Genomic DNA, 109999 nt, shown 5'->3' with positions numbered 1-109999 from the left:
GCAACCCAACCCTACCGAAGAACATCGATGACCACCGCTACGCCGCTCGCTCGCTACGGCGCTGTTGAGGGCGCGCTCGCGAGCGGCTTCGCTACCGCCGAGCTACACCACTCAGCGGGGCACGACCTTAGCTTTGAGAGCCCGTCATCGAGACAAATGCAAGGGAACGGTCCCGCCCCCTGGGGACATTCGACATGCCGTGGCAGCTTCCTATGGTGAGCCAGCGCATTCCGATACACGTTTTCCGCGCTCTACCGTTGCTCCAGCACCTGTGCTGAGGCTGAGCGCTTGATCAGGACCCGACCGCTGCTGTTGCGGGATGGTGACTGGGTTGAGGTCGCGAAAACCTTGACCGCGGGTACGTTGTTCATCCAGATGAGCGCTGAGCCGAGAAGCAGCCAAGAACGCTTCCCGTAATCGAATCCTACGGGAACCGCGAAACCAGCGTCCAAGGGACGCAATTCTCCGACGTCGTTCACTCAAGCTCATCTCGCAACTTGAACGCTTGTATGAAGCCGCTGCATGTGCGCCGGTGGACCGGATTGCTGCTATCCAAACCACGTGCTCAGTTTCGCCCCCGTAATAACTCTACCGTCCGAAACGGCTTTCGCGCGTCAGGTCCACCCCACATGAAAGTTCCGCGAGCAGCACGGACGGAGAGGCCGGTCACAACTCCTTCGCGTGCTCTTTTACTACCGAATCAAGTGCCAAATGGAGAGGCACTGCCTTAGAGAACAGGAAGCCCTGCGCGGTTCTGCAGCCAAGCTTGTACAGAGTTTGCCGATCTGCCTCTGTTTCAACGCCCTCGGCCATGACCTCGATCCCGAGCGTCCTACCAAGGTCAATCACCGCTTTGACAAGCAGCCGATTCTCCCGGGACTTGGCTAAGCCGCGAATGAAGCCCTGATCTATTTTCACTTTCCTGATCCGACTGTCCTTGAGCGATGCCAACGTCGAAAAACCGGTGCCGAAGTCCTCGAGCGCGATAGAAATGCCAGCATGTGAAAGCTGGCCGAGCTTTTCATCCACTCTGTCCGGATCCACTGGGGCTTCTTCGGTAATCTCGATGTCGAACATCGTTGCAGGGAGGTCTTTTGCCGCCAGACCATTAAGAATCATCTCGTCAATATCGCCAGCTTCCAACTCGCGCGGTGAAACATTCATCGCCACACGAACATCACGACGGTCAGCTTTGACCAAGCCCTCGATAAGAGCGCAACAGTCGGCGAATACCGTTTGAGTTAGCAGCTGAAGCATTCCAGTTTCGCGTGCCGCTGTCATGATCTCGGGCGGAGAAATGGGACCGTGAAGCGGGTGAGACCATCTTAGCAAGGCTTCAAAACCGACGACGCTTCAGTTTCGAGTCTTACGATTGGCTGAAACCAAGCGACCAAGCTTCTCATCGTTATCGCCGAATGAAGATCGCGTTCGATTGACTGGCGGCGTTGCAGTTCCCGGGCTAGCTCGGCACCGAACAGACAAAATTCATTCCTGCCGCGGCGCTTAGCTGTGTAAAGGGCGATGTCGGCCCGCAACAACATTTCCGTCAGTCCGGGGTTTTCAGCCAAGTAGATTCCTATAGACGCTCCAATGCGGACGGATGCGATCCCAGGATAGGGGCGAGCAAGCTTGGCTATGAGATTGGACGCGAGATTGGTGGGAGAAGGAGAATTCTTTCGCGAAGAAAAAACCAGCACGAATTCATCCCCACCGATGCGGGCGAGCGTTGAGCCCTCCGGTGCTTCTTCCTCTATTCGGCGGGCGATCCTGGCAAGCAGCTCGTCACCCGTTCTGTGACCGTAGGTACCGTTGACAGATTTGAACCCGTCCAGATCAATCAGCATGGCCACAAAGGGTCCATCGGTGTTCTCAAACTGATCGATTGCATGTTCGAGGCCCCGCCTGTTGAGGAGCGCGGTAAGATGGTCCTCCCTGGAATTGCGCTCCATTTCCGCGGCAAGCCGCTCGGCTTGATGTCTCAGGCGGCTCGCGTCACGGAAGCGCGCTTGTCCAACGAACGAGGATCGAACCAGGCCGCCCTCGAAAAGCAGGACGGCAAAAGCCAGAATGTAGTTTTCCGGGGCTCCCTTCGTCAGCAAACATGCGGCGGCAATGAGGAGTGGCGGTGTGATGAAGCATATCGCTGCCGCAGCATATGAGCTGCCGTACGTGACCGCGCCAGCTGAAATGCCCGCCAGAATTATTAGATGCAGCGATGCTTGAGACGTCGTGTATCCAGCCGTTAGGATGGCAAGGAATGACCAGGTGAATCCCGCCAGAAGAGCAAGCCTGCCAAACCAGCGAAGCCGCAGCCAAACCCGTGTCAGATCATCCTGGACTCCGGGTTCCTTCAGCTGATGACGGGCGAGTGCAAGGCGGGCGGCATTTATCGCATTAACGACCGAAAACCAGGCCGCGCCAGCAAGACCGTTCCCGGAAAGGGCCTGCACGGTCAAAATCAGCCCGGACAGCACAATGCTTATCGGCATTGAGACGAAAAGGCCTGCCCTCAGATCAGCGAGCTGGTCCTGAAGGATTCTCGCCTCCAGCGGATCTTCTTTTCCAAGGCTGGACGGGTCAGCTTGCTTACTCCTGCTTGTCCGCAGCCTATGCAGCCCCCCTGAAGGACGGGTTAATTCTTCAATCGGAGATCAGCGTCGGGGAGCAGGATTACTCCGGTGCATCATGCACTCTCTCCCATCGCTCGCCCAGCACGCGCAAAAATGCGACTGCTGGTGCAGTATCACCGCTGGAGCTCCGCCGATATCCCATGCCGGACAAGGGGAACATGTTGGGCAAAGCGAAGCCCCAGATGCCTTGCAAGCCGTGCCGCCAGGTGGTCTCTGGAGTAGAGTCCAATCAATATGTTCGTTGCATGGTAGAGCGGCGCCGCCGACAGGCGCAGCCGCCTTTCGTATATATGCAGCATGTCGGGGTCGCCAACATTGCGGCCGTCGCGGCACGCAGTCATGATTCCACGGGCGAGTTGCTTCTGGCTGCTGAGACCGATGTTGAATCCGTGAGCGGTCACCGGGTGCATGCCGATGGCAGCGTCGCCGATGAGTGCGGCGCTCGGCGCCCGGAATTTGTGCGCCCAGGTCGTGACCAGCGGATAGGTGTGGCGCTTGCTTGCCAAGGTCATTTTTCCAAGGCGCCCTCGACACCGTTTCGTCAACTCCGACAGGAACAAATCATCATCGAAGGCAAGCAGTCTATAGGCCTCGTTTGAGCGCAATGTGAGCAGCAGCGACGACATGCCCTCCGCGAGGGGCAACATCGCTATCGTCTGATGGTGATCGAACCATTCGATGGCGATCTGGTGGTGGGCGCGCTCGTGCCTCACTCGGCAAATCAGCATCGAGTGGCCAAGCCGGTTGATATCGGCGCCGATGCCTAGCAGATCACGCGTGGCGGACAAACGCGAATCCGCGGCAACAACCAGCCGAGCAGTTAAACGCGCGCCATTAGAGAGCGTTACGACTGCTCCTTCTTGGCTGTTTGTTGCATCGACGACCGAGTGGCCGCACAACAGCCGGGCGCGATCCTGCAAGCGGACGATTTTGAACAGCGCCTCGCGGATCCGGCAATTTGGAACCAAAACCCCCAGCGGTTCTCCAGAGTTGCTGGGAGGATCGAAACGAAGAGCGAATGCGCTCGAGCCGTTGAGCACGCGCGCGCCTTGAAGTGCTGATTTGTCCGAAGCCGGGATGACATCCCAGGCGCCGAGCTCGCGAAGGGTTCTGATCGAAGCGTTGGTCAGCGCGATTTCGCGACCATCGAAAGCCGGATTCGCCAGACTATCGAATGTGTTCTGTTCAACAACTGCCACCTTGAGTTCGCTTTGGGCAAGCGACGCAGCGAACGAAAGGCCGACCGGGCCGGCTCCAACGACAACGATGTCAAAATTATCGTCAGAGCCCATCAGCGTGCCGCCATCCGGTCGCCTATCCTCGTGTAACGGTGGAACTGAGCCGAGTGACATGAGCTCCGTGGCCGCCGCATTGCCTAAAGGCGCTGGGCCGGGAGATTCGCATCGATCGGCAACGAAGCACTCAAAGCGCTCAGAGGTGGATGCGGCTAACCGATCCCGCCCTTTGGCCGCGCAGCCGCGCAGATCGCCGCCAGCAAGCGAGACACTCGCGACGCTGGTCAGCCACGGCCGCGCCGCATCGATCGCCACATTCCACCTGGAACCCTTGCGCATACTACTCACGCTCCACGACGTCGAAGCGGGCTCTCTTGCGAGGGTATCGAACGTAGCGCTCTCTCTCGTCATCCCAGCCAAGGTAGCGGAAACTTTTATCCACGACCGCGCATATCTCATCAAGAACCTGCTGCATGGCTTCGATGTCGATGTCCTTGCAATTCAGTCGCCGATAGAGCAAAGCCCACGCGGCGACATAGTCGTCGAAATAGCGCGCGTCACTCGAACCAATGATCAACTTCGGACGGTTGATCGATCTCGAAAACGCACGTCCCAACCCCGATGATGCTCCGCAGCACGTTGACATCACGAGGATCTTCGGCGCTGGATGCGAGCCCTGGAACATTTCTACGAAGTCAGCCCAAAGAAGGCCACTTTCGACGCACACAACCCATCAAAGGCGAAAGCTGTTGATCGGCCCCCGTGTCCGCGCAGCCACGCGGATGGTCAGCCAGCAAGCGAGATACACACGACGCCGGTCAGCTAATGGCTGCGCCGTAAGCACAAGGCATGGCCGACCACACGACAGAAAACCCAGAACCGTGAAGGTGCTGATAATGACGACCAATCTTTCCGTAAGTCATGCATTTCTCCGTCGAAGACTGGTCAATAGAACACACCGATGAGTATGACCCTGATCTGGATCAGCCAGACATGACCAATCGGCACTGGCGGTTCACGGTCAGGTGATCGACCGTGACGTTCCACTTTGGAACCCGTGCGCACATGGCCAAGCTCTCGTCCGGCCACGCGAGGTACTCTCGTGGCATCAGCCGCCTCATACTGGGTGCAATGGGAGGCAGTCCTTCGCACGACAGAGGCTTTTCACAAATGTAGTGTGCAGCTTAGGTCAAGATGGTCATGGAGCATGGAGCATGGACAGCTTGTTCCCGACCGAGCCGGCTCGACTGACGAGCGCGATCCGCGCATCTTATGCACAGCGGATTGAAATCAGCGTTCCGGTTTGTCGTCCCGATCAATTAGTATCCGCTCGGCGGCTCCGTCGAGATCTTCGTATTGACCGCTTCGCAATGCCCAGACGAAGCCGGACACACCCAGTGCACCCAGAAAAAGGGCCACTGGTATGAGATAGAGCAACGTCGTCACGAGGATTATGCCGAATAGCTGACTGCGGAGCGTCCGACTTTTTGAATAACTTGCAGCGTCGCATTCGCCCCGAAGCCGTGCAAGCGCAATGCGTTTCCAATAACAAGCACCGATGAGGCAGACATGGCAATCGCCGCTAACAAAGGCGTGGCGTGCCCGAGGATGGCGATTGGTACTGCCACCGCATTGTAGACGATCGCAATCGCGATGTTCTGGCGGATCAGGTGTCCCGCCTTGCGCGAGACGTCCAGCGCGAGAGGCACTGCCAGAAGGCTTTCGCGCAGGAATACGAAGTCGGCGGCATTGCGGCCAATGTCGGCGGCGGTAGCTGGAGCGATCGAGACATGCGCCGCGCTGAGCGCCGGCGTGTCGTTGAGGCCGTCGCCAACCATCAGAACCTTGTGTCCGTCTTTCGCCAGGGTCTCGATGCGCTCGACCTTGCCGGATGGCAGCAGGCACGGAACGAAGTCCTTGACACCCAGCATTTCTGCGACTTCACCGCAGGCACCCGCAGTATCGCCCGACAGCATTTCCACTGACACCCCGGCATGGCTCAATTGCCCGATCGCCGCCTTGGCGTCTGCGCGCAGCGCGTCCTCAAAATCGAAGGTCGCGACAATGAACCCGTCTTTTGTCAGCACGGTTCCGCCATGTTTGCCTTCACCACCGGTCCGGGCTCTCCATCCAGCCCATCCGCGTCGGCCTAGCCGCCAGGTGCTTCCGGCTCCAGTGGCTTCGATTCCAAACCCTGGATGCTCGGTGACGGCATCAAATTTGTACTGCCCGCCGGGATGGGCAAAACCGGCTATGGCCTTTGAAAAAGGATGGCGGGAATGCGTAGCCATGTCTCCCGCGACTGCCAGCATGGCCGGATCGATCGACGATGCATTGACCAGCCGGGGCTGGCCGAGCGTGAGCGTTCCGGTCTTGTCGAACACCGCTGTATCAATCGTCGCCAGGCGCTCCATGGCAGAACCGTCCTTTACCATGATGCCGTTCTCAAACAGGCGCCGCGCGGCGACCACCTGAACGATCGGTACGGCGAGGCCGAGCGCGCACGGGCAGGTGATGATCAGAACGGCAATGGCGATGGTTATCGCCCGGTGCCAGTCGCCGGTCACCGCCATCCAGCCAAGGAACGTCGCGAAGGCTGTGAGATGAACCACCGGGGCATAGAGCGCTGAAACGCGATCGGCGATCCGGCGATAATGCGCGCGGCCGCCCTCTGCGGCTTCCATAAGACGAACCATTTCCGCCAGAAACGAATCCTTCGCGGCGGCTGTCGCCTCAATCGTCAGCGGGCCGGTAAGATTGAGCACGCCGGCCTGAACTGCTTCGCCCGGCGCCACGTTTTTCGGCGTGCTTTCGCCTGAGGCCAGCGAGCAGTCGAGATCCGACGTTCCCTGGATGATCTTGCCGTCGACGGGGATCCTCTCACCGGCTGCGATCAACAACCGCATGCCTGGTTCGATCTCGCCGACCGGCAAATAGTCGCGCGCGCCGTCGCTGCGCAGCACCATGGCGCCATGTGCGGCCAACTGGGACAGGCCTTTCACAGCGGTCCGGGCACGTTCGCGCATCACGTGATCCAACGTGCGGCCGATCAACAGGAAGAACAGCAGCGATACCGACGCGTCAAAATAGGCGTGATCGCCATGGTTGATCGTCTCGTAGAGGCTCATGGCGTAGGCGAGCGAAACACCGACCGCGATCGGCACGTCCATATTCATGCGGCCATGGCGCAAAGCATTCCAGGCCGAACGGAAGAAGATGCCGCCGGCGAAGGCGAGGGCAGGAATGGCGATCAGCGCCGAGACCCAGTGAAACAGGTCGCGGGTAGCACCTTCGGCGCCGGACCAGACCGAGACCGAAAGCAGCATGATGTTGCCCGCCGCAAAGCCGGCAACCGCGACCGCGCGGATCAAATCCGATAACGTCCTGTCCTTGTCGCCGACCTCGGAAGGGAAGAGATGCGCCTGGTAGCCTAGCCGCCCAAGCGCGACGACGAACGGTGGGACCTCGTCACCACGCCACCGGACAGAGACCCGTTTCGTCGACAGGTTGACGCGGGCGCTCTCGACGCGATCGAGCTTTCCCAGCGCCGTCTCGATCGTCTGGATGCAGCCTGCGCAATGAACCGTCGGTACTGAAAGATCGGTCTGGTGAAGATCATCGCCAAGCGATCGGCTCGCCAGCCTGATCTCCTGGCTGGACGGCAGGACCGATCCGGTGTTGACCAGATCAAGCGCCATTTCGGCGCCCGGTGCACAACAACTCATTGCAGCGCTCCATTGGAAATCATGATCCGGCGGACGTCGCGATACGGTTTGTCCAGACCGGCGTCGGCGTCGACTTCGACAATCCAGACGCCGTCCTTCGGCATGTGCTGGGCTGCGAATTCCTGGCCCGAGGCGGGTGCGAGGGTGACCGACTTGTCCTCCTTCTCGTACGCGGGATGGCGAAACAGCACCTTGACGCCGTGCAAGGGAACCGGCTTGCCGGCGACGTCGGCGAGGCCATAGCGAACTTCGCCCCATGCGATGGTCAGCTTGCCGGTCCAGCCAAGTGCTGCCTGCGCCCGTCCTTCCTCGGCCTTCTTGTTGAATTGCTGGCTCGCCACATAGGTGTTTTCGACGACGAGGCCAGTCCAGCTTGTGCTGGCGAGCGTTGCCATGGTCAGATTGACTGCGATGACCACGCCGAAAAAGGCCAGGATGATGACCAGCATGTGCCTGCCGGTGAATTCACGAGGCTTTTGTACATTGGCAGTCATCTGAGGGGCTCCGGCGCGTTGAAGGTGGCGGTGTACTCGTTCGACTCAAAGCTGGCTCTGTCCTCGACGCGGAACTTGAAGGTCTGTGCCGGAGCGCGGATCTGGTCCGCCGGCTGGCGAACGAAGACCCTCAGCATTTTCAGGCGGTCGGGTTCGACCGGAATGGCGAAGGAACGGCCTGCGGGGATGTCGTCGCCGACGACGACCATGTCAGCGCCTTCAAGGCCCTGCATGGTTACGACGATCGTCCTCGGCTCGGGGATCATGTTGAGCAGCTTGACGGTATAGCCATTGCGGATGGATCCGTCGGTCAGCGTGACGAACTGGGGATTGCGATCATGCAATACGTTCAGTTCGAGCCGATCGCGCGTCAGCAGCGAATAGAGCAGGCCGAGGCCGATCAGCGACCACAAGCCCATGTAGACGTAGGTGCGCGGCCGAAAGATCTTGCGGATGTGAAAATGCGCCACCTTGTCGGAGAACAGGCCATCAGCGGTCCTGATCAGCGATGGATTGACTGAGCTGGACCCGCCTGCAGTCGCCAGCATCATGTTGGCGTTGTAGTCGGAGAGCGTCGCATAGGCGATCAGCCCACGCTCCTTGCCGAGCTTGTCCATGACGCCGTCACAGGCGTCGATGCAGAGCGCGCAAGTGATGCATTCGAGCTGCTGGCCGTCGCGAATGTCTATCCCCATCGGGCAGACCGCGACACAGGCATTGCAGTCGACGCAGTCGCCCACGGGCTGGCCTGCGGCCAGCACCTTCTTGGCGTGGCGCGAACGCGGTTCGCCGCGCCAGTCATTGTAGGTGACAGTGAGGGAATTTTCATCGAGCATGGCCGCCTGGATGCGGGGCCACGGGCACATATAGGTGCAGACCTGTTCGCGCATCAGACCGCCGAACGTGTAGGTGGTAGCCGTCAGGACGGCGACAGTGATGTAGGCGACGGGCGCCGCAGTGCCGGTGAAGAGCTCGCCGAGCAGCGTCGGTGCATCGGCAAAGTAGAAGATCCAGGCGCCGCCAGTCGCCGCCCCTATGACCAGCCAGATGGTGTGCTTGGACACACGCAGCATGAGCTTGCGCGCGGTCCAGGGACCTGCGTCAAGTTTCATGCGGGCGTTGCGGTCCCCCTCGATCGCACGTTCGACGACGAGGAACAGATCGACCCACACCGTCTGAGGGCATGCATAGCCGCACCAGGCACGGCCGACAGTCGAGGTGATCAGGAAAAGACCGACGCCCGCCATGACCAGGAGGCCGGCCACATAGAAGAATTCCTGGGGCCATATCTCGATGAAGAAGAAGTAGAAGCGCCGGTTCGCGAGATCGAGCAGGACTGCCTGGTCCGGGGCAAATGGACCGCGAGCCCAAGGCAGCCACGCAGCCAGGTAGTAGATGCCAAGTGTGATCGTCATCACCAGCCATTTGAAGCGACGAAAGTTGCCCGAGGCGCGCTTCGGAAAGATCTTTTGACGCGCGGCATAAAGCGGCTTGCGGGTTTTGGCGGAATTGACAGTTTCTGTTTCGAGCCGTGTCAACTGCGTCTTATCACGCATGTGCAACTCCACTTTCCCAGCCAATGTCAGGGGCACCTGTCGTAAAGCCTCGCGGTAGGATAGCCTTGCCGGGTTGTGCAGATCGCATTAGGGATGGTGTCGAGGCCCGGCTCACGCCGGGCCTCGTCCGCTTGGCAGGGGGGACCGAAGAATAGGACTTCCATTCCTATTCTCCGCCGCCAAGCGAATGGACATAAACTGCAAGTTCCTTGACCTTGATCTCGCCGAGACGGCCAACCCAGGCCGGCATGACGCCCTGTTTTGGCGCACGGACCTGTGCGGCGATGGCTGTCTCACCGGATCCATAGAGCCAGATCGCATCGGTCAGGTCGGGGGCGCCGAATTCCCTGTTGCCTTTTGCATTGTCGCCGTGACAGGCGACGCAGTTCTCGGCAAAGACCTTGGCGCCGGGTTGGATCAGACTTGCATCGCGGACCTTGCCGGAAAGGCTGGCCACGTAGGCGCTGACTTGTGCGATCTGGTCGGCGGTAATGATGTCGCCGAAGGCCGGCATTTCCGACAGGCGCGTGTCCGGATCGGATGCGAAGCGGATGCCGTGCGTAATCGTCTGCTGGATCTGCTCGGCCTTGCCGCCCCATAGCCAGTCGTCGTCGTTGAGATTGGGAAAGCCCTTGGAACCTTGGGCGCCGGAGCCGTGACATTGTACGCAATTGACCTTGAAAGCGGCGCCACCGGCGGCGATTGCGAATTCGCGCAGGCCGTCGTCCGCGGAGATCTCCGAGACGCTCTTGGACTCCACCGCCGAGATATATTTGCCCTTGGCGGCCTCAGCCGCAGTCAGCTCGTTCCTGACCTCGTTGCGGCTGGAATAGCCGAGCACACCCTTCGTCGCCGAGTGCAACAGAGGCCATGCTGGATAGGCGATGGTGTAGCCTATCGCCCAGACAATGGTGACGTAAAAGGTGATAACCCACCATCTGGGAAGCGGGTTGTTCAGCTCCCGGATGCCATCCCATTCGTGGCCGGTGGTCGAGACGCCAGAGATTTCATCGATATGCTCGTCGCTCATGATCACTCGTCCTCGAGCGGAATGCGGGCCGCTTCGTCGGCCAGCCTTCGGCTGCCGGGGCGTAGGGCAAAGGCGATGCACCCCACGAAGAACAGCGCCATCGCAACCAGGCCCCAGCTGTCGGCAAACGCCCGCATCAAATTGTAGGTCATCAGCGTTCTCCTCAGCGGTAGCCGGCGGCTTCGTCGTAATTTTTGAAGTCGACCAGTGTGCCAAGCATCTGCAGGTAGGCGAGCAGGGCATCCATTTCGGTGACCTGTTGCGGGTTGCCGTCGAAGTCGCCGATCTTGGCTTTTGGGTAACGCGCCTCAAGGCCTGATGTGTCGGCATTGGGATCGGCCTGCGCCGCCAGATCCGCATTGGCGTGGACGATCATGTCATCGGTGTAAGGGACGGCTACAAGCCTGTTGGCGACCAGATGCGTTGAGAAATCCTTCACGTCGATCGGCGTGTCTTTCAGGAACCCATAGCTCGGCATGATCGATTCCGGCACCACCGAGCGCGGGTCGGTAAGATGCGCGACATGCCATGCATTCGAGTAGCGGTCGCCAACTCTGGCGAGATCCGGCCCGGTGCGCTTCGATCCCCACTGGAAGGGGTGATCGTACATGGACTCGGCAGCTAGGCTGTAGTGGCCATAGCGCTCAACTTCGTCGCGGAACGGCCTGATCATCTGGCTATGACAGAGGTAGCAGCCCTCGCGCATATAGATGTTGCGCCCGACAAGTTCGAGCGGCGAATAGGGGCGCATGCCTTCCACCTTCTCGATCGTATTGTCGAGATAGAAGAGAGGCGCGATCTCGACGATGCCGCCGACCGTCACCACGAGCAGCGAGCCAACGAGAAGAAGCGTGGCGTTCTTCTCGATGATTGCGTGTTTGTCCATCAAGCCCATTACCTGGCTCCTGATCGCGCAGGTCGGATGGCGACGGGGCTCGGCATCGGCTCCTCCTCGCGCTGGTGGCCGAGGATGGTCCTGGTGATGTTCCAGGCCATGATCAGCGCGCCGGAGAGGTACATGGCCCCACCGATGGCGCGCATGACATAGTAGGGGTGCATGGCGGCGACGGTCTCGGCGAAGGAGTAGACCAGGAAGCCCTGCTCGTCGTATTCGCGCCACATCAGGCCCTGCATGACGCCGGATACCCACATCACCGCGGCGTAGACAACGATACCAAGTGTCGCCAGCCAGAAATGCCAGGTGACCAGCCGCAACGAGTAGAGCCGTTGCCGGTTCCAGAGCTTCGGCACCATGTAGTAGATTGCGCCGAACGAGATCATGCCAACCCAGCCGAGCGCGCCCGAATGGACGTGGCCGATCGTCCAGTCGGTATAATGCGACAGCGAATTGACCGCCCGGATCGCCATGATGGGGCCTTCGAAGGTCGACATGCCATAGAAGGCGACGGCCATCACCATCATGCGTATGATCGGATCGGTGCGCAGCTTGTCCCAGGCGCCGGACAGCGTCATCAGGCCGTTGATCATGCCGCCCCAGGACGGCATCCACAGCATGATCGAGAACACCATGCCGAGCGTCTGCGCCCAATCGGGCAAGGCGGTGTAGTGCAGGTGATGCGGCCCGGCCCAGATGTAGAGAAAGATGATCGCCCAGAAATGGACGATCGACAGCCGGTACGAATAGACTGGCCGGTTCGCCTGCTTGGGCACGAAATAATACATCATGCCGAGGAAGCCGGCGGTGAGAAAGAAGCCGACCGCGTTGTGGCCGTACCACCATTGCGTCAAGGCGTCCTGGACCCCTGAAAAGGCGGAGTAGCTCTTGGAGCCCAGGAACGAGACTGGTATGGACAGGTTGTTGACCACATGCAGCATCGCGATGGTGACGATGAACGACAGGTAGAACCAGTTGGCCACGTAGATATGCGGTTCCTTGCGCTTCAGGATCGTGCCAAGGAACAGAATGAGGTAGGCGACCCAGACGATGGTCAGCCAGACATCCACATACCATTCGGGTTCGGCGTACTCGCGGCCCTCGGTGATGCCGAGCAGGTAGCCGGTCGCGGCCATGACGATGAACAGCTGGTAGCCCCAGAAGACGAACCAGGCCAGATCACGGCCGAAGAGGCGGGCGCGGCAGGTGCGCTGCACGACATACAGAGACGTGCAAAGCAGCGCGTTGCCGCCGAAGGCGAAGACGACACCGGATGTGTGCAACGGCCGCAAACGACCGAAATTGAACCAGGGCTGGATGTTGAGATCGGGGTAGGCGAGCTGCAGCGCGATCACCACGCCGACCAGCATGCCGACGACACCCCAGAACACGGTGGCGATCGCGCCGTAGCGGATCGGACCATCCATGTAAGCGGATGGGTCAATCGGAGCTGCTGGCTTGAACTCCGTGTTGCGCAACAGGATCGCAGTGAAACCAGCCACTGCGAAGAACAACACCCACATGTGTCGGCGGAAAGGTTCATCCACGCCGAAGCCGGCGGCCACCAGGGCCGCAAAAGCGAACACGCTTAGAAGGACGATCTCTGTGCCGAATTTCATTGCAGATCCCGATCTCGAATCTGGTGGATGCCAAATCCGCAGCGCACTAATCGCGCAGCCGCCGCCCCCTCGCCCTGATCTATGTCAGGCCGCAAGATTTTGTGTCGGCGGCGCAATCAGCAGGTGGCGAATGAACGAGGAACGCAGCGCGGGCTCACCCCCCTCATGGAAGGCGTTCCCTGGGTTGGGCGGGCGCAGACGCGATCGCTGAGGCGAAAGCTGAGGCCCTGCGCGCGTTGGATGCTATTGCCGATGCCCTGCCAAACGTTGTTCGGATCCCATTGGAAACGAACGCGATCGTTCCGCCGAGCCGTGGCAGATTAAGGACCATGCTTCGCCGGTATGTGCCGAAACACACCTGGCGATTGGTCACGTTCCTATCAAAGCCCGAAAGCTGTTTGTCTCGACCGTGACGCCGCTTCGTCGAAGGCGCGGCAACATCGCATTAAAAGGCAAACACGGCCCGCCCCGGAGTCATGCGACATGGCCTCGCCGCTTAGGGCCGCTCGCGTCCGCCGCCACAGCGCTTCTCCAGACGGCTTATGCTGTCCACCGTCACATGGCGTGCGTTCTCAATCCGAATCACCCCGTCAGCCCGCAATCGCGTCAGTTGGCGGCTCACGGTCTCGTTGGTGATTCCAAGGAAATCAGACATTTCGACACGCGTCAGCGGCAGATCGAAGGACGCCGACCCGGAAGCCGCATCGAGACTGGAATCGATATTCCGGGCCATCATGAGGAGAAAAGTCGCTACCTTTTCCGGAGCTGTCTTGCGCCCCAGCGTCACCATCCACTCGCGCGCCTCATCGAGTTCATTCAGCGTCTGTTTGAGCAGGCGATGCTCGAATTCCCGTGACGCCTTCATCATCCGTTCGACGGCCGCTCGCGGAAACGAACACAGCGTGACTGCTGTTGCCGCTTCCGCATTGATCGAGCTTTCCACCTTGAAAGGACGTCCCAGAAAATCCGGTGCAAACTGGAGACCGACGATCTGCTGGCGCCCATCCGACAGGCTCTTTGATAGCTTTACAACGCCTGAAAGCACGTTGGAGTAGCTGTCGACGTTCTGTGCCTCGCCGGTCAACTCCATTCCTGACTCGATCCGGCGACGCGAGCAAGTCTTGGCGAGCCCAACCAAATTGTCTGGATCGAGCGCACCGCAGACACCGCGACGCCGTGCCTCGCAAGGGAAGCAAAGAACAGGAATGCCGGAACTATGAATGTCTTGCCGAAAGGTCATGCGTTCGCCTTACCCGATCCTAACTGCCGGCAGGATACCCATCCAGGGTAGAGAAATCCTGCGGCGGTTTGTCCATGAGCGCGGCTGATCGAGATCAGGGTCTGCTTCAGCGATGCGTGCAGTGTTCCGGCGGGCAACACGGTGAACGCGAGATGCAATCGGAAATAGCTGTCAAACTCAGCGAGAACGTCCCACGCTACACCAGCTATCCGACGGCGCCGCATTTCCATTCGGGGATCGATGCTGCCATTTACCGTGGCTGGTTGGAGACGCTGGAAAGCGGCGACGAAATCTCGCTGTACCTGCACATTCCTTACTGCGACAAGCTCTGCTGGTTCTGCGCCTGCCACACCAAGCAGACGCACCAATATGAGCCGGTGGCCGCTTATCTGCGCTCGCTGAATGCCGAAATCGTCACGATTGCCGGTCTGCTGAGCGGCAAGGCACATGTCCGTGCAATCCACTTCGGTGGCGGTTCGCCAACTATTCTGAGGCCCGATGATATGGTTGCTCTTGGAGCGGCCTTGCGGGACAGCTTCGACTTTCTCCCGGATGCTACGGTCAGCATCGAAATCGAAACCAACGACATGGACAAGGCGCGCCTTGATGCACTTGCTCAAATCGGCGTAACCCGGGCGAGCCTCGGCGTGCAGGATTTCGATCCGCAAGTGCAAAAAGCAATTAATCGTGAGCAGAGTTTTTTGCAGACCAAGGCAGTCGTCGACGGGGTTCGTTCGCGGGGCGTCGAATCGGTCAATCTGGACCTGCTCTACGGGCTCCCGAATCAGACACGCGAGACGATCTGTTCCACGGTGGCGCAGGCACTGACCTTGGAGCCAGACCGGATGGCCCTGTTCGGCTACGCACATGTGCCCTGGTTCAAGAAGCATCAGACGATGATCGACGAGGCATGGCTGCCGAGTCCCACTGAGCGTTTCGCCCAATCTCAACTCGCGGCGCGGGCAATTGTCGCCAAGGGATATGAGGCAATAGGACTCGATCATTTCGCGAAGCCCGACGATGCGCTGGCCATAGCGGCCCGCGCAGGGGTTTTGCATCGCAATTTTCAGGGCTACACTGAGGATCGCTGCCCGACACTGATCGGACTTGGCCCTTCGTCCATCGGTCGTTTTCGCCAAGGCTACGTGCAAAACATGGCTTCGACTGCCGGGTACGGGCGCATGGTTGCGGATGGCGGGTTGGCTGCCGTCCGCGGCGTTGCCCTTTCCGACGACGATCGCGTCCGTGGCTGGATCATCGAGCGGCTGATGTGTGATTTTGCCTTCTCGGCAGTCGATCTGGTGGAGCGGTTCGGCAAAGCCGGCGAGCAGCTCCTTCATCGCTCGAGGTCCATCGCACTCCACGATCCTGCCCGAGCGCTTGAATTCGATGGTGACAGTTTCCTCGTACGGACTGAAAGTCGCCCCTTCATTCGAACCATCGCGGCCAAGTTCGATACATATTTCAAAGGGGGAACGGCGAGGCACTCGGTGGCGGTCTGAGCAAAGCACAGTGCGCTCGCCGTTTGGTCGATCGGCGAACCAGCTGCGTTCGTTTTGACCGCTCATAGGCGACTACCGCATCAAATCGAAAATGCAAACTTAGGCTGTTGCGCGGTATCTCCTTCCACATCCTCTCTTGCGCATACCTACATTCCAAGGGGTTTGATCCTATGCTTCGCGAGGAGCAGGTAGGTCGCGACAGCTAGGCAATGTTCCAGCTGCCCTAGCGGAGGAGTCACGATTTTCCGGCAAGCTCCGTCGGCAGACGTTCTTTTCTGGCCCTGGCAAAGGCTCGGTCGCCTTCCAGAAACGCCGCCAGCATGAAAGGGATGAGTTCTGCCACGGTTTCAGACTGACCATAGGTCTGACGGTAAAGTGCAGCATACTCCTTGAGTGTTTGGCTCAGCTCCGCGCTGACGGTAATGGTGATCTTCGAAGCTGTTCGGTCCGGAAGTTTTCCAAGTTTCAGGTCAGCCATGATAACTCCTGCTCAACTGGCGTATGGCCGCAGCACGATGTCCTTGTGCACGATGACGCGCAGTGGCCAACCTGGGCGGACGACGATGGTGGGCTGGATATTGAGGTTTTTTTCGGTGATGCGCTGGCCGGCTCGACTGGCGTTCTGCTGGGCTGATTCCCGGATCGCCTTGACCAGATCGCTCTCGTTTTCGCCGAGGCTGAATTCTGTGCCGACACCGAGCAATGTGGCAAGCGCCACTCCCTTGATCATCTGCCAAGTGTGGAAATCGACTTTGTCTTCCAGCCCTGCGTAGCCGGCGGTGTCGCTCGCGGGCAGATTGTCGATTTCGGCCGACGAGCCGTCGGGCAGCAGAATGCGCTGCCAGACCAGCAGCGCTCGCTTTTGCCCGAACGCGACGACGCTGTCGTAGACGCCGATAAGACGTGAGCCCTGCGGAATCAGCAATATGTTGCCCGTGACCGTGTCGTGCACATTTTCGGTGACTTGCGCGACGACAAGGCCCGGCAAATCGGAATTGATGCCGGTGATCAGGCTGGCGGCAATCACGCTGCCAGCCATCAGTTGATATGGCGAGATCGGCGTCTGAAGCGCATGCGGATTGTAGATCCCGCCAGTGCTCCGCTGGCTGAGAAAATCAAGCTTTCGCTGCTGATTGTTCTGGTCGCCTTCCGCCGCCGCCACCGAGGCTGACGCGCGTCCTGCTTCGGATTGGGGAAGCGCCTCAAATGGATGCTGAGCAGTTTGCACGCTCTCTCCGACATCTGTCTGTTGAGCTCGATTTTCGACGCGGAAAAGCACCCGCGATTCACGCGCTTCGATCGCCTGCTGCGCTAGACGCTGCTCCTCGGCCGAGATGTCTTGGCCCGGCACGATGCCGAGCTGGCGCTGCCGCTCGAGGATGGGGCGGCCGAGGTCGCCCGGCAAAGGTAGCCCAAGGACGGGAGGCTTTGGCTTCATGCCGGAATAGTCATGGGGAAGCGTATCGAGTCCCTCGGCGGTTGGTTTGCGCTCAGTGTTGTAGAGATCTTCCGCCTGATCCCTGATGCGAAGGGCCGGCCCCTGGAGGGCGATCATGGTAACGCCGAAGACAGCGCCGGATCCGAGCGCTGCGATAGCGATGATCACACCGCGCCTGAACCGCACCACGCGGCGGGGAGAGGCCCGAAGCTGCAGTTCCTCGGGATCCAGTTTCGGCGGGATGCCAGAGCGGGAATTTTCGATCATGAGCCCTCACCTCGCCGGCTGCCGCGAAAGAGCGAGATCCGCCGTTGCGGTTGCCTGCCGTCAATCCTGCTGATGCGGATCACCTGCTGCCGCTTGGTGCCGAGGCGAAGTTCGGCCGCGGCGAAGAGCCGATCGACGATGTAATAGTTGCCGCGCACGCGATAGTTGACGAGCTCGCTGCTCCCATCTGCGCCGACGATGAAGAGTGGTGGCGCCTCGCCCTGATCTATGCGACGAGGGAACTCAATATAGACCTTGCTGCCGTCGTCGAAGGCTCGCGTCGGTCTCCAGGGCGGTGTGTCGCCACTGATTGAGTAGCGAAAGCGAAGGTTTTCGAGCGCGATGTTCGACGCGACCGGTGTAACTGCCTCGGCTTGAGCATTGCGCTGGCGAAGCGCGATGATCTGGTCTTGGCTGTAGGTCCAGGAGATTGCCGCCATTGCGGTCTTCTCGGTGCTTTGAAGCTGCAAATGATAGGTCCGCCGGTCCGTCGTAATGACGACATTGGTGGCAAGACCCGGCGCGAAGGGTTTTACCAGAACATGGGTGCGCTGATTGTCACCGGTGCCGCTTGCGGTATCGCCAATGACCCAGCGCACGGTGTCGCCAGCCGACACGGCGGTTAGTTTCTCGCCCGGCTGCAGAGCGATGTCGGTCACGCGCTCCGGCGCGGCATAGAGTTGATAAAGCGCGCCATCGGTGAAGGGGTAGACTTGCACTGCATTAACATACCCGTACTTGGTGGGTTGCTGGGTCGCGGCTTTGTTGGCATCAGCGACGCGTTCTTCAGGAGGGCGCTTGTCCTCGGCCTTGCCGGGCTCGGGCTGCATTTGGCCAGGCAGCGGCAGTGGTTTTGGCACCTCGACAATTCTAATCGGCCTCTCCGGCGCTTTTTCGATCGCGGCCGGTTTGAAGTCGGCAGCGTCATAGGAAATCTCAGGCGGCGGCACCTTCTTCGATGCACAAGCGGAAACGACCGCTGCCGACACCGATAGGATCAGCACGGCACGAATCGGTGACATTTTACCTTTCATTGGTGGACTCCGTCGGAGAAAGGGGGGCTGGGACGGCGCTGTCGAGCTCGCGTGACCAGTCAATGGCATTGATGAAGACGCCGAGCGGATTCTTGCGCAGCTGATCCGTATTGCTTGGCGAGCGGATCACGATCGTGAGGATCGCAGTCCAGCGCATCGTGCTGGCAAGGCTTCCGCGCTCAAACACCTGCTCGGTCCATTTGACCTGGAATGAACTTTCGGAGGCTCTGACCACGCTGGTGACCTGTACCGAAACACTGCGCGTTCCGATCTGACCGAAGGGGTCGTTCGCCTTGGCGTATTCGTTGAGGAAGAGCGCTGCGCGATCGCTAGCAAAGTCGTACGCTGCCAACCAGTTCTGCCGAACCAAAACCGGATCGGTGGAAACGGAACGGACATTCTGGATGAAGCGGCCGAGATGCCAGGCGATCTGAGCATCCGAGGGCTCATAATTCCGGACCGCCGGCGCGACGGCGCGCGTCTCGCCGAAGCCATCGACCTCGACGACATAAGGCACGACACGGCTTTGCATCGACTGCCATACGAGTCCGCCGGAAAGCCCGGTCGCCAAGGCCAGGCAGCCAAGGGCCATGATCCGCCAGTTCCTGGCCTGCAGTCGAGATGAGCCGATGCGCTCGTCCCACAGTTGGGCGGCTTTTTGATACGGCGTGACCGGTTCGGGTGTTTTGCCGTAACGGTGCACGGGTCGCTTGAAGAGCATCTAGTCATCCTTGTCGTTGAGAGAGGGGTTGGCGCTGCCTCCCGGCCGGTCTCCGTCTCGGACAGCTTGCATGGCAGCGTGGCGATTTGCCCGGGCGGTCTGTTCAGAACGTAGGCGCCTTGCCCACGTCGGCGCCGAAACAGTGGCCGAACCGGCAGAGCGTTCGGTCATTGACGCTGTCGGCGCGCCGCCGGTCGCGGTCCACGCGGCATCGCGCCCGGCATCGGCGTTGCGCCCAACACTTGCAGTGGCGGATCGCGCTATGCGTATAGCGGCGCCGCCAGCTGCACTGGTTACACCATGCATTCCAGCAGCCACACCGGAGAGGCCAGCGTCGGGCGAGGTTGCGCGCCCGATCTGCCATGACGTGGAAGCAGCCGATCCCATTGTTGTGCCGGCTCGGATGGCGGCGAGACCGCCGCTGGTTGCCATACGCGCGCCAGCAAATGCTGTGCCTCCAGCAACGAGTGATACACCCGCTGCCGCCGCGGTCGTGCCGAGGGCGGCGCCCGCCCCAAGCTGCGGTGCGCCTGAGACAAGACCCGACGCGATCCCCGGCCCAAAAATGCCAAGGCCAAGCAGTGCCAGTGCGCCCAGTACCTGGGACATGGCACCGGCAAGATCCGGCTCCTTGCCTTGCAATGCGGAAGCGAACTCCCCGAAGAGCGTGGAGCCGATACCGACAATGACGGCGAGCACCATCACCTTGATGCCTGACGAGATAACATGGCCGAGCACGCGTTCGGCCAGGAACGCTGAACGGTTCCAAAGTGCGAATGGAACCAAAACAAAACCTGCCAGCGTGGTGAGCTTGAACTCTAGGATGGTGATGAAAAGCTGGATGGAAAGGATGAAGAAGGCGATGATAACCAGGAACCAGGCCATCAGCAGCACGAAGATGGTCAGTGCGTTGCCGAAGATTTCCGGGAAGCCCAGGAGCTGACTGGCTTGGTCAAGCATTGGCCAAGCACCTTCGAAACCGGTCGCGGCAATGCGGCCCGGGCGCAAGAGATTGTCTGCCGACAGATTGCCGGCCGACGCCTTAATCCCGAGACCGGCAAAAGAACGATAAACGATATCGGCGAGGTTCTTGAAATTGTTCAGAATGAAGGCGAAGACGCCAACATAGAGCACCTTGCGGACAAGCCGGCCGAGAACGCTGGTTTCGTCGCCGAGCGCCCACGCCAGGCCGGCAAGTGTGATGTCAATGCCGATCAGAATGGTAGTGAGGAAGGCGAGGTCGCCCGATAGCAGACCGAACCCGCTGTCGATGTAGCGGATGAAGGTCTCCATGAAGCGATCGATGACGCCAAGGTCGTTCATGCCGCTGCCTTTCTCGTCGTGATGAACTCGTGATTAATTGCCGGGATAAGCCGAGCCGGTACCCAAGAACCGCTTCGTCATCTCGCGGGCGGCTTCGTCTGACTGGGCCTTGCGGGCGGCATCCTCGGCCTCAGCTCGAAACTGCGTTGCGAGCAGCGTCTGGATCTGCATCTGCTGTTTTGTCGAAAGCGCCATCAGCTGGTTGGTGGCCTGGCTTGCCTGAAGCGCACCGGCCGCCCCTTGGCTGCGGTTGACGAGATCGGCGAGCAGATCGCCGTCGGCGCGGACGTTCTCGACGATTTGCGACTGGACACCCATGGTCTGGCGGAACGCCTGCATGGCGGTTTGCCAACGCTCCCGCGCAGCACTCGCCACATCGCTGACTTTGATCGTGGCGTCGTAGCTTTCCGGATATTGGCTGCGCCACTGGTCTTGAAGCTTGCCCAGATCAAAGCTGAGGCCACTCGCCTGGTCCATCAAGCCGTCGATGCGATGGAGCGAACCGGTGAGTTGGCCAACGGAAGAGAAATCCAGACGCTGAAGATTGCGCGCCATGTTCTGCAGCATGGTCGCCTGATTCTGCAGCGACTGGATTTGGTTGTTGATCTGCTCCAATGCGCGCGCGGCCGTCAGCACGTTCTGCGCATAATTGGACGGATCGAACACGATAAGGGCGTACGCGGGCTGCACATAGTCGGCCATAGGCTTGGCGATCAGGGAAACGGTGATCAGGCCGGAGAGAAGGCGTCGCCGCATCATGAGAATTGCTCCTTGTCTGGTTGAGGGAATTGCTTGAGAAGTTCGCCGGCCCAATCGAGGCCGCGCGCGATCAGGAACTGCGAGGCAAAGCTGCCTTGCCCGTCTTCGGACATGATCCTGTCGATCAGAGTCTGCGTGGCCGGATCGGAAGCACCGCAAAGCGCAAGAGCGATGGGGCCAAGCTCGAGCTCGAACAGACGGTTGCCGCGGCGCGATTGCAGATAATACTGACGCTTCGGCGTGGCGCGGGCGATCAATTCGATCTGCCGCTCGCTTAAACCGAAGCGCTCGTAGGCTGTGCGCGCCTGGGGTTCCACGGCACGATCATTGGGAAGGAAAATGCGCTGCGGGCAGCTTTCGATGATTGCCGGCGCTATGCCAGAGCCCGCGATATCAGCCAGCGACTGCGTAGCGAAGACAACCGACACGTTCTTCTTTCGCAGCACCTTCAGCCATTCGCGGATGCGGGCGGCGAACAGCGGATTGTCGAGATAGACCCACGCCTCGTCGAGCATGATCAGCGTGGGCCGTCCGTCGAACCGTTCCTCAAGTCGCTGGAACAGATAGGTAAGCACCGGCAGCAAAGCGCCTTGGCTGTGCATTAACTCCTCGGTCTCGAAACACTGCACATCCGACAAGGCCAGCCCATCATGATCGGCATCGAGCAGGCGGCCGAAGGGACCGTCGAGCGTGTAGGGCATCAATGCGGTCTTCAGCGCATTGGATTGAAGCAGGACCGAAAGACCGGTCAGTGTGCGTTCCTGCGCCGGCGCGGTGGCAAGGCTGGCCAGCGCTGACCAAATAGCCTCCTTCACCTCCGGCGTGACGGTGACGTTCTCGTGGGCAACAAGGCTGGCGATCCATTCGGCCGCCCAGCTTCGGCTAGCCTGGTCGTTGATGCTGCGCAGTGGCTGAAAGGCAAGGGAACCGTCCGCTCCTAGCGCGTGGTGTTCTCCACCCATGGCAAGTGTTGCAGCACGGGCCGAATTGCCTTTGTCGAAGACATAAACCTGGGCGCCGGCATAGCGCCTGAACTGCAGAGCAATCAGAGCAAGCAGAACCGACTTGCCGGCGCCGGTCGGACCAACAACCAGCATGTGGCCGACATCTTCGACGTGGGTGGAAAGCCGAAACGGTGTCGACCCACTGGTCTCGGCAACGAAAAGCGGTGGCGCTTCGGTTTGGGTGACTTTCGCGAGATGCTCGTTTGTCGCAGGACCGGCCCAAACCGACGACAGCGGCATGAGATGGGCAAGGTTCAATGTATGAACGAGCGGTTGGCGAACGTTAGCGTAGACATGGCCAGGCAATGAGCCGAGCCAAGCCTCGACCGCATTGACGCCTTCTCGGATCGTGGTGAAGCCGAGCCCATTGATGATGCGCTCGACCGCGCGAAGCTTCTCTGCAGCGGCTTGGCGATCCTCGCCCCACACCGTCACGGTGGTGGTGAGATAGCCGAAACTCACATGATCACCGCCCAATGCCTGAAGGGCTTCGTCGGCATCGAGCGCCTTGTTGTCGGCATCGTTATCGACAAGCGGGACCGGCTCGTTGGTAATGACCTCGCGTAGGATTGCCACGATCGATTTGCGCTTGGCAAACCACTGCCGGCGCAATCGCGTCAGCGTCTTCGTGGCTTCCGTTTTCTCGAGCGGAATGAAGCGCGTCATCCAGCGATAGGCGAAATCCTGATGATTGAGGGTATCGAGGATTCCGGGCCGGGTGAGGTTCGGAAAGCCGAGGATGGTCAGTGTGCGAAGATGCTGCTCACCCAGCATCGGCTCCAGGCCACCGGTAAGCGGCGCATCGACCAGGATTGCATCCAGATATATCGGCGTTTCCGGGGCCATGATAGGATGGCGACGAGGCGAAATCGTGCCGTGGAGGTAGGTCAACGTCTGAGCATCATCGAGGACGCGTACTTCGGACATGAAACCCGAGAAGAGATCGAGCACGCGGTTGGTCTCGTCACGGAACCTCGCCAGATCCTGGCGCCAGTCTCTTTCTCCTCGGGAATAATGAGAGTCGACGAGCGCGCTTTCTGCGCGCGCCTGGGCGTCCGGCGGTGGCATAAACACCAAGGTCAGATGATAGCGGCTCTCGTAGTGCGCTACCTTCCCCTCGAAAGCAGCGCGGCGTTCTTCGTCGACCAGCCACGACGCGGCGTCAGGAAAATGCGAGTTCGGATAGCCCAGCGCTTCTGTGCGCTCGGCCTCAAAGAACAATGCCCAGCCAGAGCCAAGGCGTCTGAGAGCATTGTTCGCCCGGGCGCAAATGCCGACGAGTTCAGCCTCCGTCGCACTTTCGAGATCCGGGCCGCGGAACCGCAACGTCCGCTGAAAGCTGCCGTCCTTGTTGAGCACGATGCCGGGCGCCACCAAGGCAGCCCAGGGTAGATGGTCGGCAAGCCGGTCGGCTTTGCTTCGATATTCCGAAAGGTTCAGCATGCAAGCCACCCCTTCAGACGTAGGTGGCGCACAAGCACGCTGGCGAAGTCCGGATCGCGTCTTGCGGCAAACACCGCTAACGAGTGGCCTGCGATCCAAAGCACCAGACCAGCAATCCATTGCTGCAAGCCGAAGCCAATGGCCGCGGCCACTGTACCGTTGAGGATCGCCACCGCGCGCGGAGCCCCGCCGAGCAGGATCGGCTCGGTCAGCGCCCGGTGGACCGGTACTGCGAAGCCCTCGATATGCTGCTCCCCGGCGGCCATCAGACGAGCGCCCCACCACCGAAGGAGAAGAAGGAGAGGAAGAAGCTCGATGCCGCGAAGGCGATTGACAGACCGAAGACGATCTGAATCAGGCGCCGAAAACCACCGGCGGTGTCGCCGAAGGCAAGCGTCAGGCCGGTGGTGATAATGATGATCACCGCAACGATCTTGGCGACCGGTCCCTGCACGGACTCCAGGATCTGCTGCAGCGGCTGCTCCCACGGCATGCCGGAGCCGGCGGCATAAACCGGGGCCGTGTTAAGAAACGCGAGCGCTGTGGACGAAAGAAAGCGAAGCTTCTTGCGCATGAGGAAGGCCTTTCAAAGCTGCTGGAGTTGCGAAAGCGTGAGCGGGGCAACGGCGTAATCGCCGCTGCCGTCGAGACCGGTGACCTCGGCGATTGCGTCGATGTGGCGCGACGAGCCGCGTCCCGCTATGAAGACGATCAGATCTATCGCCTCAGCGATGAGCCGGCGGGGAACGGTGACCACCGCTTCCTGGGCGAGTTGCTCAATGCGATAGAGAGCCGAGCGCGCGGAATTGGCGTGTACGGTAGCGATGCCGCCTGGGTGCCCGGTGTTCCATGCCTTCAGCATGTCGAGCGCTTCCGCGCCCCTCACCTCGCCCACGATGATGCGGTCCGGCCTGAGCCTCAGCGTCGAGCGCACGAGATCGGCAAGGGTGACCGAGCCCCGCCTTGTTCTCAGGGCAACGCAGTCCCTGGCCGCGCACTGCAGTTCGCGTGTGTCCTCGATCAGGATCACCCGATCGTCGCATTCGGCGACTTCAGCCAGCAGAGCGTTGGCGAGTGTTGTCTTCCCCGAGGAAGTGCCGCCGGCGATCAGCATGTTGCGCCGCTCGCGGACGGCCTTTTTCAGCGCATCGGCCTGCAGCGGCAGCATGATGCGTTCGGCAACATAGTCGGCCAGGGTGTAGACTTTCGCGGCGGGCTTGCGGATGGCAAAACATGGCGCCAACACCACAGGTGGCAGCAGGCCTTCGAAGCGTTCGCCAGACGGCAATTCGGCACTGACGATCGGGTTGTCGGCGTGCGCCTCGGCGCGCACGTGCGAAGCAACCAGGCGGATGATACGTTCTGCCTCGGACGGGTGCATGTGAACGTCGGTATCGACCCGACCTTCGCCTAACCGGTCGAGTCGCAGCGCGCCGTCGGGATTGACCATCACCTCGATGACGGACGGATCGGCCAGGGCTTCGGTGATTGCCGGACCCATGGCGGTGCGCAGCATGACACGCCGCCGGTGGTCGGCCTCGGGATGAGAGCTCATCCTTCCCCTCCCCCACCATTGTCTTTGCTAAGCGACTTTTTGCCGGAAGCGATCTGGCGGCCGACCTTCTCAACGAATTTCTCGAAACGCTCTTGGGCAATAGCCTGCGTTGCCCGATCCGGGACCGGCGTGTGGGCGTGAAGGGTGATCGAAAAGCGGATGAAGAGCGCCAGGCTCTCCAGGATCACCTCGGAATCGCGCCTGACGTGGGCAAGATCGCGGGAGAGCCGGTCAAGCCTTACGCCGTAGCGCCGATCGAACTCGCTCTCGCCACGCCGCTCGATGAACGCCTCGATCGCCTTCGCCACGATCGCTGATTTGGTCGTTGACGGATCGCGACTGAGGTTGTCCAGTTTCTCGCTGAGCTCCGGCTCAAGCAGAAACTGATGGCGAATGCGGTGCGGCTTCATGCGGCTCGTTCCGACGGCCCGGCGTTGCGCCGGCGACGGGAGAAGCATCGGCCAGACGCTCAAAATTGCTTATGGCCGTTATCTACGCTGAGGTGCGCTCTGCAACTCAGCGGACTTCAGAAGCCGGGAATGACATCGTCGCCCCTGCCCTCGTTGATACCGTAGGCGCGGGCCGCAGTGGAAATCCGATCCATGACACGCTTGTCCGCGAGCGCTTCGCTGTCATCGTCTGCGGGCTTGTACAGATCGGCCTGATCGGGCTCTTGAGAGACAACAACGTCTTCTTCGGGCAGGCTTGGATGGCGTTGCTGCTGAACGCCTCCCTCGTCTTCAACTGGCGCGTCGGCGCTTTCCTCGTCCGCAGCAAGTCGGCTATCGACGCTGCACACTTGTCCAGTCCAGCCGTCCGGGCGTGATGCAGGGCAGTCCGCATAGGGTCCGTCGTGCAGCACCGGCGCAGGCAGCACCCGATCTGTGAAATTCTGATCCTGATAATAGCGCAGCTTCTTGGCGCGGATCGGCGGCAACCCAGAAACCAGGACCAATTCGTCTGACGGCGGCAATTGCATCACCTCGCCTGGCGTCAGGAGCGGGCGCGCGGTTTCCTGGCGGCTCACCATGACATGTGAAAGCCAGGGCGCAAGCCGATGGCCCGCATAGTTGCGCATCGACCTAAGTTCGGTTGCGGTGCCGAGGGCATCCGAGATGCGCTTGGCCGTGCGTTCGTCATTGGAGGAAAAGGCAATTCGCACGTGGCAATTGTCGAGAATAGCATTGTTCTCGCCATAGGCCTTTGAAACCTGGTTCAAAGATTGTGCGATCAGATAGGAGCGAATGCCATAACCTGCCATGAAGGCGAGCGCCGTTTCGAAGAAGTCGAGGCGACCGAGCGCCGGAAACTCGTCCAGCATCATGAGCAGCTGATGCTTACGGCTCTTCTTCGGGTCCCCCTCCAGACGCTCCGTCAACCGCCTGCCGATCTGGTTCAAGATCAGTCGCACCAAAGGCTTGGTGCGCGAGATATCCGAAGGCGGCACGACCAGATAGAGCGACAGCGGTCGCTCTCCATCCACTAGGTCAGCGATGCGCCAGTCGCAGGACGAAGTGGCCGCCGCGACCGTTGGATCACGATAAAGCCCAAGAAAGGACATGGCGGTCGAGAGGACGCCTGAGCGCTCGTTTTCCGACTTGTTCAGGAGTTCGCGAGCCGCCGAGGCCACTACGGGATGGACCTGAGGGTTATGCCCCGTCCCGAGATGGTTTGTCGTCATCATCCGCCGTAGCGTTGCGGCAAACGAGCGTTGCGGGTCCGACAGGAAGGTGGCGACGCGGGCTAGCGTCTTGTCCTCTTCAGCGTAGAGCACGTGCAAAATGGCGCCAACTAGGAGTGAATGGCTGGTCTTCTCCCAGTGATTCCGTCGCTCCAGCGCGCCCTCGGGATCGACGAGGATGTCGGCGATGTTTTGAACGTCCCGGATCTCATCTGGGCCTTTGCGCACCTCCAGCAGCGGGTTGTAGCGTGCCGATCTCGGGTCGGTCGGATTGAACAGAAGGCAGTACGAGAATTTCGACCGCCAGCCGGAGGTCAACTGCCAATTTTCGCCTTTTATATCATGAATGATGGCAGACCCGGTCCAGGAAAGTAGCGTTGGAACAACCAGCCCCACGCCCTTGCCCGAACGCGTCGGCGCAAATGCCATGACGTGCTCCGGGCCGTCATGGCGCAGATAGCGATCGTTCAGCCTACCGAGGAAAACGCCCGCCGGCCGTAACAACCCTGCCGTCTCGACCTCATGAGTCGTGGCCCACCGTGAAGACCCATAGGTCGTAACCGACCCGCGCTGTCGCGCGCGCAAAAGCGAGCCTGCGATTGCGGCGGCACAGCCCAGGAATCCGCTGGCGCCTGCAAGCGTACCGGCTTTGTCGAAGACCTCCGGCGCATAAGCATCGAAGTGGAACCACCATTCAAACAGCTTCCACGGCTTGTAGATTGGCCAGCCGGCGAAGAGAAACCATGGTGCGCCGAGAGGCGTCTGGTAGGTCAGCATTTGAGCGCACCATTGGGTTGCCGTCCATACGCCGATAATGACAATTGCGCACACAACGGCGATCTGCCCGATCAGTAGCTTCGTAGGTGTCATCGGCTTGGCCCGCTGAACAACGCGACCTAGCATCGCGCGGTGCAGCCGGGACAGGAATGTTCCTCACATACGATTTGGGAGCAATGAACGACTTCCTACTATGCAGGTCGGTCAGCACGCGTGTTGCGCCTTCACGCGACACCATCCTCTCCATTCACCCTGAGGCCCGGCGCCGCCGACAGTTGCGTGACCGCTCCTCCGCAAAGTTATCTTCTGCGTTCAGGGAGCCAGGGCGCCTGGGCTGGCTGATGAACACCGTCCGCTCGCGCATGTGGGGTCGAATTGATTTGTGCCCAAGTGGAGGCAGGCTCATCATTCAACAGTTGCCGCAGTTCCCCTGGCTCGAACGCCATCATTGGTGGGGAGGCAGGCTCGTCTTCCAACAGTTGCCGCAGTTCCCCTGGCTCGAACGCCATCATCGGTGGGGAAGCGGGTTCATCCTCCAACAGCTGCCGCAGTTCCCCTGGCTCGAACGCCATCATCGGTGGGGAAGCGGGTTCATCCTCCAACAGCTGCCGCAGTTCCCCTGGCTCGAACGCCATCATTGGTGGGGAGGCAGGCTCGTCCTCCAACAGTTGCCGCAGTTCCCCTGACTCGAACGCCATCATTGGTGGGGAGGCAGGCTCGTCTTCCAACAGTTGCCGCAGTTCCCCTGACTCGAACGCCATCATTGGTGGGGAGTCAGGCTCGTCTTCCAACAGTTGCCGCAGTTCCCCTGGCTCGAATGCCATCATCGGTGGGGAGGCGGGTTCATCCTCCAGCAGCTGCCGCGGCTCTTCCTCGTGCGGCAAGCGCCTCCTTAGCCGGTCTTGCAGCGCCTGCCGATCGGCAACGAGGTTGTCGAGGGGCAGCGGCTCGTGGTCTGGCCGCTGCCCTTTCACCAATCGTTCAACCAGCGCCCACGTGCCCTCCAGGACAAATACGCCGCAATCATAATGGTTCGTCTGTCTGGCCATGGGGGCTGGCGCCAAGGTAGCATTCAGCAGTCCTGCGAGCTGTTTTGCAGGCACGTCGTTATATCCCTCTCGCTGGAGGGAGTCGTAGTGATAGGCGAACCGCCTTTCGGGGTCGCGGCGATCAACGAGCAGCAGCGACCAATGGGTGCCGGGGCTAGTAGCCGTGCCATTATTCACTGGCAAGAACAGGAAGTCGGCTGTGGCGTTGTTTTGATTATAGATGGACTGCAATATGCCTCGAGCGTCTTGCGGCGACGTGTGTCGCAGTAGATGGGATACGGAAGGATCCACCAGCCGAGTCCGGGCAGCGAGCGCCGGATTGATCCCCTGCAGTTGCCGCTCCAGCAAATTGTAATCTCTCTGGACATGGGCGTCGCTCAGCCATTCGGCGGCGCCGAGCACCCGCCCCGTTGCAACGTTGGACGGGGCTGTCGGATCGAGCGCCCCGATCTGAGCCCCAGAGGAACTGGTCGTCAGTGTGGTCACATCAACCAGTGGAAGGCCGCGGTAGGTGCCTGGCAGCTTAGCGGTTGCTGGCGAGGCGGGTTGGGGAGCTCTTGCCGGTGCCGCTGGCCCAGCTTCAGCAGCGGCCCCAACGCGCCTGGTGACTGCGTCTGCCGGATGAGCAGCAAGGACAGTTTCGCGCCCGAGCACAATGCGCGGCAGGATATCCCGGAGGTGAGCCAATGCAGAACCGATACTTAGTCTATTACCATAGGAGACAGCCTTGAAGCTCTCAACATCTTTATCCAGCGATTTGTCGTGAATCCGAGCGGCAATCCCAGGCTTGTTATTTTGACGCAGATACTGGCTAAAATGTCTAAGAAAATTTGTATAGCCGCCCACGGTATCTGGATTCCGTCCGGTCGCAGGCGCTGCCAGGTACTCCTTGGTCGAAGCGGCTCTGTAATCTCTAATGAGCTCGGCATCGTCAGGATAGGGGATCACGAGAGGGCGACCCATAATCGGGGCTCCGCTTGTCGACTTCTTGAGGTAACGCAGTGCGCCAGCCACGGTGGAGGAACCACCCGTACTCTCGTACTCCTTGAGATCCTGATCCAGCGACGAATGGTAAAGCCGAGCAGCAAACCCTGGCTTGTTGTTTTGAAGGAGCCACCGACTAAAGCCGAAAAGAGAATTTACATTGAAAGTGACCGTGTTCGCGCTGGCCTTACCCGCGTGGAATGCTGCCCTCAGCCCTTCGATAGCGGTCGCATCGTTGGAATAGACAGGACGCTTGTCGGAACCGTTGGGGACTACAATTGGACGATCCGGCTGCACTGTCGAGGACATCGAACCACCACCTCCGGGATGCGGTGCTGGGGTGGATTCGTGTTCATCCCTCTGCCTGACGAGCTGCGCCTCAGATTCCGGTGTAGCCACCTTATGAGGATCCTGCATCGGTTCGATCCCCTCCATCTCCTGCTGCAACCAAGCCAAAGCTTGGCGAGCGGCGGCTTCATCAACCGCGGAGGATGTCTCCACACCTCTGGCGGACGCCGGCAGAGCCTGCTCCGCCCGCCGTCGAAAGAGCTCTGGCGAGGCGGATTTCTCCGCCCACAATCTGGGCTGCGTAGCGAGTCCCCGTCCAGATTTATGTGGCACCGCCTCGCTTGGCAGCGGGCTGCTCCTGTCCCGTGCAGCTACCAGCCCCTCCGGGGCGCCCTGGTCGCCGTGGCGCCAGTTCAAGTGAGGGACGGCCTCTCCAAAGTCGGGTGCTTGGTGTTGGTGCGCGGTTGGGGCGAGAGACAATGGTAGATCGGTGCCCTCCTTATAACCTACCGGCAGGAGCTCCTCTGGCCAATCGAATCCCTGCTGTGGTGCGGTATGCTGAGCAGCGTCGCCACGGGGACGAGCCTCCATGCTGACCGCGTTTTCCAGATGACTCCCGAGTATAACGCGCGGCGGGTGCTTGCGGATATAAACCAGTGCAGATTCGATCGGAGCTCCACGAGTAGAGGAGGCGGCCTTGTAGCTCTCAACATCTTTATCCAGCGATTCATCGTAAATCCGGCCCGCAATCCCGAGCTTGTCATTTTGACGTAGGTAATGACTGAAATGGTTAAGAGCAGTTGCGTAGCCGCTCGCGGATCTGAAATGTCTAGTGAGCGCGGCGTCGTCAGGATGGGGGTTCAGGACAGCGCGACCCACAATCGGGGCGGCTCCGCCTATCGGCTTCATCAGTTGACGCAGTGCGCCAGCCACTGTGGAGGAACCACCCCTACTCTCGTACTCCTCGAGATCCTGGCTCAGCGACGGATGGTAAAGCCGAGCAGCAAACCCTGGCTTTTTGTTTTGAAAGAGCCAACGACTAAAGCCGAAAAGAGAATTTGCGCTGCGAGTGACCGTGTCCGGCCTGGCTTTACCCGCAAGGAGTGCAGACTTCAGCCCTTCGATGGCGGTGGCATCGTTGGAATAAACAGGACGCTTGTCGGCACCGTCGGGGGCCACAATTGGACGATCCGGCTGCACTGTCGAGGGCATCGACCCATCGAGATGCGGCGCTGGGGTGTATTCGTGCTCATCCCCCTGCATCGCGAGCTGCGCCTCCCGTTCCGATGTACCCACCTGATGGGCAGGGAGTTGCATCATCGCGCGAGCGCCTGAGTCACCAACCTGACCTGGTTGCCGCTCAGTGACAGCATGCTGCAGATTGCTTTGGATCCTCTGCCTCTTCGTTGGTCTCAACTCACCTTTGCCATGCGAGCCATTGACGAGGACATCCTCGCCTGGTGCACTCATCAACTCATCCGCCGCCTGCAATTCGCCCAAGTGCTGCTCAAAACCGGCTTGGCCGGCTTGTCCGCTTGCTCGTGCGGTACGGCGTGCTGCACCTGCAGCCAAGCTGCTACGATGAATGTCCAGTTTGTACGGGTGCACGCTAGCCTCACTTCCACAGATCACATGAGCAACCTACTCAGGCAAGCTTTCGAAAGGCTGACGAGGTCCGCCGCCGCGGAAGGCGAAGGCTGGTTTTCTGCTCAGCGGTTGACGGCCTAGCGTGTTGCGGCCGCGCCGGGTATCACGCCAATCAATCTGAATAGTCGATGCGTCAAACGAACCAGGATAGGATTTTCGTAGCGGGGCTGCTCTACTCACTCTTGTCCTGAGGTAGAATTCAACCATATCGCCGAGCAACTGGATGCCGATTGGATACCCGATCCGGAAAGCTTCAGCTCATATGTGACGCGAGGATGAGAATCGTGGCAGCTCCAGACCGACGGGCTGCCACCCACAGCGGCGATGACCGACGAGGGTCTTCTATTGCCAAGGTAATCGTCCGTTCGGGGACCTATGTGTTCCTATGCTCGTCGAGCGGATCGGGTGGGCCGCACCGCCGTAGCGTTACGGCGAGCGGAAGCGGCGTTGGGTGCGGCTTTTCCCCTGAACGCTTCACACCAGGCTGATAGGGGATCTTGCAATCGCACACACGCGGTCTGCAGGCGTGCCTATCAAGCAGTTTGCTCAGACCAACGTCGCGGCGAGCCTATCCTCAATACGCAGCGCAAGTCCTAGACTCCACGATCGTCCTTCGGTGCAGATTTGCTCGCGCCTCGCCCTGATTACAGCCGATAAGGCGAGCTAACAATTGCAAGAGCCACAAGCTACTCCAGCTCGATCGGTTTGCTGTTCCAGTCGGGCGGGGTCTGACCGAGAATGTTGCGAACGAAGAAGTCTAGGAGTTTGCGCTCGGTGTAGGTGCCTAGAGTATGGTGATTGGCACCAGGAACGTAGACAATGTCAAAATCTTTTCCTGCCTTGATGAGTCGATCGGCAAGCTGGAACGAGCAAAACGGATCGACATTATCATCCATTTCGCCGACCGCGATCATCAGCTTGCCCTGCAGCCTGTGAGCATTGTCAACGGCGGAGGATTGCGAATATTCAATGCCGACCGGCCACCCCATCCACAGTTCATTCCACCAGGTCTTGTCTATCCTGTTGTCGAAGCAGCCGTTTTTGGCGACGGCGACCTTGTAGAAATCGGGGTGAAAGAGCAGCGCGCTGACTGCACTCTGGCCGCCGGCGGATGCGCCAAAAATGCCGACGTTGGATATGTCGTACCATGGATATTGCGCGGCCGCCGCCTTGTGCCACAGAATGCGATCGGGAAATCCTGCGTCCTTCAGATTCTTCCAAGCAACATCATGGAAGGCGCGGGAGCGGTTGTTGGTGCCCATGCCGTCGATCTGAGCAACGACGAAGCCCAGCTGCGTGAGCGGCTCTGTCCACCGCGAGAAGGATTTTGGGACGAAGGAGCCGTGGGGTCCAGCATAGATATTCTCCACAACCGGGTATTTCTTCGTCGGGTCGAAGTTGGCTGGCAGGTGGAGCACACCCCAGATGTCAGTTTTGCCGTCGCGCCCCTTGGAATGGAAACTGAGCGGCGGCTGCCAGCCTGCGGCGACGAGCTCGGAAATGTCGGCCGTCTCGATCTGCTGGAGCTTGGCATTGTCGCTGGCGCGGTAGAGTGCCATGCGCGGGGGCAGATCGATGCGTGACCAGAGATCGACATAATAGCGCCTGTCAGGCGAGAACTCGATATGGTGGTTGGCCGGTTCGGGCGTCAGTGCAGTCAGTCCCTTGCCGTCAAAGCCGATGCGGTAAGCATGGACCCAATAGGGGTCCTCCTGCGAGTTCATCCCGCTCGCCTCGAACCAGATCTGACGCTTCACCGGATCGACATGGTTGACCCTCCGGACGACCCACTCACCTCGGGTGATCTGGTTTTCGAGCGCGCCTGTCCGGCCGTTGAAAAGATACAAATGCTCATACCCGTCGCGCTCTGATGCCCAGATGATCTCCTTCCCGTCATCGACATCGTAACGGAAGATTTTTCCGGCATCCTCCTGGCCATGCCCCAGCGGCAAATAATCCACGAATGTCTCGCTGGTCTCATCGATCAGGGAGCGCCCGCGGCCCGAGGCGGCGTCTACCTCGACCAAGCGATAGAGCTGATGCCCGCGCTGGTTATATTCGAAAGTGAAGCCGCGGCTGTCCGCCCACCACCGGAGAGGGGAAAGTTCGAAGACGTTCGAGAAGAGGGCACCGTCAATCACGATCTGGCGCCGGCCGGCAATGTCGAACAGGACTGGTTGGGGCAGCGGAAGGACATCGCCCGGCCTGGGATAGAATATTGTTGAATATTCCCGCTCCAACTGGTCCGTCGATGAATTGAGGTAGCGGACCTCTCGCCTATAGCCGGGGCGAACAAGGTAAGCGGCGAGGTGGCGCGAGTCCGGCGACCAGCTCAGCGTCGAAAAGACGTAGCAATTGCCTTCGGCTCCGTCCCGGCTCAGAGGAACATCCTGCAATCCGTCCTCGCTGCGCAGGAAAACGTTGCAGTTCTTGATATAGGCGATCCATTTGCCGTCGGGCGACGCGTTGCTCTTGTCGGGGTTGTTCTCCGCTGGCGGCGTGTAGCGGTGGCTGAGCTCCCTACGGTCCCCTTTCCTTGCATCGAATGTGGTGCTGGTACAGTCATAGCTTGCAAGGTCGCAGCTCCACCGGGTGTCTTCAATCTGGAAGTCGAGCCTGCGACCATCCTCACTCAGTTCGAAACGGTCGAACGGAAGATTGCCGGCTTGATAGCTCTCATGGCTCACCTTGTTTAGCGCTGCCGCCAGACGCGCCTGATCGAAAGCGGGCCGCTTGAAACCCGTGGCAGCATCGACCTGCATGAACTGCTGCTCGCCGTGGCTAGTCCGGCGGTAGACGAAGGCTTCACCCCCGGTCAGCCAGAAAGGCATTTTGGGGACATTGACAGTGAGCCCGCCATATCGATCGTTGATCGTAAGTGCGCGCTTGAAATCGGCCGGCGCTAGCGTCGGGTGTAAACTTTTCGAACCCTTGGCCAGCGTCTGAGTTGCCGATCGCCATGCCGCGCGCGTCAAAGCGCCGATCCTGGACATACCTGTTCACTTCTTTCGGTTTTCGGAATGCTAATTTTGAAGTTGGGTTCTCGTCGCCGGTCTGCAGCAGCGCCGAGCGTCGCCTTGGAGGAGAGCCAGCACGCGGGTGCAGCCAGGCACGCGCAACAGGGGCGCTCCTTGGACATCCAGGCACTGGTTCGGGTGCCGATTGAAGAGTTGGCGTCCGTCGCCGAAACAACCAGGAAAGAGCGTCCATGCAGCCCTGACGCGACTATTTCCCCGCGAGTATGGCCGCTTGCTTTTCTGCATCATCTGAAAGGTCCTGCTCTAGTCGGGCCGGATGTCACCCCGGCAGATTGTGCTATTTCGACAATCTCCGAGCGATTGCCGCCGGCCCATGACGAGGTTTACCGATAGGGCGCAATATGCGTGCCAAAGGAAAAGCGGTTTAATACACGGCAATCCGCCTATGTCGCATCCCCAACATCGTCGCACACCGGACAATGCCGGACGATATTGTCCCGGGGCGTCAAATTGGTTTGATGGTGACCCAACAACTGGCGGATGACGATCTCGAAATGCGCGACAACGGCCTCGGTGGACACTGTCGCCGCGCCCAGCACGCTGGCCGCCTGCCCGGCGATGTCCGCGCCCAGGCGGATGGCCTTGGCCACGTCGACGCCATCGCGGATCCCGCCCGACGCGATCAGCTTCACCGTTGGCAGCGCCCGACGCACCGCCTGCACGCTGGTCAGGGTGGGAATCCCCCAATTGGCGAATGACATCGCCACTGCACGGTCGGCGGCATTGCGGGCGCGCTCGCCCTCCACTGCGGCCCAACTGGTGCCGCCGGCGCCGGCGACATCGATTACCGCCACGCCCGCCTCGACGAGCGCACAGGCCACCGAGGCGGACAGGCCGCCCCCACTTCCTTGGCCACGATCGGCACGCCCACGATGCGCGCGGCGCCAGCGATCAGCGCCAGGACGCCGCGCCAGTCGCGGTCGCCCTCCCGGCTGTACCGCTTCCTGCAGCGGATTGAGATGGACGATGAGCCCATCGGCCTCCAGCGCGTCCACCGCGCGACGCGCCAGGTCCAGGCCGTCGGCCTCCCGCAGTTGCGCGGCGCCGATATTGGCCAGCAAGGGAATGTCTGGCGCCAGGCGGCGCAGCGCGCGCGTTAGCCCCTGGGAGTTACGGGATTGCAGGCTCACACGCTGCGAACCGCACATGGCGATCCGCAAGGCTTGCGCTGCCTCGCTCAAATGCCGGTTGATGGCCTCGGCCCGTGGCATGCCGCCGGCCATAGAGCTGATCAGCAGCGGCGCGCGCATAGCCTTGCCCAGCAGCGAGGCGCGCAGGTCGATCTGCGTCAGGTCCAACTCGGGCAGTGCGCAGTGTTCGAAATGGATGTACTCCCAGCCAGCGGCCACCGTGGCCGGCGCCGTTCGCCGATCCAGCACCAGCGAAGCGCGCAGCTGAGCGCAGCCCTCGAATCCGGAGAGAACGCACGGTACGCCGTGCCCCAGCGCCTGCTCCACGGCGGCGAGCTGCTCCGGCGCGATCAGGCCAACGTCGTTGCAATCGTCTAGCCAGAACAGCAGCGCCAGTTCGCGATAGAACGCCACGATCAGCGTTTCGTTCTGCGGATCACGGCCGGTGCGGGCGCTGGTGTCGCGCAGGCTCGGGTGAATGCGTTGCAGGATTGGGGGACGCGTGACGCAGTCAAAGCTCCCCTTGCCAAGCACGGAGCAGGCGAGTGAGAGAGCAGATGAATAGGCGTGTCGCCAATATTTTCGCATTGCTATAATCGATTATAGTTGTGAGGAGCAATTTGAGACCATTTACTTGCGGCTCAAGTCACCCATAAAAGAAGGCAAGCACCGATTCGGTAGCTTATCCCCTGTCTTTCGCGTACTCGCGGCCGTGGCGCCGGGTGAACGATTGAAGACCGCCGGTCTCACTCGCAGGTGGGCGCCAGGGCGTGGGACGGTTGGCAAGCCACAGGAGTAGGACAATGTCGAAGGATTCGGGTAAGGGCGATAATCACGGCGGCGGGCCGGGCAAGATCGAGATCACGATGGTGGTGAACGGCCAGCCCACGCAGGTCGAAGCCAATCCCAACCAGCCGCTTCACGTCATTCGTACCAAAGCCCTTGAGAACACGCAGAATGTCGCCCAACCAGCCGAGAATTGGGAATTGAAGGATGAGGCCGGCAACTTGCTCGACGTCGACAAGAAGCTTGGCGATTTCGGTTTCCCGAATACTGTGACCCTGTTCCTCAGCCTGAAGGCGGGCGTCGCAGGTGCCTAAACCCCAAAGTGTGGATCCGGAGGTCTCCCGAGCGAAGTTTGATCGGGAGATCGGCCGGTTCCGGCCATATGCTGATGTCTATCGGGCTCAGGGCTGCTTCTTGATCGAGGCGACCTTTCCGCGCGCTTTCTTCATTTTCGCAAGCCTCAAGTTAAAACCACGGGTGATCAGCGCAGCGAGCGAGGTCGACTTCACCGACTACGACTTAAGACCACCGTCCGTGGTCTTCGTCGATCCGTTTACGCGTCATCCGATTGCCCGGAAAGATCTATACCTGAAAATGCTTAGACGTCCGCCGCTGCCCGGAACGCCGCCGGAGATGATAGGAGCTCTCATCCAGCAGAACGCCGTGCCGCTGACGGACTTCATCCAGGCCAACAGTCCCGAGGACGAACCATTCCTGTGCATGGCGGGCGTCCGGGAATACCACGACAATCCAGCCCATTCAGGTGATCCATGGCTACTTCATCGGGGTTCTGGCGAAGGCTGTTTGGCCTTCATCCTGGACAAGATCATCAAGTACGGAATCATTCCTATAGAGCAGTTGCAGATTCAACTCCCACCGGCAATCGTAGGAATGGTGGTATCCCCTCAGGCGATACAAGAATGACTGGTTTGAGAGATGTAACGATCGTGACTCTCCCGCGCGGCTGCATCTCGACCACGCATGGGCATCTGCGCTCAGTTGGTCGCGAAGGCAATGAGGGGATGGCGCTCTGGGTCGGCGTTCAGCAAGACCGGCACTTTGCCGTAACAGAGACGGTTATCCCGGCGCAGCGTCACATTCGGACAAACGATGGCGTTTGCGTGATCGTTGCGGCCGAAGAACTGCACCGGCTCAATGTCTGGCTCTACAAAAGCGGCCTGAAACTCTTGGCCCAGATTCACAGCCATCCGGGCCGCGCCTACCATTCGACGACGGACGACGCTTATGCGGTTGCTACCACGGTTGGGTGTCTGTCGCTGGTAGTGCCGAATTTCGCCCGCGAGCCTTTCGATTTTGCTCGGGTCGCCGCCTATCGGCTTGACGAAAAGGCCAAATGGAATGCGCTCCCTCCCGCGGCACTGTCGCGAATGATCATGATATCGAGTTGAACAATGGCATTCGCTAACTTCATCGATCGTGCCGCCACGGCGGCATCTCAGGTCCTGGCCGATTTTCATCTGGGAGACTTCAAAGCAGCTCTTGAAAAGCAGGTCGTGGCAGTCGCCTTCGACCATCAGGCCGCTTCCTGCGCCGAAGGCCAGGCGACACTAGATCTTGCGGTGAGATTGCTCGCTAGGCTCTACCCGGTTCTGGCGATACTCCCGCTGGACAGCGCGGCGAGCTCTCAAGCCCAAGCGCTGGAGCGCTTGGCAAAGTCGATCAATCCAAAAGTCGGCATCCGGCGTTCCGGCAAGTCTGCCACCGTCTGCGTCGTTGCAGGGGTAACGCGCCCATCACTCCGGTGCCCGATCTTTTTCGTGGGATCGGACGGTTGGGCGGCAAAGCTGTCGCGTACGGACCCGGTGGGCTCTGGCCCAAGTCTGCTGCCTTTTGGAGCTGGCGCCGCCAGTTGCTTCGGCGCCGCCAACGTCTTTCGAACTATCTTCGCCGCCCAGTTGACCGGCGCCGAGTTGGACGAAACCATCGACCTCTCGCTATGCAGCTACGACAAGACCAAAGCCGGGGAGGCTGGCCCGATCGACTTCCCAGTCGACCTTGGCGAAACCCACCTCGTTGGGCTCGGTGCGATAGGCCATGGCTCGCTTTGGGCGCTAGCGAGACAACCCGATCTCAAGGGTCGTCTGCATGTAATCGATCACGAAGCGATCGAACTCTCAAACCTGCAGCGCTACGCATTGGCCGGCCAGGCGGAGATTGGTATGTCCAAGGCGGTTCTTGCAGCCACCGCCCTTAGATCGACTGGCCTTGAGGTCGAGGCGCACCCTCTGACGTGGGCAGAATATGTTGCGCGCCGGGGCAATTGGGTCTTAGACCAAGTGGGTGTGGCGCTTGACACCGCCGCCGACCGTCTGGCTGTCCAAGGTGCACTGCCGCGATGGATCGCAAACGCTTGGATGCAGGAGCACGATCTCGGTATCTCCCGGCATGGTTTCGATGACGGCCAGGCTTGCCTTTGTTGCATGTACCTGCCATCCGGAAAATCCAAGGACGAGCACCAGCTGATTGCCGAGGAACTCGGAATACCGGAAGCACACGAGCAGGTGAAAACGCTCCTGCAGACAAATGCCGGAGTTCCCAACGACTTTGTAGTTCGCGTGGCTACAGCGATGGCTGTGCCGTTTGAACCGCTAGCCCCGTTTGTCGGCCAGCCCCTGCGCTCCTTTTATCAGCAGGCTATCTGCGGCGGTCTGGTGTTCCAGCTTAGCGAAGGAAGTCGCCGCGTTCGAACTGTGGTTCCGATGGCCTTTCAGTCGGTGCTTGCCGGGATTATGCTTGCCGCGGATTTGGTCAAGCATAGTGCGGGGTTTCCCATGAGCCCGACGACGAGCACTCGGGTGAATCTTCTGCGCCCCCTTGGCTCTCACTTGCACGATCCGAAGGCCAAGGACTCCAGCGGCCGCTGCATCTGTAGCGACGACGATTTCATTGCCGCTTACAGGCGCAAATACGGAGCGCGTTGATCAGGTAAGCGATGTCTCGGCCGCCTAAGCAGACGCGCACCTCTCCGTAGACGCAGGGGGCGCGGCTTGTGGGCGTGACCATGGGCGCCATTATGACACGCTTGGCCCGCTCCTTTGCCGGCCTATCGTCCTCCGCGCATGATCCCGTGCCGACGTGATGATCCAGCACCAGCCGCCATGGCACCAGAGGCTGGTCAAACCTCCGTTGTTGGCCGGTTTGGACAGTGCTGCATCAGGTCTCGACCGACGTCTCGACAGTCAGGGCTGCTTCGACGGGTGTGAAGATGTCAACATCGACCCCAGGCGCCCGAATCGTCACAATCAGGGCGTACCGAGCCAGAGCGTCGACGCGTTCCAGGTAAGGCTTCTCCTTCCACCAGCCCCCGACCGGGAACACGCCGATCGCGTCACGCTCGGCGAGATCGGCGGCGCTGCCCGACCAGAAATCGGCGTGCAACGAGCCGCGATCGCGGAAGGTGCCGAGCAGCCACTCTTCTCCGCCTCCAGCAGGCGCCCCTTCCTCCTCGTCCCGAGCGGCCTGATTGATGCGGGCTCGGAATTCGTCGACTGTCTCGGTCGCTGACTTTACTCTGAACCGAAGACCATGGGACGCGTAACGATGCCGGCGGGTCCATCCGCGTTCACCGGGGTTGGGTTCGATGAAATAGGACAGCGTGACGCGGAGCTCGACCTGGGCAGCGCCGAGCGCCGCGAGCTGCTCCTTCGGCCAAGGCAGGCGATGCAGCTTCATGTCACGCGTTTTGGCAGCCGCGCCGCCCTCGCGCTGGAAAGGCTGAAGCTCATCTTCAACGATAAGCGTGAGGTCGTTCACCGTTGACAGAAGCGCGCGCCCAAGATCTGGCACGCCGTAACCATAGCGCCGCACGAGCGCCTGGATCTCGCCCTTCGCTCCGTTGCACGCATCGATGCGTGCGCGCATCGCCGGAGTCCATTCGGCCGAGTGGACGATCAGGGCGCGAACCGATTCAGGCCACAGCTCGGGGCGCGCTGATAGAATTAGTCCCGCCATCCGTGCGGCATGGGCCGTTGCCGCGCTCGTATCTCCGAGGGTGGTGAAGTGGCGCAGTTCGGGTCGACAGAAAGTGGTCAATATCTGCAGATCGTCGATCGGCTCGCCGGGCAACACACCGTCATGGGCGAGATTGCCGCCTTCGAAGACGACCTCGGGCTTCACCGGCCACTGCCTGTCCCAAACGACCGAAGTGCGACTGCGCGGCGAGAGCTCGCCGACCGGCGCGATCGGAGCGTAGCCCGAAAAGTCGGTGTCAATGATATCGACCTTTTCTGTGAAAGCGCCGACCGTCAGCGCATTCCAGGCCTGAGAAGGATCATCGACTGCTTCCAGATCGTTGCGCGTCAAATGCTCGGCCGGCATGAGGTCATCGCCGATGTTGCCGGCAGAGAGAACGATCAAGCGTCGCTGTTCCTCTTCGAAACAGAGTTGGTCGATAGCGGCAGACCACGATGTGGGCCTTCCACGCGCCGGACTGGCGCTTGTCACAGCCATTGCGATCGCGCGGCGGCGCTCCGGCGCCTGCACCTCGGCGCGGGCGATCGCTTCCGCGGTGATCGCGCCATAGAGTTCTGGATCGTTTGCCTCGTCTTCTGGCGGAAGGATACGAACACTCTCCAGCCGAAAGGGCAATGGAACTGGATCGCCTCCGACCAGGAGCGGGACCAGATCACCGTACAGGCCGACACCTGCCATTCGCGTCCCGTGGCCGCTCCACGCAGGTGTGTCGTCGCTGCCCCATGCCGGTTTGACGGTGTGCCAGTCTTAAACGGCAAGTGCGGGTTCGATCAACGGGTGGGTGCGACGCACGCCGCTGTCGAGAATGCAGACCGCAATATCGGATTGAGGCGGTCTGACGCGCCCGAGAAGCTCGTCGCTCCAGTCCCTTTGCTCCGCGCCGCCAAGGCCCAGGAAGAAGGACGGCGTATCCTTCGCGCGCCGCAGCTCGGCGACGACATCGCTGTGCGCAATCATGCGGTCGAGCATTGCCGTGCTGGCGAGGGCCAGCATGACCACCCGCTCCGGAAACCTAACCGCATGCGTGCGCAAAGTGATGTTCAGGGCTTCGGCAATGTGCTCGAAGTTCTCGCGGCGACCGTCGCGCAGCCAGACTTCCCACCACACCTGCTCGTCAGCGGCCTGGGGGAAGAGGTCGTCGTGGTCGGTAAACAACGATCGTGCAGTCGCCAGCCTGACTGTCTCCATGCGGGAGACGAGCGGCTCGTTGCGCGGTCTGCCGCGGTCAGTATCAACGTCTCGATACGCCTCGACTTTCCGCAAATAATAGGCTTGCGCGCTTTGCGGCAGGAACACCGACGCTGTGATGGGAGCACCGGGTTGAGTTGGCTCATGGACGGCGACCAGCTCCATGTGCTGGCGACGATCGGCCAACTGGTCGAGGGCCGCCCGTCCGGACATGGGCAGATCGATCGCGAGGTAAAAGCCAGGCGTGCCGACCGACAGCTGGGGGTCACGCGCCGCAATCTGCTGGCGTGCACTTTCGACCGCTTGTTCGATGGATTGCGTCAAGGCCGCAGCATGCGACGCCCGATCACGCGCCGGCAGCGGCGGTGCATGTATAAGTTGGTTGGGCCGCCGATAGGCTTCCCGAATGCCGTTGTTGCGAAGGTGGATATGGGCGCGGTCGCGCGGAAAATCGTCTGCCATTATGATCTGTGCTGTCGCTACTCAAACAGCGACGCCTGCCGGCGTTCCTTCAGAGCGTCGATGAGCGCTTCCGAGGTGATCCGCTTCCCCCCCCGCAATATGATGGTTTTTGCAGCGTCGTCGGCCGCGCGCGTGATCTCGGCCTGCGACAGTCTCTCTGCCTGAGAGATCGCCTCGTTCCAGGCAAGCCCTCTGGTGTCGAAGCGGTCGAGTCGAGCCCGAAGCAGCGCCTCTATAATCGGCCGATCGGGCACGGCGTATTCGATGACATCGTCGAAACGGCGGAACAAAGCTCTGTCGAGCAGCTCGGGATGATTTGTTGCCGCAATAATCAGGCTGTGGCTGTCGTCTTGCTCGAGAAACTGCAGAAACGAATTCAGCACGCGCCGAATCTCGCCAACATCCTGGCGTTCGCCTCGACGCGCGCCGATGGCATCGAATTCGTCAAAGAAGTAGACGCCCCGCGTCGCCTGCATTGCATCAAAAACAAGCCGCAGCTTTCCGGCAGTCTCTCCCATGAACTTGGTGATCAAACCATCGAGGACGATCGTGAAAAGGGGCAGATGAAGCTCCCCGGCCAATGCCGATGCGGTCATCGTCTTGCCTGATCCTGGCGGGCCGACCAGAAGCAGTTTGCGACGGGGAACAAGCCCGTGCTCGCGCAAGCTTGCTTGTTGGCGCTGCTCTCCCAGCACGCGGTGCAGGCGCGAGCGCAGACTGTCCGGCAAAATCATGTCGGTCAGTCGCAGGTCCGGATAGCGCACATGCAGGAGCCCTGCGAGCTCGCCCTTTGGCTGAAAAAGGGGAACCGGCCGACTGCTCTTGACAATCCGGGCGTCCCTGCTCTTGGCTGCGTCGACCAGATCCTTGAGCTCCTGAGCAAGCTTACCATGGCCTTGACGTGCCTCATGCGCAGCAAGCTGCATCGCGATAGAGAGGAAACGATCCTCGTCGCCGGCAATGTGGCTTTTAAGCAGCGTCACGATATGGCGGGCCGTGGTCATGGCTCTCTTCTGGGGTATCCGTTTACTTGGCGAAGCGCATGCAACCTAAACGCTTTCAACGGCGATTTGTATCGCGCAATGGTGTTTTTTCTCTTGTCGATGTTCGCCCGTGGCAACTTCAGCGGTGAACTGTTGCGCCGCGGTCATAGGCCAGCCGGAATAACGCCGGCCAGCAGACAACAGTCCGCATCTTCGAGCGCTCGAAGTCTGGCCACTCACGCAGCGTGTCGGGTCCGAACGCTCCAAAGCCGCCCCGCCTGGCAGGTCCATGCGACCGATTGCGGGCGTGCGGCCATAAGGTCTACGCGGGCTCGCATGGCTGCCCGCGCCGCTGGCTAAAAAGCTGTACACCATCTCACGAAACACCAGGTCCGCTCCTTTGCCGGCCGACGGTCCATGAAATCCCCTCCCCACTTACGACACCGGAGACCTCCTTGCCCACATGGCGCTCAAGCACCGGCCGCCATGGCACCAGCGTGAACTCGCGCGACTTTTCAACGACGGCATATTTTCCGCTGGCAAGCTCGACGGAGCGGCGGAGCGTACCCTCTACTCGTCCTCCGGATCGCGCTTCGGCATAGGGCAGGCCAAGTTCCTCCGACAGTTGGCCAGCAACACGGTTCAGTTCTCGCTGGCGCAGGATCGAAAGCATGTTGGCTCGATAGACGATCCCATCCTGTTCTTTATGCGCGAGGCCTTGCGCGATCAGCCACTGCCGCCGGCGAGCTTGCGCCTCTCTCACGTCGCGGCCGAAGCCGGATCCGTGCAAAGGCTCGGGTCTATCGGCAACCAGCTCCCGGTCGAGCCAGGTGGCGCCGTTGAAGCTGACCTGTCGCTCCAGCGCCATTGAGGAGAGCTTGTCGGCAACGACAGGCTCGGCCCTGGCCCGCTGGCCCTCATAATTCGCGACGCGATCGAGATGGTCCGGCGCGATGAGCCAGGTGCCGTTCGGCTCTCGCTCGACGCCGCCGGTCGCGCGGCGGATCGCCTCCAGCCGCCGCACATGCGTTCGCGCAAAGCTCTCGGTGGCGGATGGGTCATGCTTCAGGTGCATATCGACGTCGTAACGGCCGCCATGCGCGGCGGCGATTTCGGCGATGGTACGATCGACCTGCCTCGGCTCGGTGTTCCTTGGCGCGACACGCACGATGCAGCCATTAGGCATCGTTTCCATCGCCTCGCCTCTACCGATGTTGATCCAATGGCTCTTACCGTCGACGGCGTCGACGATCATGTAATGGCGGTCATTGATCTCGTCGGCCAGTCCACGCGCGACAACGCGACCGACGAGAGACTGGACGGGCTCGCCGGATCGATCGTGGATCACCCAGTCGGCGGCCCTGCGGGCAAGCCCCTTGCCGGTCAGTTCGCGGTGCATGGTCTTGATGATGTCGCCGCGTTCGCCGGTGCGGCGCAGCGTGGCTTCGAGCTCATCGTCGAGGCGCCAGGAGCCAGCGCCGACCTCCGCGGCCAGACCCATCCGCTCGAGCTTGCGCAGCCGTCCCTGGTGCAGCGTCTGGCGAATGGCGTCGGGACCGCCCGGCGAGACCAGGCCGTCATCATCACGCATGCTGAGCAGCCGACGGTCGATGCTGGTGAAGCGTTCCTGCTCCATTTCCCGGCGCAGGCGAAGCTCAATCTCGCGGTCGGTTCGCGGACCGAGATCGAGGCTGACCAGCTCGGCCGCCCGCTCGCGGATGCCAGATGAGATATATTCGCGCGCGATGACCAGGTTCTCGCCACGGTCGTCCCTGCCACGGACGATGATGTGGCTGTGCGGGTGGCCGGTGTTGAAATGATCGACCGCGACCCAGTCGAGCTTCGTGCCGAGGTCTTCCTGCATCTGCGCCATGAGCCGCCGCGTCAGCGCCTTGAGGTCGTCGTACTCGATGCCGTCTTCGGCAGCGACGATGAAGCGGAACTGATGGCGGTCGCCGTCCGCGCGATCGATGAACGCCTTGCCGTCGACGCGGCCGCTGTCGGCGCCGTAGAGCTCGCCAGGTTCACCTTCGCGGGTGACCCCGTCGCGCTGAAGATAGCGTAGATGGGCACGCGCCCCGTCCGCGCCCTTGCCGGCGAGCTTGACGACCCGCGCCTTGACGATCACCCGGCGCTGGCGGAAGGCGGCATACCGGTCGCGCGATTTCAGCAGTGCGGCGGCCGCCCCGCCGCGCCCTGTCCGGCTTCCTGTGAAGCGACCACCGCGTTGCGGCCGGCCGCCAGCCCGGTTGATCGCCGCACGAACCTGGCCGGCATAGCGTTTGCCGGCCTTCGAGCCGCGCGACCCGATTTTGCCGAGCTTCGGCCTGAACTCGTCATCCTTAATGCGAGCCTCCCAGACATATCAAGCAAAATCAGACACTTACACGTCAAACCCTCTTGGCACCGGCGGCAGCCTCCCGGAAAAACGATGTGCAGACAAAGATTTAACCGCCTCCTGGAGGCGGTACCTTTATCTTGCCTTCCGCGCCCAGCCCCGCCAGACGCGCCCCCGTCCGCCATGGCTAACGCACCGGCTCCTTCGGCTGCGCGCCGTCCTTGCCGAGCGGCACGAAGAGATCGCCGTTTCGCACGCCTGAGTGAACACCGTCATGAATGAAGAACAGCGACCGTCCGAGAGGAGCGATTTGCGCCTTTGGAGCGACAGATTGGCTTTCGAACGCCTCGATGTCGGCCGCCGAAACTCCGGCCGCCTTGAGTTGGTCGAGGTACTCGACGGTCTCTTCTGGCAGCGGTTTGCCACGCTTCAAATGCTCGTCGTAGCGCTCGGGACCGGCATTGTAGGCGCCAAACAGGCCAGGAAATCCGAAGCGGTCATACATGGCACTGAGATAGGCCGTGCCGGCCAGGATATTGTCGCGCGGATCGTGGGGGTTAGGCCCAAGGCCGTGTTCGACCCGCATCTCTTCATAGGTGCCGGGCATCACCTGCATGAGGCCCATGGCGCCAGCGGGGGAGGTGATGGGGCGGCCGCCGCGCATTGTCTTGCCGCCGCTTTCGGCAGCCATGACGGCATAGATCCAGGCTTGGGGAATATGGAAGCGCCGGCTTGCTTCCGATACCAACGTCTGCCACTTTCGCAGCTGCGGACTTTGGGAGATGGCGACCGGCTCAGCGCCGGTCGAGGCGGAACAGGCGCATGGCGCAATGGCGATCATGCCCAACAAGAGGAGGGTCACTCGGTCCATAGTGGTACGAGCCTCCCGATGACATTTTGAGTGGGAACAGGCCCGAAATAGCGGCTGTCGAAGGAGCGGTTTTTGTCGCTGCCGAGCAGGAAAACCTCGTTATCCCCGAGCGCTCGGCAGCCGTTCCACCATGGCAAAGGTCGGCCTTCGGCGTCGATTTTGAGCCGGCGCGCGACGATGTCGCCGCCGATGATGATGGCGTCATTGAAGGCGCAGACATTATCGTCCGGCAGCGCTGCAAGACGTTTTGCCAGCGGCACATTGCGAGGCAGATAGCTGCGCTCGGCGGCGAGATACGCCGCGTATTCAGGCGGGCGCACGAGCACGAGATCGCCACGCGCCAGCGCTCCCGCAGCGATGCGGTAAAGGCCGATCGGCGCGCTGGCCGAGGCGTTCCAGACCAGCCAAGGGGCGGGCTTTCCCAGCGCCGTGAAGCCCAAAAGACCGAGACCGGCCGCGGCCAAGGCGACCGTCTTACGGGCTCGAACACGCCTCAGGCGGCTGCCGATCAGATGGATGGAAGGGCGCCGCCTCATGAACGGCCTCCCGTGCCGCCCTGGCCGGAACCGGCCTTGCCATCGCCGGCGATGGAGTGCTGCGGGTGTCCTTTCGACCAATGGTCGAGTTCGTCGATGTGATAGCGGACATAGCGGCCGTGCTTGCGGAATTTCGGGCCGCCGCCCTTGAGCCGCATCTTTTCGAGCGTGCGCTGGGAGAGCCCGATATAGAAGGCGGCTTGGGCTGTGCTGAGAAACGGGCTGCCCTTTTTCGCGCGGGCCGCGCGTTCGTTTTCGTCGTCCATGATGATCCTCGTTTCGCTTCGGACAAGCGAGGGCGAGGATGGGCGAGGGAGATCGTCTCGGGGACGGGCGAAGAGTCGGGGGAGAGTTTTCGCCGCCCTTTAGGGCGGACGGGGTTTGGGTGGAACTCCTGGGAATGAGCCCCGCGCCGGGGCTGCGGCGCGAGGCTCTTATCTCGGCCGGTCAGTCGGCCGGGTTCCAGATGATGGCGTAGGTGTCGTGATCGTCCTGGCCGGCGGCTCGGCCGAGATTGGCGTAGAGCTTGCGCGGTCCGAACTCCGGCGCTGCAATCGACAGGCTCACATAATCCTTGCCGGAAGTCTCGCCGGTGCGGATCCAGCCAGCGCCGACTTCGACCCCTTGCGTAAGCACCCGGAAGTCGGGATGGTTATCGGCGCTCTTGGCCTGGTTGGGGACGATATCGATGTCGGCGCGGACGCTGAGCGTCTTGAACTGGCCCTTGTAGGCGCCGTTTTCCTGCTTGTTGACGTAACCGATCGCGGTCATTTCGAAGTCTCCTTTTGTGGTTTCGCCGGGGACCATCCCCTGCGATGGCGCACCGTAATGGGCGCGTCAGGACCGCCTGAATCCGACAGGGCCGCAGCGACAGTGAAGGACCCGAGCGGGCAGCTTTTTTGTGAGCGAAGCGGCGCGAGGAAGCCGCCGCAGGCGGCGGGGAAAAAAGCTGATGGCGCGAGGGTTTCGGGCGGCCGGACCCGCCCATAGGTCGACAAGCCAGCCGCAGGGATGGTCCTTGGAGAGAGCATGGAGACCGCTCGCCAAGTGCGGTCTGTCAGCCAAGCAGGACGCCGGGATGAAACGGCCTGCAAAGATGCTGCGCCCTTATGCCGGATCGAGATCGTGCCAGCGGGTCGGGCGCCAGAGCAGACATCCGGCATGGTGCGATCTATGAAAGCAGGGCTCGCCAGCGGGAATTTGATACGCGAGGGGGCCAAAGTAAGGCTGGATGAGAAGCCGGTGCTACCTGCAGGTCCAGTGTCATGTGGCGGCGCTCGGGAAACCGCTACGCAATGTAACGCGCTCTTATGAGGCGAACAGACCGGCCCCAAAACCGATCGACCGGTGGTCGGCGCGAAACGCGTCATGCCTGTCCGAAAGCTGACAGTGGCAGAAGACGCATGTCGGGTTCCGCACAATTGACCATGCTGGATTTGTGAGGTTTTCAGGGAGAGCCATGCGTTCACTTCCCAGTGAGCTTTGGCACGGCATTTGCTCTTGATGTGGCAACACGGATCGAAGGTTGACTGCATGCACAAGCGCGAGATGAGCAATGCTCTCCTTTCCTGGAGGCTTGGCAGCAGATTCGATTTGACGTTGCGAGGAGCTTCAGCCGCTCGCGGCGGAAGTGATCTCAAATCTGAAGGCACCGTTGGGGCCGCAGCCATCAAACACATCTTTCTCTTTTTCGCAGCTCGTCTTCAACGCGATGCGGACTTCTTCGCGTCGACGGCGGCCGAAGGTGGAGAAGGGGCTCGACTTGCAAAAAGGAGTTGTCAATGACGTCTTACGTTCGCACCAACAGCCCGGCGCAGGTGCGCTCACTGTCCACCTTTGGCAAGCATCTGCAAAGGAGCGTGCTGACGGCGACGCTGCTTGCCGCGGCTTCGACGGGAAGTGAAGCGCAGCCCTATGTTCGTGCTGACGGCAGCACGACTGACGACTTGGAAGCGGCGCGAGCAAGTTGGCGTCATGACGCCGAATTCAATGGAAATGTGGGGCTCGCAGCCATCAACGCGGATGCCGCGTATGCGTTGGGTTCCACCGGGGAGGGGGCCAGAGCTCCTCGCCTGCCCTCGTCCGTCTTGACGAGTGCCCGCTTACAGCCTACCTCACTATCGCGTTAGCACTCGTCCATCGCGAGTGCTAACAAAAACCCCTCAACAGCGCACCAGGGAAAAATCCGAAAATGGCAAAGTCGAAGTTCCGCCCGCTGCATGACCGCGTGGTCGTTCGCCGGGTCGAATCCGAATCCAAGACCGCTGGCGGGATCATCATCCCCGACACGGCAAAGGAAAAGCCGCAGGAAGGCGAGATCATCGCTGTCGGCTTCGGCGCTCGTGACGAAGCTGGCAAGCTGGTCCCGCTGGACGTCAAGGCCGGCGACCGCATCCTGTTCAGCAAGTGGTCGGGCACGGAAGTCAAGCTCAATGGCGAAGACCTTCTGATCATGAAGGAATCCGACATCATGGGCATCATCGGCTCATATCAGGCCCTTTCGTCAACTGAATTCCCGGGCTCGATTGAAGCCCCTGCCAGGAGCTAAAAATGGCTGCCAAAGACGTAAAATTCTCCCGCGATGCCCGCGAGCGCATGCTGCGCGGTGTCAACATCCTCGCTGACGCGGTGAAGGTCACGCTCGGCCCCAAGGGCCGCAACGTGGTCATCGACAAGTCGTTCGGCGCCCCGCGCATCACCAAGGACGGCGTCACCGTCGCCAAGGAAATCGAGCTTGAGGACAAGTTCGAAAACATGGGCGCGCAGATGGTCCGCGAAGTTGCTTCGAAGACCAACGACATCGCTGGCGACGGCACCACGACCGCGACCGTTCTGGCGCAGTCGATCGTCCAGGAAGGCCACAAGGCCGTTGCCGCCGGCATGAACCCGATGGACCTGAAGCGCGGCATCGACCTCGCGGTAACCGACGTCGTTGCGACCCTGATCAAGAACGCCAAGAAGATCAAGACCTCCGAAGAGGTTGCCCAGGTCGGCACCATCGCCGGCAACGGCGATGCTTCGGTCGGCAAGATGATCGCCGAAGCGATGCAGAAGGTCGGCAACGAAGGCGTCATCACGGTTGAGGAAGCCAAGACCGCCGAGACCGAACTCGAAGTCGTCGAAGGCATGCAGTTCGACCGCGGCTACCTCTCGCCCTACTTCGTCACCAACGCCGACAAGATGGTTGCCGAGCTCGAGGACGTCTACATCCTCCTGCACGAGAAGAAGCTGTCCAACCTCCAGGCCATGCTGCCGGTTCTCGAAGCCGTCGTGCAGACCTCGAAGCCGCTGCTCATCATCTCGGAAGACGTCGAAGGCGAGGCTCTGGCCACGCTGGTCGTCAACAAGCTGCGTGGCGGCCTGAAGATCGCCGCCGTCAAGGCGCCGGGCTTCGGTGATCGCCGCAAGGCCATGCTGGAAGACATCGCCATCCTCACCGGTGGCCAGGTCATCTCGGAAGACCTCGGCATCAAGCTCGAGAACGTCGGCCTCAACATGCTCGGCCGCGCCAAGAAGGTGTCGATCTCCAAGGAGAACACCACCATCGTCGACGGCGCCGGCAAGAAGGCCGAGATCCAGGGCCGCGTCGCCCAGATCAAGCAGCAGATCGAAGAGACCACTTCGGACTACGACAAGGAGAAGCTGCAGGAACGTCTGGCGAAGCTCGCCGGCGGCGTTGCGGTGATCCGCGTCGGCGGTGCGACGGAAGTCGAAGTCAAGGAAAAGAAGGACCGCGTCGATGACGCCCTCAACGCGACCCGCGCGGCCGTCGAAGAAGGCATCGTTGCTGGTGGTGGCGTCGCGCTGCTGCGCGCTTCGGCCAACATCAAGGCCACCGGCGTCAATGCCGACCAGGCCGCCGGCATCAACATCGTGCGTCGTGCGCTTCAGGCTCCGGCCCGCCAGATCGCGGCCAACGCCGGTGCGGAAGCATCGATCGTTGCCGGCAAGATCCTTGAGAACAAGGGCGCGACCTTCGGCTACAACGCCCAGACCGGCGAGTATGGCGACATGATCGCCATGGGTATCGTCGATCCGGTCAAGGTTGTCCGTACGGCTCTTCAGGACGCGGCCTCGGTCGCCGGCCTGCTGGTCACCACCGAAGCCATGATCGCGGAGGCTCCGAAGAAGGAGTCGGCTGGCGGCGGCATGCCTGGCGGCATGGGCGGCGGCGGCATGGGCGGCATGGGCGGCATGGATTTCTAATCCAGCTCTGGCAGCTTTCGCAACGAGAGGGCGGCATCAATGCCGCCCTCTTTTTTTGCGAACCTCGGTCCGATGAACGATCGACGCCAACGCCGGCCATCGGCGTTAGGGCAACCTCAAAAGAACTGTCGAGTTGGTTGCGCGCGGCTTTGCGTCATCAGAGGCGCAAGGCGGTCGCGTGTGAGGATTGCGCGCTCCCATAGGCGGTTTCGGCATGTGCCTCGCCTTCGACATCGACATTGCGGCCAAGCAGGAAATCGGCGGCTTTCGAGGCATGGCTTGCGGCGCGGAAGATGGCGCGGTTGTCCTCGCGCAAAACCGTCAGCCATGAGCCGATGTAGTCGGCATGGCGCACGCTCGGCTCGATGCCGAGACTGCTGCAGATGAAGGCTGATGCGATTTCGGCGACCAGTTCCTCGCGCGCATAGGTGTTGGACCCGAAGGAGCCGGACAGGTCGCGCGCGAGTCGCCTCGGGTGGCCGGTCCAGTGTCCAAGCTCGTGAAAGCAGGTCCGGTAATAGTCGATCTGGTGGAAGAAAGCCGGCTGCGGCGGCACCTGTATGGTGTCGCTGCCGGGCATGTAGAAGGCGCGCTCGCCGCCGATGCGAAAATCAGCGCCGGTTGCATGAATGAGCGCCTCGGCCTGCGGGACCATCTCGCGCTCAGGCAGAGGCTCGCCGGCGGCGTAAAGATGTTCGGGCAGATTATCGCACTGCGCGACATCGAAGACGGTGAAGCGCTTCAGGAAGGGCACCGCCTGCGGTTCGTCGCCATCGGTGTCGGCGCGTTGCTTTTCGTTCTTGGGAACAAAGCGGTCAGCGTGAACGATGGTGGTGCCGTGCTCGCCCTTCCTGACATTGCCGCCAAGCGAAAGCGCCTGCCGGAAGGTGAGCCAGTTCTGGCTGGGGAAACCGCGCTCGATGACCGCGCCCCACAGGATCAGGATATTGATGCCGGAATATCGGCGCTGGGTGGCCGCATTCCGCGGCAGGCCGAGGCCTGTCCTTGCCCTGCCCCACGGCTTGACCCATGGCACGGTGCCGCGCTCCAGTTCGGCAATGATGCGGTCGGTGATTTCCTGATAAAGGCTGGCGCCGGTGCGCCCGCCACTGTCTGCGCCAGCCTGTCGGCTGCCGCAACGTTTGTTGTTTGCACGCATCGTGATGTCCTCCGCTCTACAATCGCGCGCCCTCCCCGGAAGCGGGGTGGGCGGCAAAAGCGACCGGAAAGGCCCGCCGTCGGAGGCGGACTGCATCAGCAGGACCGGAACGGAGTGGAGGACCCGAAAGCGACAAGCGAAGGGTTGCGGGACGCCGCGGCGGGCCTAGAAGGGAGTGCTGCCCACCCTGCGCCAGGGGGAAGGCCACAATAGAAAGACGCCGGCCGACAGGCCGGCGACCGTCAGCAGCCGAAGGCTGCCCCGCGCCAGGGGGCGATGCCGCAGGGCCAAGACCGCCTGAGCTTGCCGAAGAAAAGCGGGCTCGGTTCACGAGCACCCGGCCAGCGACTTCAGGCGCGGGCGCTCAGGATTGTTGTTGGCGCCCACGGCAGCTGGATGACCGCAACAAGATTACGAGGAGCGACAGCAAAGCCAGCTGCCACAAACGGCACGCTCCGGCAACAACAGCGTGGCCGGTCTACAGATGCTGCCCCGCACGAGAGCCAGCACGCTTTGAGCGCGCATCGGCGATGCAAGCGTTGCAAGCTGGCCATGTCCACAAGGTCGGCGACCACTATATCGCCGACCACCAACGCGGGCGTACCGTCTAAGTGCAGACCTTTCGCGAGTGCGCGGACCGCGCATTTCATCTGCGATGGCCGGATCTTGCATTCCCGCTTGAGCTGCTCAACGTCAAGGCCTACACGCGCTGCGATCTTGAGAGTGACCCTTCAACTGGGGGAAATCATAAGGGCGCGGTGGAATTCGTCGAACTTTCCCTGTTTTCTCGAGGCGAGTGCGGCGAAGGCTGGGAATTGGGAATCCGGTCCCAGGACCGGGAACTGTTTGATCACAAGCTTCAGATTGGGTTCATGCTTGAAGGCTTTTTGGTAGTTGATATCAGCCAGTCTGCAATGCGGACAGTTGTGGTAGTCATTGAATATGACCAGAACGGCATCGCCTTGCGGGTTGCCGGCGATTGGCGAAGGAGATCGTTGTCGAATGCGCCGCTCCACTTTTGCCTGTCGGTCGACCACGCCTGCCGGTGCAGGTTCGCGCTATATTGGCTCGCCAGCAAGGCGAGGAGTAAAAGAAGAGCTGCGACAGTGATGGCAGTCGGCTTAGACATGAGTCTCCAATCCATGGACGGCGTGGCAGCAACGGCCGCCTTTTTGGTGTAAAATGGGTCAGTTTTGATCGTGCCCCGCAGTTGCTACAGGCGCACAGGTGCCGGTGCGATCTGGCGGTTTCTCAAATACGGCTTTGCGCCATCGGGTCCACCCCAATAGCTGAGCGTCGTTCGCACGGGGAATTGTGTTCACCACGCCGGGCGACTTGACCGTCCACCGCCGGAGCGCTGAACGGTCCGCTAGTGAGGCGCTCCCCGAATCGTCGTTTATCCCGCTCGCCCCGGACCGGGTGACAGCCAGCGTTGCCGCTACGCTGCGGAGAAAAACCGTCAGCGCGTGGCATTCGGACATAAGCTGATCGACGCCAAGAATAAGCCCCACGGAGGTGACCGGTGCGGCCGGAACAAGAAAGAGCGTTGCAGCCATTGTGACGAGGCCTGCACCGGTAATGCGGGTTGTTCCGTTCGAAGGGAACAATGCGACAAACAGCATGAGGATCCGGCAGCCGATCGGGAGATCAGTTTTCGTCGCTTGGGCGATGAAAAGGGCGGCGAGCATCATATTCGTGCCGTCCAGATTGAATGGAATGAGACCCACGACCGAATGCGTGGCGCCGGCCCTTTCCATCTTCTCCATGAGCGAGGCCAGCGCGGCCTCTGAGGAGGACATTGCGAGCAGCAGCTCGTCCTTGATGTATCGGACGAGAGAGAAGAGCGAGCGGCCGTTGTAGCGGCAGACCGCGCCGAACAGGACCGAGAGGAACAAGACTTGCAGGATGTCGCCTTCCGCGAAGGCATTGGCAATCGTTGACGGGATGATGTTCATCAGGAAGCTGGTCACGGACTGCTCGTGAGCCGTGGCCACATAGCCCTTAACGGCTTGGACATCGAGCGAGGCCGGATCGATGTTGAGGCCGGCGCCAGGCTGAACGATATTCGCGACAATCAGCCCGACAACAAAAGCGAGCGTCGAAAAGGTGAGAAAATAGACCATCGCCTTGGCGGCAACTCGGCCGACCTTCTGCAGATCGCTCATGCCGGCAATGCCGGTCGCCATTGTCAGGAAGATGACAGGTACGGTGATTATCTTGACGACATCGACGAAGGCATCGCCGAGCGGCTTCAGGCTGTGGCCGGTCTCCAAATGGAAATAGCCGATTGCGGCACCCAGGATTATGGCGGCAAGTACCTGCACGTAGGTCCGGGCAAAATGGCGCTTGCGGGGCGCTGCGATCGCGCGGGGAACTCTTGGAACCAACACCGTCTCTCTCCTTGACCGGATCGGGGTGGGGCTCCTCCCTCTCCCATGCAGTGCTCCGGTCGAACGCTGCGCCCACTTCGGCGCAAACGATGTGCCAAATAGCAAAGAGGGGAAAACGCGCAGGACCTCACGCAATGCTTGCGATTCGCTCTCCCACACTCGTGCAGTGGTTGCCTGTCGCAACTATGGAAGGGTCGATTCTTGGGAACTCCAAAGGCCGCTCTTTGCGTCGAGCAGCTTGGCTGCCTGGAAGGTTCCCTCTTTGCCTTGCGGTCTGCGAGCTGAGTCCAGATCGTCATCATTTGGCTGCGCGCCGCACGGGGCTCGAAAGATTCAATCGAGGACGGGTCCTCTTGGAAAACGGGGGCAGCGTTGGTCAAGCCCTTCCACCCTGCTGTCCCAATGGTGTTCAGAAGCTCAGTTCACGATCAAGCGATGGATCAGCGTCATCTGGCGTTTGCGCCATCGCGGCGGCGTTGCAACGGGTCTGCCAAAGATGAGAAGGCCGCGAGGCAGGGTCCGAGACCTAGACTCCAACCTCATAGCGCGCTCGGCTCGCGTTCGGAAGGTTCGAACCGCAGCACGATCAGGTGGCGACACCGTTGGTCGGAACCGGAACCCGACGAATGATCGTTCGTGACCGACATCTGTGAACAAGCAGTATGTGTCATTGCAATCACCACCCGTTGCGCGGAAATGCCCATATGGCCGTGAATGAACTGGATTTGGTGATTTTCCAGATGGCGGTGGAAAGCGTCCGCTTGCTCTCTTCAAGCTTTGATGAGAAGGCGGCTGAGATAGCCACGAGGAGCCGTGGTAGCCTTCTTTTTGACGTGCGGGTGGACGGTGACCTGGAGGTCCAGCGAGTCGCAGCCATTGGATATCCAGGCGACAAGATCGGTGTGGTGGCATTGGACCGAGAGGGCCTTGTTAGCTGTTGTTGCCTAGTCAATGGCACCTTCTCACCTTTCATTGCACCGTTGGAGAACTGGACCAGCATGCCCCTTTCGATGCAGGCCCAGATCGATGTCACAGGCTATGCGAGGCTCCTTCTGGCCGCCTTGCGAAATGCTGGACATATGCTGGACAGGTAGCATCGCGATGATGTCTGTGATGAGATGGTGCAAACGGCTGGATGAGGCGATCGCTTGCTGGCAGCTTTGGCAACAAAGCGATCGGTGAGTTCGCAATGCTGGAACACGTCCTTTAGACTCTGCAGTTAAGTTAGCGGACTACCATCTGACGAATGCCCTCTGACAGTCTGCATGGCGCGGCATGCCCTCTTAGGAATGCAGCCGTGGTTCTACACCATCGGCTGTTTTTGTGTCGAAGGCGACGGGCACGCCATGAACGAAGGAAGCGGCCGCCAACAGTTCCTCCAACTCGCGGTCGGTGGCCTTGCATGCCGGCATTAGTGTTCGGATGGCGCGGATCGCCTGCGCCATGGAGAGAAAGCGGACCCTTCCCCTGGAAAGGACATAGGCTTCTGCGGCTTTTTCGACGGTGACGGTGTGAAACGAATTGGTCATGACGAATTCCTCCCTGAACCCTGACCAACCCGACTTATGGCACGAATTCGACCGCCTTCAAGCCTATGTCCGATTGCGGACAATAGCTGCGATTCGTTCAAAACCGCTGATGCTTTTGGGCGACCTGGTGAGGGGCAAGGAGACGTCGGCTGAACCCGTTTCAACCGACATGCTTCAGGCAGCGGCCAGGCCGAAATAACGCTGCTCCTCCTTGTCATAAGCGCCATGTGTGAGCTTTATCAATCCGGCACGGTCGATGATCGTGATCTCGCCGCGCTTGGCGTGCACCAGTCCTCGATACTCAAGCATTTGCAGGGCCGTGGTGACCCCGGGCGGTGGGCGCGAGCATGGTCGCCAGAAATTCATGCGTCGGGAGGATCTTATCTCCTTCCGCACGGTCGTGGACCATCAGCTGCCAGCGGGCCAGCCGTTCTTCGATCTTGGAGTGGCCATTGACCAGTGCCGTCCGGCATGATTGGACGAGGAACGCGTGGGCATAATCCAGCACTGAGGTGCGAAGCGACGGGCTAATCGCAGGGCGAAGGTTTTCAACCGGCAGGCGCCAGGTAGTGCTTTCCTTTCCGAGAATGACGGCAATTCCTTTCATCCCGTCATAGCCGACAATGCCGACTTCACCTTGCCGCCCGCCGGTCATGGTGGCGACCACCGACGCGATGCCCCTCTCGGGAAAATATACGTTCTTGATCGGCTGATGCGCGACCTCCAACTGGTCCTTGATGCCCGGTTCGACGTGATGCAGCGATGGTCGCAAAAGCGCGAAGTCCTGCGGGGTGAGGGCTTCAGCACCTGGTCGCGAAAGAGGGATCGGGCAAGGCTCTCTTCCAACGGGGCAAGAGCGCGTACGTCTTACTGTCGGCTGCACCGAAGTAAATGCCGGCCGATGCCAAAGCATAGGCTTCGAAACGCGCGATTGCAAAGCCCTGTCGGGGCAGTGCAGTCATGCTAGAAGTCGCGCCGCCTACGATAGGCAGCGGATGACATGATTCCCTTCTGCGGCGGCCACCAAGAACGGCTCGGGCACGCTTTAATCGTTCATACACAAGCTCGCAGGAATGTAAGCAGCGGAACAATCGGGTGATTCGTACCGCCCTGCCCTTTCAGAGATCAAGTCATTGGACGTCAATTCGGCTGGAACGCCTCGTCGAACGGCCCAGGAAAATGCAGCCGGATGAGCAATGGTGGTTCACCTTATGTGCGGTCCCGGATATGCGGTCCGGCGGCTCATCTCCCAATAGCTTGTCGATGGGGAAGTGGAACTCGTCATGTCGCCGCGAACCGTCACCGCGCTAGCGGGGCTCTTTTGAAGACGCCGGTGTTTTTCTTTGTGGAACTGAATCTGTGAGGTGATTGATGCATGAATCAAACATTTGCGTATTTCCGCTGCATCGGCGCATCGTCGCTTTCCGTCCGAGGGTAGGCAATCAGGTCGGCGGGGCTGTTGAACTGCTTGGGGTTTACGAACAGCGTCACGATCACCCGCTCGGCCCTTTCGAGCGCCTTCCGCACGAGGCTCAGATGCCCGTCGTGCAAGGCTCCCATGGTCGGCACAATACCGATCGTGGCACCCGAGCGACGCCATTGCGCAACGACGCCGCGCAGCTCGCTCACGGTTCGAGCGATCGGCACGCTCATGTGAAGTCACCGGCCTTCAAGGCGTTGACATAGAGATGTTCGACCGCCGGAAAGTGCCGGTTCCGCACATCGGTGGCGTAAGCGGCGATTGCCGCCTCAGCCTGCTCACCGAGCTCGGCATAGCGTTTGACGAACTTCGGCCGAAATGAGGTGAAGAGCCCGAGCATATCGTGGCTCACCAGAATCTGGCCGTCGCAAGCTGGCGAGGCACCGATGCCGATTGTGGGTATGTCGATATCGGCGGTTATCTGCCGTGCAAGCTGCTCCGGTATCTTTTCCAGCACCAAGGAGAAGGCGCCCGCTTCGGTTACCGCCCTGGCGTCGCGCCTGATCCGCTCTGCATCGGCTCCCCGGCCCTGCACACGATAGCCTCCAAACGTGTTTACCGCCTGCGGCGTCAGGCCCACATGGGCCATGACAGGTACGCCGCGCGCGGTAAGGAAGCGGATGGTTTCCGAGATGGTCTCGCCGCCCTCGATCTTTACCGCTGAACAACCGGTCTCACCCATCACGCGCGCAGCGTTGCCGAAAGCGTGCTCTGGGCTTTCCTCGTAGGAACCGAAGGGCAGGTCGACGACCATCAGCGCGTGTTCAAGGCCGCGGCGAACGGCCTGTCCGTGCATGATCATCATGTCGAGCGTGACCCCCAGCGTCGACGACAGGCCGTGCAGCACCATGCCGACGCTGTCGCCGACAAGAACGATGTCGCAGTGGCGATCGAGCAGCCTCGCGACCGGCGTGGTGTAGGCCGTCAAGCATACAAGTGGCGTCTGGCCTTTTCGCGATCGAATATCTGGAGGAGTCATCCCTTTTATCTCACCAGCCGCGCTCAACCGAGGCCCCTTCCCTTACGTTACCAACAGCGGGTGTCGCGTTTGGCATATTTTTGTGCGACTGCGAAGAGCTAAAAACAGCGCTTGAGTACTCTGGTGTTGACGTGCTGGCTTCCAAGGTTACATTCAATCGATTAAGGCGCTCCGTTGGGCCAACCCGCTTTCGCAAACATGGATCCTCAGACAAGAAGAACCAAGAAAGGCAAAGCCGCCGTCAAAGCTGACGAAGCCAAAGTGGACCTGACTGCCGTCGTGGTCGCCGTAAACGACAGTGAGCCCTGTGTCCTCACAGTCGGTCATGCGGACACCCTCCCTTCTGGACCTTTTGCCCTTGAGCATCGATCACTGCAGTCGGGTTTGAGGGGGTGGGTGGAGCAGCAGACCGGCCATGCACTTGGATACATCGAGCAACTCTACACCTTCGCCGATCGCGATCGCATCGGCACTGAGCGCCACCAGCGCGTCATCTCAATCAGCTATCTCGCATTGACCAGGAAGGAACAGGCAACGAACTCGGCCGCGTGCGGCTGGCAAAGTTGGTACGAATATTTTCCCTGGGAGGACCACCGCTTCGGCACGCCGCCTGTGCTGCTCGATAGATTGCGGCCCCGCCTGATTGAGTGGGCCGGCGGCGCCAGCGAGCCGACCACTCAACGCGAGCGCCGGCAGCGCGCTGCGATAGCCTTCGGCTTCGACGACCGCCATTGGAACGAGGAACTCACGCTCCAACGCTACGAGTTGCTCTATGAAGCTGGTCTGATTGAGGAGGCCGGTGGCGGCAGGGACGCGATTGCGGCCGCGGCTGGCAAACCAATGGTCGCTGACCACCGTCGTATTCTGGCAACCGGGATCGCGCGGCTGCGTTCGAAGATCAAATACCGGCCGGTCGTGTTCGAGCTTATGCGGCCTTCCTTCACGCTGCTGCAACTGCAGCGAACCGTGGAAGCTTTGGCTGGCAGGCTGATCAACAAGCCGAACTTCCGGAGATTGGTCGAGCAGCAGGAACTTGTTGAGGAGACCGGGGAGACCTCCCTCGACACGGGCGGCCGACCGGCGAAGCTTTATCGCTTCCGGCATGCCGTCCTCGACGACAGGGCTATCGCCGGGACAAAATTACCGCTGGCGCGGGCTTGACATACTTATAGTCAAGGTAGATATATTCCCTTATTGTCAAACCGAATATAATCGAGGCGCCAATGACTGGGGCGTTACCTATGGCTGCGTCCCTGTATGAGCGTGTCCGGCGGGTGATCCCACCCGTTGAATGGCTCGCGTTCGCCGGCGATATTGAAGCCATCTTAGCGCTGAAGCGTGAGCGCAATGCGGTGGTGCTGGCGCACAATTACCAGACGCCCGAAATTTTTCATTGCGTGGCAGACATCGTCGGCGACAGCCTGGCGTTGGCCCACAAGGCGGTGACGGTCGACGCCGACATCATCGTGGTTGCCGGCGTTCATTTCATGGCCGAGACGGCAAAACTGCTCAATCCGAACAAGACCGTGCTCATCCCGGATCTCCGCGCCGGCTGCTCGCTGGCCGAATCGATCACGGCAAACGACGTGCGGCTAATGCGGCTGCGGTATCCGGGGGTCCCCGTTGTTACTTACGTCAACACTTCCGCCGCCGTAAAAGCGGAGTCCGACATCTGCTGCACGTCCGGCAACGCCAAGGCGGTGGTGGAATCGCTTGGCGTGGCGCGTGTGCTGATGCTCCCGGACGAATATCTGGCGAGGAACGTGGCAGCCGATACAGACGTCGAGATCATCGCCTGGAAAGGCCATTGCGAGGTGCATGAGCGCTTCACCGCAGCAGACATCCGGGAACTGCGCGATGCCCATCCAGGCGTCATCGTGCTGGCCCATCCAGAATGCCCACCAGACGTTGTCGCGGAGGCGGAGTTCTCCGGCTCGACCGCGGCGATGTCGGATTATGTCGAGCGTGAGAAACCGACGCGTGTCGTCCTTCTGACCGAATGTTCGATGAGCGACAACGTCGCGGTCGCGCATCCCGACGTCGAGTTCGTTCGCCCATGCAATCTGTGCCCGCACATGAAGCGCATCAACCTGGCCAACATTCGCGCCGCACTCGAGCAGAACCGGCATGAGGTCCGGATTGATCCCGAAATTGCCGGCCCCGCCCGCCGCGCGGTCGAGCGCATGCTTTCCCTATGAGTCTGGAGGTTCGCGACATCGCCGGGGCGCCGGTCGTCATCGGCGGCGGCATTGCCGGCCTGATGACGGCGCTTCATCTGGCGCCGGAACCGGTCGTGCTTTTGACCAACGCGCCGCTTGGAACCGGAGCCTGCAGTGAACTTGCCCAGGGCGGTCTTGCGGCAAGTCTCGGGGGCGACGACGGCCCAGATTTTCACCTTTGCGACACGATAGCTGCCGGCGACGGACTCTGCGATGAGGCCACGGTGCGGCGAGTGGTACGAGCTGCACCCGAAGCGATTAGGACGATCCAAAGGTTCGGCGTCGACTTCGACCAGCACCCTGACCGCGCGTTGCGACTTGGGCTCGAGGCGGCACACTCGCGACGGCGAATTGTGCATGCAGCCGGCGACGCCACCGGTCGCGAGTTGGTGCGCGCGCTCGTCGCCGCGGTTCGGCGTACAGCCTCGATCACCATTATCGAAAATGTGGAGGTCCGCCGGCTGGTCGTGCAGGACGGGTCGGTCATCGCCGTGGTCGCAGCAGGACGAGCCGGCGCGCTCGCTCTGCCCACGCGTCGCGCGGTGCTGGCGACCGGCGGCGTCGGCGGGCTGTTTTGCGACACGACAAACCCCGCTGGCTCATGGGGTCACGGGCTGGCGCTCGCCGCATGGGCGGGGGCGGAACTCGCCGACTTGGAATTCATACAGTTCCATCCAACTGCGCTCGACGGTCCGCGCCGGCCGATGCCGCTGGTGAGCGAAGCCGTGCGTGGCGAAGGCGCGGTGCTCATCGATGAGCGAGGAGAGCGCTTCCTCGCCGACACACCTGGCGGTGAACTTGCGCCTCGCGACGTCGTAGCGCGCGCCATTTGGCACCAGCTTGCCGTTGGACGCCGCGTATTCCTGGACGCACGGCAAAGTCTCGGCCCGAGATTTGGCAAGCGTTTTCCAGGCATCGCCGAATTGTGCCGGAGCGCAGGAATCGACCCCGCGACCGACCTGATCCCGGTGCGCCCGGCGGCACATTATCACATGGGCGGCGTCGCCGTAGACAGCGCCGGCCGCAGCTCCATCGAGGGATTGTGGGCCTGCGGTGAGGTGGCCTGTACCGGCCTGCACGGCGCCAACCGCCTGGCCAGCAACTCGCTCACCGAAGCGGCGGTCACCGCGAGCTGGGTTGCCGAAAGCGTTGCCGGCACGTCGTATACCCGGCGACCGCGCAGATGCTCCACATTCGTCCCTCCACGACCAGACGCTTCCGTGGTCCGCCCGATTGTCTCCGCCGCCCTGGGTATCATCCGCGACGGCGAGGCAATGCGCGAAGCGGTGGCGACCCTGCTGCCGATCGCAGCCAATAGTGTCGCTGCCTCTGGTCCGGCTTTGGTCTCACTGATGATCGCCGCGGCGGCCCTGAGGCGGGAAGAGAGTCGAGGCGCGCACTGTCGGTCCGATTTCCCGCTCCACGATGCCAACGTGCGCCCATCACGGCTGACACTGCACAGCGCAATGCGGGCCGCGGCCGCACTCGATTGCCGGGCTACCATACGGAGCACTTGATATGACTTCATTCTCCCCCCTCCCCGCGACCCTGATCGAACCGATTGTGCGCGTTGCGCTCCTCGAAGACCTGGGCAGATCCGGCGACCTGACCACCGATGCGGTTATCCCGTATGATTGCACTGCCACGTTGGTGCTCAAAGCGAGGCAGGCGGGCGTCGTTGCCGGGCTCGATCTGGTCTCGTATGCCTTCCTTCTCGTGGAACCGGCGATCAACATCCAGATCTGGCGCCCTGATGGCAGCGAGGTTGGGGCCGGGGAAACCATTGCAAGATTGTCCGGACCCGCACGAGGCCTGCTCACGGCCGAACGCACGGCCCTCAATTTCTTATGCCGGCTGAGCGGCATTGCCACTGCCACAGCGGCCATGGTTGAGGCCGTGCGCGGTCACAAGGCGAGGATTGTATCGACGCGAAAGACGACGCCCGGGCTGCGGGCATTGGAGAAATACGCCGTGCGCGTCGGCGGCGGTGCCAATCACCGGTTCGGCCTCGATGACGGCGTGCTCATAAAGGACAACCACATCGCGATCGCCGGCGATATCCGCACAGCAATAGAGCGGGCGCGCGCCGCAGCAGGGCATATGGTGAAGGTCGAGGTCGAGGTCGACACGCTGAAGCAGCTCGATGCAGCGCTCGCGATTGGTGTTGACGCGGTGCTGCTCGACAATATGTCGGTCGAGGATCTTGCCCGCGCGGTTTCTATAGTGGATGGCCGTACGATCACCGAGGCGTCCGGTCGGGTGATGCCGAAAACGGCGGCGGCGATTGCGGCGACCGGTGTCGATCTCATCTCCATGGGTTGGCTGACGCACAGCGCCCCGATCCTCGACATCGGCCTGGACATGCCGGACCACCAGAACATCTGCAAGCACTTGAACTGAGGATTACGGCGTGAGGAGCAACATCAGCTCGGCAGGCGTAGGAGGTGCTGGAAAGACGTGCCGCAGCTCGCCTTTAGCGAGTGCGCCCCAAAGCCAAGAAGGCGTACCGGACTAGCAAACAAAGGTTTGACGATGACGATTGGAATGAACTCGGAGTTCGACGTGAACCAGACCATGCAATCGGTCGATGGAACGCCTCCGCGATGGAACCGCAAAGAGGCCGAGGCCATCTACGGCATGCCATTCAACGATCTGCTGTTCCTAGCTCAGACGATCCACCGCCAGAACTTCGATCGAAACCGAGTGCAGCTGTCGCGGCTCCTTAGCATCAAGACCGGCGGGTGCCCCGAAGATTGCGGCTATTGCAGCCAGTCTGCGCATTACGAAACCGGTGTGAAGGCGTCGAAGCTGGTGGACGTCAAGCATGTCATCGACGAAGCGGCCATGGCGCGTGATGGCGGCGCAACGCGCTATTGCATGGGCGCGGCGTGGCGAAGTCCCAAGGAGCGCGACATGGAGGTTGTGGTCGCCATGATTGAGGGCGTCAAGGCCCTCGGCATGGAGACCTGCATGACGCTCGGCATGCTCGATCTTGAGCAAGCTGCTCGCCTGAAGCAGGCCGGTCTCGACTACTATAACCACAACATCGATACCTCTGAGCGCTACTATGGCGAGGTTATTTCAACCAGGACTTTTGCCGACCGGCTGGAAACGCTTGGGCACGTGCGCGCGGTTGGGATGAAAGTCTGCTGCGGCGGCATTGTCGGGATGGGAGAAGAAAAGACCGATCGCATCGACATGCTGGTCACGCTCGCGAACCTGCCCGAGCCGCCGGAAAGCGTGCCGATCAACATGCTTATTCCCATCGAAGGCACGCCGCTTGCCGCGGCCGACGCCATCGATCCGATCGATTTCGTCCGCATCGTTGCGCTCGCGCGGGTGATGATGCCGAAATCCTATGTAAGGCTGTCCGCCGGCAGGACGGCGATGAGCGACGAAACGCAGGCGCTGTGCTTCTTTGCCGGGGCCAATTCGATCTTTGTCGGCGACACGCTGCTGACGGCGGGAAATCCCGGCGAGGACAAGGATACCCTTCTGTTCCGGCGCCTCGGCATTGAGCCTATGGAACTCGCCACGCAATGAAGGAGGCAATTCTTGCCCGCTATGACGCAACCTTGCGGGGACTGGGGCGCAAGGACCGGTTGCGGACGCTCGCACCGCGCGCCGGGCTCGACTTCTCGTCGAACGACTATATCGGACTTGCCGCCTCCAAAAGACTGGGCGATGCGGTTTCGACGGCGATTGCGCGGGGCACGCCAGTGGGCGCCACCGGATCGCGGCTGTTGCGCGGCAATGCACCGGAACATGAGCAACTGGAGGCGGACGCAGCGGCATTTTTCGGAGCCGAGCGTGCACTGTTCTTCGGCAGCGGCTATATCGCCAACTTCGCTCTGCTGACGGCCCTGCCGCAGAAAGGCGACCTGCTGGTCCTCGACGAGCTCGCTCATGCCAGCATGCATGAGGGTGCCCAGGCCGGGCGCGCTGAGTTCAAGCTGGCCGCGCACAACGACGTCGACGCTGTCGAGGACGCAATCACCCGCTGGCGCGCCGAAGGCGGCATGGGGCGGGTGTGGATCGCCTTCGAAAGCCTTTACAGCATGGATGGCGACCGTGCGCCGATGGAGAGCCTGGTCGCGCTGGCTGATCGGTACCAGGCATTCATCGTCGTCGATGAAGCGCATGCCACCGGCGTCTGGGGACCGGACGGCCGGGGACTGGCCGCCGCGTATGAAGGCCGCGACAACATCGTCACGCTCCACACATGCGGCAAGGCGCTTGGCGCATCCGGCGCGCTCGTTACCGGACCGCGAACACTGTGCGACTATCTTATCAACCGGTGCCGGCCATTCATCTATGCGACCGCACCATCGCCGCTGATGGCAGTCGCGGCACGTGAGGCGCTGACTATTCTGTCTGACGAGCCTATGCGTCGTGCTCAGTTGCACGAGCGTGTCGCTTTCGCGAGCCGGCAATTGGCCGAACGCTGCGGCGTGATGCCCAGCGGTTCGCAGATCCAGCCGCTTGTGATCGGCGATAACAGCCGCACCATGGCGGTGGCGGCAGGACTGCAGGCACGCGGCTTCGACATACGCGGCATTCGCCCGCCGACAGTGCCTGAGGGTACGTCGCGCCTGCGCATTTCGCTGACTCTCAACGTCGACGAAGCCGACATTTCCGCCATGGTCGAGGCTCTCGTCGGAGTGTTGGCCACAGCATGACCAAACGCATCGTCGTCACCGGAACAGACACTGGAATTGGCAAGACAGTGTTTTCGGCCGGACTTGCCGGGCTGCTCGACGGCTTCTACTGGAAGCCGGTGCAATCGGGCCTCAACGAGGAGACCGACAGCGAGGTCGTCGCCCGGCTTTCCGGCTTGCCCGACGGACGCGTGCTGCCCGAAGTCTATCGACTGACGATGCCGCTGTCGCCGCATCGATCAGCCGAAATCGACGGCGTCGCGATCGAGGCCGACGATCTTTCATTTCCGGTCCTGCCGACACCGCTCGTCATCGAAGGCGCCGGCGGGCTGATGGTGCCGCTCAATCGACAGACAAGGTTCATTGACATATTCGAACAATGGCGGCTGCCGGTCATACTGTGCGCCCGCACCGCGCTTGGCACCATCAATCATACGCTGTTGTCGATCGAGGCCCTGAGAGCCCGCTCCATCCCGCTCATCGGCATTGCCTTCATTGGCGAAGAGGTGGCCGATACACAAAGGACAATCGTGGAATTCGGCGGCGTGCCGCAGCTGGGCAGGCTGCCGCACCTCGGTCCGCTGACGGGTGAAACGTTGAGAGATGCAATGATTTCCGGCTTCGACCTGGCCATGATTGCCGGAGGCGACTGATGGCGGAGTCTCGAGTCTGGCATCCGTTCACGCAGCACGCGCTAGAGCCCTCGGTCCCTGAAATCGTGCTGACTGAAGGCGCCTATCTCCACAAGGCCGACGGCTTCCGCATCCTCGATGCGATTTCTTCCTGGTGGGTCGTCACCCATGGCCATCGCCACCCCCGCATCATGAAGGCCATCGAGACGACCGCGTCGAGCCTCGACCAGATCATCTTCGCGGGCTTCACCCACGAGCCGGCCGAACGGCTGGCCGAGGCGCTTATCGGCATCGCACCCGCCGGCCTCGACCGGGTGTTCTATTCCGACAGTGGCTCCACCTCAGTCGAAGTCGCGCTGAAGATGGCGCTCGGCTATTTCCGCAACATCGGCGCGCCGCGTTCGCGCATCGCCGTCATGGAGCACAGCTATCATGGCGACACGATCGGGGCGATGAGCGTCGGCGCCCGCGGCGTCTTCAACGCCGCCTATGATCCTTTGCTGTTCGAGGTCGACGCCATCCCCTTCCCGGCCGCCGGGCGCGAGCAGGAAACGCTGGATCGGTTCGAGGCCGTTAGCCGCGACCGGCGCGCAGCCGCGCTGATCGTCGAGCCGCTGGTGCTTGGCGCCGGCGGCATGCTGATGTATCCGGCCTGGGTTCTTGCCGAATTGAAGAGGATCGCCGAAGCCTCCGGCACGCTGCTGATCGCCGATGAAGTGATGACCGGCTGGGGGCGCACCGGAACCATGTTTGCCTGCGAACAGGCGTCCGTCTCGCCCGACATCTTGTGCACCTCGAAAGGTCTGACCGGTGGTACCATCCCGCTGGCCGCCACGATCGCCACCGATGCCATCTTCCACGCTCACTTTTCGGAGGATCGCAAGAAGACGTTTTTCCATTCGAGCTCCTACACCGCCAATCCGATCGCCTGCGCGGCAGCACTTGCCAATGTCGAGATCTGGCGTGACGAGCCGGTGGCCGAGCGGATCGCGGTCTTGAGCGCGAGGCAGGCCGCCGGGCTGCAACGCTTCCGGGTCAATCCATATTTCACCGACTGCCGGACAACCGGCACCATCGCGGCACTCGACCTACGCACCGGCTCAGCCGGTTATCTGGCCGAGATCGGGCCAAAACTGCGCGCTTTTTTCCTTGAGCGGGGGCTACTTGTGCGCCCGCTCGGCAATGTCCTCTATCTTCTACCGCCCTATTGCATCACCAGCGACGAATTGGGCGGGCTCTATGACGCGATAGAGGAGGCCGGCGAACGCTTCGGCTCGCGGCCATGAACCTATCGTCGCGCGTTCTCGGCTTCGGCCATCATGCGCCGGCGCGCAAGGTCGAGAACCCGGAAATCGAAGACCGGCTCGGGCTTGAGCCCGGCTGGATCGAGCGGCGCACCGGAATTCGCTCGCGCTTCTGGGCAACAGACGAAGACACGCTGTCGGGCCTTGCCGCCTCTGCCGGCGACATGGCGCTGACCAATGCCGGTATCGACCGCGGCGACGTCGGTCTACTCTTGCTCGCCACGTCGACGCCCGATCACCTTCTGCCGCCAAGCGCGCCGCTGGTCGCACATCGGCTGGGGCTAGGCCGCGCCGGAGCGATCGACCTGACCGGCGCCTGCGCCGGCTTCATCTATGCGCTGATGTTCGCCGACGGGTTCACCCGCCTGCACGGCAAAGCGAGCCTTGTCATCGCCGCCAACATCCTCAGCCACCGCATCAATTTGGCCGAGCGCGCCAGCGCCGTGCTGTTTGCCGATGCCGCCGGCGCCATGGTGATCAGTCCTTGCGATGACCCGGATCGAGGCATTCTCGGCGCTTCGGTGGATTCCGACGGCTCGCGCTACGGGCTAATCCAGATTCCCGCCGGGGGAAGCAACACTCCGTTCCATGCCGACCTCGACCTCGCGCAGACACGGATGACGATCACTGACGGCCGTGAAGTATTCAGCAAGGCCGTGGAGATGATGACCGCCTGCTCGAGAGATGCGCTCACTGCTGCCCGACTGAGGCCGCAAGACCTCGATCGTTTCGTGCCGCATCAGGCCAATGCGCGCATTTTCGACGCGGTCGGCAGGAACCTCGGCATCGCTGATCACTCGATCGTCAAGACGATCGCCGAATATGGCAACTCTTCCGCCGCGACGATCCCGCTCTCATTGTCGCTGGCCCATCGGGCGCAGCCGTTTCGGCCTGGCGAGAAAGTCCTCTTGGCGGCAGCGGGTGCGGGTCTCAGCGGCGGCGCGCTTGTGGTGGGAATTTAGCAAAGCAATGCTTGCGCACAGGACTGCTCATGAATGAGACTATGAGAATGGCTCAATACGTAAATAGTCGCCGGCAAGCTCCATAGAGCTGGGTTCCGTGCGGTGCTCCGCGATGTCTAAGTATCGACCCGCTTGCTCAAATCGCAGCGCTCATCGAAGGCCAGCAATACCTCATGCAGAGCGAAAATCCTCAACCGCCCGTTTCAAAGACGCTCGCCCCATTTCGAAACAAGGTGTTTCGCTCAATTTGGGCGGCCACCCAGATTTCCAGCCTCGGTTGGCTAGTGCAAACGGTCGCCATCAGTTGGCTTATGGCAACGATTTCAGCGTCCGACCTCATGGTGGCACTCGTCCAGGCCGCATCCACATTGCCGGTGTTCTTCCTCTCAGTTTTCGCCGGAGCCATTGCCGACAACTTCAGCCGCCGGTGGGTGATGTTTGCGGGACACTGCCTGATAGCATCGGCGTCGACGACGCTGATGATTTCTGTGGGTCTGGGATTTGTCAGTCCTTGGCTGATTCTCGGGTTAGGTTTCCTGGCCGGCTGCGGCTTTGCCTTGAATGATCCGGCTTGGCACGCTTCGGTCGGCGATATCCTTCACAAACGCGACATTCCGGCCGCAGTGACGCTTATGTCCGTCGGATACAACATTGTGCGCAGCGTTGGTCCGGCCTTGGGGGGCGTGATCCTGGCCGTCTTTGGGCCGCTGGCCGCTTTCGCCTTGGCTGCGGTGAGTGATCTGGCGCCCATAAGCGCGATATGGCGCACCAAATGGGAGGTCCGCTCTTCGCCTCTCCCTCGTGAGAGAATGACGACGGCAATTCATGACGGAGTGCGCTTTACTGCGATGTCTTTGGAGATCAGGGCAGCGACCGCCCGAGCCGCTCTTTTCGGATTGGCAAGCATCTCCATTCTGGCGTTGCTCCCCCTCGTCGTCCGGGATCAGTTGAAGAGTGGGCCAATTGTCTACGGTATCTTATTGGCCGGCTTCGGCATGGGTGCTTTCATCGCGGGCATGGGCAACGGCTTCTTGAGGAAGGTCACGTCTCAAAACAGGCTGGTGGCCTTCGCCTCTGTGGCTTGTGCAGTCTGTTGCCTCTCCCTTGCCCTTACATCGTCGATTCCTGTGGCGGCCATTTCGCTGGCGCTCGGCGGAGCGGGTTGGCTTATCACCTGGACGGGCATTGACGTGTCGGTGCAGTTGGCAAGCCCAAGGTGGGTTGTAGGCCGCACGCTCTCCATTTACTACGCCTTGAGCGCAGGCGGTATGGCTGCTGGCAGCTGGATCTGGGGTTCTGTCGCGCAAAACTATTCCTTGACCTTAGCATTGGAGGGCGCCGCAGGCGCTCTGTTGCTGGTTGCAGCAGCGGGGATCGTGTTGCCGGTCCGTCCCTGGGAAGAAACCGATCAAGAAAGTTCAGTTTTTCATCCGCCGGACGTGGCTCTCGATCTGAAACCCAGAAGTGGCCCTATCGTGGCCAAGGTCGAGTATTTGATATCGGAGGAAAATATCGAGGCCTTTCTGGGCTCCATGCGCACGCGGCGACACGTCCAGAGCCGTGCCGGTGCACGAAACTGGACGCTCCAGCGAAATCTGCAAACACCGTCACTTTGGACGGAGACATTCCGCACCCCCACCTGGATGGACTTTCTCCGCCTAAATCATCGACTCACCGCAGCAGATAAGGAAGTCGCCCAGCATCTCCTGTCACTGCATGAAGGAGAGGTGCCTCCGCAGACAGTGCTTTCGATTGAACGGACGACCGAGGCAATTCGTACCCGTACCTCGACAATCTTTTCTCGTCCTCCAAGATGACGCCATCAAGCTGCTGTCCAGGGACAGGGTGGATCACCGGTGCTTTGCAGAGCACAGCCTCACACCGAGAGCAGCGTGCTCCGGGTTGTGCGCTTTCGCGCGCACCCAGGCGAGATGATGGTGAACGCGGCGTCAAGTGGAAGTCCCCTGCATACGCTTGCGGAGTCTTCTGCGAGAGCCCATGCCGACGAGCGCCAAACAAGGTTTGATGCCTTTCGGCGTCGTGGCCTCAACTCATCGATTCGCGAGAAAAGCATCGAATGCAGCAGCAACGGCGCGAACAACAAAGCGGTGCTCCGGCCGCACGCGGATGAAGCCGTTTTCGACGTCCAGGATCCCCTCCTCAGCCAGCGTCACCAAACTCTCAACTGAATCGAGAAAACGAGCTGGTTCGATTTCGTGGGCGGCACAGATGGTCGGCACGTCGGCCTCCAAATCGCACATCAGTCGCTCGATGATCGCTGCGCGCACCCGGTCATCGTCGGTCAGACGGTGACCCTTTGATGTCGCCAGACGTCCACTTGCGATGTGCCGGGCGTAAGAATCCCGTGTTACTTCGTTCTGAACATACCCCTCGCGGACTCGGCCAATAGCCGACGCGCCTAAGCCGATCACGTTTTGCAAGTATCGGCCGAGTATCCCAGCGAATTACGCCGTAGGCGCGCCCGGTCTTCTGCGCTAGCGCGAGTTCGTCGTCCGGCGGAGCGAAATGATCGAGCCCGATCTCCCGGTAGCCAGCGCCAACCAGTGTCTCGGCGACAGCTGCAGCCTGTTCGGCGCGAAGATCGCCGTCCGGTAGACCTGCCTGCTCGATAGGCGCTGGTTCTTTATCACGGAAGGAATATGCGCGTATCCGAACACCGCAAGCCGGTTGGGGCGCATGGCGACCGCAGCCATCGCGGTCTGGATGCAGGACTGCACAGTCTGTTTCGGTAGACCGAAGATGAGGTCGAAGTTGATATGGCCAACGCCATGCCGGCGGAGATTTTGGACTGCAGCGGCCGTCTGCACCTTACTCTGGATCCGATTGATCGCCTTTGCACATCGGGATCAAAGCTCTGCACGCCGATGCTCGCGCGGTTGACACCGTTAGCTGCCAAGGCTTCGGCCATTTCCGGTGTGAACGTTCGGGGATCGATCTCCACGGTGATCGCAGCAGTTTTGCTGAAAGCGAAGTGGCGGCGTAGAAATTCCATCAGCGCCAAGTGCTCGGCTGGCCCGATAAGGTGAGGCGTTCCGCGCCGAAATGCACATCGCTCACCGGCAGCCCTTGCCGCACTTGCTCCGACACCAAACTGATCTCCTGACGCAGCACCGCTAAATAATTAAGGATCGGGCCGTTGCGACGGATGACCGCGGTAGGGAAGCCGCAATACCAGCACATGGATCGGCAAAACGGAATGTGGAAATAGAGCGACACCGATTCGTCGGCCGGGAGGCCCCCCAGCCATTCCTCATAATCGTCAGCACCAACTGCCGCAGAGAAGTCTGGCACAGTCGGATAGATGGTATACCAAGGCGGCCGGGGGTCCCGGTACTTTGTCAGGATTGAGGTGTGCAAGGAGCTGTCATCCCACGTCGCTGATCCATCATTCTTTCGTTGCGCGCTCGTCCTGGTCTCTGACCTAAGTCAGTGCGTCCCGCTTATGTCGCAGTCTCGTTTGGACAGGATGGGGTCAACCACGCCGGGGAGCGCGCGTGCCATGGTTGCGCCTGAGGTGATGGTGCGGTGCCGCATTCAACGTCTGAGTAGTACGTGACGCCAGTGCAGTGTGCTTGAGGCGTCTGCGGAAGAACTTTGCAATGCGAAATTCATGTCCGACGCAACGGACCTGTCAAGCCTCGTTCAGACGCCATCCAGGTCCAGCCAGCGGCCTTCCCTGCCGGCCGAAAAACCATACCGGCTTTAGCCACCGAGACGCTCTAAAGCTGACGTCGGCTCATTTGATGAAAGGAGGACGCCGCTAGGGGGTGCACAAGGTTCCCCGGCTTGACGTCGCTTCGAGCGAAGAGCGGCGGTGTGGCTTGTCGTCAAGCGCCGGGCAGCGTGCCCCCTACCGATATCCCGAAAAGATCGACCAAGATGGCCATGCCGACGCCACACGCGGTCTGGATGAGGCCGACCATGAAAATGCGATTGGCGCGTTCGTAGATGGGGCGCCGCAAGGAACTCATGTCGAGCAGCATGGACAGCGCTCTCATCTGCAGTGCGATGCCGAGCAGGATCGGCACTACGGCGAACAGATCGTAGAGTTGCCATGGCAAGGGGTTCGCGGCCCAATGAGTGAGGAAGCCGAGCGAAAAGGCAAGCAGGATACCCACGGCAGTGATTGTGCCGTTGCGGAAAATGGTCTCGATCGGTTCTTCCTTCGGATCGTGCTCGTCCAAGCGGCTTCCTTTCGTTGCTCTTTCCGTCGAGACTAAGTTCTCGAGAATGCTGTTCATCGCCAATTACTCGAGGCGAGCCGTAGGCAGCCGTTTCAGGGTGCGCTCCCTCTCGCTTCCGGCCGCGCAATGTACCTGCACGGCGAACTTACAGCGGCGAAAAGGTGCTGCGGCCACCATGCGACGCCTCGGACGCGCACGCCCTCTGTTCCTGGCGCAGCCCTTGCGGAGCGTACGCGCAGTGATCCTTCTCGGTAGCGCATGGCGCGGCCTCCGTTGCGGTCAGACGGGAAGCCGTCGCTGTTAAACGAGACTGTCACATATCGAACATGGCGAACCGTGTCGCACATTGCTTTTCGCAGTGACCCTCAAAAAAAGTGATTCCAGCGAGACGAAGGCGCGTCGGCCCGATTTTGGTGTCGGCCGCATTTACGCTTCAGGTTGGCATGTCGCTTGCTGCTCTATTTCGGAGAGCTGCAGCGGTCCGACCGGAGTGTTTCACATGTAAACGATAATGAATCTCCTAACAGAAAACACTATTATAAGTACATGTGGCTTTTACGCTGGCTCACCTCTCGTGTCAAGCGCTTTGGCGTCCACATATTGGAGACAACACGCACAAAATTTAGAGGAAAAGCTTGCTCTTTCGCCTCTATCCTTTTTATTCCTTCATGGAGATCTAGACATGTACATCAAGAGTCCTCTTCTCGGCTTAACTGCTCTGATGACCGTTTCCGTCGGTCGAGCAGCTGGCGCCGAGCGGGAACCGGCCGAGTACATCAAGATCTGCGACGTCCTCGGCTCGGGATATTCCTATATTCCCAACACCGAGACCTGCCTGCGCATCGGCGGCTATGTCCGTTACGATATCGGCCTGGGTGACGTCCGATCGTATGACAGCGCAAGAACCTCGGACGTGAGAACTGGCGAGGACCAAGGCACTTGGCGAAACAGCACACGCTTCACGTTCAAAACTTGGACCGGCCAGCAGACCGAGCTCGGCGCGTTGACGACCTATACCGAAACCCACGTGAATTTTGGCAACAGCGCTAACTCGCATGACAGTCCTCAGAACTATGATTTCAACAGCGGCCTCGCACTGGCTTCTGCCTGGGTCGAGCTGGGAGGCCTGCGAGTTGGCAAGGAGGGGTCGGCCTTCGATACGTTTGTAAGCTACGCTGGCGACGTTCTCGATAGTATGCTCGTTCCGTCGGCCGGCTTCGACACCAACGTGGCTCAGTACCACTTCGACGCCGGCAACGGCATTTCGACTGTGATTTCGCTCGAACAAGGATCGGGCTCAGCCGGTACTATCGACAGCTATATTCCGCACGTTGTCGCCGGCTTGAAATACACGCAAGGCTGGGGCTCGATCACCGGCGTCGCGGCTTATGACAGCAATTACGAAGCTTTTGCCGGCAAGATCCGCGTCGACGTCGCTGTCACAAACCAGCTGTCGCTGTTTGGACTCTTCGGCTACGGTTCCAATGCCAGTCTCAACGAGGACTCAAACGGCGCAATTGCCAATCATGGGCGCGGCTCGTACAAAATCTGGAACGGCCAGTGGGCTTTCTGGGCGGGCGCCACCTACGAGTTTGACGAGAAAACTTCGTTCAACCTTCAGGTCTCGGGTGATCAGCTCAAGGATGCTGGTGTGGCTGCAAACGTCGCCTACATGGTCGTTCCCGGCTTCACGGTCACAGCCGAGGTCGATTACGACCACTACGGCAACTCTGGCCTCGGCCCTGCCGAGCCTACCGCCGTCAAGGGCACGAGCAAGCCGAACAGCGTCGGCGGCATTCTCCGCTTACAAGGCTCATTTTGAAATCTCTCCAGTCGCGAGCATGGCAAAGGCACTTGCCTCGACAACGCACGCATGGAGAGCTTCGTTCGCCATCTTGAAGTCTGCATCGACCGTCCACGGCCCATCGTACCAACTAGAAACTGAAAGTTATGAGCCCTGTGTACTACACCTAGCCCTTGACCTGCCCGATGAACCGGCCAGGGGCCGTCAGTTCAAATTCGGGGCCGCTTAGAGGGCAGTGTGAGGCCGTGTTAGGTAAGCGCCACTGCAATGTCGAGGCCGCGACACGCCTGTCGCTTTGGACGGCTGGAATTGCCCTTCGCGGCGCCATTCATTCTCTCAACATTTACGTGATAATGCACGCTGAGTCCGAGCCGCGTGGCAGCACCCATCCTAGGTCACTATCGGGGGGCCTTAAACCTGAACAGCTCCATCGTCGCGGCTGCTGCGGAAGCAGGAGCTATCACTGGGACCCGTACTGGTGCTTGTCAGCCGCTGAGCCGCTACTTCGTCTTAGGAAGAGCATTGTCCTTGCCAAAAGCCGGCCAGTATTTCGAGATTGCCAGTGTGGCGCCGGCTGAAGAGAAATGACCATAGTCGAAATATAAAAACTCTCCTCTATCGGAATAGGCGCAGCGTCCTGCGCTGCACAGGAATTTCAGCGGATCGATGAATGTGGCGCCTTTGGTAAATGAGCGCACACGTTCGTTGATGTCGGGGTCCATCGCGATCGGCCAGGACGTATCGTCCAGATTTTGGCGCTTGGCGAAGAACGCAATTTTCCGGACGTCAGTTGGGAACTGCGGAGACTGGCCGATGACAAACACGCGCACGCCCAGGGCACGAAGCGTAGCGATTGTTTGCTGAAGACCGTCGAAACCTCTGACCTCATAGTCACTCCATCTACCGCTGAGGATAACCGTCTTGATGTCCGCTTCCAAGATGACGTCCAAGGCCTTGCGATTGAACCGGACACAATCAAGACGATCGTAAGGGTAGTAATAGAGTATCGGCGCGCAGCTGGCGTACGTATATTCAACGATGTTCGCCTGCAATCGATTTATGTTAGCACCCAAGCCGGAAACATAGTGCGCGGCGAAGGAGTCGCCCCACAAAAAAACCGTTGTTGGAAAACCGCTGGTGCGCGTGCAATCCTCCATATTCCAGCTTTCGATCCGGCTGGTGCCCTCGTTGAAACAGATGCCATTCCTCCAGTCCCCGACGGAAATGCGCCGCTGGACATAGTCCGGAAACCGTTGCGGAAAGCCATTGCCGAGCGCCCCCGCCGCTCCGCCGGCACAAAGGACAACGATCGCGAGCGCTGAAAAGGCGAAGATAGGCCCCGGGGAGGTGAAGGCCCTCTTCTGTCGAAACGGCTGCTCTACAAACTTCCAGGAGAATGCAGCCAATGCGAGGCTTGCCACCAACATCGCACCGGTCATCAACGGATCGAGTTTTTGGAACGAAAGATAGTGCGCGAACGCATTGAGAGGCCAGTGAACAAGATACAACGAATACGAGATGAGCCCAATCCAGACCAGCGGCCGGACTTCGAGCATGCGGGTGGCGACCGTCGAGGGGGTATTTTGGCCAACATAGATCAGAAGGGCCGTTCCGATGCATGGATACAAGGCGTTGTAGCCTGGGAACGGATCACTCGCCGAAATCGCGAAGAACCCGATGGCGAGAAGGCCAAATCCGGCCACCCCCACCGACTCCATCAGGAATCGGTTGCCCGGCGGCGAGGGGCATTTGAGCATGAGCAGGGCGCCCAACATGAGTTCCCAGATTCGGGTCGGCAGCAGATAGAATCCGGCGGTGGGTGCCAGCGATGTCGCCATCACCGCCACTACGAAGCTGCAGAGAATTATCGGAAGAAGTGTCGTCAGCCAGCGCTTCCCGATGTAGCGATAGATTAGGAACATCAGGATTGGTGCGAAGATGTAGTACTGCTCCGCTACGGAAAGCGGCCAAGTGTGCAACAGTGGTAGAAGCGCGGCATCGATAGAGAAGTAACTTGACGTTTTCCAGAAGAAAACGTTCGACCAGAAGGTCGAGGTAGCTATGATGCTAAGACTGAATCCGCGCAGATCCGGTGGCAGAAGAATGAACAATGCTGCAATGCAGGTGAGAAGCATCACAAAGACGAGCGCCGGCAGAATGCGCCGGGCACGGCGCCAGTAGAAGTTGACGATGGAAAATTGGCCGCGTTCAAGGTCATCCAGGAGGCTTCCGCTGGTTAGGTAGCCGGAGATGACGAAGAAGATATCGACCCCGCTAAAGCCACCCGGGATCGCCGAAATTCCGAAATGAAAGAGTACGACCGGAAGTACAGCAACGGCCCTAAGGCCCTCGATATAGCGCCTATATTGCATCCAGCGGTTCCTTTTATTTTAGATCAGGACGCGATTGGAAGCTTTCAATCTCCGGTAGGAGTGCTGCCGAGATAAGGGCGGTATCAGCCACCTTTATCCGTCCCGAATGTTCTGTAAGTTGCAACTGGTACAGAAGCACGATCGCCATCGCCGGCCTTGACGGCCTGATTGTCGAGCAGATCGCGCGGATCGTTGACCATCACGGCCAGGTTATGTCCTGTCGAACAACCAAGCGGCTGTTTGAAGGATTCTTCATTGGGTAAGGCACCATATGAGGGACAGACCGGCGGACGGGCGTGATAGACAATCGCCTCAATTCGCACTGAGCCGGCGTCGTGTTGATCGCGCAATTGAATGTTGTCTTCTTCGATTGCCAACTGCCTGGCCTGATGGGCTACCCCTGCGCTGAGCTGGGGCGAACCGCTGATGAGGAGGTGGATGGCATCGAACCGGCCGCGACTGGCCTTGTCTAGGAAAACACGCAAACGCTGCCGTTCGGAAGCGCGCAGGCTTTGCAACGTCAGGACGGTGGTCTCCTCTCGGACAAGCATTGGTGCCGATGGTTCGACATCAACTGGCGTAGTGCTTGTGCAGCCACTTACGCTTGGTGCCAGAGCGACAAAGAGGATTATAAAACGCAACATCTTTGGATGACACTATTCGATGATGAAGCCGAGACCGCCCTGGGCGCTTGGCGCGCCCGCACGGATAGCAGCGCGGTCTCGCGGGGGACTTGTCACGGAATTCGTCGGAGCGCCCCCTCCGTTCAAAGCCGGTGCCGCCCGCTCGGTCGGTGCGCTCATCTGGTTTGGGTTGGAGCCTGGTCTTACAATGTAAGGCGTAACTAGAATGACCAGTTCTGACTCCTCTTTTTGAAACGAGGTCGAGCGAAAAAGCGGTCCCAGGATCGGCAGTTCTCCGAGCCAGGGAAAGGCCCTGACATCATTGTTGACGTTCCGCCTGATTAGACCGCCGATTGCGAAGCTCTGGCCGCTGGCGAGTTCGACGACCGTATCGGCTCGGCGCGTGGAAACTGCCGGCACGGAAATTCCGTTGATTTGCACGGCACCTTGCGTCGACAGTTCACTGACTTCGGGCGTTACGTGAATGTTGATTTGATTGTTGCTGAGAACTGTCGGCACAAATTCCAGACTGACGCCGAAGTGACGGAATTCAACCGATACCTGCCTGTTTTCCTGCAGGACAGGAATGGGAAATTCGCCGCCCGCGAGAAAGCTGGCCTTTTCACCCGACATAGCGGTGAGGTTCGGCTCAGCCAGGACGGAAGCTATATGCTCCTTGGCGAGCGCGTCGAGAACCGCGCTGACGTTGACGGCACCGTTGTCGAATCCGATTTCTGCTGTACCGCCACCCTGGGTTGAACCAGACCCAGCGCTTGCAGCGCTTCCGCTTAGAACGCCCACTTTGAAATTGCCGATTTGACCGAAGGCGGACAAGTTGACGCCGAGTGACTTCATGGCGCTGCGTGAGACTTCGGCTACGCGCACGCTGAGGTTAACTTGCAGGGATCCAGCGACCTTGATGTTGTTGACGACTTGCGCTCCGTCGCCCAGATATTGCTCAGTGACTCTTTTTGCGGTGTCGGCGACCTCTGCGTCGGGCGCCGTCCCGCTAAGGATTGCGCCGCGCGGCGTATAGTTGACGCGGATGGGATAGTCGCCGACCTGCTCCCGCAACATGGCGCGTAAATCCCCGATCGGTTGCGTGACAACGATACGCAATTCGGCGAGAGGCTCGCCATTGCCATCCAAGGCGAATAGGCTGGTCCGCCCCGATTTCTTGCCAAAGACGAAGATTGTTTTGCTCGATGGCGCCTGAAAATCCGCGATCGTGGGGTCAGCAACAAAGATGGTCGTGGCTGGCGCGGGCAGATGAACGGTCTCCCCGAGCGAAGAGGAAAGGGTCAGCGTGGCGTTGATGCTATTCGAAGCCGCATGCGGCGGGCCTTTGTCCTGCTTGTTTTGCGCCGCGACACCAAGTGGGAAAGTCACAATAAGCGCGCAGAGGAGATGGCCCAGGTAACGGGGAACTGCAGGTCTTGTAACCTTGTTGGCGATCGCCCGCCAATTGAGCGCATGGCAAGGATGTTGAAGGATCAGCAAAATAGATCTTCTTTCGATTCGACAAACTATGCGGACGAGGCGTCAGTCAATTCTAGGATGTAACCAATGCCTCGGATGGTCTTGATCCGTGGCGTTGCACCTGATCTGGTCAGATGTCCCCGTAAACGATAAATTCCGACTTCAAGCGCGTTGGCAGACACGTCGTCGTTGAATGAATAGAGGTGATCTTCCAATTGCGCACGGGGCACGATGCGGCCTGCCCGGTTAAGCAGGTGCTCTAGAATACAGAGTTCGCGACGTGCGATCATCATTGGGTGCCCATCAACGAAAACCTGGCGGGCGACCGGATCAAAGTCGAGATTGCCAAATACGAGCCTCAGGTCGGTCATCTGTGTCGCCCGGCGCAGAATGGCTCTCATTCTGGCAATAAGCTCATCGGTAGAGATGGGTTTGAGCAGAAAGTCGTCCGCACCACCGTTGAAGATCGCAATTCGCTTATCGAGATCGTTAAGGCTGCTCATAATGACGGCAGGAACTGAATGCCCGTGGGTCCTCAACTGCCTCAGCCAACCCAAGCCATCGCCATCTGGCAGAGCCAATTCCAGCAGGAGAATTTCATAGCTGGCGCAAGAAAATGCACTCGAAGCCAGTTCCAGAGTACCAACGACATCAACGACGAAGCCGCCATCCCCGAGCGCAAGTCGCATGGCGCGCGCAAGATCCGCATGATGATCCACGAGCAGCGTTCGCATTTCATCTCCTCTCGAAGAGGGACGGCCCATCGAACGCGTCACCGGCGGCCATCTGATCGGAGCACACGGCGCGCAACTCGTCGCAGCTCTCGGAACTGGTCCGAGTCGGAGGGACATGCAAGTCGCTCGGTGGCAATAGGCGCGGGTGAGGACCAACTGACGGGCTCAAATACGCCGGTCGGCGAACCCACGAGGCCAGCAACCCGCGTGCGATTTCTCGTTGCATCATCTCTCCTACGTGCAGCCCCTGCGCTCGCAAGGCAGCGTCGCGGCTCAGAGCCCGATTCCCACAGAGGGTAGGGTTAGCTTTCGAGAAACTGATTGAACAAATCGATTATTTGGATCGAATGCATCCACGGTATGGATGCAGCGCACCATCTTCAACGACTGCGGCGTCCTGATGCACTGTTGTGTCTGTCGTGCTCTGCTTTTTTCGCTGTCCTTCAAGGCTGGCGAGCCTGGTGGAACCTGCGCGTCATTGGCTTGGTAGCTTGAATGCTCAACAACGGAGCGCCCTGCGCAAAGCCGCTCTCATTTCCAAAAAGCCTTGCAATCTGGTTGGAGCACTTCGCGCTCGACACCAAAATAGGCGAGGAAAACTGACGTCTGACAGGGATGTACATGCAACAGCCGATTTGCGGCACCAGCAAACGACCGCGTTCAGGCTGAAGATCGACGACCAACGGCTCCTCGATTTCCGCACCGACCGCTTTTACAAGCTCTTCCTGTGCGGGCGGATGCCGGCAAACAGCAGCACAGGGTCAGCGAAACCGGGAGCGGGCCTGCTTGATCGCCATGATCACATTGCCGCTGTCGCGCGTGCGGAGCGGAATGCAATCGGTCCAGCCGGCGGCAATCCGGTCAGCACCATCGTCTGCACGAAGCTCCCTGACGAAGACGTGCCCGAATGCGCTCAACAAAGCCGGGCGGCGGATCTTTCCAATCGCCGAAGGTGCGGGCTGGCACCGAGCGGCGAACTGCGAACTCATTCCTGCCCGGCGGCGCTGGCCGCCGCGAGCGTCGATGCGGACCCAGCCGCTCCGAATCCTCCCACAACACGATGAGCGCGTCGCGGACATCGCTGCCGTAACAGCGGCTGCGGCTCTTGCCCGCAGACGGCCTCTGCTCACGACGGTTCATAAGACGGATCGCGCGCTTGCGAATAATAGCCGGTTACCGCCTCGAACTCATCCAGAATGCGCCGCTTGTCAACGCCGCAATAAAGCTCCACGATCGCCGCTTCACCGTGTCGCCATGCTGAGCCGCGCCATCCTTCCCCCGAACCGGAATGGCACGACCTGTCCATCCCCTTTGGAACAGGACACTATTGGTAACATTTTGCTTGAGGCAATGCGGCTCGTTGCCTTCCTTTTCGCTGACCGGAAGGGTACCGGAAGTCGTCTATCGCATTTTACCCGCTGAAAGCGGCAACACCTCGACCTCAATCGCAGATCATAGGAAATAGACGATCGCGTCGGGGCCTCAGCATCGGTTCACCGGGTTTCCGTCATCGACTGAAGCGAATTGCCCCATCGACCGTCACCGGGTGGGCCGCGATACGTCGCCGTGTATGATTAGCGAGCGCACGTAGCGGAGCCATAGCTCTCCACCCAGCCATGTTCCCCTAGTTGGAAAATGTCCGGCGGACCAGAGGTGCTGTCGTCAGCTTTTCCTGAATAGCGGCCAAGGCAATCCCTACCAGTCCATCACCACCTTGCCGGAACTGCCGCTCTTCATCGCATCGAAACCGATCTGAAAATCGTCGATGCCGATGCGGTGGGTGATCAGGCCGGAGACATCCAGCGGACCCTGCACAAGCGCGATCATCTTGTACCAGGTTTCGAACATCTCGCGGCCGTAGATGCCTTTGAGATGCAGCATCTTGAAGATGACCTTGTTCCAGTCGATCTCGAAGCCGGTCGGCGCGATGCCCAGAATGGCGATCTTGCCGCCATTGTTCATGGTGTCGATCATGTCGCGGAAAGCGGGGGCGGCGCCTGACATTTCGAGCCCGACGTCGAACCCCTCGGTCATGCCGAGCACCGGCATGACGTCGCGCAGCTTCTCCTTCGAGGCGTCGACGACATGCTGGACGCCGAGTTTCTTGGCTAGCGCCAGCCGCACCGGGTTGATGTCAGTGATGACCACTTTGCGCGCGCCGACGCATTGGGCGACGAGCGCGCCCATGATGCCGATCGGCCCGGCGCCAGTCACCAGCACGTCCTCGCCGACCAGATCGAAGGACAATGCGGTGTGGACGGCATTGCCCAAGGGATCGAAGATCGCGGCAATCTCATCGGGCACATCGTCGGGGATCGGCACGACATTGTGCTGCGGGATCGCCAGATACTCGCCGAAGGCGCCTGGACGGTTGACGCCGACGCCGAGTGTGTTGCGGCACAGATGCCCTCGCCCGGCGCGACAGTTGCGGCAATGGCCGCAGACGATGTGGCCTTCGCCCAATACACGCTGGCCGACCTTGTATTCGGTGACCGCTGCGCCGAAATCGGCAACGGTGCCGACGAATTCATGGCCCGTCACCATCGGCACCGGCACCGTCTTCTGCGCCCACTGGTCCCAATTGTAGATGTGCACGTCGGTGCCGCAGATCGCCGTCTTCTTGATCTTGATCAGCACGTCGTTGGGGCCGATTTCCGGCACCGGCACCTCTTCCATCCAGATGCCCGGTTCGGCCTTGGCCTTCACAAGCGCCTTCATCATGTTCGACATCAGGATTTCCCTATTCCGTGATTGCGCTTCTGGCGAGATAGCCTGCACAACGGGAAGGTAGGCCACTAACTCGTTTGAACGTCCGGAATGGTCAGCCCCGCCTGCTCGGCCTCGCGGCGCAAATTCTGACGGGGCCTGGGGCCGATCTGCTGGATCACCAATCCGGCTGCCAGTGAGCCAAGGTCGCCGCAAGTCTGCAGGTCGCGGCCTTGCGTGTAGCCATGCAGGAAGCCGGCGGCATAGAGATCGCCGGCGCCCGTCGTGTCGACCAGTTCCTTGATGGCGGTCGCCTTGATCACCACGGTCTCGTCGCCGCGCACGATCACCGAGCCTTTTTCCGAGCGGGTGACGGCGGCGATCCGGCAATCCTTGCGGATCTGGGCCAGCGCCTCGTCGAACGACGATGTCTGGTAGAGCGACTTGATCTCGTGGCTGTTGGCAAAGACGATGTCGACCGTGCCCGAGCGCATCAGGTCGAGGAATTCGTCGCGGTAGCGGTCGACGCAGAACGAATCCGATAGCGTCATCGACACTTCTCGGCCTGCCGCGTGCGCCAGCTTCGCCGTCTGGCGGATTGCCTCCTTGGCGCGCGGCGGGTCCCACAGATAGCCTTCGAAATAGGTGACCTTGGCGCCGGACGCCTTGTCGGCTTCGACATCCTCAGGGCCAAGCTCGACGCAGGCGCCGAGATAGGTGTTCATCGAGCGCTCGCCGTCGGGCGTGACGAAGATCATCGAGCGCGCCGTCGGCGGCTCACCCTTGAGCGGCGTGGTGCCGAAGGCGACGCCCTGCGCATGGATGTCGTGGGCGTAGATTTCGCCCAGCGCATCGTTGGAGACCTTGCCGAAGAAGGCCGCGCGGCCGCCAAAGCTGGCGACGCCGGCCGCCGTGTTGCCGGCGCTGCCGCCGGACGCTTCGATCGCCGGACCCATGCGGCTGTAGAGCAGTTCGGCGCGTTGTGTGTCGATGAGGTTCATCGCGCCCTTGATGATGCCGTTGGTCTCGAGGAATTCCTCGTCGCACTGGGCGATGATGTCGACAATGGCATTGCCGATGCAAAGCACGTCATAATCCGGCATCAAAATCTCCGCCAAAACCCGAGCCGGCTTCTTGCCACGCCGGCCGGGCGTGGTCTCGCGAGTTGAAATGGGTTGCCGCATGCGCTTGATCCAGCCGCCCTCACGCAGCTGCCGGTCCGGCTTCACGCAGCAAATCGTCAGCTTTGTCCGTCTTCTCCCAAGTGAACTCAGGCTCTTCACGCCCGAAGTGTCCGTATGTCGCCGTCTTGCGGTATATCGGCCGTAAGAGATCAAGCATCTTGATGATGCCTTTCGGTCGGAGATTGAAAACCTCGAGAACAAGGCGCTCGATCCTTTTTTCCTCGATCCTTGCGGTTCCGAAGGTATTGACCATGACAGAAACCGGACTGGCCACGCCGATCGCGTAGGCAAGCTGAACCTCGCAGACCTCTGCAAGGCCGCTGGCAACGATGTTCTTCGCGACATACCGGGCGGCATAGGCCGCCGAGCGGTCAACCTTGGATGGGTCCTTGCCCGAAAAGGCACCGCCGCCGTGACGCCCGGTCCCACCGTAGGAATCGACGATGATCTTCCGTCCTGTGAGGCCGCAGTCGCCGGCAGGCCCACCGACCACGAACCGCCCTGTTGGGTTGACCAGAAATCTGATCCCCGAAGTATCCAGGTGGGCCGGCAGGACCGGTTTTATGATCTCCTCAATGACGCCTTCGCGGACCGTGGCTTGTGAGACCGCTTCGTCATGCTGCGTTGACAGGACTATGGTATCCAGCGCCACCGGGCGGAGCCCTTCGTAGCGTACCGACACTTGAGATTTCACGTCCGGACGCAGCCAGCCAAGCTGTCCCGCTTTCCGGACCTCGGCCTGTCTTTTCGTCAAATGGTGAGCGAGTTGGATCGGCAGGGGCATCAATGTATCCGTCTCGTTGCATGCGAATCCAAACATGATGCCCTGATCCCCTGCCCCTTGCCCGAGATCCTGCCCTCGTCCTTCATCAACGCCCTGGCTTATGTCGGGCGACTGCTCGGTGAGGGCCAGAACGACGGCGCAACGTCGACCATCAAAGCCAATCGCATCATCGTCGTAGCCAATATCGAGTATCGTATCGCGGGCGACTTGGCTGTAATCGATGTGGGCATGGCTGGTGATCTCGCCAGCCACAACGACCATCCCCGTCTTCACCAACACTTCACAGGCGACGCGCGCCTTCGGATCGGTGCGCAGGACCGCATCGAGAATGGCATCGGAGATGTTGTCTGCCATCTTGTCGGGGTGTCCCGCGCCGACGGATTCGGAAGAGAACACGAACTGCCTGGTCATAAAAATGCCCTCGCTTCAAGTGCTGGAGTTAGTGAGGAGTTTCTGGATTGGGGTGGCTTATCGGTCGCGGATGCCGGGAACATCGAACGCAGTGCAGAAGTCGGCAACGTCTCTTCGTACGCTCGCATGAACTTCCTGGTCATCGGGCTGGCGGCAGACCGAGTCGATGAAAGCGGCGATCTGCACCATCTCCGTTTCGCGCATGCCCATGGACGTCACCGCTGGTGTCCCTAAGCGGATGCCGCTTGTCAGCGCCGGATGCCGCCGGTCGCCCGGGACCATATTGAAATTCGCAATGATGCCTGCACGCGATAAGCGCTCCGCATAGGCTTTGCCTGACAGCGGCCGGTCCCGAAGATCAAGGATCAGCATGTGATTGTCAGTGCCCCCAGTGACGAGTTCATAACCTCGCTCCAGAAGCGCCTGGGCCAGAGCCTTGGCGTTGTGGACGATCTGCTGACCGTAGACACGAAAGGACGAGTTCGCTGCTTCCTGCAAAGCGACGGCAAGCGCGGCGATAGTATTCATATGCGGTCCGCCTTGCAGAAGAGGGAACACGGCGCAGATTGTGTTTGCTCTTCGGATGATGGAGGGGCTGATAACGGTCTTCATTCCTTGATAAAATGAAGCCACCCCGGGGACCGCGGATCGACTTGTGAGAGGTGCTGGTGACCACATCGCAATGGGACACGGGGTTCGGATGCACTCCTGCGACAACCAGGCCGCAGATGTGGGCGATGTCAGCCACCAGATACGAGTTCACCTCCGAAGCAATTTCGGCCATTGCCGCGTAGTCAAAAATACGCGGATAAGCAGTTCCGCCGACCCAAATTAGCTTCGGGCGTTCCCGCTTGGCGGTCTCGCGCAAGTGGTCATAGTCAATTTGCTGTGTCTTTTCGTGCAGCCTGTACGGGACGCGCTGATAATCGCTGCCGGAAAAATTGACGGACCAACCGTGAGTCAGATGGCCGCCTTCGGGTAAAGGCAAGCCCATGACTTTGTCACGGGGGCTCAAAAGCGCGCGATAGACAGCCTGGTTGGCTGGCGAGCCTGAATAAGGCTGGACGTTGGCGTGTTCACTGCCAAATAGCGCTTTCAGGCGCTCGATCGCGAGGGTCTCAAGCTCATCGACGATCTCGTTTCCGGCGTAGTAGCGCGCACCGGGGTATCCCTCGGCATACTTGTTGGTGAAAATCGACCCGGTCGCTTCCAACACCGCCGAGGAGGCAAAGTTCTCGGAGGCGATCAGTTTGAGAGTTGTCCGCTCCTGACGCTCCTGTCTTAGAAGCAGTTCGTGAACGCGGGAGTCGACGGCGGCTAAGTGAGGCCGCCCGTAAGTGTCGGGCTGCGCGATGGCGCCGCCGGCGGAGTTATCCATGGTAGTCGCGCTCCATTTGGACTGATCTATTTCACGATCAAGCAGGCGGTCCCTTCAACCGCGCGTCTTGTATTGCTTCCAGGCGTTGTAGGTCTCTTTTATGATGGCCATCATCGTGGGGCAGGAGATCGACCACCAATTGAGCCAGCCCGCCATCCTTGCCTCCTGCTTGCATATGGTACGAAGACTGCGGACGTTGTTCGTTGCAGCAAAGAAAGTTGGCTCTGCCCAGCCGCCGAACGTGGCGTCGAACCTGCTCGCGAGGCAGACTGGTAATATCGGCCAGCTCGCCGACGGTTAGATCCGCATGCGCGCAAAGGCCCAGGATTCGAAGGCGATCAAGATGCGCTGCCGTCCTTAGGCGATTTACCAGTGTCAACATTGGTTGGCATCAACCCGGACGGGATGCAGCAAGCCGCTAGCCCTTCTATCCCCATCAATCCGCATGAGACCTCTCTCGTCATTTGCTGTAAATCCGCTGGTATGGATGCTAATGGAAGATGGATCACAGTCCTTTCTACGACTAAGACGCCAGATATTGGGGCTAATGTACCACCTGACAGGAGACTACACTCACGAACATTATGTGAATTTTTTTTAACGTTGCTGAGAATCAAGGGTGAGGTTTGGCGAATGTCTCGCCGTCGACTGTCGAATCCTGCCCGACGGGATTATGGGGTGCGTAGCCTGCTTGTCCTTTCCACATGACCAGCGACGATGGGGCGGAGGCGGCAGACATAGCTCTGGAGCATGCTGCGGTATCTTTGGCCTGAAGCCGAGGAAGGCGGACCGTGGCTTCCGCGCCGCTGCCGGGAGCCCGCGAACAGGCCAAGTTGATCAGCCGGGTGTTGCCGTCATAGAGCGTGAGACCCAAAGCTGGCCAGCCGCGCCCTGAGGCTGACGCACCGCTCAGCGTCCACCTTGCTCTCGAAGCCCATCGGCATAGCGCCGATAACGACTTGACCGCGTGCGTGTCGACGAGCGATCGGTGAGCGCAAGGATCGAGGGTGCAGTGCAGGATAATGCTGTTTTAAATCAGCGCTGTTTTCAGCCGACTGCCTTGAGCGTGGGCACAAGGATATAGGCCCAAGGCAGGAGATCATCGTCTGCTGTTCGGGAGGCCGCCCTGGGCGCGCGACAGCCGTTCCTTCGGCTGCGCCGCTCCGCCACCATCCGCGCCGTGCCTTCCGGAGACCATTCCCGCTGCCGGCCGGCGCCCGTGAAAACCTCGACCCGGCGCACCGGCTCGAGATGGCTGGGCTCAGCGTAACTCTGAAGTCGTCATATACCGAAGCCTTCACAGACTTCGGACATCCCCCTCACAGTCCGATCCAGATGGCGTCAGGAACACCGCTGCGTTGATGCGGATGAACCCCTGCTTGTGCCACAATGACCCTTATGTCAGCGCGCGAGCCAAAGCTTCCGCGCAAGGCGACGGCTAGGATAAGGCAATGCCGACGAAGGGCACATTGCTTGCCACACTCTGGAATGATGGCATGCTCGGAAGGCCTAGGCTTTGCTCAGGGCCGCCTGCAAGGCGCGCTTTGAGGTTATTCACATAGCCTTCTGCGTAGTCCTGCGCCGTCGAGACCGAAAGATCAATGCCTGCCGCCAAGGCCTCTTCCATCAGGTGCTTTACGAGCCCATTTCGAATGGCCAGCTTGACCTCGGGGCCTGCGATAAGGCCGATCGCCTGCGCGGCCATATTGAGGCCAGCTTCCTCCAGCGCTCGCTTCATATCGCCTCCGTTAATGGCCGTACGCAGGAGATTGGCTGCTTGCGACTCAGCCTCGAGAACCATCGAGGCAAGATCGGCTACTTGTCCGAGGCCCGGAATGAAGCTGAGCAGTCCCACCGCCGTTGCCGCCAAGTCGAGCACTTTCGTCTCGATTTTGAGCACGGAGTCGACGACGTGCATGACGGCCCCGCCGTTCTTTTTGGCTGACTTAATGTCAGGCTGGTCCATCAGGCCCATCTTCATGTCCGCGACGGCATTCTGCTCTTCTGCGGTTTGGGCGCCGTGGGTGATTGGCTGCTGAACGTTGCGGTTCGCAGACGACATGTTTGTGCAAAAATGGGCAAAGTCTTTTTTGCTGATATTGCCGGAATCAACCGTATGCCCGCCGCCAAAGTCGAAGAATTTATGATGGGTCTTATAGCCCGTGATCGAATTGTTCAGGAGGCCAAACAGAAGAGGATCTGAAAGGAGCTGAGAGGCTGCTTCCCGCACTTTCGGATCAAGGCTCTTGTCGTCTTTCATTTTCGCCAGTTTGTCGCGAGTCAGAACACCGCTTCCAAAGAACGTGTCCTGATGGTCCTTGATCATCTCGACCGTATTCAGCTCAGTTTGCGTGAGGCTCATCGACGATGAGGCGACTTGCAGGAAATCCTCTTTGTGCATCTTCCCTTTCGAGCCACCGCACAACTGGTTCCAAGCATCGGGGTGATCGAGGAAATATTGCGCCGCCGCAATGACCTGGGGCGGAAATTTGCCGTTTTTCGATTCGCCGCCGACCATTTTCTTGAACTCATCCAGACTCAGGTCCTTGGACAGATTTTCGGAGTACCGGTAAAACTCCCGCAAGGCATCGCTCAAGGTCATGACCGAAGGCTGCAAACCTCCGCTGCCGTCGGATGGTATGTAGTTCTGCTCGTAGCTTCGCGCTTGGGCTTCCTGAAATGCAGCAACTTGTGGGTGGTGGTTTGAAAATCCGGCCAAGTCCTTGGCGTTGATCTTGCCTCCACAGCGGCCGTCGCCCTGCGAGCCAATCGCATAAAAAAGTCCCGAATCCTGCTGCAGTCCCTGGATCGCCGCTTTCAGATCCGGTGGCGTAGAGGGATCATTGGCTTTGTCGGTCAACGACTTCCAAGTAAGCGGGCATTGGTCCTTGTGACGGTTGAGTACCGCAACAATCTGCAACTCAGCCGTGGTCAGCGACCCACCGTTCCACGTGATTCCGGGGCTCGGCCTGGGAGCCGGCTCGATCTTCGGAGTGACGCCGAGCAGATGTTGGGCTTCAGTCGCCTTGGAGCGTTGCGATTGGTCCTCCTTGAGAGCCGCCCTCATATTTGGCGGCAGCAGATCCAGTGGGTGTTGCTCCAAGCCATTCAATGTCAAGACATCCGGTGCCAGATGGCCCAAAGGGTCCTGCCGCAATTTATCCATTGTCGAATCAAGATTCGACGCTGGCAGATCCCCTTGCGCGAAAGAGCCGGGCTTGTCTGCCAGCACACAAGTGGACAGCATCGCTTCGAAGCACGATGCACTTTGCTGATGCTGGGTCGCAAAATGGGAAACTTTCAGGCCCGGCCAACCCCTTGCGGACTGTAGCGAATTTGAGCGGTAGAAAGTTGAAAGATTACTGGCCGACATTATGCATCCTCAGACGTGACGTTGAAATCCCCACAAGAGACCCCGACAGAAGATCCCTTGCGTTTCACAAAATTCGACAATTCCAAGCGTCGGCAGGTCACGAATGCGCCTGCCCTGCCTTCAATTGCTGTGTTCCGGGCCGGCTCCAAGGTTCGGTCCAACACAATGGCCGGAGTCACCGCGAGAGCTGCCGGGACTCATCATGAGCGGATTAGCTTTCGAGAAACTGACGAGTTTGCGAAGAGTTCACAAAGGGGTAGCCGCAGTCATGTTCTTCAGAGCTGCGGGAAATCCTCAATGTTCATTTCTTGCCCAGCTCAGGCTTCCCGCCAACGCTATCCTGTTGTGGGATGTCAGAAGAATAAGAAGCATCCGGTCGTCCGTCGCGAACGACCGTAGTGGAGGAGCCGCGAAACAAGATCAGCACTGATTCCTTTGGCGTTGCCGCTATGTGAGTCTGCGCCTGCGCCTGCGCCACCAAGCCGTTAAAGGTCTGCTCCACGAGTGCGACGAAGCGCGGTGGACCGGAAACGAAGACGAGGCCATTGCCTGGCACGGGTTTGACCACATAGCGCTCGTCGGAGATATCAAGCTTGTCGAGAGCCCCCTTGAACGCATCGAAGCGAATCGACGTCATCAAAAGCATTCGAGTTTGCGATTCTTGTGCAGCAGACACATAGAGCACAAGGCCGTCATAGTACCATTGTAGACCGTAAAGGTTCGTCAAGCGGTCGAGGAACGCGCGCGGTGGCAAATCAGGCATACGTCCGCGAATTCGCCCCTTCACCGCAGGACTGATGTTGACCCTGATATTCAGGTTGTTGCCGAATTCCTGCAACGCTGCAGCGAGCTCCTGATCCAGAACCGTGTATCTATAGGGTGTCGCCGGAAGGGACAGCGGGACTGCATGCGCCGGGTGAATCCCGGTGGACAGAAAAAACCCGGCACAAAGAAGTCTCAAAACATGCAGGGTGACGGGTTGGATAAGCGTTCTCGGCATGTCGCACTGATAAACCAAACGCTGAAATCATCACAAGTGACTAAATTGCCGAAGAGATTTTAGATTGTCGAAATGACGCCGCCGTTAGTCAGCTTGTTGTCAGCTTGCCCCCCTAGGAGTGTTGCGCCGACACCGGGTGATGAATGGGCGGGGCTCGCCCGGTCAGAGAGAGCAACCGAGTCCTTACATGATGATGCCTGTCACGTCGATCTCTGCCACTCTAACGGCTGGCCTCCCCAGGGTCGGATCACCGTCGATTGTCGAGCAGGCCCAGTTTGAGCGCGCCTTAGGGCATGCAGCCGACTCGCTGAAAAACGATGCCGCCGCGGGGCCAGCGAGTGCGGCGCCAGTTGCTGCGGCGATGGATGTTCAGCGCGCGGCTGCGCCGACGAGCGGCATGGGCGATCGCGTGTTGCAGACGATTTCCTCCCTATATCCACACAACACTGTTTCCTTCCCCGCGCTCGACCATGACATAGCCCTTTCGAAGGGCGCTCTACCGGGACCGGCGCAGAAGCTTCCCGTTCCAGGTGAGGCGGGAACCGGAATCTCGGGCATTCCCCAACAAGGGCAAGACTTCGAAACGATGATGGCTGGTCTTCGGGATGTTTACAACGGCGTCACCCAGGTGGCGCTTATCTCCAAAGGCGTCAGCGGCGTCACATCATCCGTGAATAAACTTTTGAAGGAAGGCTGAACCGCGCGCATGATTGGCTTGGCCGAGGGCGAAATCATGCGTGGCCTGTCAGGGTGGCGGTCGGTTAGACTTGTCATGCTGCCAGTTCTCGTCGCCCTCACTGCTTGCAAAGCCGACCTCTACACGCAATTGCAAGAGCGTGAGGCAAATGAAATGCTCGCACTTCTTGAAGACAACGGGGTCGCCGCGATCCGGGTGGTCGCCAAGGATGGAACCAGCACGATCCAGGTTGACGAAAAGCTGCTCGCCTTCTCAATCAACCTTCTGAACGCCAAGGGGCTGCCGCGCCAATCCTTCAAGAACCTCGGTGAGATATTCCAAGGATCAGGCCTGATTGCCTCGCCGACCGAAGAGCGTGCCCGTTACGTGTATGCCCTGAGCGAAGAGTTGTCGCGGACGATCAGCGATATCGATGGCGTTTTTTCTGTACGTGTTCACGTCGTGCTGCCGCATAACGACCTTGTGCGAGCCGGTGCCACGCCATCCTCGGCCTCGGTGTTTATCAGGCACGACGCAAAAACAAATGTCGCGGCTCTGCTGCCAAAGATAAAGATGCTTGTAGCCGACAGCATCGAAGGCCTGTCCTACGATAAGGTGGAAGTGGTTTTGGTGCCGGTAGAACGGTCCGCACACGAGCAACGGCCCGATCCGACTGCTGTTTTGCCACAAGCATCACTACCTCTTCCTGCGCCACTTCTGGCGACCGTAACAGGTTTTGCCGCAGCCGTATTCGCCGTGGCCTGTTATCTCTTGATCGGCGTTGTTACGCGTCGGCGCAAGCAATCAACCGGCGTTTCCAAGGTCGAGGGGCGCCGGGATGCTTCTGCTGTCGAGGCCATTCGCAAAAGAATGCCTGCAATTGGACGTGGGTGACATCTCATTGCCAATGCCTATACAGACCGCCCGACCTGATGGTCCGCACTTTCCGGGCGCGAGCGAGCTTGCGGCTTCGGCCCATCCAACCCGTCTTGCGGCGCGTCTTGATCCAGCGTTATCGGCCGAAACGTTAGTGAAGTTGCAGAAGTGTTCCAGACTGCATCCAAGGCTGGCAGAATTGCTGGGCAACGATGACGTGGATCTGAACCACATCGGCTGCAGGCCGGACCTTCTACGCGGGCATGATCCATATCGAGCGGCCCTTCTTGCTGGTAGTATCTGGCATGCCCGTTCGCTGGTCGCGTTTGTCTCTCAGCCTGAGCTTGCCATCCTTGTTAAACGCATCGGCGTGGATGCACACGCATTCGGAATCCGACACCTGCTGCATGCTGTTGACAAAAGACTGATCTCGGACCCAGAAAAACTCGCTCAGCAAATCGAATACGATGGACACGCATGTCTTGGAGCTTGGCTCCAGGACAGTTCAGCGACCGAGCGTAACCGCGTGCTTCTTCGATTGCCCGAGGGGACTGCCGCGGAGACTCCAGCACATGAGCATTGGACCGCCGCCGGCCAATTGCTTTCACTTGTAGTAGCTCATTTTGAGACAGAGACCCCGGTGAAATGACAGTCGAACTTTCCGAGGGGCCAATAGCGCCGCAGATGCGTCCAGTCGGACCACTGATACCCGCGAGCGAGCTCGAAACCTGGCACAGCGCCGCGCAAGCCCTTGCCGCGGCAGAACGGCATCGGCAGCGCGTTCGAAACTGGGCACGCGCGGTTTACCAGCGGGCGTGGGCGCGCGGCCACATGGAGGGCTCGAATGCAGGCACCGAGGAGATGGCAGGGTTGATTGCGGAGACAATCTCCGAAATCGCGCGACGAAAGGCGGCTCTGGAGCAGGAATTGCCGCAGCTCGTGATGGAAATATTGAGCGATCTTATCGGCGCTTTCGATCCGGGCGAGCTATTGGTGAGGGCTGTTCGTCACGCCATAGAGTGTCAATACAGCGGCGCCGACGTTTGCCTTCATGTTTCTCCCATGCAAGTCGACATGCTTGCACGAGAGTTTGCTCGATGCGACGGCCAGGATGGTCGACCAAGGGTGCGGATCGAGCCCGACCCGACATTGTCGCCGCAACGCTGCGTGCTGTGGAGCGAGTACGGCAATGTTGACCTTGGACTTGACGCCCAGATGCGCGCGCTGCGCCTTGGTTTCGGGACGCTCTGTGAGAAAGGCGAGCTATGAGAAAGCCCGTCCCAGAACATAACGCTGACGCCGACACTCGAGCTCTCGTTCCAGCAATCTCGTCTTTGAGGGCTGCGGCCAAGCGAATTGACACGCGTGCGGTGCGCGGTCGGATCACGCGGGCTATCGGCACACTGGTTCATGCCGTCTTGCCAGACACTCGTATTGGGGAACTTTGCCTCCTAGAGGACCCGCGAACCGGGCTGTCGCTCGAGGCCGAGGTGATCGGCCTGTCGGGTGATGGTGTATTGCTGACACCGATCGGGGACTTGGTGGGCCTATCCAGCCGCGCAGAGGTCGTGGCCACTGGCCGAATGCGTGAGGTGCCCGTCGGCGGCGATTTGCTCGGTCGCGTGATCGACAGTCGTTGCCGCCCATTGGACGGCAAAGGCGAAATCAAGACCGTCGAAACTCGGCCCCTGCATGGCAGAGCCCCCAATCCGATGACGAGGCGCATGATTGAGCGGCCATTCCCGCTTGGGGTCCGTGTCCTCGATGGTCTGCTGACGTGCGGCGAGGGCCAGCGGATCGGGATTTATGGCGAGCCAGGTGGTGGCAAGTCGACGCTGTTGTCACAGATCGTAAAGGGTGCCGCCGCTGACGTCGTCATAGTGGCGCTCATAGGCGAACGTGGACGGGAAGTTCGTGAATTCATCGAAAGGAATCTTGGTGAAGAGGGCCTTCTCCGTACGGTCGTCGTGGTTGAAACATCCGACCGCTCGGCGGTAGAGCGTGCGCAATGCGCTCCAATGGCGACTGCGCTCGCGGAATATTTCCGCGATCAAGGCCTACGCGTTGCTCTCATGCTGGATTCGCTGACGCGCTTCTGCCGCGCTATGCGCGAAATAGGCCTTGCTGCGGGTGAGCCGCCGACGCGACGGGGCTTTCCTCCTTCCGTTTTTGGCATGCTGCCAGGCCTGCTCGAGCGCGCCGGCATGGGTGAGCGGGGCTCAATCACGGCCTTCTATACGGTGCTTGTAGAGGGTGATGGCACGGGTGATCCAATCGCCGAGGAATCGCGTGGTATTCTCGATGGCCATGTCATCCTCTCACGCGCTATTGCGGCGCGATCGCATTTCCCCGCTATTGATGTGCTGCAGAGTCGCAGCCGCGTCATGGATGCAGTCGTTTCGGGGACACATCGCAAGGCAGCATCCATTTTCCGCGAGCTCCTGTCGCGCTATGCCGAGACCGAGTTCTTGATCAATGTTGGCGAATACAAGCCAGGTGGAGATCCCCTGACTGACCGGGCTGTCGCGTCAATCGACGAACTGAGGGAGTTTCTGCGCCAGAGCGAAGATGACGCGTCAGATTTCGAGGAGACGGTCGCATGGATGTCGCGTCTGACCGCGTAAACTGGATTCAGTCTTCGAGGTTACGGCTTCTGAAGGAAATGCAAGAGCGTCGTGCCCTTGGCGAGCTGTCCAAGAAGGAAGCCCAGCGCGATGTGGCCGCCTCAGCCGTACAAAATGCCTCTAGGGAGCTTGCAATGATACAGCAACATTGTTCAAGAAAAGAAGCAGCGCTCTATCAGCATCTGATGTCACTCGACAACTTGTCTAGCGCAGCGCTCGACCGTCACCGCCTTCACACTGAACAACTTGCCGCTGAGATCAATTCCAGACGGCAGATGCTTGATGATACCCAAATCGCTCAAGAGGAGGCTGAGATGGCGGCGTCCAGGACGAGGGAGCTATGGGTCATATGTTCGGCGGCAAGGGACAAATGGCAACAAATCGAGGACGACGTGCGGCGCGCCGTCGAGACTCATTCGGAGGCCGCAGCCGAGATCGAGGCCGACGATGAGATACTGCTGAAATATGCGAGGGGGTCGCTTGCCTAAATGCCGCGCAACCGGATCCGACGGTCGCAAGAGGTCGTCCGAATGACACGACCGTGCAGTCTTTGATAGGCGCTGCGGTCACACCCGCCATGTTCGAACCAGTTCTGAAACTGTCCCACACGGTTGTCTCGTGGCTCAATGATACAGCAGCGCCGCGCACGCCGTTTCAAAGCCGGATCAACGAGGTGCCGCTATCGGTGCGAACGGCAGGGCTTGTCTGGCAGCAGGAACCTGCTGCCATTCCGATGCTTGACTGCGTCTGGAGAGTGGGAGCCGAAACGGTCATCTTGTCACTGTCGCGCCCGCTCGTAGAGGAGTTCATCACGACAGTGCAGAACGGCTTGGCCTTCCCTTCCGAGCCAACTGCTTCGCTAATTCTCGAACTCGCTCTGGAGCCGCTTGTCACTCGACTGGAGGAGACGACGCGTCTGAACGTGCAACTCGTGCGGGTATGCGAAGCCACGATGCTGGCTCCTCATCTTGAACTCGACATCATTTTCGGCGCGGTCAAGGGCAAGGGCCGTCTATTCCTGTTCACGCCACTTGACGGCTTAGTACCGCCTGCGTTTCGCGCGCTAGGCGAACTGCTTGCCCAGTTGCCGCGGCAGCTGGGCGGGCTGCCTCCAGAGCTCCCGCTCATTGTTGCAGGAGAGGTCGGCACGCTTCGCCTTCCTGCGGCGCTTCTTCGAAGCGCATGTGTCGGTGATGCATTGTTGCCCGATATTGCGCCGTTCGGCCGCGGCCAGATCACCCTAGCTGTCGGCCAGTTGTGCGCCGAGGCGGATCTTGACGGCGATGAATTAATCTTGCGGGGGCCTTTCCGCCCGCGACCGTGTCCTTTGGAGAGTGCGCATATGACACAACCCGGATCGCAACTGGAGCTTACTAAGGATCTCGACGATGTCGAGATCGTGCTTGTCTTTGAATGCGGCCGCTGGCCTATTTCTCTTGGGGAATTAAGAAGTGCCGGCGAAGGGCATATTTTTGAACTTGGATGGCCGATCGACGGCCCGGTCGACATAGTGGCCAATGGTCAGCGTATCGGGCGTGGCGACATTGTCCGCATCGGAGAAGAGCTGGGCATCAGGCTCCGTGGCGGGTTTGCATGCAATGAGTGAAGCTCAGCCGACAATCCTGGCGCTTCTTGCGGTTACCGCCGGACTCGGTCTGCTGGTTTTAGCAGTTGCCACGACAACGGCCTTTGTAAAGGTATCAATTGTTCTTTTCCTCGTCCGCAATGCGCTCGGGACCCAGACCATACCACCCAATGTGGTGCTGTACGCCGCGGCGATGATCCTCACTATGTTCGTTAGTGCGCCCGTTGCTGAGCAGACCTATGACCGCATGTCGGATCCCAAGCTCCACTATCAGACATTCGACGACTGGGTAAGCGCCGCTAAAGCCGGAAGTGAGCCCTTGCGCGAGCATCTCAAGAAATTCACAAATGAAGAGCAGCGGCGATTTTTCCTATCTTCGACAGAAAAGGTCTGGCCAGAGGAAATGCACGCTGCAGCCACGCCTGATGACTTTGCAATACTTGTACCATCTTTCTTGCTATCAGAATTGAAGCGCGGATTTGAGATAGGATTTCTACTTTATCTGCCTTTTATTGTTATAGATCTGATAGTGACAACTATCTTGATGGCAATGGGTATGTCGATGGTCTCACCAACTGTTATATCTGTCCCGTTCAAGATCTTCTTGTTTGTTGCCATTGATGGTTGGTCAAAATTGATGCATGGGCTTGTGCTGAGTTATACGTTACCGGGAGGCTGATCATCACTGAATCCAGCATCATTACTCTTATGAGCCAATCACTGGTGGTTTTCATGATCTGGATTCTACCGCCGCTCATTGCATCAGTGGTTGTCGGCCTCGTCATCGGCATCCTCCAGGCGGCGACGCAGATCCAGGATGAAAGCTTGCCGCTCACCGTGAAGCTTCTGGTCGTTGTCGCGGTGATTGGGCTGTTTGCTCCTGTGCTAAGCGCCCCGCTCATAGAGCTAGCCGATCAGATCTTCACCGAGTTTCCCGCAATGACACTTAGCTACTAGTCCGCCCCATGGACGCGCCATCGGCCGATATTCAAATTCTGATCCAGACGGCTCTCGAACTCGTCGTTGCGGCAGGTCTTGGGGCAGCCCGCGCGATGGGCATCATGCTGATCTTTCCCGTATTCACACGCTCGCAGATCAGTGGGCTGATCCGGGGCTGTTTGGCTGTTGGCTTCGCACTACCATGCCTGGCACACGTCAGCGGCGGATTGCCGGCGCTGGATTCTGATACGCGCCTGATCCAGCTAACCCTGCTCGGATTCAAGGAAGTTTTTGTCGGTGTACTCCTTGGCACTTTTCTTGGCATTCCGCTTTGGGGCCTTCAGGCTGCCGGGGAGCTTATCGACAACCAACGCGGCATCAGCAGCCCGACCGCTTCGGCCGATCCCGCGACGAACAGTCAGGCTTCCGCGATGGGCGTTTTTCTGGGGATCACTGCGATTGCCATATTCGTCGGATCAGGAGGCCTGGAAACTTTGATCAGTGTCCTGTACCGCAGCTACTTGATCTGGCCGGTGTATCAGTTTCACCCGACACTGAGTGGGCCAGGAGCAATGGAGTTGTTGGGGCTTCTCGACAGCATAATGCGCACGGCATTATTGGTATCGGGGCCTGTCGTGTTCTTCCTGATACTGATTGATATATCGATGATGCTGCTGCGTCGCTTTGCCCCGCAATTTAAGGCGAGCCAACTGTCTCCGGCAATCAAGAACATTGTCTTTCCAGTTCTCATGGTCACCTACGCTGCCTATCTGGTGGAGAGCATGAAACTGGAGGTCACACGTGCCAACGGCGTGCTGGAGTGGTTCGACAAATTGCTGCCATGAGCGACACAAGTGAAGAGAAGACACACGCCGCCAGCCCGAAGAAGTTAAGTGAAGCGCGCAAAAAAGGACAGCTGCCACGTAGCTCCGATTTCGTCCGCGCGGTCGGGACTTGCGCTGGGCTCGGCTACCTTTGGCTAAGAGGCAGCGTGATCGAGGACAAATGCCGGGAAGCGCTCCTATTAGCCACCAAGTTGCAGAGCCTACCTTTCGATACCGCGGTGCCGCAGGCATTGGTTGTGCTCGTCCAACTCACAGTCGCGGCTGTTGGCCCGCTGCTTGGAACCCTTGTCGCCGCGGTGATTTTGGCCAGCCTGCTAGCCAATGGTGGATTTGTCTTCTCTCTGGAGCCGATGAAGCTCAGCTTTAAGAAAATTGACCCCTTTGAAGGGCTGAAGCGCTTGGGGTCTGCTCGTTCCATGGTCGAAGTCTGCAAGACCATGTTCAAGGTATTGGTTCTCAGCGCAACCTTTTCCATTGTCCTTCTCGGGATGTGGAAGACAATGGTCCCTCTGCCGATCTGCGGCATGGGCTGTGTTGGCCTCATCTTTATGGAGACAAAATTGCTGATGGGAATTGGCGCCGGCGCACTGCTGGTCGGCGGACTGATCGATCTTCTGCTCCAGCGCGCGTTGTATCTGCGCGAAATGCGCATGACCAATACCGAAGTGACGCGCGAGTCGAAGGATCAGCAAGGAGCGCCAGAGTTGAAAGGTGAACAGCGTCGCATCCGCGAGGAGGCGGCCGACGAGCCTGCGCTTGGCGTGCATCGCGCCACGCTGGTCTTAACAGGAAGGGCGGTCCTGATCGGTCTGCGTTACGTTCGCGGTGAAACCGGGGTGCCGTTCTTAGTTTGCCGTGCCGAAGGTGAGCGCGTTTCACATGTGTTGAGTGAGGCGCGGGCACTACGCCTGACGATCGTCCATGACCATGTCTTAGCGCGTCAGCTGATAAGCACTACAAAACTCGGCCACGCGGTTCCTATGCAATATTTCCAGCCTGTCGCGAAAGCATTCTTTGCCGCAGGCTTGGCCTAGTCATTGGAAGTCCACGACTGCCCAGTTCAAAACTGACCTGGTTCCATGCTAGTGGCAAATGTCGGCTGGCCATCCGTGCCCCAGTGTCTCTGTCAGGCCAACCGCGCAACCGCGGGCCTGGGGCAATCACTCCCCTCGGATCTGCCACCCAGCAACTACGGCAAGTCCTCCGGGCATGACCTTTCAGCCTCTGCTGGCCGGTGCGTGGCGCAGTCCGAGGTTTTGAGGCCGGCAGTGCGGATTTGATTGGTGCAGCCGTTGGAATGCCCTCGTCAGCTAGTCGTCAACTAAGCGCCCTATGTTGAACAGCCGTGCTAACTTGAGCTCGGTTGCGAAACATAGGAGTACGAATCGTCATGTATGGTCGAATTGGTGGCTCATCCGATAGTTACCGCGCGCATAATGCCGGCGAGCAATCGGATGCAGGAAGCGAAGGGTTCGCGGACACATTTGCCCGAATGCACTTATCCGGATCGGAAGGTAGCGGCGCCTCATCATCGGCGGCTCCCCAAGCATACTCCCTCAATTCCCGACCTCCTGTGGTGGAGATCAACAGGACTTCCTTCAGGAGACAGGTGAGGCAATTTCATGGTGATGAAATCACGCACATCGCCGACAATCCTCAAGAGTATTCGGAGTTCGTATCGTCACGAGCCAGGCGCACCGCGGACGTTGCTCAGCAATATGGCATCCGTCGAGATACGGAGCACGCGCGATATTTCAGTTACCAATTGGGAGACCGGAGTGCCGGACTGCTGAGAATGGAAGGCGGATTCAGCATGAACGAGTTCGAATCGGAAAGTTGGCGGGAACAATTTCCTGGTCGAACTGAGGTCACTTCCATAGTGGATCTTCAAGTCGCCCATCCGCTCGTCGAAAATGCGGGCGATATTCTGCTGGAGCATCAACTTCGGATAGACGGCGACCGACCGTTGCTGAATTGGCGTGCGGCTAATCCGGAAGCACAAGCGCGCGCGCAGACGATGGGGTTTGTTGAAGTGGATCATGGCGACCTGGTGCTTGACCCTACGCAGCATCCCGACAAATGGACGAAGAACAGTGCCGGTGAGTGGCAGCGTGCAGGCAAACCTCCACTCTATCTCCACAAAACCGAGGACAGCGACAGCAGCGATAGCGGGTCCGACGACGATTTCATGTGATTTGTCGACCCGCCGCCGAGCCTTGCAACTGGTGACGGTTGCAAGGCTGTTGGCAGTGAATGCTAATTGTCCGGCGACAGCCCCGCCTTAGCGCCAGCGCCGCCGAGCAATCCAGCCCATCTCCCAGACAATAAACTGCGGATGCGCATCGTGGGTGCTTGCGAGCGGATTGTATTCGGGCCGGAACTCCGCCTCTTGGAACCGAGCTCTCCCGAATCCAATTTTCTCCACCACACCGTTGGGTCGTTGCGATGCGCCGATCCCGATCGGATCGGCTATGCCTGCTCCGCGCTCGCAGGAAGACCTTCCGCCTCGATCTTGGCGGCGCGATCTCGGCGATAAGTTGGATGGGAGGCAAGATACGCCGCCACGTCAACAGCCGGTAACGCGACATCGCAAATCGGCCCTGACGGTAGCCGATCGACTCCAATCGCCGGACCGCAACTCGCGCAGCGGCATTCGCGGTTTGGCCAGGAGAAATGCTCGCTGACTCACAGCGTGGCCGGCCGCATTCTGAGTGCCCTGTCATGCAGCCTGCGCCGACGGGAGCTCGGCACGCGAATGGCGTGGTTGGCGGCCAAGCCCTGAGGTCAACAAGGACTTACAGAAAGCGGGGGTGAGTTTGCCGCGATGAATTATGACCTTCTCGCGACCGGACCTAGCATCGGCTTCCTCTCGCTCTCGATTGTAGCCGCGCTGTTCGTTGGATTTAACGTGGCAAGCGGTGAATTCGGAATCAGCCAGCCCTTCCAAGTTTCTGGCCATGACGGGGCGACTCGTGTGGATGTGCACCCACATCGGGCTCGGCATCGCACCATTGACCAGCATCTTGGGCTGCAGCTTCATCTCAAACAGCTTTCCTGGCTCGCCACGCAGCGCGACCGGTGCCTCCGGCGGCATCAATTCGTCGGCATTGCACAAATGTTCCAGGTATTTTTGCGCCGGAAATGCGTAGGTCTTCATGCAATCAGTCGTAATGCCGGCTTTTCCTTCATTCAATGCGTTGGCCTGTCCCAGCACCATGTTCAGCAACCCTTTGAGCTGGTCTGTGCGTTCGTGCACTTTGGGTAGCTGGGTGGAGGTGAGTAGCAGGCGTACATTACGCCCCTGCAACCCGGCGAGACAGGTTTGCATCTCAATGGCCTGGGCTCGCAGGTACTGGGCCACATCGTCCACGACCTTACCGGCCTCCTCAGGCTTCATCTGGCGCACTTGGGAGACGACGCTTTGCTGACCGGCCAGATCGAACTGCAAAAGTTCGTCCAATCGTTTGAGCCGCTCCGTCAATACCTCCATTGACAACGCGGCGCCCCCGATTGTCGAGCCTGCCCCCGACGAACTCGCAGCCACCTCTTGCGCTCTCACCTGTGTACTCGCAACTTGATCCGAGCGCGCGAGAACCTTGGCTGCTGGCACTGTGCCGGCGTTCGCAGCGACTGGTGTTGATGGCTGCCCGGCGGCAGAAGTCCCGGCGCGAGCTGCCGACTTATGCTTTGACTTCCCTTTCCTTCGCGCTGTAGTGCCTTCTGACACTGCAGCCGTACCAGCAGTGCCAGCCGGTATCGCAGCGCCTGCCCTGGCCGGCATCGCAGCGCCCGCCTGGGCCTGTGGCGCCATGATGGCTGACGGCGGAGACTGCAGGTTCAACAAGTGCATGGCATCGTGCGCAGTGATCCATGCATCGTCCACGATCCGTTCGAACAGTTTCAATGGGAGGCCGGCATCTGGGTAGGTATGGCTTAGCTTGGTATGCACCTCGTGCAACGCCAATCCAAAATCCGAAAGCCGCTCCATGATTTTTTCTACAACCGCGCAATCATGAGCGTTGAGTGTTTTGCCATCATCCATTATGCCCTTCGCCAAAGAGAGGGCGCGAAGAGCTTCTTGAGCGGCGCTTGCCATCAGCTGCACCACTCCATTTCGACCGACGAGGAGTTCCTTCAAATCTGGCTCGAACCTGCTCGCCCGCAGTTCAATCTTGGCCCGCGCAAGACCGATCCGCTCACGGACCAGCCAGATCCTGACACTCAGTACCGAGCCGGCACGCAGCCGCAGTGCGCACCGCTCGGCTTCCCGCATCACGGGCGTTCCACTGGATAGGCTAGCGGTGGCAGCGCAGGCGGATCGCTGCCGTTCGGAGCGCCATGCCTTTTTTTCCCACCACTTAATTGCCGCCGTATGGTGGTTCTCCACATTTAAAATCAACAGCTCCTGCCGGTCCGCCTGGGAGTAGGAGTAGAGTTTATCGACCATACCTGCCGCTTTCTTGGTCTTTTTGTCCAATTTCGTGATCGTCGACAGGCCAAGTTTGTCTACTTCATTCGCGGCGTCGCACACGATCTGGCAACATCTACGCACCTTGTCGTCTGGCATAATTGTCTGCGCCTCAGCCGCAGGCAGGCTAGCGCGGTACTCCAGAATTGCTGAGGCTGCATCGACGACCCGACTGATCAGCTCCACCGCCTCCTCGGGGACGTCGGTTTTCCTGGCCGCAGCCTCGCAATCAGTCAGTTGTTGAACAAGACTGTTCATTCTGAGCTGTGTCGGACTGATATCTTCATTTGACGATGAGCTGGTGCCTTCCACCTGCGCGGTTGATAGTTGGCTACCGACCGGCGCCATGGCTTCGCCCTCAGACATGGAGGGAGAACCGCGCCGCCTTGCGGCTGCGCCACGTGGCGCTACGGTTCCGCGTGGTGGCGCAGCGGCTCCACGTCGCGGTGTGTTCAGGATTTGATCTTCGCCAATCGAGGCGCCTGGCAGACTTTCGCGGGCATCGCCTGGACCGCGCGCAACTGGAAGGGAGGAGGGCCTCCTATCGGCGTCCCCAGAGCGCATCTGCTCCACAACGGAATCGAATGACTGTCCACCTTCTCCCGCAGCAAGACTTGATTGCGAAAGGGAACTGCTCGCCCGCCCCGCGCGGCTGGCTCCAGTTTCAGCCTGCGATTTCCGTGGTCGGCCAATGCCCTTCATATTGCGTCTCCGTAGTAGGCGAGAATGTGCTGCTATTGTGCTGGCGGCTGACGAGACCAGCGGCATCTTTCGGTTAACGTCACGGTCAGCCAGACCCGCGACGGCGTAATGTTCCCGCCAAAGTGCTTCTCAGTAGCAGGCCAAGATTGGCCCGAGCTCACAGGACTTTCGCAACGTTGCCATCGATGTCCTGAGATTATCAGCGCTTCAGTCCGCCGATTTCCAGGAACAGCGAATGAAATCAGACCAACTCGGCTAGCTCCCCTTCCTAGACACGTGCCTGACGATTTTATTGATGCGTCACTCCTCTCGTTCGCCACCGACAAAGTCACACATTTGCTTCAGAGAAGCGTGTGCGTTGCGTATCACGCGGACCATTTCGATCTATAGTTACAAAAAGTGTCGAGACGGGACCTTTGGATCCGAAGGTCAGGCACGGCCGGCCTAGATAGACCGCTTGGCTGACGATTAGCTGACGATGGGAGTTCTCACGAACAGGGCAAGAAAATCCGACCGCTTCAAGCTTTCGATATGGTGAGAAGAGGATCCGCACCGGCCTCCCAAAGCCGGCAGACCATCCCATGTTCGTACGGTCGCCGACCTTCTCGAAGCCAATGAGCTCACCGCGCCGGGCCGTGATGTGCAGGCGAGAGAATGGTGATGCAAAGACCGAGTTCCTGCTCGTTGCGTGCGCCCGTGGAGCCAGCAAGAATACGGTCATTGCGGTCATGCAGCACGTGGACCGTGTCTCCTGTTCGACACCACAGCATCGAGGATGCAAACGAGCTGCTGCGGCTGCCATTCGGTCGCGGCATGCGTGGACGGCGGGATTGGCCGAACAGCCGAGATCGTGGTCGACTGTTCGATGCGAGAGCAACATCCTGCAGAGCATACGTTTTTGCGCTGGCCGGTTTTTGTCAAAAGCCGTCAGGTTCTCGAAAGCTCCCGCCCTTAGCTTGATCGAGGCTAACCTTTAACACGTCGCCGCCAATGGCAAATGCCGGAGTACCTGATGATAGCAGCAATTGGGAGTGGAGTTGGCAACCTCGGGACTTCCTTGATCCGAAAGGGCCATGGGGATTCGAAATCCGAGCATTCTGGTGATGGCAAGCCGGCTGATGGCAATGATGGCAAGCCAGCTGGTGGGAATGATGGCAAGGCAGCTGGCGGGAACGATCGGGCGGATAACCGGACCGTTTCAAATGATCAACTTCAAGACAACTCACAGTCTGCAGCACAAAGTGAAGCCTTCCAAAGTATCCTGCGATCGTTCGCGTTCCAATTCGCGAACGATGCGATGGCTGAGGCCGATGAAGCTTTGGATGACACAGAAGATGCCTGACGCGGGAAATCCGGCGTGAGGTCATACAGGCCGTTATTGACGGCACAACTCCAACAGAAAAAGGAATGATCATGGCTGCAGTTGATAATAATAAAAAATCAGGCAATACCAATACCAGTAGCGCCGGCAATACCGATAAAACTAACAGTGGCACTCCCGGCAATACAAGCGGAGCTGATGCTACTGCTTTTCAGGCGCAAGTGCAGGAACTAACCAATGTTAGCTTGGAGGCGACGAAAAGGAGTGTCCAGTTGCGCACTCTAACGACCAATCTCCAGACCATCAAGAAGGCCGCCGACGAACGCGTTTCGTAATGTCGGAAGCGGGTTTTAGACTGCCCCCTAGCGCGTCTCCTTATTGACGCGACGTAGTCCCGAAATGAGCCGCATGGCAATTGCCATGCGGCTTCTATCCTGTTTGAGAGATGCTCTGTGGATGACGCCGTTTCCCTCCGTTTCGAAGTGCGTTCGGGGCACTATTGCGGTCTGACCGGCAAGACGGATCTTCAAAAGTGTTTAATCGGCAGCGGCTTCGATGCCGATTTGGTCTTTGTCGAGCAGGGACTGGCACCGCATCACCTTCGTGTAACTCTTCTTGGCAAGTCGATCGAACTGGAGGCGCTTGCACCCGGACTCAGTATCGAGGGCAACCGGAATATCGCCGCAGGCCAGTCCGTTGTTGTGCCCCTTCCTGTCGTCCTGCTCGTAGGCGAGATGTCCATTGCTTTGTCCGTGCAGGATGCAGAGCCGCCTGGTTCGACCGGCATACCGCGCCTACCGATCGGTGTGCTCGCCATGGTCATAATCAGCTCACTCGGGATCGGCGCGCTTTCAGGCACGATCTCCTATCTTGGCAATGCAAGTGGATCGAGCCCCAATTCACTTCGGGCTGAAGTCGCGTCCAGAACGATCAGTCACCGCGCTGACAATGAACTTACGGAGGCAGCGGCCCAAGAGCTGCAGGAGGAAGTCGATCGAGCGGGTCTTCTCGACGTCAAGATTGGGTCGGCAAAGGGTGTTGTGACCGCCGAAGGCACCGTCACGTCTGAATCGGTCATCAGCTGGCAGAAGCTTCAGCAATCGTTCGATCGTCGCACCAAGGGTACTCTAACACTGGTGAACGGAGTGCTCATCAAAGAGGAGAAGGCGCCATCCGCAATCGCGGTCGAAGCTGTGTGGCATGGGGTCCAACCATATATTGTCATCGACAGCGAGAAGTATTTTGTCGGCGCCATTTTGGCTGATGGATGGGTGGTCGAACGTATTGAGGACAGCCGTGTGCTGCTGAGCAGGAATGGCCGCATTGCTGCTCTCCAATATTGAAAGCTCGCAGGCCCCATCAAGCAGCACTCTATGGCCAGCCAAACATCCTGTCGCGCTCGGTGCTGACAAGCTGGCTGCGTTGGAAACATTTGCTGCCCAGCCATTTCGCGCCTGCTTGTGGCTCTCATGCAGGGTCACGCGCTGGCCAAGGCTGAGGCGCCTTCGGAGTTCGAAAGCCACGTTTCATGGCGTAACAGCAGAGTAAGTCTCAACCGATTGCAAAGGTGTCTCGATGGCCAACGTCCTGCGTGACTTCATCAAGCGTGCGCCGGCCAGCCCGGATTTAATGGTTGCGTTGATGCTGCTTCTGGCTGTCGCGATGATGGTCATGCCTATCCCGGTCGTGGTGGTCGACGCCCTGATAGGATTCAATATGGGGTTGGCCATACTGCTGATGATGGTTGCCCTGTATGTCAGTACTCCACTTGATTTTTCCTCTTTGCCCGGCGTTATTTTGATTTCCACTGTATTCCGTCTCGCGCTCACGGTCGCAACGACGCGACTGATCCTGGCCGAGGGGGAGGCCGGCAGCATTATTCATACTTTTGGCGATTTCGTCATTTCAGGCAATATCGTGGTGGGTTTCGTCATATTTCTGGTCGTCACCATGGTGCAATTCATGGTCCTCGCGAAGGGTGCCGAACGGGTGGCAGAAGTGGCGGCGCGTTTCACGCTGGATGCTCTGCCGGGCAAGCAAATGGCGGTCGACGCAGAGCTACGCAACGGCCACATCGATGCCAACGAATCCCGCCGGCGGCGCGCCGAATTGGAGAAGGAAAGCCAACTCTATGGCGCGATGGACGGCGCGATGAAATTTGTGAAGGGCGATTCCATCGCCGGGCTGGTGGTTATCTGCATCAACATGCTGGGTGGAATTTCGATCGGCCTGCTCTCCAAGGGCATGTCCTTCGGCGAGGTACTGCATCACTACACTCTGCTGACGATAGGCGATGCATTGATATCGCAGATTCCGGCCCTTCTGCTCTCCATTACTGCGGCGACCATCGTCACCCGTGTGACTGGGACGGCGAGGATCAACCTCGGTACAGAAATGGTCAGTCAGCTCACGGCCAGCACTCGAGCCTTGCGACTGGCGGCCGGCGTCCTGGTTGTAATGGGGTTCGTTCCTGGGTTTCCCCTCCCCGTCTTTCTGATGCTGGCCGCAGTGTTCGCTGCGGTAAGCATTGTCAAGGCTGATGTGCTGGGCGCCGGCACTGCCGATGCGAAAGGTGGAACTGCAGCGGAGCCTAAGCAAGCCGCGCCTGCGAAGGAATTCCCGATCGCATTTTTTCTAGCGCCAGATCTTATGCAGGCGGTCGATCAAGCCGAATTGCAAAAACATATTGGGCGCGTTTCGCTCCTGGTCACAGCCGATCTGGGCATTATCGTTCCTCGCATCCCTGTCTTGGTTGACGAGCAGCTGCCTGAATCGCAATTCCGAATTGATGTCGAGGGCGTGCCAGTCGAACAGGACGCCTTAGATCCAAACCAGATGGCGCTCCGAGCCGATGTAGCGCACGTCGACTCGAGCGGTGTCCCCCTTAGACGTGAGCCGAAAACGGACACACTCCCGGTTGAACATACCCCTGCAAAGGCCCTTACGGGCGCCGGCACGGAGCATAGGGCTCCCGGCGAACTCCTCGCCTTGCGCGTCCATGCAGCGTTGACCCGCTACGCACCGCGATTGGTGGGCATCCAAGAGACCCGACATTTCCTGGGCCGAATGGAGCAGGAATATTCTGAGCTTGTGAAAGAGGTGCTACGCACGACGCCGATTCCTCGGATTGCCGATGTTCTGCGCCGCCTCCTGGAGGAAGGTATCCCAATCCGCCACACCCGTCTCGTGTTGGAGGCATTGGCCGAATGGAGCGAGCGTGAGCAGAACGTTGCCCTGCTGACGGAATATGTCCGTTCTGGTTTGAAGCGACAGATCTGCCACCGCCATGCCAACACGGAGGGCATCGTGTCCGCCCTGGTCGTCGAGCGCGAGAGCGAGGATGTGATGCGTGGCGCGGTTCGAGATTCGGATGCAGGCCCCTATCTCGCACTGGAGGATCGGCAAAGCGAAGCGATGCTATCACAGATACGTCAGGTCCTTTCGAACGCAGAACCGGGTCAAACCCGCCCTATTCTGTTGACGTCGATGGATGTCCGACGTTTCGTCCGCGGCTTTCTGACGCGAAACGGGGTTGATCTCGCCGTGCTGTCTTATCAAGACCTCGCCTCCGACTTTACAATTCGCCCCGCAGGATCCGTCACACTCCCGCACGGATCGAACAGCGGATTGTTAGAGTAGTCCCACCTTTCCTAACTGAACGCCACGCGCCTCCCCGATAACTGAGAGATAACATGAATAGTAATACAGTTTCTCCATCGCCTATGTTTCTGCGCCGGAACTCACTTCTTTTTGCCGTACTCGCCATTCTGCCTTTGGGCGGTTGCGCCAGCTGGCAAAAGCCGGCTCTTTCCGTGCAGGAGACATCTTCCCCCGAGTTGCTCAGCGCCGATCAAATCGATCCGGCTATGCGCGAACGCATTTTGCGCGAAGTTGGTCAGGATGTTCAAGAGCGGGCTTTGCGGGATGAGGTGAAGCAGCACCCGGACAATGTTGATGCGGCGATACGACTTACAAATGCCTTGGTGGGCCAGAAGCGCCCGCACGAAGCGGTTGAGGTGCTCGACAGCGTCTTGGTTGCAGCCCCAGGAAACGTACGTGCATTGAATGCGAAGGGCGTGATTTTGGACATTGAGGGGCGGCATGACGCGGCACAGGCCCTGTATCGGCGAGCTCTCGAAAACGAGCCAGGCAATCAGATGGTGCAGCATAACTTCAATCTGTCGCTTGCCTTTAACGGCAAGTCCAAACAACCAAGGTTAGCACGATCGCAATAGGTGGGCACAGTGCATGCGCAGCCTGTTCCCCGGCTCGAACACGCGCTCGGCTCCCATCATAGATGGCCCCCTGAAGAGAGCCATATCTATGCAAAACAGTTGCTCCAGATCTGGCCGGCAGAGATCGGCAGGAGAGCCGGATGACATCACGCGGCCACCCGCAAGGCCACCCGCCTCGCTTCGTTGCCAGAGCGCCCTCTCCCTCGCCGGTCACCGTCTCGCAATGCGGCGACCTGGCTTAAGGCGGTCGACCGAGCGCCCGATGCAGTAGCCATGAATACGTAACGCAGCGATGGACCCGCCGGATCGTGTCGCGCTTGTGCTGGCCGTCCCTGCCATTACAGCACGGTGATTGTAGCTGGATCCTATTCTAGAGGCATCGATGGTGTGGATGCCTTCGATCCAAACAATCGATTTGTTGAATTCGTCCGCCTGAGGAAATTAGCTGCGGCGATCCGACTTCCGACGCCTGCAGGCGCAAAACCAACAGCGTGAGCGCTGCGGGTCCGGAGGCAGGCTGCAAAGTGCAATCACCAGCGCTGATAAGCGGCAAGTGAAGAATGTATCGCTCGGGCGACTCCTGTGTTGTGCACGGTTGCCCCGCGAGGTGAACTGTAGCAGCTTGGCAGCTCAGCGTTCACGAAAGGAGAAAAGATTTGGGGCCAAGCAAAGACCGGCTTTTTTGATTGTCTTGCTGTATCGCTATGGTGGGGCGGGCGCGACCGCTCCCATAATTCAATACGCTGCCTTTAGCGATGGACGATGACGGGATGCGTCGCCGAGACTTCAATGGTGGAGGAGCAGCGCACGATCGTGCCCACTGGAGTGGTGTAGCTGACGGCATTGGTCGCCGTGCTCTCCGGCATGGGCCGGAATTGATCAGCGCGCCACTGCCGGCAGGCTGATGAGCGGATCATCGCTCATTTGGCTGATGGT

The 109999-nt window shown here is 60.0% G+C and carries 88 protein-coding genes and 8 pseudogenes; 39 read left to right on the top strand and 57 right to left on the bottom strand.

Annotated features, from left to right (window positions below; genetic code table 11):
* Window positions 1–666: 666 nt before the first annotated feature.
* From EN853_RS34690 to EN853_RS21700, 13 genes are all read right to left on the bottom strand, one after another.
* Window positions 667–1332, bottom strand: coding sequence for an EAL domain-containing protein (locus EN853_RS34690; RefSeq protein ID WP_245454739.1), 666 nt, complete (start codon window positions 1330–1332; stop codon window positions 667–669).
* Window positions 1326–2489, bottom strand: a complete 1164-nt coding sequence (locus tag EN853_RS34685; RefSeq protein WP_245455339.1) for a GGDEF domain-containing protein — start codon at window positions 2487–2489, stop codon at window positions 1326–1328. The genes EN853_RS34690 and EN853_RS34685 overlap by 7 nt, the downstream gene beginning before the upstream one ends.
* A 254-nt stretch (window positions 2490–2743) precedes the next feature.
* A complete protein-coding gene (gene ubiM / locus EN853_RS21750; protein ID WP_185928959.1) occupies window positions 2744–3925 on the bottom strand; it encodes a 5-demethoxyubiquinol-8 5-hydroxylase UbiM in 1182 nt (393 codons plus the stop codon).
* Between the two features lie 280 nt (window positions 3926–4205).
* A complete protein-coding gene (locus tag EN853_RS21745) occupies window positions 4206–4550 on the bottom strand; it encodes a hypothetical protein (protein WP_126057793.1) in 345 nt (114 codons plus the stop codon).
* 605 nt (window positions 4551–5155) lie between these two features.
* Window positions 5156–5311 carry a cbb3-type cytochrome oxidase assembly protein CcoS gene (gene ccoS / locus EN853_RS21740; protein ID WP_081714250.1) on the bottom strand — a complete coding sequence of 52 codons (156 nt, stop codon included), beginning with the start codon at window positions 5309–5311 and terminating at the stop codon, window positions 5156–5158.
* Between the two features lie 5 nt (window positions 5312–5316).
* Window positions 5317–7590 (bottom strand): cation-translocating P-type ATPase, encoded by a 2274-nt coding sequence (locus tag EN853_RS21735; RefSeq protein ID WP_126059322.1) that lies wholly within the window; start codon window positions 7588–7590, stop codon window positions 5317–5319.
* Window positions 7587–8084 carry a FixH family protein gene (locus EN853_RS21730; RefSeq protein WP_126057792.1) on the bottom strand — a complete coding sequence of 166 codons (498 nt, stop codon included), beginning with the start codon at window positions 8082–8084 and terminating at the stop codon, window positions 7587–7589. Before EN853_RS21730 ends, EN853_RS21735 begins: the two co-directional genes overlap by 4 nt.
* The gene (ccoG, locus tag EN853_RS21725; RefSeq protein WP_126057791.1) at window positions 8081–9640 is read right to left on the bottom strand and encodes a cytochrome c oxidase accessory protein CcoG; all 1560 of its coding nucleotides are present in this window, start codon (window positions 9638–9640) and stop codon (window positions 8081–8083) included. Before ccoG ends, EN853_RS21730 begins: the two co-directional genes overlap by 4 nt.
* Window positions 9641–9806: 166 nt before the next feature.
* The gene (ccoP, locus tag EN853_RS21720; RefSeq protein WP_126057790.1) at window positions 9807–10670 is read right to left on the bottom strand and encodes a cytochrome-c oxidase, cbb3-type subunit III; all 864 of its coding nucleotides are present in this window, start codon (window positions 10668–10670) and stop codon (window positions 9807–9809) included.
* Between the two features lie 2 nt (window positions 10671–10672).
* Window positions 10673–10822, bottom strand: coding sequence for a cbb3-type cytochrome c oxidase subunit 3 (locus tag EN853_RS21715; protein WP_024502864.1), 150 nt, complete (start codon window positions 10820–10822; stop codon window positions 10673–10675).
* An 11-nt stretch (window positions 10823–10833) separates the two neighbouring features.
* Complete coding sequence (ccoO, locus tag EN853_RS21710) at window positions 10834–11565, bottom strand: cytochrome-c oxidase, cbb3-type subunit II (protein ID WP_126057789.1); 732 nt, start codon at window positions 11563–11565, stop codon at window positions 10834–10836.
* Window positions 11565–13184 (bottom strand): cytochrome-c oxidase, cbb3-type subunit I, encoded by a 1620-nt coding sequence (ccoN, locus tag EN853_RS21705; RefSeq protein ID WP_126057788.1) that lies wholly within the window; start codon window positions 13182–13184, stop codon window positions 11565–11567. The genes ccoO and ccoN overlap by 1 nt, the downstream gene beginning before the upstream one ends.
* Before the next feature lie 496 nt (window positions 13185–13680).
* Window positions 13681–14424 carry a Crp/Fnr family transcriptional regulator gene (locus EN853_RS21700; RefSeq protein WP_126057787.1) on the bottom strand — a complete coding sequence of 248 codons (744 nt, stop codon included), beginning with the start codon at window positions 14422–14424 and terminating at the stop codon, window positions 13681–13683.
* 152 nt (window positions 14425–14576) lie between these two features.
* Between EN853_RS21700 and hemN (EN853_RS21695) the strand changes: the two genes are divergently transcribed.
* The gene (gene hemN / locus EN853_RS21695; protein WP_126059321.1) at window positions 14577–15926 is read left to right on the top strand and encodes an oxygen-independent coproporphyrinogen III oxidase; all 1350 of its coding nucleotides are present in this window, start codon (window positions 14577–14579) and stop codon (window positions 15924–15926) included.
* Window positions 15927–16161: 235 nt separating this feature from the next.
* Here the strand turns inward: hemN (EN853_RS21695) and EN853_RS21690 are convergent, their stop codons facing one another.
* The 16 genes and pseudogenes from EN853_RS21690 to EN853_RS34375 all read right to left on the bottom strand — a co-directional run.
* Complete coding sequence (locus tag EN853_RS21690) at window positions 16162–16404, bottom strand: DUF2274 domain-containing protein (protein ID WP_126057786.1); 243 nt, start codon at window positions 16402–16404, stop codon at window positions 16162–16164.
* 12 nt (window positions 16405–16416) lie between these two features.
* The gene (locus EN853_RS21685) at window positions 16417–17631 is read right to left on the bottom strand and encodes a TrbI/VirB10 family protein (RefSeq protein WP_126057785.1); all 1215 of its coding nucleotides are present in this window, start codon (window positions 17629–17631) and stop codon (window positions 16417–16419) included.
* Window positions 17628–18653, bottom strand: coding sequence for a P-type conjugative transfer protein TrbG (gene trbG / locus EN853_RS21680; RefSeq protein WP_127232321.1), 1026 nt, complete (start codon window positions 18651–18653; stop codon window positions 17628–17630). Before trbG ends, EN853_RS21685 begins: the two co-directional genes overlap by 4 nt.
* Window position 18654: 1 nt before the next feature.
* Window positions 18655–19386 (bottom strand): conjugal transfer protein TrbF, encoded by a 732-nt coding sequence (gene trbF / locus EN853_RS21675; protein WP_126063930.1) that lies wholly within the window; start codon window positions 19384–19386, stop codon window positions 18655–18657.
* Window positions 19387–20709, bottom strand: a complete 1323-nt coding sequence (gene trbL, locus EN853_RS21670; protein WP_126057783.1) for a P-type conjugative transfer protein TrbL — start codon at window positions 20707–20709, stop codon at window positions 19387–19389. It lies immediately after the preceding gene.
* Window positions 20710–20742: 33 nt separating this feature from the next.
* Window positions 20743–21468 (bottom strand): P-type conjugative transfer protein TrbJ, encoded by a 726-nt coding sequence (gene trbJ, locus EN853_RS21665; protein ID WP_024502854.1) that lies wholly within the window; start codon window positions 21466–21468, stop codon window positions 20743–20745.
* The gene (gene trbE / locus EN853_RS21660; protein ID WP_126057782.1) at window positions 21465–23915 is read right to left on the bottom strand and encodes a conjugal transfer protein TrbE; all 2451 of its coding nucleotides are present in this window, start codon (window positions 23913–23915) and stop codon (window positions 21465–21467) included. The genes trbJ and trbE overlap by 4 nt, the downstream gene beginning before the upstream one ends.
* Complete coding sequence (locus tag EN853_RS21655) at window positions 23909–24181, bottom strand: VirB3 family type IV secretion system protein (RefSeq protein WP_024502852.1); 273 nt, start codon at window positions 24179–24181, stop codon at window positions 23909–23911. Before EN853_RS21655 ends, trbE begins: the two co-directional genes overlap by 7 nt.
* Window positions 24181–24489: a TrbC/VirB2 family protein gene (locus tag EN853_RS21650; RefSeq protein WP_126057781.1), complete on the bottom strand. Its 309-nt coding sequence runs from the start codon at window positions 24487–24489 to the stop codon at window positions 24181–24183. The genes EN853_RS21655 and EN853_RS21650 overlap by 1 nt, the downstream gene beginning before the upstream one ends.
* Window positions 24490–24501: 12 nt before the next feature.
* Complete coding sequence (gene trbB, locus EN853_RS21645; protein ID WP_024502850.1) at window positions 24502–25470, bottom strand: P-type conjugative transfer ATPase TrbB; 969 nt, start codon at window positions 25468–25470, stop codon at window positions 24502–24504.
* On the bottom strand, window positions 25467–25880 hold the full coding sequence (locus EN853_RS21640) for a CopG family transcriptional regulator (protein WP_095488561.1): 414 nt from the start codon (window positions 25878–25880) through the stop codon (window positions 25467–25469). The genes trbB and EN853_RS21640 overlap by 4 nt, the downstream gene beginning before the upstream one ends.
* Before the next feature lie 116 nt (window positions 25881–25996).
* Window positions 25997–28021: a conjugal transfer protein TraG gene (locus tag EN853_RS21635; protein ID WP_024502848.1), complete on the bottom strand. Its 2025-nt coding sequence runs from the start codon at window positions 28019–28021 to the stop codon at window positions 25997–25999.
* A 206-nt stretch (window positions 28022–28227) separates the two neighbouring features.
* Window positions 28228–31749 carry a Ulp1 family isopeptidase gene (locus tag EN853_RS21630; protein ID WP_245454737.1) on the bottom strand — a complete coding sequence of 1174 codons (3522 nt, stop codon included), beginning with the start codon at window positions 31747–31749 and terminating at the stop codon, window positions 28228–28230.
* Window positions 31750–32582: 833 nt separating this feature from the next.
* Window positions 32583–34889, bottom strand: a complete 2307-nt coding sequence (locus EN853_RS21625; protein ID WP_126080685.1) for a S9 family peptidase — start codon at window positions 34887–34889, stop codon at window positions 32583–32585.
* Window positions 34890–35404: 515 nt separating this feature from the next.
* Window positions 35405–36328: pseudogene (gene fni, locus EN853_RS21620) on the bottom strand (type 2 isopentenyl-diphosphate Delta-isomerase); the annotation flags it as partial.
* Window positions 36317–36556, bottom strand: a pseudogene (locus EN853_RS34375) (hypothetical protein); the annotation flags it as partial. The pseudogenes fni and EN853_RS34375, both read right to left, overlap by 12 nt.
* Window positions 36557–36867: 311 nt before the next feature.
* On the opposite strand from EN853_RS34375, the gene EN853_RS21615 reads away from it, so the two are divergent.
* Genes EN853_RS21615 through EN853_RS21600 form a run of 4 tightly spaced genes read left to right on the top strand, consistent with a single transcriptional unit; the run spans window position 36868 to window position 39792 of the window.
* Window positions 36868–37164: a DUF2604 domain-containing protein gene (locus tag EN853_RS21615; protein WP_126057779.1), complete on the top strand. Its 297-nt coding sequence runs from the start codon at window positions 36868–36870 to the stop codon at window positions 37162–37164.
* The gene (locus EN853_RS21610; RefSeq protein ID WP_126057778.1) at window positions 37157–37774 is read left to right on the top strand and encodes a putative metal-binding protein; all 618 of its coding nucleotides are present in this window, start codon (window positions 37157–37159) and stop codon (window positions 37772–37774) included. Before EN853_RS21615 ends, EN853_RS21610 begins: the two co-directional genes overlap by 8 nt.
* On the top strand, window positions 37771–38259 hold the full coding sequence (locus EN853_RS21605) for a Mov34/MPN/PAD-1 family protein (RefSeq protein ID WP_126057777.1): 489 nt from the start codon (window positions 37771–37773) through the stop codon (window positions 38257–38259). The genes EN853_RS21610 and EN853_RS21605 overlap by 4 nt, the downstream gene beginning before the upstream one ends.
* A gap of 3 nt (window positions 38260–38262) precedes the next feature.
* Window positions 38263–39792 (top strand): E2 ligase fold family C protein, encoded by a 1530-nt coding sequence (locus tag EN853_RS21600; protein WP_126057776.1) that lies wholly within the window; start codon window positions 38263–38265, stop codon window positions 39790–39792.
* A 232-nt stretch (window positions 39793–40024) separates the two neighbouring features.
* Here the strand turns inward: EN853_RS21600 and EN853_RS21595 are convergent.
* From EN853_RS21595 to EN853_RS21565, 7 genes and pseudogenes are all read right to left on the bottom strand, one after another.
* A pseudogene (locus EN853_RS21595) lies at window positions 40025–42493 on the bottom strand (S8 family peptidase).
* A gap of 17 nt (window positions 42494–42510) precedes the next feature.
* Window positions 42511–43497: an ATP-binding protein gene (locus EN853_RS21590; RefSeq protein WP_126057775.1), complete on the bottom strand. Its 987-nt coding sequence runs from the start codon at window positions 43495–43497 to the stop codon at window positions 42511–42513.
* A 355-nt stretch (window positions 43498–43852) separates the two neighbouring features.
* Window positions 43853–45823 (bottom strand): relaxase/mobilization nuclease RlxS, encoded by a 1971-nt coding sequence (gene rlxS / locus EN853_RS21585; RefSeq protein ID WP_024505648.1) that lies wholly within the window; start codon window positions 45821–45823, stop codon window positions 43853–43855.
* A gap of 178 nt (window positions 45824–46001) precedes the next feature.
* Window positions 46002–46685, bottom strand: a complete 684-nt coding sequence (locus EN853_RS21580; RefSeq protein WP_024505647.1) for a lytic transglycosylase domain-containing protein — start codon at window positions 46683–46685, stop codon at window positions 46002–46004.
* Complete coding sequence (locus EN853_RS21575) at window positions 46673–47125, bottom strand: S26 family signal peptidase (protein ID WP_244514236.1); 453 nt, start codon at window positions 47123–47125, stop codon at window positions 46673–46675. The genes EN853_RS21580 and EN853_RS21575 overlap by 13 nt, the downstream gene beginning before the upstream one ends.
* A 92-nt stretch (window positions 47126–47217) precedes the next feature.
* Window positions 47218–47487 carry a helix-turn-helix domain-containing protein gene (locus tag EN853_RS21570; RefSeq protein ID WP_024505645.1) on the bottom strand — a complete coding sequence of 90 codons (270 nt, stop codon included), beginning with the start codon at window positions 47485–47487 and terminating at the stop codon, window positions 47218–47220.
* A 181-nt stretch (window positions 47488–47668) separates the two neighbouring features.
* Window positions 47669–47992, bottom strand: a complete 324-nt coding sequence (locus tag EN853_RS21565) for a DUF736 domain-containing protein (RefSeq protein WP_024505644.1) — start codon at window positions 47990–47992, stop codon at window positions 47669–47671.
* A gap of 1010 nt (window positions 47993–49002) precedes the next feature.
* On the opposite strand from EN853_RS21565, the gene EN853_RS21560 reads away from it, so the two are divergent.
* The 3 genes and pseudogenes from EN853_RS21560 (at window position 49003) to groL (ending at window position 51427) form a co-directional block, all read left to right on the top strand.
* Entirely contained in the window at window positions 49003–49350 is a 348-nt protein-coding gene (locus tag EN853_RS21560) for a hypothetical protein (RefSeq protein WP_063169239.1), read from the top strand.
* Between the two features lie 62 nt (window positions 49351–49412).
* A pseudogene (groES, locus tag EN853_RS21555) lies at window positions 49413–49706 on the top strand (co-chaperone GroES); the annotation flags it as partial.
* Window positions 49707–49771: 65 nt separating this feature from the next.
* Window positions 49772–51427 (top strand): chaperonin GroEL, encoded by a 1656-nt coding sequence (gene groL, locus EN853_RS21550; protein WP_126057772.1) that lies wholly within the window; start codon window positions 49772–49774, stop codon window positions 51425–51427.
* Between the two features lie 157 nt (window positions 51428–51584).
* Here groL and EN853_RS21545 read toward each other — a convergent pair whose 3' ends face one another.
* Window positions 51585–52586 carry a zincin-like metallopeptidase domain-containing protein gene (locus EN853_RS21545; protein WP_126059319.1) on the bottom strand — a complete coding sequence of 334 codons (1002 nt, stop codon included), beginning with the start codon at window positions 52584–52586 and terminating at the stop codon, window positions 51585–51587.
* Between the two features lie 611 nt (window positions 52587–53197).
* Between EN853_RS21545 and EN853_RS34680 the strand changes: the two genes are divergently transcribed.
* The gene (locus tag EN853_RS34680) at window positions 53198–53767 is read left to right on the top strand and encodes a hypothetical protein (RefSeq protein WP_245454735.1); all 570 of its coding nucleotides are present in this window, start codon (window positions 53198–53200) and stop codon (window positions 53765–53767) included.
* A 6-nt stretch (window positions 53768–53773) separates the two neighbouring features.
* On the opposite strand, the gene EN853_RS21535 is transcribed toward EN853_RS34680, so the two are convergent.
* On the bottom strand, window positions 53774–54973 hold the full coding sequence (locus tag EN853_RS21535; RefSeq protein WP_306462679.1) for a cation:dicarboxylase symporter family transporter: 1200 nt from the start codon (window positions 54971–54973) through the stop codon (window positions 53774–53776).
* A 707-nt stretch (window positions 54974–55680) separates the two neighbouring features.
* Between EN853_RS21535 and EN853_RS21530 the strand changes: the two genes are divergently transcribed.
* Complete coding sequence (locus EN853_RS21530; protein WP_024505560.1) at window positions 55681–56070, top strand: hypothetical protein; 390 nt, start codon at window positions 55681–55683, stop codon at window positions 56068–56070.
* Between the two features lie 189 nt (window positions 56071–56259).
* Here the strand turns inward: EN853_RS21530 and EN853_RS21525 are convergent, their stop codons facing one another.
* The 5 genes and pseudogenes from EN853_RS21525 to panB all read right to left on the bottom strand — a co-directional run bounded on the left by EN853_RS21525 (window position 56260) and on the right by panB (window position 58991).
* Entirely contained in the window at window positions 56260–56505 is a 246-nt protein-coding gene (locus EN853_RS21525) for a hypothetical protein (protein ID WP_063169243.1), read from the bottom strand.
* 174 nt (window positions 56506–56679) lie between these two features.
* Complete coding sequence (locus EN853_RS35130) at window positions 56680–56814, bottom strand: hypothetical protein (RefSeq protein ID WP_256754986.1); 135 nt, start codon at window positions 56812–56814, stop codon at window positions 56680–56682.
* On the bottom strand, window positions 56807–57277 hold the full coding sequence (locus EN853_RS21520) for a hypothetical protein (RefSeq protein WP_245454734.1): 471 nt from the start codon (window positions 57275–57277) through the stop codon (window positions 56807–56809). The genes EN853_RS35130 and EN853_RS21520 overlap by 8 nt, the downstream gene beginning before the upstream one ends.
* Window positions 57278–57915: 638 nt before the next feature.
* Window positions 57916–58158 (bottom strand): annotated as a pseudogene (locus tag EN853_RS21515) (pantoate--beta-alanine ligase); the annotation flags it as partial.
* The gene (gene panB / locus EN853_RS21510; protein WP_126063927.1) at window positions 58155–58991 is read right to left on the bottom strand and encodes a 3-methyl-2-oxobutanoate hydroxymethyltransferase; all 837 of its coding nucleotides are present in this window, start codon (window positions 58989–58991) and stop codon (window positions 58155–58157) included. The pseudogene EN853_RS21515 and the gene panB, both read right to left, overlap by 4 nt.
* Before the next feature lie 171 nt (window positions 58992–59162).
* Here panB and EN853_RS21505 point away from each other — a divergent pair, with 171 nt between their 5' ends.
* The 10 genes from EN853_RS21505 (at window position 59163) to EN853_RS21460 (ending at window position 70556) form a co-directional block, all read left to right on the top strand.
* Window positions 59163–60125 carry a hypothetical protein gene (locus tag EN853_RS21505; RefSeq protein ID WP_126063926.1) on the top strand — a complete coding sequence of 321 codons (963 nt, stop codon included), beginning with the start codon at window positions 59163–59165 and terminating at the stop codon, window positions 60123–60125.
* A gap of 62 nt (window positions 60126–60187) precedes the next feature.
* Entirely contained in the window at window positions 60188–61162 is a 975-nt protein-coding gene (nadA, locus tag EN853_RS21500; protein WP_126063925.1) for a quinolinate synthase NadA, read from the top strand.
* Complete coding sequence (locus EN853_RS21495; protein WP_024505569.1) at window positions 61159–62700, top strand: L-aspartate oxidase; 1542 nt, start codon at window positions 61159–61161, stop codon at window positions 62698–62700. Before nadA ends, EN853_RS21495 begins: the two co-directional genes overlap by 4 nt.
* A 1-nt stretch (window position 62701) precedes the next feature.
* Complete coding sequence (gene nadC / locus EN853_RS21490; RefSeq protein WP_024505570.1) at window positions 62702–63583, top strand: carboxylating nicotinate-nucleotide diphosphorylase; 882 nt, start codon at window positions 62702–62704, stop codon at window positions 63581–63583.
* A 174-nt stretch (window positions 63584–63757) separates the two neighbouring features.
* Entirely contained in the window at window positions 63758–64726 is a 969-nt protein-coding gene (bioB, locus tag EN853_RS21485) for a biotin synthase BioB (RefSeq protein WP_245454882.1), read from the top strand.
* Window positions 64723–65862: an 8-amino-7-oxononanoate synthase gene (locus EN853_RS21480; RefSeq protein WP_024505572.1), complete on the top strand. Its 1140-nt coding sequence runs from the start codon at window positions 64723–64725 to the stop codon at window positions 65860–65862. Before bioB ends, EN853_RS21480 begins: the two co-directional genes overlap by 4 nt.
* Window positions 65859–66494: a dethiobiotin synthase gene (bioD, locus tag EN853_RS21475; RefSeq protein ID WP_063169254.1), complete on the top strand. Its 636-nt coding sequence runs from the start codon at window positions 65859–65861 to the stop codon at window positions 66492–66494. The genes EN853_RS21480 and bioD overlap by 4 nt, the downstream gene beginning before the upstream one ends.
* A complete protein-coding gene (locus EN853_RS21470; protein ID WP_126080683.1) occupies window positions 66494–67759 on the top strand; it encodes an adenosylmethionine--8-amino-7-oxononanoate transaminase in 1266 nt (421 codons plus the stop codon). Before bioD ends, EN853_RS21470 begins: the two co-directional genes overlap by 1 nt.
* Window positions 67756–68739 (top strand): beta-ketoacyl-ACP synthase III, encoded by a 984-nt coding sequence (locus EN853_RS21465; protein ID WP_126063924.1) that lies wholly within the window; start codon window positions 67756–67758, stop codon window positions 68737–68739. Before EN853_RS21470 ends, EN853_RS21465 begins: the two co-directional genes overlap by 4 nt.
* A gap of 173 nt (window positions 68740–68912) precedes the next feature.
* Window positions 68913–70556: an MFS transporter gene (locus EN853_RS21460; RefSeq protein WP_126063923.1), complete on the top strand. Its 1644-nt coding sequence runs from the start codon at window positions 68913–68915 to the stop codon at window positions 70554–70556.
* 234 nt (window positions 70557–70790) lie between these two features.
* Here the strand turns inward: EN853_RS21460 and hemN (EN853_RS21455) are convergent.
* Together hemN (EN853_RS21455) and EN853_RS21450 are read right to left on the bottom strand one after the other, a co-directional pair.
* Window positions 70791–72117: pseudogene (hemN, locus tag EN853_RS21455) on the bottom strand (oxygen-independent coproporphyrinogen III oxidase).
* A gap of 470 nt (window positions 72118–72587) precedes the next feature.
* Entirely contained in the window at window positions 72588–72944 is a 357-nt protein-coding gene (locus tag EN853_RS21450) for a hypothetical protein (protein WP_024505577.1), read from the bottom strand.
* A gap of 682 nt (window positions 72945–73626) precedes the next feature.
* Here EN853_RS21450 and EN853_RS21445 point away from each other — a divergent pair.
* Complete coding sequence (locus EN853_RS21445) at window positions 73627–74766, top strand: porin (protein ID WP_126063922.1); 1140 nt, start codon at window positions 73627–73629, stop codon at window positions 74764–74766.
* Window positions 74767–75248: 482 nt separating this feature from the next.
* Here the strand turns inward: EN853_RS21445 and EN853_RS21440 are convergent, their stop codons facing one another.
* The 9 genes and pseudogenes from EN853_RS21440 to glyA all read right to left on the bottom strand — a co-directional run bounded on the left by EN853_RS21440 (window position 75249) and on the right by glyA (window position 86419).
* Window positions 75249–77120, bottom strand: coding sequence for an acyltransferase family protein (locus EN853_RS21440; protein ID WP_127861423.1), 1872 nt, complete (start codon window positions 77118–77120; stop codon window positions 75249–75251).
* Between the two features lie 83 nt (window positions 77121–77203).
* Window positions 77204–77764 (bottom strand): CpaD family pilus assembly lipoprotein, encoded by a 561-nt coding sequence (locus tag EN853_RS21435; RefSeq protein ID WP_063169261.1) that lies wholly within the window; start codon window positions 77762–77764, stop codon window positions 77204–77206.
* Between the two features lie 12 nt (window positions 77765–77776).
* On the bottom strand, window positions 77777–79198 hold the full coding sequence (locus tag EN853_RS21430; RefSeq protein WP_050580548.1) for a type II and III secretion system protein family protein: 1422 nt from the start codon (window positions 79196–79198) through the stop codon (window positions 77777–77779).
* A gap of 71 nt (window positions 79199–79269) precedes the next feature.
* Window positions 79270–79956, bottom strand: a complete 687-nt coding sequence (locus EN853_RS21425; RefSeq protein WP_024505585.1) for a response regulator transcription factor — start codon at window positions 79954–79956, stop codon at window positions 79270–79272.
* Window positions 79957–80768: 812 nt separating this feature from the next.
* Window positions 80769–80937: pseudogene (locus tag EN853_RS34675) on the bottom strand (transposase); the annotation flags it as partial.
* A gap of 714 nt (window positions 80938–81651) precedes the next feature.
* Complete coding sequence (gene tdh, locus EN853_RS21415) at window positions 81652–82686, bottom strand: L-threonine 3-dehydrogenase (RefSeq protein WP_126063920.1); 1035 nt, start codon at window positions 82684–82686, stop codon at window positions 81652–81654.
* A 65-nt stretch (window positions 82687–82751) separates the two neighbouring features.
* Window positions 82752–83765 carry an adenosine kinase gene (locus EN853_RS21410; RefSeq protein WP_126063919.1) on the bottom strand — a complete coding sequence of 338 codons (1014 nt, stop codon included), beginning with the start codon at window positions 83763–83765 and terminating at the stop codon, window positions 82752–82754.
* Window positions 83766–83865: 100 nt separating this feature from the next.
* Entirely contained in the window at window positions 83866–85041 is a 1176-nt protein-coding gene (gene metK, locus EN853_RS21405) for a methionine adenosyltransferase (protein WP_063169265.1), read from the bottom strand.
* Window positions 85042–85098: 57 nt separating this feature from the next.
* Window positions 85099–86419, bottom strand: a pseudogene (gene glyA, locus EN853_RS21400) (serine hydroxymethyltransferase).
* A 100-nt stretch (window positions 86420–86519) separates the two neighbouring features.
* Here glyA and EN853_RS34055 point away from each other — a divergent pair.
* Window positions 86520–86720, top strand: coding sequence for a hypothetical protein (locus EN853_RS34055; RefSeq protein ID WP_024505365.1), 201 nt, complete (start codon window positions 86520–86522; stop codon window positions 86718–86720).
* A 1137-nt stretch (window positions 86721–87857) separates the two neighbouring features.
* On the opposite strand, the gene EN853_RS21385 is transcribed toward EN853_RS34055, so the two are convergent.
* Both EN853_RS21385 and EN853_RS21380 read right to left on the bottom strand, forming a co-directional pair.
* The gene (locus tag EN853_RS21385; protein WP_024505366.1) at window positions 87858–89792 is read right to left on the bottom strand and encodes an HrpF/NolX family T3SS translocon protein; all 1935 of its coding nucleotides are present in this window, start codon (window positions 89790–89792) and stop codon (window positions 87858–87860) included.
* A gap of 301 nt (window positions 89793–90093) precedes the next feature.
* Entirely contained in the window at window positions 90094–90792 is a 699-nt protein-coding gene (locus EN853_RS21380; RefSeq protein ID WP_024505367.1) for a secretin N-terminal domain-containing protein, read from the bottom strand.
* A gap of 187 nt (window positions 90793–90979) precedes the next feature.
* Here EN853_RS21380 and EN853_RS21375 point away from each other — a divergent pair, with 187 nt between their 5' ends.
* The 12 genes from EN853_RS21375 (at window position 90980) to EN853_RS21320 (ending at window position 100531) form a co-directional block, all read left to right on the top strand.
* Window positions 90980–91489, top strand: coding sequence for a nodulation protein NolB (locus EN853_RS21375; protein WP_024505368.1), 510 nt, complete (start codon window positions 90980–90982; stop codon window positions 91487–91489).
* Window positions 91490–91498: 9 nt separating this feature from the next.
* Window positions 91499–92362, top strand: coding sequence for a type III secretion inner membrane ring lipoprotein SctJ (gene sctJ / locus EN853_RS21370; RefSeq protein WP_024505369.1), 864 nt, complete (start codon window positions 91499–91501; stop codon window positions 92360–92362).
* Window positions 92355–92993 (top strand): nodulation protein NolU, encoded by a 639-nt coding sequence (locus tag EN853_RS21365; protein ID WP_306462680.1) that lies wholly within the window; start codon window positions 92355–92357, stop codon window positions 92991–92993. The genes sctJ and EN853_RS21365 overlap by 8 nt, the downstream gene beginning before the upstream one ends.
* Window positions 92990–93613, top strand: coding sequence for a type III secretion system stator protein SctL (gene sctL, locus EN853_RS21360; protein WP_024505371.1), 624 nt, complete (start codon window positions 92990–92992; stop codon window positions 93611–93613). The genes EN853_RS21365 and sctL overlap by 4 nt, the downstream gene beginning before the upstream one ends.
* Window positions 93610–94968 (top strand): type III secretion system ATPase SctN, encoded by a 1359-nt coding sequence (gene sctN / locus EN853_RS21355; RefSeq protein ID WP_024505372.1) that lies wholly within the window; start codon window positions 93610–93612, stop codon window positions 94966–94968. The genes sctL and sctN overlap by 4 nt, the downstream gene beginning before the upstream one ends.
* A complete protein-coding gene (locus tag EN853_RS21350) occupies window positions 94944–95456 on the top strand; it encodes a hypothetical protein (RefSeq protein ID WP_032899688.1) in 513 nt (170 codons plus the stop codon). The genes sctN and EN853_RS21350 overlap by 25 nt, the downstream gene beginning before the upstream one ends.
* Before the next feature lie 89 nt (window positions 95457–95545).
* The gene (gene sctQ, locus EN853_RS21345) at window positions 95546–96574 is read left to right on the top strand and encodes a type III secretion system cytoplasmic ring protein SctQ (protein WP_095769044.1); all 1029 of its coding nucleotides are present in this window, start codon (window positions 95546–95548) and stop codon (window positions 96572–96574) included.
* Window positions 96567–97232, top strand: coding sequence for a type III secretion system export apparatus subunit SctR (sctR, locus tag EN853_RS21340; RefSeq protein WP_029354851.1), 666 nt, complete (start codon window positions 96567–96569; stop codon window positions 97230–97232). The genes sctQ and sctR overlap by 8 nt, the downstream gene beginning before the upstream one ends.
* A gap of 2 nt (window positions 97233–97234) precedes the next feature.
* Window positions 97235–97510, top strand: a complete 276-nt coding sequence (locus EN853_RS21335) for an EscS/YscS/HrcS family type III secretion system export apparatus protein (protein ID WP_024505375.1) — start codon at window positions 97235–97237, stop codon at window positions 97508–97510.
* Window positions 97511–97518: 8 nt separating this feature from the next.
* Window positions 97519–98337, top strand: a complete 819-nt coding sequence (gene sctT, locus EN853_RS21330; protein WP_127861424.1) for a type III secretion system export apparatus subunit SctT — start codon at window positions 97519–97521, stop codon at window positions 98335–98337.
* Window positions 98334–99371: an EscU/YscU/HrcU family type III secretion system export apparatus switch protein gene (locus EN853_RS21325; RefSeq protein WP_029354843.1), complete on the top strand. Its 1038-nt coding sequence runs from the start codon at window positions 98334–98336 to the stop codon at window positions 99369–99371. Before sctT ends, EN853_RS21325 begins: the two co-directional genes overlap by 4 nt.
* Before the next feature lie 356 nt (window positions 99372–99727).
* On the top strand, window positions 99728–100531 hold the full coding sequence (locus tag EN853_RS21320; RefSeq protein WP_024505378.1) for a hypothetical protein: 804 nt from the start codon (window positions 99728–99730) through the stop codon (window positions 100529–100531).
* A gap of 525 nt (window positions 100532–101056) precedes the next feature.
* Here the strand turns inward: EN853_RS21320 and EN853_RS21315 are convergent.
* The gene (locus EN853_RS21315; RefSeq protein ID WP_245454733.1) at window positions 101057–103171 is read right to left on the bottom strand and encodes a hypothetical protein; all 2115 of its coding nucleotides are present in this window, start codon (window positions 103169–103171) and stop codon (window positions 101057–101059) included.
* A 1348-nt stretch (window positions 103172–104519) separates the two neighbouring features.
* Here EN853_RS21315 and EN853_RS21310 point away from each other — a divergent pair.
* From EN853_RS21310 to EN853_RS21290, 5 genes are all read left to right on the top strand, one after another.
* Window positions 104520–104849, top strand: coding sequence for a hypothetical protein (locus EN853_RS21310; RefSeq protein ID WP_081714433.1), 330 nt, complete (start codon window positions 104520–104522; stop codon window positions 104847–104849).
* A 71-nt stretch (window positions 104850–104920) separates the two neighbouring features.
* Window positions 104921–105163: a nodulation protein NopA gene (locus tag EN853_RS34670; protein WP_224570034.1), complete on the top strand. Its 243-nt coding sequence runs from the start codon at window positions 104921–104923 to the stop codon at window positions 105161–105163.
* Between the two features lie 117 nt (window positions 105164–105280).
* A complete protein-coding gene (locus EN853_RS21300; RefSeq protein WP_024505382.1) occupies window positions 105281–106171 on the top strand; it encodes a hypothetical protein in 891 nt (296 codons plus the stop codon).
* Between the two features lie 232 nt (window positions 106172–106403).
* The gene (sctV, locus tag EN853_RS21295; RefSeq protein ID WP_024505383.1) at window positions 106404–108467 is read left to right on the top strand and encodes a type III secretion system export apparatus subunit SctV; all 2064 of its coding nucleotides are present in this window, start codon (window positions 106404–106406) and stop codon (window positions 108465–108467) included.
* 53 nt (window positions 108468–108520) lie between these two features.
* A complete protein-coding gene (locus tag EN853_RS21290; RefSeq protein ID WP_081714429.1) occupies window positions 108521–109063 on the top strand; it encodes a tetratricopeptide repeat protein in 543 nt (180 codons plus the stop codon).
* Window positions 109064–109999 lie beyond the last annotated feature (936 nt).

It is taken from the genome of Mesorhizobium sp. M1C.F.Ca.ET.210.01.1.1 (genome assembly GCF_004791585.1).
Lineage (GTDB): Bacteria > Pseudomonadota > Alphaproteobacteria > Rhizobiales > Rhizobiaceae > Mesorhizobium.
This window is presented reverse-complemented; position numbering and strand designations above follow the sequence as displayed.

What these genes read in the sequence shown, in the direction of transcription:
- EN853_RS34685 (WP_245455339.1), bottom strand. Translation starts at nt 2,489, where the DNA reads ATGCCGATAAGCATTGTGCTGTCCGGGCTGATTTTGACCGTGCAGGCC.
- EN853_RS21745 (WP_126057793.1), bottom strand. Translation starts at nt 4,550, where the DNA reads ATGTTCCAGGGCTCGCATCCAGCGCCGAAGATCCTCGTGATGTCAACG.
- EN853_RS21735 (WP_126059322.1), bottom strand. Translation starts at nt 7,590, where the DNA reads ATGAGTTGTTGTGCACCGGGCGCCGAAATGGCGCTTGATCTGGTCAAC.
- EN853_RS21730 (WP_126057792.1), bottom strand. Translation starts at nt 8,084, where the DNA reads ATGACTGCCAATGTACAAAAGCCTCGTGAATTCACCGGCAGGCACATG.
- ccoG (WP_126057791.1), bottom strand. Translation starts at nt 9,640, where the DNA reads ATGCGTGATAAGACGCAGTTGACACGGCTCGAAACAGAAACTGTCAAT.
- ccoP (WP_126057790.1), bottom strand. Translation starts at nt 10,670, where the DNA reads ATGAGCGACGAGCATATCGATGAAATCTCTGGCGTCTCGACCACCGGC.
- EN853_RS21715 (WP_024502864.1), bottom strand. Translation starts at nt 10,822, where the DNA reads ATGACCTACAATTTGATGCGGGCGTTTGCCGACAGCTGGGGCCTGGTT.
- ccoO (WP_126057789.1), bottom strand. Translation starts at nt 11,565, where the DNA reads ATGGGCTTGATGGACAAACACGCAATCATCGAGAAGAACGCCACGCTT.
- ccoN (WP_126057788.1), bottom strand. Translation starts at nt 13,184, where the DNA reads ATGAAATTCGGCACAGAGATCGTCCTTCTAAGCGTGTTCGCTTTTGCG.
- EN853_RS21700 (WP_126057787.1), bottom strand. Translation starts at nt 14,424, where the DNA reads ATGACCTTTCGGCAAGACATTCATAGTTCCGGCATTCCTGTTCTTTGC.
- hemN (WP_126059321.1), top strand. Translation starts at nt 14,577, where the DNA reads ATGCAATCGGAAATAGCTGTCAAACTCAGCGAGAACGTCCCACGCTAC.
- EN853_RS21690 (WP_126057786.1), bottom strand. Translation starts at nt 16,404, where the DNA reads ATGGCTGACCTGAAACTTGGAAAACTTCCGGACCGAACAGCTTCGAAG.
- EN853_RS21685 (WP_126057785.1), bottom strand. Translation starts at nt 17,631, where the DNA reads ATGATCGAAAATTCCCGCTCTGGCATCCCGCCGAAACTGGATCCCGAG.
- trbG (WP_127232321.1), bottom strand. Translation starts at nt 18,653, where the DNA reads ATGTCACCGATTCGTGCCGTGCTGATCCTATCGGTGTCGGCAGCGGTC.
- trbF (WP_126063930.1), bottom strand. Translation starts at nt 19,386, where the DNA reads ATGCTCTTCAAGCGACCCGTGCACCGTTACGGCAAAACACCCGAACCG.
- trbL (WP_126057783.1), bottom strand. Translation starts at nt 20,709, where the DNA reads ATGAACGACCTTGGCGTCATCGATCGCTTCATGGAGACCTTCATCCGC.
- trbJ (WP_024502854.1), bottom strand. Translation starts at nt 21,468, where the DNA reads ATGATGCGGCGACGCCTTCTCTCCGGCCTGATCACCGTTTCCCTGATC.
- trbE (WP_126057782.1), bottom strand. Translation starts at nt 23,915, where the DNA reads ATGCTGAACCTTTCGGAATATCGAAGCAAAGCCGACCGGCTTGCCGAC.
- EN853_RS21655 (WP_024502852.1), bottom strand. Translation starts at nt 24,181, where the DNA reads ATGGCCGCCGGGGAGCAGCATATCGAGGGCTTCGCAGTACCGGTCCAC.
- EN853_RS21650 (WP_126057781.1), bottom strand. Translation starts at nt 24,489, where the DNA reads ATGCGCAAGAAGCTTCGCTTTCTTTCGTCCACAGCGCTCGCGTTTCTT.
- trbB (WP_024502850.1), bottom strand. Translation starts at nt 25,470, where the DNA reads ATGAGCTCTCATCCCGAGGCCGACCACCGGCGGCGTGTCATGCTGCGC.
- EN853_RS21640 (WP_095488561.1), bottom strand. Translation starts at nt 25,880, where the DNA reads ATGAAGCCGCACCGCATTCGCCATCAGTTTCTGCTTGAGCCGGAGCTC.
- EN853_RS21635 (WP_024502848.1), bottom strand. Translation starts at nt 28,021, where the DNA reads ATGACACCTACGAAGCTACTGATCGGGCAGATCGCCGTTGTGTGCGCA.
- EN853_RS21625 (WP_126080685.1), bottom strand. Translation starts at nt 34,889, where the DNA reads ATGTCCAGGATCGGCGCTTTGACGCGCGCGGCATGGCGATCGGCAACT.
- EN853_RS21615 (WP_126057779.1), top strand. Translation starts at nt 36,868, where the DNA reads ATGTCGAAGGATTCGGGTAAGGGCGATAATCACGGCGGCGGGCCGGGC.
- EN853_RS21605 (WP_126057777.1), top strand. Translation starts at nt 37,771, where the DNA reads ATGACTGGTTTGAGAGATGTAACGATCGTGACTCTCCCGCGCGGCTGC.
- EN853_RS21600 (WP_126057776.1), top strand. Translation starts at nt 38,263, where the DNA reads ATGGCATTCGCTAACTTCATCGATCGTGCCGCCACGGCGGCATCTCAG.
- EN853_RS21590 (WP_126057775.1), bottom strand. Translation starts at nt 43,497, where the DNA reads ATGACCACGGCCCGCCATATCGTGACGCTGCTTAAAAGCCACATTGCC.
- EN853_RS21580 (WP_024505647.1), bottom strand. Translation starts at nt 46,685, where the DNA reads ATGGACCGAGTGACCCTCCTCTTGTTGGGCATGATCGCCATTGCGCCA.
- EN853_RS21570 (WP_024505645.1), bottom strand. Translation starts at nt 47,487, where the DNA reads ATGGACGACGAAAACGAACGCGCGGCCCGCGCGAAAAAGGGCAGCCCG.
- EN853_RS21565 (WP_024505644.1), bottom strand. Translation starts at nt 47,992, where the DNA reads ATGACCGCGATCGGTTACGTCAACAAGCAGGAAAACGGCGCCTACAAG.
- EN853_RS21560 (WP_063169239.1), top strand. Translation starts at nt 49,003, where the DNA reads ATGACGTCTTACGTTCGCACCAACAGCCCGGCGCAGGTGCGCTCACTG.
- groL (WP_126057772.1), top strand. Translation starts at nt 49,772, where the DNA reads ATGGCTGCCAAAGACGTAAAATTCTCCCGCGATGCCCGCGAGCGCATG.
- EN853_RS21545 (WP_126059319.1), bottom strand. Translation starts at nt 52,586, where the DNA reads ATGCGTGCAAACAACAAACGTTGCGGCAGCCGACAGGCTGGCGCAGAC.
- EN853_RS21530 (WP_024505560.1), top strand. Translation starts at nt 55,681, where the DNA reads ATGGCCGTGAATGAACTGGATTTGGTGATTTTCCAGATGGCGGTGGAA.
- EN853_RS21525 (WP_063169243.1), bottom strand. Translation starts at nt 56,505, where the DNA reads ATGACCAATTCGTTTCACACCGTCACCGTCGAAAAAGCCGCAGAAGCC.
- EN853_RS35130 (WP_256754986.1), bottom strand. Translation starts at nt 56,814, where the DNA reads ATGCTTGAGTATCGAGGACTGGTGCACGCCAAGCGCGGCGAGATCACG.
- EN853_RS21505 (WP_126063926.1), top strand. Translation starts at nt 59,163, where the DNA reads ATGGATCCTCAGACAAGAAGAACCAAGAAAGGCAAAGCCGCCGTCAAA.
- nadA (WP_126063925.1), top strand. Translation starts at nt 60,188, where the DNA reads ATGACTGGGGCGTTACCTATGGCTGCGTCCCTGTATGAGCGTGTCCGG.
- EN853_RS21495 (WP_024505569.1), top strand. Translation starts at nt 61,159, where the DNA reads ATGAGTCTGGAGGTTCGCGACATCGCCGGGGCGCCGGTCGTCATCGGC.
- nadC (WP_024505570.1), top strand. Translation starts at nt 62,702, where the DNA reads ATGACTTCATTCTCCCCCCTCCCCGCGACCCTGATCGAACCGATTGTG.
- bioB (WP_245454882.1), top strand. Translation starts at nt 63,758, where the DNA reads ATGCAATCGGTCGATGGAACGCCTCCGCGATGGAACCGCAAAGAGGCC.
- EN853_RS21480 (WP_024505572.1), top strand. Translation starts at nt 64,723, where the DNA reads ATGAAGGAGGCAATTCTTGCCCGCTATGACGCAACCTTGCGGGGACTG.
- bioD (WP_063169254.1), top strand. Translation starts at nt 65,859, where the DNA reads ATGACCAAACGCATCGTCGTCACCGGAACAGACACTGGAATTGGCAAG.
- EN853_RS21470 (WP_126080683.1), top strand. Translation starts at nt 66,494, where the DNA reads ATGGCGGAGTCTCGAGTCTGGCATCCGTTCACGCAGCACGCGCTAGAG.
- EN853_RS21465 (WP_126063924.1), top strand. Translation starts at nt 67,756, where the DNA reads ATGAACCTATCGTCGCGCGTTCTCGGCTTCGGCCATCATGCGCCGGCG.
- EN853_RS21460 (WP_126063923.1), top strand. Translation starts at nt 68,913, where the DNA reads ATGCAGAGCGAAAATCCTCAACCGCCCGTTTCAAAGACGCTCGCCCCA.
- EN853_RS21445 (WP_126063922.1), top strand. Translation starts at nt 73,627, where the DNA reads ATGTACATCAAGAGTCCTCTTCTCGGCTTAACTGCTCTGATGACCGTT.
- EN853_RS21440 (WP_127861423.1), bottom strand. Translation starts at nt 77,120, where the DNA reads ATGCAATATAGGCGCTATATCGAGGGCCTTAGGGCCGTTGCTGTACTT.
- EN853_RS21435 (WP_063169261.1), bottom strand. Translation starts at nt 77,764, where the DNA reads ATGTTGCGTTTTATAATCCTCTTTGTCGCTCTGGCACCAAGCGTAAGT.
- EN853_RS21425 (WP_024505585.1), bottom strand. Translation starts at nt 79,956, where the DNA reads ATGCGAACGCTGCTCGTGGATCATCATGCGGATCTTGCGCGCGCCATG.
- tdh (WP_126063920.1), bottom strand. Translation starts at nt 82,686, where the DNA reads ATGTCGAACATGATGAAGGCGCTTGTGAAGGCCAAGGCCGAACCGGGC.
- EN853_RS21410 (WP_126063919.1), bottom strand. Translation starts at nt 83,765, where the DNA reads ATGCCGGATTATGACGTGCTTTGCATCGGCAATGCCATTGTCGACATC.
- metK (WP_063169265.1), bottom strand. Translation starts at nt 85,041, where the DNA reads ATGACCAGGCAGTTCGTGTTCTCTTCCGAATCCGTCGGCGCGGGACAC.
- EN853_RS34055 (WP_024505365.1), top strand. Translation starts at nt 86,520, where the DNA reads ATGATGGCCATCATCGTGGGGCAGGAGATCGACCACCAATTGAGCCAG.
- EN853_RS21385 (WP_024505366.1), bottom strand. Translation starts at nt 89,792, where the DNA reads ATGTCGGCCAGTAATCTTTCAACTTTCTACCGCTCAAATTCGCTACAG.
- EN853_RS21380 (WP_024505367.1), bottom strand. Translation starts at nt 90,792, where the DNA reads ATGCCGAGAACGCTTATCCAACCCGTCACCCTGCATGTTTTGAGACTT.
- EN853_RS21375 (WP_024505368.1), top strand. Translation starts at nt 90,980, where the DNA reads ATGATGATGCCTGTCACGTCGATCTCTGCCACTCTAACGGCTGGCCTC.
- sctJ (WP_024505369.1), top strand. Translation starts at nt 91,499, where the DNA reads ATGATTGGCTTGGCCGAGGGCGAAATCATGCGTGGCCTGTCAGGGTGG.
- sctL (WP_024505371.1), top strand. Translation starts at nt 92,990, where the DNA reads ATGACAGTCGAACTTTCCGAGGGGCCAATAGCGCCGCAGATGCGTCCA.
- sctN (WP_024505372.1), top strand. Translation starts at nt 93,610, where the DNA reads ATGAGAAAGCCCGTCCCAGAACATAACGCTGACGCCGACACTCGAGCT.
- EN853_RS21350 (WP_032899688.1), top strand. Translation starts at nt 94,944, where the DNA reads ATGGATGTCGCGTCTGACCGCGTAAACTGGATTCAGTCTTCGAGGTTA.
- sctQ (WP_095769044.1), top strand. Translation starts at nt 95,546, where the DNA reads ATGTTCGAACCAGTTCTGAAACTGTCCCACACGGTTGTCTCGTGGCTC.
- sctR (WP_029354851.1), top strand. Translation starts at nt 96,567, where the DNA reads ATGAGTGAAGCTCAGCCGACAATCCTGGCGCTTCTTGCGGTTACCGCC.
- sctT (WP_127861424.1), top strand. Translation starts at nt 97,519, where the DNA reads ATGGACGCGCCATCGGCCGATATTCAAATTCTGATCCAGACGGCTCTC.
- EN853_RS21325 (WP_029354843.1), top strand. Translation starts at nt 98,334, where the DNA reads ATGAGCGACACAAGTGAAGAGAAGACACACGCCGCCAGCCCGAAGAAG.
- EN853_RS21320 (WP_024505378.1), top strand. Translation starts at nt 99,728, where the DNA reads ATGTATGGTCGAATTGGTGGCTCATCCGATAGTTACCGCGCGCATAAT.
- EN853_RS21315 (WP_245454733.1), bottom strand. Translation starts at nt 103,171, where the DNA reads ATGTCTGAGGGCGAAGCCATGGCGCCGGTCGGTAGCCAACTATCAACC.
- EN853_RS21310 (WP_081714433.1), top strand. Translation starts at nt 104,520, where the DNA reads ATGATAGCAGCAATTGGGAGTGGAGTTGGCAACCTCGGGACTTCCTTG.
- EN853_RS34670 (WP_224570034.1), top strand. Translation starts at nt 104,921, where the DNA reads ATGGCTGCAGTTGATAATAATAAAAAATCAGGCAATACCAATACCAGT.
- sctV (WP_024505383.1), top strand. Translation starts at nt 106,404, where the DNA reads ATGGCCAACGTCCTGCGTGACTTCATCAAGCGTGCGCCGGCCAGCCCG.
- EN853_RS21290 (WP_081714429.1), top strand. Translation starts at nt 108,521, where the DNA reads ATGAATAGTAATACAGTTTCTCCATCGCCTATGTTTCTGCGCCGGAAC.